Here is a 111,596-nt window from a genome sequence, read left to right as displayed (position 1 = left end):
CCGTCGGCTTGTTGTGCGCCTTGGCGAAATCCTGGTGCCACTGGAGTCCCCACTTCTGGGTCACCATGGTGTTCCACGCCTTGGCCGGATCGGTGCCCAGCCACTTCGTGTCCCAATAGAAATCCATGCCGATGATGTCGACGACGTCGTCGCCAGGATAGGCGGTCTCGGGGTCCATGCCGACGCTGCCGACGTTCGGGGTCCATTCGAACACGAAGCGTCCGGGAGCCACGGAGCGGAACGCAGCAACGAAGTGGCGGAATGCGCCCTTGTACTGCTCGGCCTTGCCGACCGCCGACCATGCGTTCCAGCCCTTGCCGTTGAACTCCCAGCCCACGCGCAGGTCGATGTACTGATCGTTGGGCGAGAGGTTGACCATGGTCTTGGCCAGCTGGCGATAATAGCTGTCATAGCCGCCCCTGGCGGCTTCATCCAGCGTGGCCCCCTTGGGGATCAGCGGGATCGACCAGAGGATGTCGCTCGTCTTGCCCTTGTAGAGGTTGGCGAGGTAGCCGGGCGAGTTCTGCCAGTCGGACCAGCTCGCGGCCCCGCCAAACAGGGTTACGGCGTCGGGCTGCCGCCCCAGCCACTTCTGGTAATAGGTCAGCATCGCGGGATCGTTGCCGATCGCGACCGACTGCCGGACGGCCCCGTACGCAGTTGCTGCGGGCGTGGCCGCTGCCTTGAGCGCCACCGTTGAGGTCGGCGTCGGCGTCGGGGTCGGCGTTGGCTGGACTGCCGTGGTAACCTTGTACGGATTCGCGGCTGCGGTTCCGGCCACCACGACGGTGCCGGCCGTTTGCGATTGCTTGCGCCACGACCAGTGCGTGGACGCATATGCGGAGCTAAGGGCCACGGCGGTCAGGCCGACGCCGCCCAATACATAAGTCAGCTTCATCTTCTACCTTGGACGCGAAAAGCCCGCCCAGCAGCACCAAGCTGACGGGGTCGCGAATTTCCTGAACGGTTAAATCTGAGGTGCTGAGGTCGTAGCACGCCCCGGTCGGTTGCCGGGGTCACGGGGGCGACATCTGAGCAGGACGCCGGGCGCCTTGCTGGTTCGCTTCTGCCGGGGGTGGCCCTACAACAGAAGAATTAGCATATCAATCAGACGTTTAGGTATTTCCGCCGATGCTGTGCGACCGGCAGGGGCGGAATAGCGGCTGCTCGACTTTTTGCGAATACCGCACGGGTCGAAGCGTTGCGTCGAAGGGATGGCAGGAGCCTGCCTTTGCGCCTGCCTTCACCGGTTTCCATGTATCGTGTGGCAGAAAGGCGGTTGCGGGTGGGCGCAAATGCGGTTGAAGCGTTCGACGGGGTGCCGGTTACGGAGAGAAGAGGTCGCATGAAGTTCGCACGCTGGATCGGAGTGGTGGCGGCAACGCTGCTGGCAGGGGCTGCACCTGCGGGGGCGGAGACGATCCTGTTCGTCGGCAACAGCTTCACCTTTGGCGCCAACTCGCCCGCGTTGAAGTTCCGTCCCGAGACGGTCACCGACCTGAACGGGGAAGGACTGGGCGGCGTGCCGGCGCTGTTCAAGCGTTTCGCGGATCAGGCCGGGCTCGACTATCAGGTGTCGCTGGAAACGGCGGGCGGGCGCACCCTGAACTGGCATTGGGAGAACCGCCGTGATCGGCTGGATCGTGCCTGGGACCATGTCGTGCTGCAGGAATATAGCACGCTTGATCCCGGGCGGCCCGGCAACTCGGCTGGGCTGGTCGAAGGGGTGCGTCGGTTGTCTGCCCTGTTCGCAGGCCGCAATCCCAAGGTCGATCTGCGGCTGATGTCGACCTGGTCGCGGCCGGACCTCGTGTTCAAAAACCCGAGTCCGTGGCAGGGCAAGCCGATCGAGGTCATGGCCCGCGACCTGCGTCGCGGCTATGATCAGGCGGCACAGGTGCGGCCGGGCACGCGGGTGCTGCCGGTGGGTGAGGGCTTCAACTGCGCGATCGCGCGCGGGGTGGGGGATGCGAACCCCTATGACGGCATCGCCTATAACCAGGCGCCGCTCTGGTCCTTCGACCAGTATCACGCGAGCGTGTACGGCTATTATCTGGAGGCGCTGATCGTGTTTGCCGAGATCACCGGTCGCGATCCCCGGACCCTCGGCCGCGACGAGGCCTCAGCAATCGAGCTCGGCATCGGCAGCGACATGGCCGCGCGCTTGCAATCGGTGGCGTGGGAAGCGACGCGGCCTGGCACCACCTGCCGCTGACCCGTCCGGATCGACCGCCTCTGGCGCAACCATTCGTGCTGAGTAGGGGCATCCAGGACAAAGGCTTTAGGCTATCAGGATCAGCCGATCCGGGCCTGTCGGCGCTGGCGGATGGCGAGCCAGCCGAACGCCGCATAAACGCCCAGCGCCGGCCAGCCGCCGTCGGTGACGAACAGATAGGCGATGCCGATCGCGGCGCTTCCTGCCAGCAGGCCAAGCACCCATTTGGGCCGAAACAGGCGGGCAAGCAGCACGCCGCCCGCCACGCTGAGGGCAAGTGCGTTGACGGCGAGCCACACATAGGACGCGGTCGCACCGATCGAGCCGGCGAACGGCAGCTTCACCGTCGCATAGCCGGTCATCGCGTTGGGAAAGGTGTCGGCCGCGACATGCAGCCCGATGCCGAGCGCAAGTCCCGCCGCGGCCGGTCGCCAGCGCGGTGGTCCCAGCAACAGCAGCGCCGGCAGCAACGGCCCGTGCGTCAGGATGCTGCGGTGGACCAGCCCCAGCGACAGGTCGAGGTCGGGCAGCGTCGTACCCGACACGCACGCCAGCAGCACCGCCGCCGCGCCCGCGCCGCGATGGCGTGACACTTCCGCCAGCAGGATCGCGCCCGCCAGCCACAGCAACGCCGTCATTGTCTCCGCTTATCCTGCATCAAAGCCCTTCCGCCTGGCCCGCCACCCGCCTAACAGCAAAGCCATGTGGCAGCTCCTGCAATTCCCGCTGTGCCCCTTCTCGCGCAAGGTCCGTCTGCTCCTGTCGGAAAAGGGCATCGGCTATGAGCCGGTGCGCGAATCCCCCTGGGCGCGCCGCGACGAGTTCCTGGACCTGAACCCCGCCGGCCAGACGCCGGTGATGGTGGATGTCGAGCGCGGCGTCACGCTGATCGATTCGATGGCGATCTGCGAATATTTCGAGGAGACGGTCGACAAGGCGGCGCTGCTGAACGGCACCGCGGCCGATCGCGCCGAGATTCGCCGGCTCGTCACCTGGTTCGACACGCAATTCTATCGCGAGATCACCGGTCCACTCCTGCTCGAGCGGATGGAGAAACGCATCGTCCACCGCCTGCCGCCCGACACGCGTGCGCTGCGCGACGCGATGAAGGCGGCGGTCGAGCATCTTGATTACATCGACTATCTGCTCGACCACCGCGCCTGGCTGGGCGGGGCGACGATGAGCCTCGCCGACCTTGCCGCGGCCGCCCAGATCTCGGTCGCCGACTATCTCGGCGGCATCGACTGGAAGACGCACACCCCGGCCAAGCGCTGGTATGTCGGCATGAAGAGCCGCCCCAGCTTCCGTCCGCTGCTTGCCGAGCGGATGGAAGGCGTGGCGCCACCACCGGACTATGAGAAGCTGGACCTCTAGGGGGTCATACGGCCGAAGGAGCGGTCAGGCCGGCACGGCCGCTCCCACCGGCCCGATCTCGGCGGGCTCGTCGCGCGAATAGGTGGCGGTCAGCAGCCCCGCGGCGAGCACGCGCCCGGCCATGGCGTGAAGAACCGCGCTCCGCCCCGGCGTCGGATCGAGATCCTCGCCCGGTCCCAGTGCGAACAGCTGAAAGACATAGCGATGTTCGCCATGGCCGCTGGGGGGATCGGGCGGCAGCCAGCCTTCGCGCAGATAGCTGTTGCGACCGATGTCGGTGCCGTCGAGGGCGCCGTCGCCGTCCGGCGCGATCGCGCCCTCCCGCAGCTGGTCGGTGGCCGGCGGCATGTCCCAGACGATTGCGTGGACCAGCGGCTGCGCGGCCGGGGCGTCGGGGTCCTCGACCACCAGCGCGAGCGACCGGGTGCCCGCGGGCACGCCCGTCCAGTACAGTGGCGGCGACACGCCGGCGCCGTCGGCGGTGAACCGCTCGGGCAGGCGGCCGCCATCGGCAAAGGCCGGGCTTGCGAGGTTCAGCGCGGCGAAGTCGCCCAGCGCCGGGTCCACGATGGTAAGCTTGCTTGCTCCGGCGCGCACGTCGTGCAGGAGCGCGCCGAGCCAGCGTGGCAGATGTTCGAGCATCCCGTGTCCTTTCGCTGTTTCCGGTTTGAAAACCGTTCAGCGGCGGCTTGGGTCCCCCCGGAGCTGCGCTCCGGCGCCGCTCTTCAAGGAGAGACGGGTTCGCCGTCAGGCTACGCCCGCGAAGGGCATGCTGGTGGCGAGGATCACCGCCGCCGTGGTGGTGAAGGAAGCAAGCGTGATGAGGAACGAGCGCATGGCAGGTCTCCCGTGCGGAGTGGTCCCGGTCAGGCGACCGGGACGACCGAAGCGGCGGTGCTGATCGTCAGCGAAGCAAAAGCGACGGCGGCGACGAGCGAGACAAGGCTGAACTGCAGCGAGTGAAGGCGGGTCGACATGGTGGAAACTCCCTGATCCTCGGCCTGCCGGACCATCCGGCGACCGATGCCAGGAACTTTGCAGGGAGCATGCCAAGTGGCTAAGTGCTTGTAACCAAGCAACTTGGTGATCCCTGGAGCGGCAAACTAGCGTAATGTGCGTTGCGCGAGTGGCATCTTACGCCAACTTGCGGCGCTATCCGCACACGACGTTGTTTCGCCCCAGTGTCTTGGCGAGGTACAGGCGGGCATCGGCACGCCAATAGACCGCGTCCAGCGTCTCGCCCGGAACGGCTTCGACCAGACCTGCTGACAGTGTGATGCTGGCGATCTTCGCAAGAGCCCGATCCGCCTGTTGGAATTGGCTGCCTGCAATTCGCTCGCGCACCGCCTCGACTGCCGCATGGGCATCGGCCAGGCCGGTGCCGGTGAACAGCACCGCGAACTCCTCGCCGCCCCAGCGCGCAACCAGTTGGCCGGTGAAGGCGCGGTCGAGCGCTGCCGCGATTGCGGTCAGCACCCGGTCGCCGACGCCATGGCCGAAGCGATCGTTCACCGACTTGAAGTGGTCGATGTCGCAGATCGCCATGACGCGCGTGCCCGAACCCGCCTGTTCGAACGCCTCGCCCAGCGCGCGGCGATTGGCGAGGCCGGTCAGCGGATCGCGCCGCGCATCGGCCTGGGCGGCACCCAGGGCGCCACGCAATTCGCCCGCTTCCTTGTGCGCCTGCTCCAGCCGCCATTCGGCCTGGTAGAGCCGCTCCAGCATCGCCGTGGCGATCGCGGTCGGCGCCTCCAGCAGCGCGCCGAATCCCGTCTGACCGCGGTGAAGCGCAGCCGCTGCTGCAGTGGCGAGGTCCCGTCCCAGCCCATGGGTTTCCGCAAGCATGGTCCGGACCATGTCCTCGAACCCCTCCACCTGCATTCGGGTTCGTGCCACCAGGCTGTCGGCATCGCTGTGCGCTGCATCGACCGAGGAGGCTGCAGCGTCGCTCAGCGCGGCATGGCGCCGCATCAAGGCGGTGACGCCGGCGGAGGTCAGCCGCGCGCCTTGTTGAAGCACGGCCTCGGCTGCCGCTGCCAACGGACCCTGGGGCTCGGACAGGATCTGATAGGCAAAGGCATAATGAACAGGCGTCGGTTCGAGCTGCTGATCGCGCAGAAACGCGCCGATCTCCCCGAACAGCGGCTGGGCGGGCGGTCGCTGCACCGCCGCACCCACGCCTCGCGTTGCGTTTGTTTCCACGGCGCGCCCCCTTTGGCACTGAGGCCGGCAGGCGCCGGCCACCGGAAAGCATGCGGAGCGGTTAGCTGCGGCCTCCGGCCGAGTGACGCTGATGCCAGGCCTGAACCGCGGCGAGCGTGCGCTGGACATGCTCAAGCGGACTCGGGTCATCGTGCGCATAGAGAATGCGGCCATCGGGCGCGATCACATAGCTGGTGCGGCTGGTCAGCGCGCGGCCCTTGGCCGGCGTGCCAAGCGCCACGTCGTAGCCGCGGACCACGCGCGGCGTGGCACTCGCTACCGCGAACTTGCCCGCGCAATGCTGGGTGGAGAACGCTTCCAGCCGATCTTGCGGGTCGGCCGACATGCCGATCACGGTTGCGCCGGCCGCACGAAAGGCGTCAACCGACTCGGCAAAGGCACGTGCCTCGGCATTGCAGCCGCCGGTGAAGGCGGCGGGAAAGAAATACAGCACCACCGGCCCCTTGCGGAGCTGTGAGCGCAGGTGGAGCGTGAAGGGCTTTCCGGCGATGGCGCCCTTGGCGACGAAGTCCGGCGCCTTGGCACCGGGCGCAAGCGCGGCTTCAGCCGGGGCGGCGAACGGCAACAGCAACGAAGCAAGAAACAGCATAGGACGCATGGGCAGACTCCCGTAGCGAATGGGCAAACGTAGCGGCCCGTCACGGCTTCGTCACGTGGGTTCGTGGTTGGCGTGCGCCGACGCCGCGGCTAGGGTCGGGCATGGCCGTTTCCCAGACTGACATCGATCTCGCCCTGCGCCTCGCGGATGCCGCCGGCGCCGCGATCCGCCCCCGCTTCCGCGCCGAATTCGGGCTGGAGATCAAGGCGGATGCGTCTCCGGTCACGCTCGCCGACAAGGAGGCGGAGGCGGCAATGCGCCGGCTGCTCGTTGCGGAGCGACCGATGGACGGCATCCTGGGCGAAGAGGAAGGCGAACGTGCCGGCACCAGCGGCCGGCAATGGGTGCTGGACCCCATCGACGGCACCCGCGCCTTTATCGCCGGCCGGCCGATCTTCGGTACGCTGATCGCCCTGGTCGAGGATGGCTGGCCCGTGCTCGGCATCATCGACCAGCCGATCCTGCGCGAGCGCTGGCTGGGCGTGGTCGGCCGCCCGACCACGCTCAACGGCGAGGATGCGCGCACCCGCCGCTGCCGGGATCTTGCCGATGCGCTGCTGGCGACGACGTCACCGGCGCTGTTCACCGACGACCAGCTCCATGCGTTTGAGCATGCCGACGCCGCCGTGCGTGACACGGTGCTGGGTGGCGACTGCTACAACTACGCCTGTCTCGCCTCCGGCCACCTCGACGTGGTGATCGAGGCGGGACTGAAGCTCCACGACTTCGCTGCGCTGGTGCCGGTGGTCGAGGGGGCGGGTGGTCGGATGTGCGACTGGGCCGGCGACCCGCTGCATGCCGCCAGCATCGGCGAGGTGATTGCCGCCGGCGACCCGGCGCGGGTAGAGGAGCTGGTCGAACTGCTCGCCTGCCGGGGTGGGCACTGAGAGACTTGTCTCCCGTCGCTCATTCCTGAAATGTCGCTTGCGCAGCAAATTGCGCAATAAAATGTTGCGATCGGCTGTGCGGCTGGCGTAGGGGCGGCGCAATCCCGCTAGAAAGTCTGTCATGCCTGCATATCGTTCCCGCACCACCACCCACGGCCGCAACATGGCCGGCGCTCGCGGCCTCTGGCGCGCGACGGGGATGAAGGATTCGGACTTCGGCAAGCCGATCATCGCGATTTCCAACAGCTTTACCCAGTTCGTCCCGGGGCATGTCCACCTCAAGGACCTGGGCCAGCTGGTCGCGCGCGAGATCGAGGCGGCGGGCGGCGTCGCCAAGGAGTTCAACACCATCGCGGTCGATGACGGCATCGCCATGGGCCACGACGGCATGCTCTATTCGCTGCCCAGCCGTGAGCTGATTGCCGACAGCGTCGAATATATGGTCAACGCGCACTGCGCCGACGCGCTGGTGTGCATTTCCAACTGCGACAAGATCACCCCCGGCATGCTCATGGCCGCGCTGCGCATCAACATCCCCGTGGTGTTCGTCTCCGGCGGGCCGATGGAGGCCGGCAAGGTCGTGATCAAGGGCAAGAAGCGTGCGCTCGACCTGGTCGACGCGATGGTGGTCGCCGCCGACGAAAGCTACAGCGACGAGGAAGTGGCCGCGGTCGAGCGTTCGGCGTGCCCGACCTGCGGCAGCTGCTCGGGCATGTTCACCGCCAATTCGATGAACTGCCTGACCGAGGCGCTGGGCTTGTCGCTGCCGGGTAACGGCTCGACGCTGGCGACCCACGCCGATCGCGAAAAGCTGTTCCGTGAGGCGGGGCACCTGATCGTCGATCTCGCCAAGCGCTGGTACGAGCAGGACGATGTGACCGCCACGCCGCGCGGCATTGCCACGATGGGTGCGTTCGAGAATGCGATGAGCCTCGACATCGCCATGGGGGGCTCCACCAACACGGTGCTCCACCTGCTGGCGGCGGCCCATGAGGCCGGCGTCGACTTCACCATGGCCGACATCGACCGGCTCTCGCGGCGGGTGCCGTGCCTGTGCAAGGTCGCCCCGGCCAAGGCCGATGTGCACATGGAGGACGTCCACCGCGCGGGCGGCATCATGTCGATCCTCGGCGAGCTGGAGCGCGGCGGGCTGATCGACGCGAGCCTGCCGACGGTGCACGCGCCGACGCTTGGCGACGCACTGGCCCGCTGGGACATCGGCCGCACCAACAGCGAGGAGGTGCGCGACTTCTTCCGCGCGGCACCTGGCGGCGTGCCGACCCAGACTGCATTCAGTCAGGCCGAGCGCTGGGAAGACCTCGACACCGATCGCCAGAACGGCGTGATCCGTTCGACCGAGCACCCCTTCTCGAAGGACGGTGGCCTGGCGGTGCTGTTCGGCAACCTCGCGCCCGAGGGGTGCATCGTGAAGACGGCGGGTGTCGACGATTCGATCCTGACCTTCCGTGGGCGTGCGCGGGTCTATGAGAGCCAGGACGCGGCGGTGGCGGGGATCCTGGGCAACCAGGTCGAGGCCGGCGACGTGGTGGTGATCCGCTACGAAGGGCCCAAGGGCGGGCCGGGGATGCAGGAAATGCTCTACCCGACCAGCTATCTGAAGTCGAAGGGGCTGGGCGCGGCCTGTGCGCTCATCACCGACGGGCGCTTCTCCGGCGGCACCTCCGGCCTGTCGATCGGCCATGTCTCGCCGGAAGCGGCCGAGGGTGGGCTGATCGCGCTGGTCGAGACGGGCGATCCGATCCTGATCGACATTCCGAACCGTGGCATCCGGCTGGACCTGGACGACGCGGTGCTCGCCGAACGGCGCGCGGCAATGGAAGCGCGGGGCGCCAAGGCGTGGAAGCCGTTCGGGCGCAAGCGCAACGTGTCGCCGGCACTGCGGGCATACGCCGCGCTCACCACCAACGCGGCACGGGGTGCGGTGCGGGATGTGAGCCAGGTCGAGGGGTAAGCGCGCGCTGTGCCCGTGGCCGCATCCCTATGCAGACAGGGATCCAGGGTCAAGCAGAGCAACGGCGGTTCGCATTTGGTACCCTGGGCTCCCGCCTCCGCGGGAGCGCGGATGTTCTGATGAAGGTCCGCCTGAACCACAGGCCATGCGTATCTGTGCGAACCTCCGGCAGAACGACCAAGTAGGCCGCGTCCCCGACGCCGACCTTTCGGCCACAGGAGAAAAGAGCAGGACAACAGGTGCGGGGACTGTGCGCGCACTCTTCCCCGGCCTCGCGCCCTCCGCTAGACCCGCGCGGATGACGCCACCCCTGGACTGCCCCAGCGAAGGCCGCTTCGACGGCTGCGAACATCACTTCGCGCTGCGCGTCTATTTTGAGGACACGGACCTGTCGGGGGTCGTCTATCACGCCAATTACCTGCGCTACATGGAGCGGGCGCGGTCGGACATGCTGCGGCTGGGCGGGTGCGACCAGCGCGCAGCGTTCGAGGCGGGCGAGGGCGCCTATGCGATCCGCGACCTCCATATCCGCTATGCCGCGCCGGCGCGGCTGAACGACGTGCTGCTGATCGTCAGCCGCATGACAAAGTTGCGCGCAGCATCGGTCGTCATTCATCAACGAGTAATGCAGGGTTCGCTGTTGGTAGCCGAAGCGGAGGTCGAGGCGGCATTCGTGGCACCATCGGGCGCCCCGCGCCGGCACCCGCCGGCCTGGCGGCGCATTTTCGAGACCCTGATCTGGAAGGAAAGCTGAGAGCCTGATGGACGTTCTGGTAAATACCGACGCGGCCTCCATGTCGCCGATTGGCTTGTTCATGCAGGCGGACTGGGTGGTGAAGTTCGTGATGCTGGGCCTGTTGGCCGCCAGCATCTGGACCTGGGCGATCATCCTGACCTTCCTGGGGCGGCTGCGCCGCGTGCGCCGCGATACCGAGGCGTTTGTCGAGGAGTTCGAGCGGACCGAGGACATCGACGCGTTCCACAAGAAGCACGTGACCGGCAAGAGCGCGGTCGCGCAGGTCTTTGCCGCCGGCGTGCGCGAATGGCGCCGCTCGACCGCCAGCACCACGATCGACCGCGACGGCACGCGTGAGCGGCTGGCGACCAGCATGGGGTCTGCGGTGGCCGAGGAAGTCGACAAGCTGTCGGACCGGCTGAACGTGCTGGCGACGATCGGGTCGGTCGCGCCCTTCGTCGGTCTGTTCGGCACGGTGTGGGGCATCATGCGCAGCTTCACCGGCATTGCCCAGGCCCAGAACACCAGCCTTGCGGTGGTGGCGCCGGGCATCGCCGAGGCGCTGTTCGCGACGGCGATTGGCCTGTTCGCGGCTATTCCCGCGGTGATCGCGTACAACCGCTACAGCCACCGCATCAACCAGGTGGAGGCGCGGCTCAACCGCTTTGCCGACGCGTTCCACGCGACGCTGAGCCGCCAGCTGGAAGGCGTGGACTAAGCCCATGGCGATGCAGCTTCCGTCCAGCCGCGGCAAGGGCCGGCGCACGCCGATGGCGGAGATCAACGTGACCCCGCTGGTCGACGTCATGCTGGTGCTGCTGATCATCTTCATGGTGACGGCGCCGCTGCTCACCACCGGTGTGCCGGTGAACCTGCCCGACAGCCGCGCCAAGGGGCTGGAGCAGGAGCAGGAGCCGGTCCAGCTATCCATTGCCGCCGACGGCACCATCTATGTGGGTGACACGCCCGTCAGCGAGCAGGCGCTGCCCGAGCAGCTGGCGCGCATCGCCGGCAGCCAGCCGGCCGGTGCCGAGCCGCGGCAGGTGATGCTGCGTGCCGACACTGCGCTCGACTATGGTCGGGTGATGCGGGTGATGGGCGAGCTCAACCGCGCGGGGCTGAACCGCGTGGCGCTGGTGTCGACGCAGGGGGATGCGCCCTGATCGTGCGGTTTGCAGTGGAGGTGCGGCGATGAGCCGTACGGAAAAATGGGCGCTGGGCGGAGCGGCGATCGGGCACGCACTGCTGTTCGTCGGCCTGTCGCTCGTCTGGAAGGGCGAGCAGCCCAAAGAGCTGAAGATGTCCCCACCGATCGACGTCAGCCTGGTGGACGAGGTCGCGCTGGAATCGACCGCGCCGGCCGATACCGAGGCGCCCGCCGACTCCGTGGCCCCCGACCAGGGCGCGCCGGAGGATGCGGCGCCGCCCGAAGAGACGGCGCCCGAACCGGAGCCCGAGCCAGCCCCCGCGCCGCCGGTGCCGCAGCCTAAGCCGGAACCCCGGCCGGAGCCGAAGCCTGCGCCCAAGCCGCAGCCGGCGCCAAAGCCTGTGCCCAAGCCGCAACCGCCGAAGCCCAAGCCGGCGCCCAAGCCTGCGCCCAAGGCACCGGAGAAGCCGGCGCCGAAGCCCGCCCCCAAGCCGGCGGCGAAGCCTGCGGCCAAGCCGGCGCCGGCAAAGCCCGCTGCCGCTGCCGCCAAGCCCAAGCCGGCGGCTGCCGCCAAGGGCAGCGGCACCGACGAAAAGGCAAAGGCGGCCAAGCCGCGCGGATCGCGACTGGGCGATGACTTCGCCAAGAGCCTCGCCCAGACCGCAGCCGAAAAGGGCACGGGCCAGACCGCGCGCGCGGCCAAGGTCGGCGCACAGTCGCTCGCCGGCCTGGCCGCGGCGATCAGCCGGCAGGTCCAGCCCTGCGCAAACCGGATCACCAATCCGGGGCCGGGCGCCAACCGCATCAAGTCGCGCATCAACCTGCAGATGGCGAAGGACGGCAGCCTGACCGCGCGTCCCAAGCTGATGGGCCAGACCGGCGTTGACGACGAGAACGGCCGCTACGCGCAGCGCGTGGGCGAACTCGCGGCGGCGGCGATCATCCAATGTGCCCCCTTCGAACTGCCCGACGAATTGTACGAAGGCGGGTGGAAGAACATCACCATCAACTACAAGCTGCCCGGCTGACGGAGAGAGCCATGCGTATCCCCTTGTCCCGCGTTGCCACGCTTGCGTTGGCATCCCTCAGCTTCGGCCTTGCCGCGGCGCCTGCCCATGCCCAGGTCGAGGTCGACATCGAAGGCGGCATCTCCGATCCGATGCCGATCGCGGTGCCGGTGATGCCGACGCCCAGCAACGTCGGCACCGCCGCTGGCCAGACCGAAGCGCTCGGCCGCCAGCTGGCCGAAGTGGTCGCCAACGACCTCAAGAACTCCGGCCTGTTCACGCCGCGCGGGCCGCAGGGCATTGCCGCGGTGCCGTTCGCGCAGGCGGCCGCACCCGACTTCGGCTATTGGGCGGGTACCCAGGCACAGGCGCTGGTGCAGGGCTTTGTGCGCGCCAATGGCGACGGCACGCTGACGGTGGGCTGCTATCTGTACGACGTGTTCGCGCGCACCGAGCTGACCCGCCAGGGCTTTGTGGTGACGCCGGCCGAATGGCGTCGCGCGGCACACAAGTGCGCCGACACCGTCTACACCCGCTTGTCGGGCGAGGGGCCGTATTTCGACAGCCGCATCGTCTATGTCTCGGAGACGGGACCCAAGGGCAAGCGCATCAAGCGGCTGGCGATCATGGACCAGGACGGCGCCAACCACCGCTTCCTGACCAACGGCCAGTCGATCGTGCTGACGCCGCGCTTTGCGCCGAACCAGCAGTCGATCGTCTACATGAGCTACCAGAACGAGCGGCCGGCGATCTATGTCTATGACATCGGCTCGGGGCGGCAGCGGCTGCTGGTGCGCAACGCCAGCCTGACCTTTGCGCCGCGCTTCTCGCCGGACGGGCGCTGGGTGATCTTCTCGATGGCGCAGGCGTCGAACACCGACATCTACCGCGTACCCGCCGCTGGCGGCACGCCGCAGCGGCTGACCAACTCGCCCGGCATCGACACCGGCGGCAGCTATTCGCCGGACGGCAGCCGGATCGTGTTCGAGAGCGATCGTTCGGGCACGCAGCAGCTGTACGTGATGAACGCGGACGGATCGAACCAGCAGCGCATCAGCTTCGGCTCGGGCCGGTACGCGACGCCGTCGTGGAGCCCGCGCGGCGACCTGATCGCGTTCACGCGCCAGGGCGGCGGCAGCTTCCGCATCGGCGTGATGAGCCCATCGGGCGGCGGCGAAAAGCTGCTGTCCGACGCCTGGGGCGACGAAGGGCCGAGCTGGTCGCCCAACGGCCGCGTGCTCACCTTCTTCCGGGCGTCGCAGGGCGGGGCGGGCAAGGCGGACGTGTGGTCGGTCGACCTCACTGGCCAGAACGTCCGCCGCATCCCGACGCCGCTCGACGGGTCGGACCCCAGCTGGGGGCCGCTGCGCCCGTAAAGGGTTAGCGTTCGGCAGGGTAAACGTAACAAAAAGCGGCTTTAGCGCTTGCCGCCGTGCGCACTTGTGGCGGAAGATATTTCAGTAATCGAGGGAGACAAGCGATGGCAAACCTTACGAGCAAGTTGATCGTGGCGGCAGCACTGGTGGCGACTGCCGGCTGCGCCAAGAAGCGGCCCGAAGTGCTGCCGCCGGCTCCGGGCGAGACGGCCGCGCCGGTCGACAACACGGGTGCCGGCACGGGCACCGGCGCCGGCGTGGTGCCGGGCAGCCGCGAGGACTTCCAGCGCTCGGTCGCGAGCGACACCGTCAACTTTGCGCTCGACAGCTACGACATCGACCCGCAGGCGCGCTCGGTGCTCGACAGCCAGGCCGCGTGGCTGCAGCGCTATCCCAACGTCCGCATCACCCTTGAGGGCCACGCGGACGAGCGCGGCACCCGCGAGTACAATCTGGCACTCGGTGATCGCCGCGCCAACGCCGCGTCCAACTATCTGGCGGCCCGCGGCGTTTCGGCGGCGCGCATCACCACGATCAGCTATGGCAAGGAACGTCCGCTGGCGCTCGGCTCCGACGAGAGCAGCTACGCGCAGAACCGCCGCGCGGTGACCGTCGTCCTCCAGTAACCTCCAGCCGCCGCCGGAACCGGGCTGGTTTCGGCGGCGTTCCCCTGGGGCATGAAGCCCGTCCAGCCGCCTGCGATCCGCGACCCGGTCGACCTCGTCACCGCAAAGCTGCACGTTTGGGTCAACGGCTTCTTTCTCCAGCTTCCCAACATCGCCGCGGCCATCGTGCTGCTGCTGGTCGCGTGGGGCGTCGGCAAGGCGATTGCCTGGGGCATCAGGCGGGTCGGACGGCGGCGCCATCGCATCGACCTGGGCGCCCTGCTGGGATCGCTGGCGTTCGGCGCGGTCATGGTCGCTGCGCTGCTGCTGGCCGCGACCATCGTCTTCCCCAGCGTCAAGCCGTCGGACGTGCTCGCGACCCTCGGCATCGGCTCGGTCGCGATCGGCTTTGCCTTCAAGGAAATCCTGCAGAACCTGTTTGCGGGCCTCTTGCTGCTGATGCGGCGGCCGTTCCGGCGCGGCGACCAGATCGTCATCAAGGATTACGAAGGCACGGTCGAGCACATCCAGAGCCGCGCGACCCTGATCAAGACCTATGACGGCAGGCGCGTCATCATCCCCAACGCCGAGCTCTATATCTCGCCGGTGATGGTCAACACCGCCTTTCCGGTGCGGCGCGAGCAGTTCGACGTCGGCATCGGCTATGGCGACAAGCCGGCCGAGGCGGCCGAGCTGTTCCTGGCGGCGCTCCGCAAGGTGGAGGGCGTGGTCGCGGATCCGCCGCCCGAGGTGCTGCCCTGGGGCCTGGACGACAACTACATCACCCTGCGCGCGCGCTGGTGGACGGAGTCCAAGCGCACCAGCGTGGTCCACACCCGCTCGCGCGTGGTGCTCGCGCTGTACGAGACGGCGGTGGAGCATGGCATCGACCTGCCGTTCCCGACCCAGATGGTGCTGTTCCACGACCAGACCGAGGAAGCCGACGGCGACCGCGCCCGGCAGCGCGAGGGTTGGCCCGCGGGCGGGCAACCGCCCCGGCCGCGGCATCGGCGGCGGGAAGCTGCTGTCGATGAGGGGGCGGAAGAGCGCGTCGTCGCGGAGGCCGCGCGGGAGGAGCGCTGAGCGCTGCGTTCCTTTGTATCTCGCGGGTGGGATTCGGCTGGGCCACGGAGGGTGGCGCGGAATCCTGGGCTCCTGCCTCCGCAGGAGCACGGGGTGAATGGGGCCTCGGTTGCGACGCTTCCTCAAGCACCCGATCCAGAATCCCCCCGTTCTGCGTCTCTGCAATTGGCGGAGCGGCGCTCGAGCCAGGCTCTTTGCGGAATGGAGAGAAGCGTTACCTGCACACCCTCCCGTGCTCCTGCGAAGGCAGGAGCCCAGGGTTGCTCGCGATTCCACCGGTTGTTGGTCCCACTCCAATCCCGCTTGCGTTTCCCCGCGCCTGATATAAAACTGATATCACATTATACAGGGAGGCGGAGATGGGATCGGATCGGGTGTTGCGGCAGAGCCTGGAGCGGCCGGCGGCGGCATACAATGGCTTTGCAATGCTTCTGGTGGGGCTGGGACTCATCGTGCTCGGCGGCGTTGGTGCGGGGAATGCGCCCGCGCATCCGTGGGGCATCGTGCTGTTGGTCGTGGCGGGCGTCGCGCTGCTGCTGGTGGCCTGCGGCTTCTACCTGCTCCAGCCCAACCAGGCGGCGGCGATCCTGCTGTTCGGCGACTATCGCGGCACCGATCGCAGCACCGGCCTGCGCTGGAACTGGCCGTGGCTCACCAAGTCCAAGGTCTCGGTGCGCATCCACAACATCACCTCCGAGCGGCTGAAGGTGAACGACCTGCGCGGCAACCCGATCGAGATCGCGTCCAACGTCGTGTGGCGCGTCGCGGACACCGCGCAGGCGCTGTTCGATGTCGACGACTACAAGGCGTTCGTGATGGTGCAGATCGAGAGCGCGGTGCGCGCGATCGGCTCGCGCTACCCGTACGACGACTTCACCCATGAGGAGATGACGCTGCGCGGCAACGCCGATGTGGTGAGCGAGGAACTGCGCGTCGAACTGCAGGAGCGGGTGGCGAGTGCGGGCGTCCACATCGACGAATGCCGGCTGACGCACCTCGCCTATGCGCAGGAGATCGCCCAGGCGATGCTGCGCCGCCAGCAGGCGGAGGCGGTGATCGCTGCGCGGCAGAAGCTGGTCGAGGGGGCGGTGTCGATGGTCGAGACTGCGCTCACCATGCTGTCGGAAAAGAACGTGGTCGAGCTCGACGACGAGCGGCGCGCGGCGATGGTGTCGAACCTGATGGTGGTGCTCTGTTCGGAGCGCGACACCCAGCCGGTCGTCAACGCGGGCTCGCTGTACCAGTAACGTGGCGGCACCCCCGAAAAAGGCATTTCCCCTGCGGCTCGATCCCGCGCTGTACGCGGCGATCGAGCGCACGGCCGCGGGCGAGCTGCGCAGCGTCAATGCGCAGGTGGAGTGCCTGTTGCGCGAAGCCCTCGCCAGGCGGGGCGTGAAGCTTGCCGAGCCGCAGCCGGTACGGCGCGGCCGGCCACCCAAGGAGAACCAGGATGAAGGATGACGACGCATGGTTCGCGCCCAAGCGCTTCGGCTATGGCGCAGGCTTGCCGATTGCCTGGCAAGGCTGGGTGCTGATCGGCGCCTATGGCGTGGCGATTTCGCTGGCGGGACGCTTCCTGGCCCCGACGCATCCGCGCGGATTTGGCGTGGTGGTCGTGGTGCTGACCGCCGTCGTGGTGGCGCTTGCCGCCGCCCACACCCGCGGCGGCTGGCGGTGGCGCTGGGGCGGCAGGGAATAGAACCGCACGGGATTGCAGTTCCCGCTCCGGCGGCCGACACAAGCGCGAGGTAGCGGAGAACGGGCGATGTGGATCGAGGTGGTCGGCTGGTCGGGGTCGTTTTCGATCCTGCTCGCCTATGCGCTCTTGTCGACCGGCCGGCTGGATGCGCGGGGCTGGCCCTATCAGCTGATGAACGTGGGCGGCGCGCTCGGCATGGCTACCAACGCCTGGACTCACGGCGCGCTGCCGAGCGTGTTCAACAACACCATCTGGATGGCGATCGGCCTGCTCGCGCTGCTGCGCATCGGCGTCCGGCGGCGGGGATAGGGCCGCGCAAGGCGAGGTGTTCACACCCACCAGTAGTGATTGCGAGCCTACTTGCGTCCGAAATGGAAACGCGCAACTATTTCGACAGGGGAATAGGGGGCTTGCATGGACTTGGGCATGAAACTTGCGGATCTGCAGAAGCGCAGCATCGAGCATCGCGAAGTTCTGCTTACGGAAGAGGCAGCGAAGACAGCGTTGGTCATGCCCTTTCTTCAGGCGCTAGGCTATGACGTTTTCAACCCGGCGGAGGTGGTGCCGGAGTTCACCGCCGACGTCGGTACTAAGAAGGGCGAGAAGGTTGATTATGCGATATGCAAGGGCGGCAGTGTCGATGTCCTGATCGAGTGCAAGCCAGCCGCGTCGGAGTTGAACGTCAAGCACGCCTCCCAGCTCTTCCGCTATTTCACAGCGACCGATGCCCGGCTGGCGGTGCTGACCAACGGCGTCAACTATCAGTTCTTCTCCGATGTCGAGAAGCCGAACATCATGGACGAGAAGCCCTTCTTTTCTTTCTCGATGGACGCGCTGAAGCCGACCGATGCGAAGACGATCGAGAAGTTCGCGAAGGCCAGCTTCGACATCGAGAAGATCGTTCAGGAGGCCGGCAACCTCAAGGTGCAGTCGCTCCTCCGCAGGGAGCTGGAGCGGGAGTTCGCTGAGCCTTCAGAGGGGTTCGTCGAGTTGCTCGCCCGGCGGGTGCACGGTGGCCGACTGACACCGGCCGTGAAGGAGAACTTCACGAAGATGCTTGTGGCGACGATCAGTGCGCTCGTGCGCGATCTGGTCAACGAGCGTCTTTCGTCTGCGCTCAACGCCGCCGCGCCCGCTCCTGTTGTCGCCGAAGCGGCAGAAGCTCCTGGTAATGAAGAGGACGTGGTCACGACGCAGGAAGAGATTTCCGGCTTCCACATCGTTCAGGCAATCGCGTCCCGGCTGGTGGATCCGAAGCGGATTATCCTGCGCGATGCCAAGTCCTACTGCGCGATCTTGCTGGACGACAACAACCGGAAAACGATTGCACGCATGTGGTTTAACGGCGTCACAGTAAAGTATTTCGGTACCTTCGCCGGGAAGGACGAAACGCGGCATCAGCTACCCGAACTAACGGCGATCTATCAGCTCGCGCCGTTGATCGAGGCGCGGTTACGGGAACTGGACGGTACGATCCCGGAGTAGAACACGCCTTACTTCGTGGGTCCAAGGAGATAGGCCACACTGCGTTTGATCGCTCCGGCCGCATGTGCGGCCGGAGCGTCTGGCTCACGCTTCCCCGAACACCCGGGCGAAGATCGTGTCGACGTTCTTGAAGTGATAATCGAGGTCGAAGCGGGCCTCGATCTCCTCCGGCGAAAGCGCGGCGGTGACTTCCGCATCGGCCTTGAGCAGGTCGAGCAGCGACAGCGCGCCGTCCGATTCCCAGACTTTCATCGCGTTGCGCTGGACGAGGCGATAGGCGTCTTCGCGGCTCACGCCCGCCTGGGTCAGCGCCAGCAGCACCCGCTGCGAGTGGACCAGCCCGCCCATGCGGTCGAGGTTCTTCTGCATGCGCGCCGGATAGACCAGCAGCTTGTCCATGACGCCGGTGAGGCGTGCGAGCGCGAAGTCGAGGGTGATGGTCGCGTCCGGGCCGATGTAGCGCTCCACCGAGGAGTGCGAGATGTCGCGCTCGTGCCACAGGGCGACGTTCTCCATCGCCGGGATGGTGGCGCTGCGGACCATGCGGGCGAGGCCGGTCAGGTTCTCAGTCAAGACCGGGTTGCGCTTGTGCGGCATCGCCGACGAACCCTTCTGGCCCGGCGAGAAATACTCCTCGGCCTCGAGCACCTCGGTGCGCTGGAGGTGGCGGACTTCGGTCGCGAGCCGCTCGATCGACGAGGCGATGACGCCCAGCGTCGCGAAGAACATCGCGTGGCGGTCGCGCGGGATCACCTGGGTGGAGACCGGCTCGACCGAGAGGCCGAGCTTGTCGGCGACATAGGCTTCGACGCGCGGGTCGATGTTGGCGAAGGTGCCGACCGCGCCGGAAATCGCGCAGGTGGCGACGTCGGCGCGCGCGGCGACCAGGCGGGCGCGGTTGCGGGCGAACTCGGCGTACGCCTCGGCCATCTTGAGGCCGAAGGTGACCGGCTCGGCATGGATGCCGTGGCTGCGGCCGATCGTCGGGGTGAGCTTGTGCTCATAGGCGCGGCGCTTGAGCACTTCGAGCAGCCGGTCGAGGTCGGCGATGAGGATGTCGGACGCGCGGGCGAGCTGGACGGCCAGGCAGGTGTCGAGCACGTCGGACGAGGTCATGCCCTGGTGGAGGAAGCGCGCTTCCGGGCCGGTCCGCTCCGACACATGGGTCAGGAAGGCGATGACGTCGTGCTTGGTCTCCGCTTCGATCGCGTCGATGCGGGCGATGTCGAACGGGCCCGCGGCTTCGTGCGCGGCCCAGATCTTTTCGGCCGCGTCCTTGGGCACCACGCCCAGTTCGGCGAGCGCGTCGGTGGCGTGCGCCTCGATCTCGAACCAGATGGCGAAGCGAGTCTCCGGCGACCAGATCGCGGTCATCTCGGGGCGGGCGTAGCGGGGAACCATGCGGGTCTGCCTGTCTGGAGGGTCGGTTGGCCGCCGAATGCCAACGCTTGGCCCCCGAGTCGAGCGGAAAAGCCGACAAGATGCCGTCCGACGCATGGCCAGCCAGTGGTGAAATCAAAGAAACAATGCCTATATTCTCCTCACAGCCAGAGGCGCTGCACCGACAAGCTGCCGGTGGGCGCAAGCATTGGAAATGGAGGCTGAAGATGTTGAAGCAGATTCTTCTGATCGGTGCGATCGCGGTTGCTGCGCCTGCACTGGCGCAGACCGGCCAGACCACGCCGGGAAGTCCGTCCGCAGGGGTGGGTACGCCGGGTGCGCAGCAGCAAAGCTTGCCGCCGACGGCGACCACGCCGGACACGACTCAGGCAGCACCGCAGTCGGCGCCCGATGCGCAGTCGTCCGCAGCCGCGACCCCGTCGCAGATCGCGCAGGTGGTCGAGCAGGATTTCGCCAAATATTCCGGCGGCAAGGACACGCTGACGCAGACACAGTTCGGCGCCTGGATGGCATCGCTGCGCTCCGCGACCGAGCCCGGTGCCACGGCCGACAGCCCGCAGATGAAGACCTGGATTACCCAGGCCTTCGCCCAGGCGGACACCGACAAGTCGAAGACGGTGTCGAAAGCCGAGCTGACCAGTTTTCTGACCAGCGCGGCGGGCTGACCCCGCAGCGAGGGATCCAATCACCCCATTCCGGCCTCCTTCCCCTGGGCCGGTGCCGGCCGCCGGACTTCCGTCCGGCGGCCGTTTGCTTTTGGGGCGGGTTATACTTCCTTCAACCCGCCATGTTTCCGCGTCTTGAGGACCGGCGCTGAAGTCCGGCTTTCCGCAATCATCGCGACGGGAGGGCAGGTCCCCCACGCAGCCGTATCCCTGCGCAGGCAGGGATCCAGGGTCAGGCAGGCAACGGCTGCAGAACCTGGGGCCCTGGGCTCCTGCCTGCGCAGGAGCACGGCCGGGGGCGAGGTTCCGCTGCCCCCAGAGGCGGTCGGCTGGGGAGCCTCCCCCCTACATCAGCCCCTTGGCGCGCAGGCTGGTATGGTCTTGCGTTCCGATGATGACATGGTCGTGGACGGCGATGTCGAGGTGCTTGGCCGCCTGCACGACGATGCGGGTGAGGTCGATGTCGGCGCGGCTGGGGGTGACGTCGCCACTGGGATGGTTGTGCACCAGGATCAGTGCAGCCGAGCCGAGTTCGATCGCGCGGCGGATCACTTCGCGCGCATAGACGGGCGCCTGGTCGATCGACCCCTCCGCCACCAGCTCGTCTCGGATCAGCATGTTGCGGACGTTGAGGTGCAGGACGCGCACCCGCTCGATGGTGTGATAGGCCATTTCGGCGTGAAGATAATCGAGCACCGCCTGCCAGTTGGACAGTACCGGCCGTGCCGCCATCTCGCCGCGCAGCATGCGGATCGCCGAGGCATGGGCAATCTTGAGCGCGGCCACCGCGGTGTCGCCCATGCCCGGCACACGCGCGATCGCGCGGGGATCGGCCGACAAGAGCCCGCCCAGCCCGCCGAACTCGTGCAGCAGCGCCTTGGCCAGCGGCTTGGTGTCGCGGCGCGGGATGGCGAGCGCCAGCAGATATTCGACCAGCTCATGGTCGAGCAGCGCCTCTCCGCCGTCGTCGAGCAGCCGCCCGCGCAAGCGTGCGCGGTGGCCGGTGCCGTCGGTGCTGGGCCCAGGCGGTGCGTTCATGGTCCGTTGAGGCTAGGCGGTGCAGGGATCGTGCGCAATCGTGGAGCTTGACCCACCACGCGGGGGTCGTAACGATCCGCGGCCAAGGGAGAGTGCAGCCGGCGTGACGTCTGAGACCACCGACACGCCGGATGGCCTGATGCCGGAAGGGCTGCCCGAGCGGCGGCGTTGGTCGCGCCGCAGGCGCGCGGCGCTGGTGGTGGCGCTTGTGCTGCTGCTAGCGCTGATCGCGCTGTGGGTCGTTCGCAAGCCGATCGCCGACAATTTCGTGCGCCAGGCGCTTGCCGAACGCGGCGTGCCGGCCCGCTACAGGATCGCCGACCTGAATCTCGGCCGCCAGCGGCTGACCGATGTGGTGATCGGCGATCCGCGCGACCCCGATCTGGTGGCGGACTGGGCCGAGCTGCGCACGCGCATGACGCTGTCGGGACCGGAAGTGACGGGCGTGCGGGTCGGCCATGTGCGGCTGCGCGGGCGGCTTGTGAATGGCAAGGTGTCGCTGGGCGCGATCGACAAGCTGCTGCCGGCCCCGTCGGGCAAGCCGTTCGCGCTGCCCGAGCTGGACGCGGAAATCGCCGACGCGCGCATGCGGCTCGAAACGCCGGGCGGGGTCGTTGGGCTGAAGCTGAGCGGCAGCGGGCGGCTGGACGACGGCTTTTCAGGCAGTCTTGCCGCGGCGTCGGACCGGCTGGCGGCGGGCGGCGCGTGCACGGTGCGGCAGCTGAGCGCGGCAGTCACGATCCGCATCGCGGACGCGCGGCCGTCGCTGGCGGGGCCCGTGCGCGCGGCGTCGCTGGCCTGTGGCGACACGCGGCTGACCGGGCTCGCCACCCGGCTGGAGCTGACCTTGGGCGAGCGGCTTGACCGCTGGCAGGGCCGGGCCGAGCTTGCCGCTGCCGGGCTGGCAAGCGCCGGCGCACAGGTGCGTGGGCTGAAAGGGCGCGTCGATTTCAGCGGCAGCGCCCGCGATACCCAGGGCAATGCGCAGCTGGAGAGCGGCCGCTTTGCGGCGGCGGGCATCGGCGGCATCGGGCTCGCGATCGACGGGCGCTATCGCGTCGGCGCGCAGCAGGCGTTCGACGGGACGGTTGCAGCCCAGGGCCTGGCGCTGCCGCAGACGACGCTGCGGCAGGTGGCCGCGCTGGGATCGGCCGGCGCGGGATCGCCGGTCGGGCCGCTGATGGCGGCGCTGGCGCGCGCCGGAATGGCGGCCGGGCAGAAGTTCGAGGTGGCGGCGCAGCTGGGCGTGACCCAGGGCGCCAAGGGTGGCCGGCTGGTGGTGCGTCGGCTGTCGGCGGATGCCGCGAGCGGGGCGAGCGTGGTGCTCGCTGGTCGCGAAGGCGTCGCCTATGGCTGGCCCAACGGTGGGTTGGCGCTCAACGGCATGCTGACGGCCGGCGGTGGCGGGCTGCCGGAGGCGGCGGTGCAGCTGGCGCAGGCGCAGCCCGGTGGTGCCATCACCGGCACCGCCATCGTGCGGCCCTATGCTGCGGGTGGCGCGCGCCTGGCGCTCACCCCGGTGCGCTTCGCCCGTGCCAGCGATGGGCACACCCGCTTCGACACCCAGGCAACGCTGAGCGGCCCGCTCGCGGATGGGCGGGTCGACGGGCTGACGGTGCCGCTGTCGGGGCATTGGGATGGCGGTTCGGCCGTGACGGTGAACCCGGACTGCACGGCGGTCGGCTGGCAGCGGCTGGCGGTTTCGTCACTGGTGCTGGAGCCCGCGCGGCTGCGCCTCTGCCCGACGGACCGCGCGCTGGTGGCGGTGGATCGCGGGGGCCTGCGCGGCGGGGCGCGGCTGGGGGCGACGCGGCTTGCCGGGCGGCTGGGGAGCAGCCCGATGGCGCTGGCGATGCGGGGCGGGCGCTTCGGCCTTGGCAACCTGAGCTTTGCGCTTGAGGGCGTGGAGAGCCGGATCGGCGCGCCCGAGCGGGTGACGCGGATCGATGCCGGGCGGCTGGAGGGGCGGATCGCGAACGGCGGCGTCGGCGGGCGCTTTGCCGAAGGGGCGGGGCAGATCGGCAGTGTGCCGCTGCTGTTGTCGGGCGCGGCGGGCGACTGGCGCTTTGCGGGTGGCGTGCTGAAGCTTGCCGGTGCCCTCAAGCTGGACGATGTGCAGACCGGCGAGCAGCGCCGGTTCGAGACGCTGGCGAGCGATGACGTCGCGCTGACCCTGGCCGGCAACACCATCACGGCGACGGGAACGCTCCGGCACCCGGCCAAGCGGGTGATGGTGGCAACGGTCGCCATCACCCATGACCTGGGCCGCGGCGCGGGCACGGCCGAGCTGAAGGTGCCGGGCATCAGCTTTGGCGAGAATTTCCAGCCCGAGGAACTGACGCCGCTCACCTTTGGCGTGATCGCCGAGGTGAAGGGGACGGTGACCGGCGACGGTCATATCGCCTGGAACGGCGAGGGTGTGACCAGCACCGGCACCTTCCGCACCGCGGGCACCGACCTGGCCGCCGCCTTCGGTCCGGCGACGGGGATTGCGGGCGAAATCCACTTCACCGACCTTCTGGGTCTGGTGACCGCGCCCAACCAGCTGGTCACCGTTGCCGAGGCGAATCCCGGCATTCCGTTCAAGGACGGCGAGGTCCGCTATCGGCTGGTCCCCGAGCAGCGCATCCAGATTGAGGGCGGGCGCTGGCCGCTCGCCGGCGGGAGCATGGTGCTGGAGCCGACGCTGCTGGACTTCGCACCGCAAGAGGAGCGGCGCATGACCTTTCGCGCGACGGGCGTGGATGCCGGCCTGCTGCTTCAGGAATATGAGTTCGACAACCTCAACGCGAGCGGGACCTTCGACGGCGTGCTGCCGATGATCTTCGACATGCACGGCGGGCGGATCGAGGGCGGCCGGCTGGTGGCGCGCGAAGGCGGCGGCAACATCGCCTATGTCGGTGAGGTGACCAAGGAAGACGTCGGCGTCTGGGGCAATCTGGCCTTCCAGGCGCTCAAAAGCCTCGATTACCAGAACCTCACGCTGGAGATGAACGGGCCGCTGGCGGGCGAGATGGTGACCGCGATCCGCTTCCGGGGCGTGAGCCAGGGGGAGGGGGCACAGTCCAACTTCCTGATCCGCCGGCTGGCGCGGCTGCCGTTCGTGTTCAACGTGCGAATCAAGGCGCCTTTCCGTCAGCTGATCGATTCGGTGCAGAGCTATTACGATCCCAAGCGGCTGATCGAGCGCAACCTGCCGGCGCTGATGGACGCGCAGAAGGACGCCGCCACCTCGGGGCCGGCGCCAGCAGCGCCGCAGCCGGCCGTCCCGCAGCCGGTCATGCCGACGCGGCCCGTTCAGCCCTCCGAAAGCGGCAATATGTCAGGAACAACACGATGAGGCGTGCAGATGCGTAGGTGGATGGCAGCGGCGCTGGGCGTCGCGATCGTGGCGGCGACGGCCGGTTGCGTGAACGTGAGCGCACCGGACAAGCCGATCGAGATCAACCTGAACATCAACATTACGCAGGAAGTGGTGTATCGTCTGGACGGTGAGGCGAAGAGCCTGATCCAGCAGAATCCGGGGATTTTCTAAGATGCGCAAGGGAATGAAGATCGTGTTCGCGGCCGCCGCGGCGGTTGCGGTCACCGGCATGGCGGGCGCCGCCTGGGCACAGCGCGACCCCGCCTATGAGGCCGCGCGTTCGGCGGGCCAGGTCGGCGAGCAGACGGACGGCTATCTGGGCATCGTCGGCAATGCCACGCCCGAATTGCGCGCGCTGGTCAACAGCATCAACATCAAGCGCAAGGCGGCGTACACCCGGCTGGCCGCCAATGGTGCGACGGTGGAGCAGTTCGCGTTCGTCTCCGGCTGCAACCTGATCGCCAAGACCCGGCCGGGTGAAAAATACCAGACTCCGAACGGCAGCTGGAGCACCCGCGGCGCCGGTGCGCCGGAACGCGACCCACGCTGCGTCTGAGGTTGAAGCGCCGACCCTGTACGCCGGGCCAGCCGCCGGTACCGCCGTCTTGCTGAGCAGGCGGCGCCCTCCTCGAGCAGGAACCATGCGTTGGGCTGGTGATCGACGACTCGCACCGCCGGACCGGCCTACGGCTCTACGCCGGCGGCAGGGGCGGCGGATTCCCACAGCTCGATCGGGTTGCCCTCGGGATCGTGGATGCGCGCGAAGCGGCCGATGCCGGGCATGTCCCACTCCGGCTTGGTGAGGACCGGGACGCCCGCCCGCTCCAGCGCCGCGGAAAGGCCGTCGAGATCGGTGACGCGCAGGTTGAGCATCCACTGCCGGTCGGCGGCGAAATAATCGGTGTCGGCGGCAAAGGGCGCAAAGATGGTCGGACCCGCCTGGGTCTCCCAGGCGCCGTTCGAGTCCGCACCAATCCCCAAAAGCTCGGCATACCAGGCGCGAAGCGACTCCGGAGCCCGTGCGCGGAAGAAGAAGCCGCCGATACCGGTCACGCCCATCGCGTCTCTCCACAATCGCTCCAGCGTTTCATCCTATCACCAGGCGGCTGCGCCTGCACGCTGCCATGGCGCAGGAGCATTGCCCCCGAGCCGGAGCCGGCGTAGCATTGGCGCGTGTCGAAACGGCACCGGCCGCCGCCTGCGGCCGCCTTGGGGGAGGGGCAGATGGCACCAGCGCAGTTGAGCGTGATCTTCTTTCTGGAATTGCTTGCGATCGTCGCGATGTCCCGCGGCGTCGGCTGGCTGGGCAAGCGCTACCTGGGACAGCCGCAGGTGGTGGGCGAGATGATCGCCGGCGTCATCCTGGGGCCGTCGCTGTTCGGCCTGCTCGCACCCGATCTCCAGGCGATGCTGTTCCCCAAGGAGGCGCGCGGCGTCCTCTATGTCGGCGCGCAGCTGGGCGTCGGGCTCTACATGTTCCTGGTCGGCCTGGGGTTTCGCGCCGATCACTTCCGCAGCAATGCCGGGAGCGCGGCTGCGGTTTCGCTGTCCGGCATGGCCGCACCCTTCCTGGTTGCCGTGGCGATCACGCCGTGGCTGATCGGCGTGCCGGGCCTGTTCTCACCCAGCGTGACGTCCGTGCAGGCGACGCTGTTCATGGGCGCATGCATCGCGATCACCGCCTTTCCGATGCTGGCGCGCATCATCCATGAGCGCGGGCTGTCGGGCACGCCGCTCGGCACGCTGTCGCTGTCGGCGGGCGCGATCGACGATGCGGGCGCCTGGACGGTGCTGGCCGTGGTGCTCGCGACCTTCGGCGACGGCCCGATGGTGGCGGTGAAGGCGATCGGCGGTGCCGGCCTGTTCGCTGCGGTGGTGCTCGGGCTGGGGCCGCGGCTGCTGGCGCCGCTCGGCCGCCGGGCGGAGGCGCGCGGCGGGATCTCGCAGGGCGATCTCGCGACCGCGCTGATGCTGTTCCTGGGTGCCGCCTTCGCGATGGACGCGGTCGGCATGCACGCGGTGTTCGGCGGCTTCCTGCTGGGCGTGGCGATGCCGCGCGGCGTCTTTGCCGACGGGCTGCGCCGCCAGCTTGAGCCGGTGACGGTGGTGCTGCTGCTGCCGATGTTCTTTGCCTTCTCCGGCCTCAACACCCAGCTGACGCTGGTCGACAACCTGGGGCTGCTGGGTGTCACGCTCGCGATCCTGGCGGCTTCGGTGCTGGCCAAGGGTGGTGCGTGCTGGGCGGCGGCGCGGCTGACGGGGCAGGACAATCCGACTGCGCTCGGCATCGGCGCGCTGATGAACGCGCGCGGGCTGATGGAGCTGATCATCATCAACATCGGGCTGCAGCGCGGGATCATCGGCCCGGCGCTGTTCTCGATCCTGGTGCTGATGGCGATCCTGACCACGCTGATGGCCTCGCCGCTGTTCGAGCTGGTCTATGGCCGCCGCGCCCGCAGCACCGGCGCGCTGGGGACACTGGTCGAGGACGAAGGGGTGAGCGCGCGCGAACCAGCGGCCGCGCAGTAGGAAAGCATGCGCTGTGGCAGGGGTGCCGCACCCGGGAGGGCGCTGTTCATCAACTGTCACAAAGGTTGACTTGAAACGCACCCCTTCCTAAACGGGCGCCGCCTTGGCGGGGTTGCTCGCCGTACATGCGTTCCTCCCCCGAACAATGCTTTAGGAGAGGATGGCGCATGGCGGAAAACGGCCCCGGGCAGGACCCTTATGGTTCCGAGGATTCGCGTCTCACGTCGCTCGAGCAGCGGCTGAAACAAGCGAATCACGCGGAGGCCGTGCGGACGGGGCGTGCGAAGGCGGGGGTCGATCGGAATTATTCGCTCGGCAACCGCGTGCTCGCGACGCTCCTCGGGTCCCTTGTCGGCGGCGCGCTGATCGGCTGGTTGCTTGACCGCTGGTTCGGAACGTCGCCCTGGCTCCTGCTCACGCTGCTTGCCCTTGGGGTAGGCGCCGGGTTCAGGAACATCATCAAGATTGCTGGCGAGCGCCCGGAATAACCCGGGCGTTCGTCGTATTGGCGGTTGGAAGAAACGTGGCGCAAGGCGGATCCAAGATCGACCCGATGCATCAGTTCCTGATCGAACCCGTGTTCGGTCAGAGCTGGAACCTGTTCGGGTATAATATTGCCTTCACCAACTCCGCGCTGTGGATGGTCGCGACGCTTGTCGTCCTGTGGCTGTTCATGCTCGGCGGCATGAAGGGGCAGACCGTCCCCGGTCGCTGGCAGATGGCGGTGGAGAGCTTCACCGGCTTTATCGGGGACATGCTGACGGCGAACATCGGGCCGGAGGGCAAGCGCTTCCTGCCGTACGTGTTCTCGCTGTTCATGTTCATCCTGATCGCGAACATTCTGGGCCTGCTGCCGTTCGGCCTGGTCCCTGGCGTGCATCCGTTCACCGTCACCAGCCACCTGACCGTCACCGGCGTGCTGGCGATCATCAGCTTCGCGCTGGTGCTGATCGTCGGCTTCTCGCGTCACGGCCTGCACTTCTTCTCGCTGTTCGTGCCGCACGGAACGCCCTGGTGGCTGCTGTGGCTGATCCCGGTGGTCGAGCTGTTCTCGTTCCTGGTGCGCCCGTTCAGCCTTGGTCTCCGACTGTTCGTCGCCATGACCGCGGGCCACATCCTGCTGAAGGTGCTGGCGGGCTTCGTGATCAACGGCCTGAACGCGGAAGCCGTGTGGGTCGCGCCGCTGGTGGCCATCCCCAGCTTCATCCTGATGATCGGCATCACCCTGCTCGAGCTGCTGGTGTGCGCCATCCAGGCTTACGTGTTCGCGCTGTTGACGTCGCTCTACCTGAACGACGCCGTCAACCTGCACTGATCTTTCCAACCAACAGATACCCAACAGGAGTTTTATCATGGACGCAGAAGCCGCAAAGCTGCTCGGTGCCGGTCTGGCAGCCATCGGTGCGGGTCTTGCCGCACTCGGCGTGGGCAACGTCTTCGCCAAGTTCCTCGAAGGCGCGCTGCGCAACCCGGGTGCCGCCGACGGTCAGCAGGGCCGCCTGTTCATCGGCTTCGCCGCCGCCGAGCTTCTGGGCCTGCTCGCGTTCGTCGTCGCGGTGCTGCTGATCTTCGTCGCGTAACCTGCCTTTCGTGGCCGGCCCCTGTCGCTAGCGGCGGCGGGCCGGGCACGAAACGCTCCCACGCGAACGGACGGGAACCGCCATGCCGCAAATCGAACAGATCACTGCGACCTATGCCTCGCAGATCTTCTGGCTGCTGATCGTGTTCGGCCTGATCTATTTCGGGATCGGGCGCGGCATGGTGCCGAGGATTCAGGGCACGGTCGAGAAGCGCGACGCGCAGATCGCCGAGGACCTTGCCGCCGCCACGCGCGCCGGCCAGCAAGCCGACGCGACCGAAGAGGCCTGGCGCACCCGCATGGCGGAGGCTCGCCAGGCATCGCTTGCCGAGACCAACGCCGCCAAGGCGAAAGCAACGGCGGATGCCGCCGAGCGCGCCAAGGCTGCCAACGCCGCCATGCAGGCCCGCCTGGATGCAGCCGAGGTTGAGGTCAATCAGGCCCGCGCGAGCGCGCTCGCCAGCCTGGAAGATGTCGCGGCCGACGCCGCGCAGGGCATCGTCGCCAAGCTGGCGGGCATCGAGGTGAGCCGCGAGGCCGCCACCGACGCCGTCCGCAAGGCGGTGACGCATGGCTAACGGGAACGGATCGACGATCGTGGCCGAACGACTGGATCATGCCGCGGCGCTGGAGCCGCTGGAGAAGCAGCCGATCCGCGAGGCGGACGGCCTGTCGTCGGAGCCGATGCACAGCACCGGCGTCGCGGACCAGCATCACGAAGTGAGCCCCACCGCCTGGGGCATGGATTCGACCGGCTGGGTTGCGGTCGCTGCCCTGCTGACGATCCTGCTGCTGGTGTGGCGGCGTGCGCACAAGGGCATCGCCGGCATGCTGGACACCCGGATCGCGACGATCCGCACCCAGCTCGACGAAGCCAAGCGGCTGCGTGCCGAGGCCGAGGCGCTGAAGGCCGAATACGCCCTCAAGGCGCAGCAGGCCGATGCCGAAGCAGCGGCAATGCGCGAGCATGCCCATGCCGAGGCCGCGGCGATCGTCGCCAAGGCCGAGGCGGACGCCACCGAGCTGACCAACCGCCGCGCCAAGATGGCCGAGGACCGCATCGCCGCGGCCGAGCGCCAGGCAATCGCCGAGGTTCGCGCCAAGGCGGCCGACGCCGCCGCTAAGGCGGCAGCGACCCTGATCGCCGACCGGCTCGGCGCCGAGGGCGACCGCACGCTGATCGACCGCACCATTGCGGGGCTTGGCCGCCCGCACTGACGCCAGCAACATGGGTGGGGCGCTGAGCCCTCCCACAGCCTGACAGGGGCGCCGCTTCTCGGGTTTCCGGCGGCGCCCTTTTCCGTTTCCAGAGCCCAGGAGTGTGTCTCATGGCCTGGATCATCCTGGGCATTGCCGTCGTCACCGAAATCTGCTGGGCGCTGAGCCTGAAGTGGGCCGGCACGCAGGCGACGATCGCCGCCTCGTCGGTGCCGATCGTGCTGTCGTTCGTGAACATGGGCCTGCTGGCGATGGCGATGCGCGGCATCCCCGCGGGCACCGCCTATGCGGTGTGGACCGGGCTTGGTGCAGTCGGCGTGATCATCGGCGGGTCGATCCTGTTTGGCGATCGTATCGGGCCGATGCAGGCGTTCTTCATGGCGCTGATCGTGATCGGCGTGGTCGGCACGAAGCTGTTCGCGCGGGTCTGAGCCGGCGCCGCTAGGGGCCGTATCCCCGCGCAGGCGGGATCCAGGGCCAAGCAGCACCACCGCCGGTAGCGCGCGGTGCTCTGGGCTCCCGCCTTCGCGGGAGCACGGAAGAGCGCCGGAGCGGCCGTAGCGTGTTAGCCGCGGCTGCGCGCCGGTCGCGAGGCTCGCGACCTCCGCCCCAACCACACCGTACCCCGGCGAAGGCCCGGGCCCAATTGCGGCGACCTTTGAGGTGCGCGCTCCCTCTCCTTCGTCGCCCAACTGGGCCCCGGCCTCCGCCGGGGTACGGTTGCGAGTGAGGCAGCGGAGTGGCCGCGCCGAACTCTGACGCTGGCGGTACCCGCCTCGACTCCCTAGATCGGCACGCAATGTCCGATCCCAATTCTCCCAGCCGATTCAACGAGGAAAAGGCCGCCTACACCGTGCGTGGCGGCACCGACGCGCCCGACCTGGAGGCGGGCGTCGCGGCGATCCGCAACGTGCTCGCCACGCTGCCGGTGCGGCCGGGCGTGTACCGCATGCAAGATGCGCGCGGCGACGTGCTGTACGTCGGCAAGGCGCGCGCGCTGAAGAACCGCGTGGCGAACTACACCCAGGTGTCGCGCCTGTCGAAGCGGCTCCAGCGCATGGTGTCGCAGACGCGGTCGATGACGATCGTCACGACCAACAACGAGGCCGAGGCGCTGCTGCTCGAGGCGCAGCTGATCAAGCGCTATCGCCCGCCGTACAACGTGCTGCTGCGCGACGACAAAAGCTTCCCCTTCATACTGCTGCGCGCGGACCACGACTTCCCGCGCATCCAGAAGCATCGCGGCGCGCGGCGTGCGAAGGGCAATTACTACGGCCCGTTCGCGAGCGCCGGGTCGGTCACCCAGACGCTCAACGCGCTCCAGAAGCTGTTCCTGCTGCGCAGCTGCACCGACAGCTTCTTCCGCACCCGCGACCGCCCGTGCCTGCTGCACCAGATCAAGCGCTGCTCGGCGCCCTGCGTCGGCCGCATTGACGAGGCGGGCTATGCCGAGCTGGTGGGCGACGCCAAGGACTTCCTGGCCGGCAAGTCGACCAAGGTGCAGGCGAAGCTCGGCGAGCAGATGACGGCGGCGGCCGAGAACATGGACTTCGAGCTGGCAGCGGTGCTGCGCGACCGGCTGAAGGCGCTGACCTTCATCCAGGGCAGCCAGGCAATCAACGCCGATGGCGTGGGCGACGCGGACGTGTTCGCGCTGGCGTGCAAGGAAGGCACGATCGGCATCCAGGCCTTCTTCATCCGCGGCGGGCAGAACTGGGGCCATCGCAGCTTCTTCCCGCAGCACACCAGCGACGTGCCCGAGGACGAGGTGCTCGCGAGCTTCCTGATGCAGTTCTACGAGGAGGTGCCGCCGCCCCGGAACGTGTTCGTCGACCGCGAGCTTGCCGAGGCCGAGCTGCTGGGCGAGGCGCTGGCCGAGCGGGCCGGGCACAAAGTCGCGCTGTCGGTGCCGCAGCGTGGGCCCCGCCGCCGGCTGCTGGAGCAGGCGACGCGCAATGCGGTGGAGGCGCTGGACCGGCGCAATGCCGAGTCGACCACCCAGGCCAGGCTGCTGCGCGAGGTGGCCGACCTGTTCGAGCTGCCCGAACCGCCCGACCGCATCGAGGTGTACGACAACAGCCACATCCAGGGCACGGCTGCACTGGGCGCGATGGTGGTCGCGGGGCCGGAGGGCTTCCGCAAGGGCCAGTATCGCAAGTTCAACATCCGCAACAAGGATACGGTGCCGGGCGACGACTTCGGCATGATGCGCGAGGTGTTCGCCCGCCGCTTCGGCCGTGCGCAGGCGGAGGATCCGGATCGCGATTCGGGCGAGTGGCCGGACCTGGTGCTGATCGACGGCGGCCGCGGGCAGCTGAACGCCGCGCGCGAAGTGCTGGAGGACCTGGGCATCGAGGACGTGTGCCTGGTCGGCGTCGCCAAGGGCCCGCACCACGGCCGCGACGGGCGCGAGGTGTTCCACCTGATGGACGGGCGCGAGTTCACGCTGCCGGTCAACGCGCCGGTGCTGTTCTACCTCCAGCGGCTACGCGACGAGGTCCACCGCTTCGCGATCGGCGCGCACCGGCAGAAGCGGGCCAAGGCGATGGGCGCGAGCCCGCTCGACGAGGTTCCGGGCATCGGCCCCGCGCGCAAGAAGGCGCTGCTGATGCACTTCGGCACCGCCAAGGCGGTGCGCGGCGCGAGCCTGGCGGATTTGCAGAAGGCGCCAGGCGTGTCGGCCGCGGTCGCGCAGCAAGTGTACGACTTCTACCACGCGCGGTGACGCCCGCGCGGATCAGTTGTTGGTGAAGCCGACGCCGCCGTTCTTCGGATGGAACGCCGCGAGCGCGTGCGTACGGTCCTTTCTTTCGCCTGCCGCCGCCCGTTCCTGCTCCGTGCGGCACAGCTTGCGCGGTACGCGCGAGCCAAGCGTTGTCTGCTCGACGCAGCGCACGGTTTCGGCGGATGCGGGCGGGGGAGCCGGTGCGGCTTGGACCTGGCCGGCGGCCAGCAGTGCGAGGGCAGAAAGGATCATGCCAGTCTCCGCATGCGATCGGCCTGCTGATTGCGGGCCGATCCCATTCTACGCCGCTTCGCGAGCATGTTCCAGCCCATCAAAAATGCGCGGTGTAGCCGCCGTCGACGGCGAGCACCTGGCCGGTGACGTAGGACGCCTCCGGCGAGGTTAGGAACAGCACCGGCCCCACGATCTCCTCCGGCCGTCCCCAGCGCCCGAGCGAGGTGCGGGTGGCGAGATGCGCCGCGACCGCCGGATCGGCGACCATCGCGGCATTGGCTTGCGTCGCGAAGAAGCCGGGGGCGACCGCATTGACGGTGACGTCGCGCCGGCCGAGCTCGGCCGCGAGCGCGCGGGTGAGCGCCTCCAGCCCGCCCTTGGACGCGGTGTAGGCGGCGTCGCCGCTGCGCGCGAGCGGCCCGGCGATCGAGGTAATGTTGAGGATGCGGCCCCCTGCGGCCATGCCGGGCGCGATCCGGCGGGCGAGGTCGAACGGCGCGACCAGGTTCACCTCCAGCATGCGGCGGACGGCGGCACGGTCGATGTCGGCGAGGGGGCGGCGGTCGCGGTGGCCGGCGTTGTTGATGAGGATGTCGATCGGCGGCAGCGCGGCGAGGCAGGCGGCAAGTGCGGCCTCGTCCGCAAGGTCGACGGCAAGCGGCTCGGCGGAGCCACCGTCCGCGGCGATCGTCGCCGCGAGTGCCTCCAGTGCTTGCAGGCGGCGGCCCTGAAGGACGACGTGCACGCCTGTCGCGGCCAAGCCGCGGGCGATCTCCTGCCCCAGGCCGCCCGAAGCACCCGTCACCAGCGCCGTGCGGCGCCCACCCTGGTCGTTGCGTTCCATGCCGGCGCCATAGCGCGGGCGGGGCGATTGCCGAAGCGCCGGCGCGTACGCAGCGGTACGCGCCGGCAGGGGGATCAGACCAGCTCGCCCAGGGCGGCGGCCTCGAAGCCCTTCACCTTGGCGGCATCGCCTTCGCGGATGCGGGCGACCCAGTCGGGGTTGCTGATGAGCGCACGGCCGACCGCGATCAGGTCGAACTCGTCGCGCTCCATGCGCTCGATCAGGTTCTCGATGCCGACGGTCGAGGAGCTTTCGCCGCCGAACGCCGCCAGGAACTCCCCCGACAGCCCGACCGAGCCGACGCTGATGGTGGCCGCACCGGTCAGCTTCTTCGCCCAGCCGGCGAAGTTCAGGCCCTTTTCGCCGTCCAGCTCGGGGAACTCGGGCTCCCAGAAGCGGCGCTGCGAGCAGTGGAGCACGTCGACACCGGCATCGACCAGCGGCTGCAGCCAGTCGGCCATCAGCTCGGGCGTCTCGGCCAGGCGCGCGGCATAGTCCTGCTGCTTCCACTGGCTGAGGCGCAGGATGATCGGATAGTCGGGGCCAACCGCCTCGCGCACCGCCTTCACCACTTCGCCCGCAAAGCGCGAGCGCTCCCGGATCGTAGCGCCGCCCCAGCGATCGCTGCGCTCGTTGGTACCCGCCCAAAAGAACTGGTCGATCAGATAGCCGTGCGCGCCGTGCAGCTCGATCGTGTCGAAGCCGAGCCGCTTGGCATCAGCCGCCGCACGGGCAAAGCCAGCGATGGTGTCGGCGATCGCCTCTTCGCTCATGGTCTCGCCACGCGGCTCGCCGGGCGCGAGCAGGCCCGAGGGGCTTTCGACCGGTGCGTCCGGCTCCCAGTCGCCCGACCGGGTCGAGCCGGTGTGCCAGATCTGCGGGCCCATCTTGCCGCCGGCGGCGTGGACGGTGTCGATCACCTGCTGCCAGCCTGCGAGCGCCTGCTCGCCGTGGAAGAGGGGAATGCCGGCCATGTTGCGCGACGCGGGCCGGTCGATCACCGTGCCTTCCGACAGGATCAGGCCCACGCCGCCTTCGGCGCGGCGGCGATAATAGGCGGCCTGGGGCTCACCCGGGATGCCGGCGGGCGCGAAGCCCCGCGTCATCGGTGCCATGACGATGCGGTTCGGCAGTTCAAGCGACTTGATGCGGAAGGGGCGGAAAAGGACGTCGGCCGATGCGGACATGCGAGGGAAGCTCCGTTTGCGAACTGGTGCCGCTCAGGTATACACAGGAAACCTGAGGTCAATACGGTACCTCAAGGTATGCAGGTATCTTCAAGGAAACCGCCCCGTGATCCCGTGCGACCATTTTGACGCCAACTGCCCCAGCCGGCTGCTGTTCGACCAGATCGCGGACAAATGGTCGATGATGGTGCTGACGACGCTGGATGACGGGCCGCTGCGCTTCAACGCGATCAAGCGGCGGCTGGAAGGGGTGACGCAAAAGGCGTTGACCCAGTGCCTGCGCCGGCTGGAGCGCAATGGGCTGGTGTCGCGGCGGGTGATCCCCGCCTCTCCGGTGGCCGTGGAATATGAGATCACGCCGCTGGGGCGTACCCTCCAGCCGCCCTTCCGCGCGCTCTACGCCTGGACCCGGGAACACATGCCCGAGGTCGACCGGGCGCGTGCCACGTTCGACGCGCAACGCGCCGCCTGAGGAAGACAGAAACGGAAACGGGCGGCCCAGGACATCCTGGACCGCCCGTTCCTGCATCGGTGATGCGCTTACTTGCTGCCGTCGGCAGCGCCCGAGACGGCGTCACCCGCGGACGACACGTCCCGGCCCGCGCCTTCGATCGTGTTGCACGCGCTGACCATCAGGGCACCGGTGACGATCATCAGACTCAGAACCTTACGCATGGAAACCTCCAACCCGTTGAATGTGCAGGTGGGGAATGCCCGACCGGGATTTTCGTTCCGCTATCGGATCGACCTTGCAAAAAGGTCGCGCAACTGTGGCATGAAAGCCTGGGTGCGATGTCGATGTGGGGGAAAAATGTGGGCCCGGAAGCGTCACCGGGGGGGGGGAGGGTAGACGCTTCCGGGCCCGTGTTCTGGATAGCGAGAGCGGGGGGGCATAAGGTCGCTATCCGAAGAACCAAACGACGCGGATCGGGGGAGGTTCCGGAGAAAATCGCCTGCGCCGAATTCTTTTTTCCCAAGCGCAGGCTCGTACGGTTGGATCAGCGTGCCGACCGCGCGTTGATCGCGATTTCATAGGCACCCACCAGCGGATCATGGTGCAACGGCGCGCGCAGCTGGCGCGAGAGGCCCAGCAGGACGCGGCCGTAGCGCGAGGCGACCAGCGCGCTCAGCTCGGCACTTTCCACCAGCGCCGGCGAACTCACGCGCAACACCACCTGCTCGGCCTCGACTGAGGCGAGCTTGGCGGAAATCCGCGCCTGGGTGGCCGGGTTCACCATCATCGCCAGCTCGACCAGCTCGGTCAGCAGGAAGGACACGGCGACGCCGACGTCCTGGGAGACGAGCAGCGGCTCCACATCGATGGTGATGCCCATGCGCGCGGCGTGTTCGGGCGCGGTCGCACGGATGTTGGAGGCAAGCTCGCCGATCACCGCGCGCAGCTCGAGCCCGCGGTTTTCTTCCAGTTCGGCGAAGTGATGGCGGTGCACCACGGCGAGCGCGTCCACGCGGCGCTGAATGGCGGCATAGGCCTCGCTGGCCTCGGCGCTGCTGGCGCTGCGCGCGTGGAAGTTGATCAGGCTGGCGATGACCTGGAGGTTGTTCTTGACGCGGTGGTGGACCTCACGGGTCAGCTTGGTCTGGCGAACGAGGCCGTCGGCCAGGTTCGTCTCGTGCTGCTGCACCGTGCGGGTGATCGCCTCGAACGTCTCTGCAAGGTCCGAGATTTCCTGCGCGGGCACGACGCCATAGTCGACGCTGCCGATCACTTCGCCCGGCGTATACGCCGCAACGCTGGTGCGCAGGCGGCGCAGCGGGCGGATGAGCAGCCGATCGACCACGAACCAGCCGATGCCCGCAGCCGCCGCCCACATCAGCAGCGGCAGCAGCATGGCAACCAGCACCGGCGAGGTGATGGGCGCGCTGCGCACCGACATCGCGAAGGAAAGATCGTCAAAGCCCAGCGGCACCACCAGCGTCTCGCGCCGGTCGAGCGGCCCGCGACGGGCAAGCGGCTGAAGCTCCAGCGGAACCTCGTCCGTGCGCGTAAGCTGAGCGGCATAAGGAGGCACAAAGCCGCTGGGGCGCGCCACGTCGGCGAGCACCTGCTTGGGGAAAAAGGCGTCGGCCCGGCTGCCATTGGGCGCGTCTGGCAGATGGACCAGCAGGCCTTCGCTCGGCAGCAGCGTGATCTTGAGCTGACTGGGGTCGGTCGGGGCGGGGACGGGGACCGGCAGCTCGGCGCCGCAGAGCAGACGCCCGGTTGCATCGGCAACCTGGAAGCGGATGCCGGCGGCGGACTGCTGGGCGAAGATGCCTTGGACGCGCGCACAGCTGGGGGCGTCCCGCGCGTCGCTGTCGATCGCGCGCAGGGCAACGCGCAATGCCGTAAGATCGCCTACCAATTCGTTCGCCAGCGCACGCGACGCCTCGACACCGGCCACGCGAAGCCGCGCACGGGTCTCCACGTCCACGGTTCGCGTCGTCTGCAGCGTCGCGAACAGCGCGATCAGCGCCAGCGGCAACAGCGCGATGCTGAGGATCAGGAAAACGCGAGCGCCGGTAGGTAGGCGCTGAAACGCCGCCACAGGCACCTTTGGCCTGCGGCGTTCAAGGTCGTCTTCGGCCACGAGGTGGCGCTATTGGAGCTTGCTGAGCAGGTCGAGCATCTCGTCCGGGATCGCTTCCCCGGCGGCGTCCTGATAGACGGCGCGCAGCGCGTCGCCGACGTTGTTCTGCTTGCCCTCTTCAGGCTTCTGCTTGCCGTCCGCGGTTGCGGCGCGCTCCTGCTGTTCCGTCTCGTTCGAACCCGTCACCAACTGCACACCCTAAGCCCCCAAAGCCCGGCACCTCGCCGCGCACTACATGAACAAACCCGGCCGCGCCAATCCTACCAGATGCGCGCCGCACAGGCCCGCGTTTCAAGGCAGGCAGAGCACCGGCGCATGGCGTGAAACTAAAATCGTCCTCGTTGGTTCCAACCCCTGACGCGAAATCGGGGGAGAGCGTCTCTTCCGCCAACGTGCTAATGATTTGCAAACATGGGGGCGGCTCCTCAGAATGGCCGTCTCACTCTGGAGGAGACCTACCCGATCATGTCGCTTGGACAGCAACTGGCGCCGCATCTTCCTTTCCTGCGGCGCTACGGTCGTGCGCTCACGGGCAGCCAGTCAGAGGGTGACCGCTACGTGCGTGCCGCCCTTGAGGCGATCGTGGCCGCGCCCGAGGAATTTCCGCGGGACGTTGATCCCCGCCTTGGCCTCTACCGCACTTTTCAGGCGATCTGGTCGTCCACCCATCCCGAACAGGACGTTGCCCGCGACGACGCCGGCGACGATCAGGAAGCCATCGCGCGCGCCCGGCTCGCCCGCATCGCACCGCTGTCGCGCCAGGCACTGCTGCTGACCGCGATGGAGGGCTTCACCAACGAAGACACCGCCTATCTGATCGACAGCTCGGAAGAGGAGGTCGAGGCGCTGGTGGCCGAAGCGCTTCGCGAGATCGAGGCGCAGACTCGTTCGCGCGTCATGATCATCGAGGACGAGCCGCTGATCGCGATGGATCTGGAAACCATCGTGCGCGACCTGGGCCATGACGTGACCGGCGTGGCCGTCACTCGCGACGAAGCCGTGGCGCTCGCCATGGAGGATCGTCCCGGCCTGGTCCTCGCCGACATCCAGCTTGCCGACGACAGCTCGGGCATCGACGCGGTCAAGGACATCCTGGCCGAGTTCAACGTGCCGGTGATCTTCATCACCGCCTTCCCGGAGCGACTGCTCACGGGCGAGCGTCCGGAGCCGACCTTCCTGATCACCAAGCCGTTCCAGCGGTCCACCGTGAAGGCGGCGATCAGCCAGGCGCTGTTCTTCGACCAGTCGACGGTGCCGACCAACTGATACGGAGCCAAAACGACTTCCGGGGGTTAAGGCATCATGGTTGACGAAGACCGAACCCACCTCAACACGGATCGTGCCCGTGCGGGCACGACCCCCGGAATGACCCGCTACATCCTGGGGGTGTCGCTGGTTCTGGTCATCGTGATCTTCGCGATCATTCTCTGGTCCTGACCAGGCCCGCCGAGAAACCGGCTGGCGTGCCCGCTGGCAATCGGCGGGCGCATCCCCTATGTTGGCAACATGGCGCTGTCGCGAATGTGCGGCCGCCCACCGATCGGATTTTCATGACTGAACCGGAAGTTACGGACGAAGAGACTGGCGTGGTCGAACACGTCGCGCTGTCCGATCCTGAGTTCAAGAAGCAGCTGGCGCAGGTAATTCCGCACCTGCGCGCCTTTGGACGGTCGCTTTCGGGCAGCCGCGATCTGGCCGACGATCTGGTGCAGGAAACGCTGCTCAAGGCATGGGCGGCGCGTCAGCGCTTCCAGGCCGGCACCAACATGCGCGCCTGGACCTTCATCATCCTGCGCAACCTCTATCTCTCCCAGATGCGTCGCGCCCGATTCAAGGGCGAGTGGGACGATCTGGTCGCCGATCGCATCCTGGCGGCACCCGCGAGCCAGGATCGCCACGTCGAGCTTTCCGACATGCAGCGCGCGCTGCTCCACCTGCCGCAGCCGCAGCGCGAGGCGCTGATCCTGGTCGGTGCCGGCGGCTTTGCCTATGAGGAAGCGGCCGAGATCTGCAACGTGGCGGTCGGCACCATCAAGAGCCGCGTCGCGCGCGGCCGCGTGGCGCTGGAAGCGCTGCTGAGCGAAGGCCAGTTGCCCGCGCGTGCCTCGCATCCGGGCAATGGCGACCAGACCGCGCTGGAAGCGATCATGGGCGAGGTCAACGAACTCAGCCGCGATCGATAGGAAGCGCGTTCGCTGACGGCGAAGGGTGCGTGCTGCCCGGCGCTGTGCGCCTGAAGCGGGACCTTTGCACAGCCTCTTAGTGCTCCTGCGCAGGCGGGAGCCCAGGGTCGAGAAGCGCCGCAAGCTGGTTTCCTGCTTGGCCCGAAATCCCTGCCGTGCAGGGATCTGCGGTCCTCAAGGTGAGGGACGGGTACCACAAGCGCCGGTAGCGGTGGTGTCCGTCAGCATTGCCCTGGCACCTGATCGAGCTGGCGCAGGTAGCGGACGAACTCCTCGGACCCAGTGGCGGCACCTTCGAAGCTTTGGCGCAGCGCATTGCCGACGGCGTCCGTTTCCCGCGGCCGTCGCACGACAACACCGCGGGACTTGTCCGGGGAAGAAATGGCATCCATGGCCGAGTGAGGTGGCGAAGTAACCATCGGCCTAACAACTCGACATCCTGATATTTGTTGCTTTCAACATGCGCTTTTGTCGTTGCGTGACCGTCATCAAACACTGCGCGAGTGCTTCATGGATCTGAACTCTGCCATCGGACGTGCGCGTGAGCACTCCCCGTTTCTGGCCCGCTTGCTGGAGCAGGAGGCAGGGGTGCTGGACGGCGATTGGCTTGCCGATCCGATCGCCCACGCCAGGGTCGCGGACGGCGACATGGGCGTGGCCCGGCGGCTGCGGATCGAGCGGCGGCGAGTGGCGCTGCTGGTGGCACTGGGCGACCTGTCGGGCGCTTATGACCTGCGGCGCGTCACGCGATTGCTGAGCGACTTTGCCGACCATGCGCTGGACGTGGCAATCCGCGCGGCGATCGAGGAACGCACGCCCGGCGCGCAGCCCCAAGGCTTTGTCGCGATCGCGCTCGGCAAGCAGGGCAGCCGCGAGCTGAATTACTCGTCCGATGTGGACCCGATCCTGTTGTTCGATCGCGCGACCCTGCCGCACCGGGAGCGCGAGACCGCGGACGAGGCCGCGATCAAGATCGCCAGGCGCGCGACCGAGCTGCTGCAGACGCGCGATGGGGACGGCTATGTGCTGCGCGTCGACCTCAGGCTGCGGCCCGCGCCGGAGGCGTCGCCCATTGCGCTGCCGGTGGGGGCGGCGATCAGCTATTATGAGTCGCAGGCGCTGCCTTGGGAGCGCGCGGCGTTCATCCGCGCGCGGGCCGCGGCGGGCGACCTGTCGCTGGGGCGGCGGTTCCTGGTCGCGATCCGCCCGTTCGTGTGGCGGCGCGCGCTCGATTATGGCGCGGTGGCGGAGATCCGGCAGATTTCGGGCCGCATCCGCGATCATTATGCGCAGGGCCAGGCGTTCGGACCCGGGTACGACCTGAAGCGCGGGCGCGGCGGCATTCGGGAGGCGGAGTTCTTCGCGCAGGTCCACCAGCTGATCCACGGCGGGCGCGACCGTGCGCTGCGGGCGCCGGCCACGCTGGACGCACTGGCGGTGCTGGCGGATGCCGGCTGGATCGCGCCCGAACAGGCTGCGACGCTGGCGCAAGGCTACACGCTGTTCCGCACGATCGAGCACCGGCTGCAGATGGTGGACGATCGCCAGACCCACAGTCTCCCGACCTCCCCGGAAGCGCTGGACCATGTCGCGCGGCTGCACGGTGTCGAAGGCGGGGCGGCGCTGCTCGACCTGCTCTGGCCGCAGGTGGCGGCGGTGGCCGCGGTGTACGACACGCTGGGCGAGACCGACCGGCCCGCGGTGCCCGCCGACGCGCAGTTGCTGGAGGCGCGGCTGGCGGAGCTGGGCTTCGATCCCGCGGACCAGGCGATGCGGCGGATCGGCGACTGGCGCAGCGGCCGCTATCCGGCGCTGCGCAGCCCCGCCGCGCGCACGGCGCTGGAAGCCGCCCTGCCGGAGATGCTCACCAGCCTCGCCACCGCGAGCGACCCCTATCAGGCGCTGATCCGGCTGGACGCGATGCTCGCTCGCCTGCCGAGTGCGATCAACCTGTTCCGCCTGCTGGAGGCGCAGCCTGCGCTTGCCCGGCTGCTGAGCGCGATCCTGTGTCATGCGCCGACGCTCGCGGAAGCGCTGGCGCGGCGGGCGACGCTGCTCGACGGGCTGATGGACGCAAGCGCGCTGGAGCCGGTGGGGGAGGTGGCGGAGCTCGCGGCCGAGATGCTGCCGCGCGACGCCGGCATGCCCTATGAGGCGGTGCTCGACCATGCCCGCGCGGTGGTGGGCGAGAAGCGCTTTGCGCTGGGCGCACAGATCGTTGCAGGCACCAGCGACCCGCTGACCGTGGCTGCCGGTTATGCGCGGGTTGCCGAAGCCGCGATCGAGACGCTGGTCACCGCCACCGTCGCCGAGTTCGCGGCCCAGCATGGCCGCGTGCCGGAGAGCGAGCTGGTGATCGTGGCGCTCGGCCGCTTGGGCGGCGGGCTGCTGACCCACGCCTCCGACCTGGACGTCATTTATCTGTTCACGGGCGATTATCGTGCCGAGTCCGACGGGGCCAAGCCGCTGGGGGCAGTGCTCTACTACAATCGCCTGGCGCAGCGGGTGACGGCGGCGCTTTCGGTGGCAACCGCTTCGGGGCCGCTGTACGAAATCGACACGCGGCTGCGGCCTTCGGGCGGGCAGGGACCGCTGGTGGTCTCGCTGGAGGGATTCGCCCGCTACCAGCGTGAAAGCGCCTGGACCTGGGAGCATATGGCGCTGACCCGCGCGCGGCCGGTGTTTGGGTCGCCAGCGGCGCGCGAACAGGTAGCGGGCATCATCCGGCGCGTGCTGGAGGGCGACCGGCCCGAGCGCGACGTGGTGGCGGAGGCGCGCGAGATGCGGGCCGAAATGGCGCGCCACAAGCCCGCGCAAGGCCCGCTCGACGTGAAGCTCGCGCCCGGCGGGCTGGTCGACCTGGAGTTCACGGTGCACGTCGCCCAGCTGGTCCACCGCACCGGCCTCCATCCTGACCTTCCGACTGCGATCGCGGCACTGGAGGCGGCAGGGCTGCTGCCCGAGGGGCTGGCGGGGGCGCATGCGCTGTTGACCCGCGCTCTCGTGACCTTCCGGCTGGTCGCCCCGGACGCGCAGCTGCCGCCATCCGCCTCGCGGGCGCTGGTCGCGCGGGCGCTGGGGCAGGCGGACTGGGACAGCGCGGTTGCGTCGCTGGACGCGGCACGGCAACGGGTCGCGGAAATCTGGGCAGCGGTAAGCGAGACGAAGCAATGAACCTGGGCGACATGATCCCGGCGGTGACCCTGACGGGGAGCGACGGTGGGCGCTTCGACCTGTCGGCAGTGCGGCCGGCGGTGATCTATTTCTACCCCAAGGCCGACACCGCGGGCTGCACGCGCGAGGCGATCGACTTCGGCGACCTTGCGGCGCAATTTGGGGAAGCGGGCGTCGCCGTAATCGGCGTGTCGAAGGATCCGCCGGCCAAGCTGGAACGCTTCATCGCCAAGCATGAACTGGCGGTCCGGCTGGCGAGCGACGAGGGCGACGCCTGCGAGGCCTTTGGCGTATGGGGCGAGAAGAAGCTCTACGGCCGCAGCTACATGGGGATCGAGCGCGCGACCTTTCTGTTCGATGGCGAGGGGCGGCTGGTGCAGCAATGGCGCAAGGTGAAGGTGCCCGGCCATGCCGAGGCCGTGCTGACGGCGGCACGAGCGCTGAAGACCGCCGGGTGACGAGCATCGCCCAGGCATGCCGCGCGGTGCTGGAGATCGCCGACCCGCGCGCCAAGGTGAAGGCGGCGCGCGCCACCGCGCGGGCATGGCGGCGCGGCGACCTGGCTTTTGCCTTTGACGTGGCGATGCCCGATCGGCCGGGTCGTCCGGAGCACCCCGAACTGCTGCCGCCGAACCGCATGCCCAAGCGCGGCAAGGGCGGGTCCGAGCGCGGGCGTCTGGCGCTGCTGCACGCGCTGGCACACATCGAGTTCGTCGCGATCGACCTGGCGTTCGATGCCGCCGGGCGGTTCGGGGCGGAGTTTCCGCGCGGCTTTACCGACGACTGGATCAGCGTCGGCGCGGACGAGGCGATGCATTTTGCGCTGCTGGAGCGCCGGCTGCGCCAGCTCGGCAGCCACTATGGCGCGCTGCCTGCGCACGACGGTTTGTGGGATTCCGCGATCGAGACCGCGCACGACGCGCTCGCCCGGCTGGCGGTGGTGCCGATGGTGCTGGAAGCGCGCGGACTGGACGTGACGCCGGCCACGGTCGATCGGGCGCGGGCAGCCGGCGACGAGGCGACCGCACGCATCCTCCACCGCATCTATACCGATGAAATCCGGCATGTTTCCGCCGGCACCCGATGGTTCCAACAGCGTTGTAAAATCGAACGAATCATTCCCGCCGCGCACTGGCAGACGCTGGTGCGTCGGCACTTCCGCGGAGCCATTAAGCCACCGTTCAACGATTCAGCGCGCGCCTATGCCGGTCTGACGCGCGATTATTACGAGCCGCTTGCGGAAAGCTGACGCCTGGGGTCAACCAACAGTCGTCAAGGCGCGGAGGGGCTGCAGCTGAGACATCGATGAAGCCGCGACCGGCCCGCCGGTTGCTAACGCCTGGATCGCCGGACTCAGTATGACCATCAGCAACGTCGTCTCAGCCAACGCCGCGATTGCTCAGCGGTTCCGTCGTTTCTTCACTTTTCGCGATCTCGCCGCAGACGGCCAGACCCGCCGCCGCAGCGGGGGCGCAGCCCGCACGCAGGCGATGGTGATGGCGTTCGCCGCGCTGACGCTGGGTTCGGGCTATGGCGCCGCCAATGCCGCGGTCGACCCGGCGGTTGCGGCCGGCCCCGCCGAGGCAGTGGGTGGCCCCTATGAGCCGGTGAGCACGGCCGAGGCGGCGACGATGACGGCAGCGTCGAGCGAAGCGGACTCCCAGTTCCGCAACCTCTTCATGACCTGGAAAAAGCTCGACACGACCGAGCAGGCGGCGATCGCCATCCCGTCGCTCCAGCCGATCGACGACATGAAGCTGTCGAGCAACTTCGGCGTCCGTTCCGACCCGTTCCGCGGCACTGCCGCGATGCACGCCGGCATTGACCTTCCCGGGCCGATCGGCACGCCCGTCTATGCGACGGCAGACGGCATCGTCGGTCGCGCCCAGCGCGCCGGCGGCTATGGCAACCTGATCGAGCTCAACCATGGCAAGGGTATCCAGACCCGCTATGGCCATCTGTCGAAGATCCTGGTGGGCGAGAACACCCGCGTGCGCCGCGGCCAGCTGATCGGCCTGATGGGCTCGACCGGCCGCTCGACCGGCAGCCACCTGCACTATGAAGTCCGCATCAACGGCGCGGCGGTCAACCCTGTCCCCTATTTGCAGGCCGGCGACCAGCTGCTGGCGGCACAGGACCGCGCGGCTCGCAATCGCCAGCTGGGCGTTGGCGGCCCGGCGAACTGATCGCTCCGAGTTTTTCGAGGTACGGAGAGGAGAGGGGCCACGGCGACCATGAGGTTGCCGATGGCCCCCGTTCCTCTTATCTCCCGGCCATGGCCACCAATCCTCTTTCCGTCGGCCTGACGCCATCCGCCGCTGCCCGTGTGGCCGCGATCGCTGCGCGCCAGGGCAAGCCCGCGATCCTGCGTCTCTCAGTCGAAGGGGGCGGCTGTTCGGGCTTCCAGTACCGCTTCGGCCTGGCCGACGCGCCGGAGGGCGACGACAGCGTGACCGAAACCGACGGCGTCCAGTTGGTGGTCGACTCGATGAGCCTGGACCTGGTCGGGGGCGCGCAGGTGGACTTCGTGGAGTCGCTGGGCGGCGCCGCCTTCCGGGTCGAGAACCCCAATGCCGCGTCGGGCTGCGGCTGCGGCAGCAGCTTTTCGGTCTGACGCTCGAGCGTGCGCATCGTCAGCTACAACGTCAACGGCATCAAGGCGCGCCTGCCGCGCCTGCTGGAGTATCTTGAGGAGCAGACGCCCGACGTCGTCTGCCTGCAAGAGCTCAAGTCCAGCGACGAGACCTTTCCCGAGGCGGAAATTCGCGCAGCAGGCTATGGCGCCGTCTGGCATGGGCAAAAGGGGTTCAACGGCGTTGCCGTGCTGGCCAGGGGCGCCGATCCGATCGAGTGGCAGCGCGGGCTTTCCGGCGAGCCCGAGGACGAGCACAGCCGCTATCTGGAAACCGAGGTCGATGGGGTGGTGATCGCGTCGATCTACCTGCCCAACGGCAATCCGGTGCCCGGACCCAAGTTCGATTATAAGCTGCGCTGGATCGAGCGGCTGTCGGCGCGTGCGCGCGACCTGCTGGCTGAGGAGCGGCCGGTGGTGCTGGCCGGCGACTACAACGTCATTCCGAACGACGACGACGTGTTCTCGGTACGGGCGATGGCGAGCGATGCGCTGATGCAGCCGGAGTCGCGCCAGGGCTATCGCGCACTGGTGGCGCAGGGCTGGACCGACGCGCTGCGCACCCGCTTTCCCAAGGGGGGCGTGTGGACCTTCTGGGACTATCAGGCCGGTGCCTGGCAGCGGGATGCTGGCTTTCGCATCGACCATCTGTTGCTGAGCCCGATCGCGGCCGACCGCATGCAGGACGCCGGTGTCGACAAGGCGTATCGCGGCCGCGAAAAGGCCAGCGACCATGCGCCCACCTGGGTGCGGTTGCGGTGAGGCCGCTCTGCTCGGCCGCGCTTGCGGTGGCGTTGCTGTGTCCTGTCGCCGCCCAGGCGCGCGACTATTGCCCCACGCGTCCCAGCCTTGGTCAGAGCCCGTGCGTGCTGGACCAGGGCGCGGTGGCGGTGGAAACCGCCCTGGTCGATTGGGAGCATGACCGCAGCGCCGACGAGCGCACCGACACGCTGCTGATCGCCGACACGCTGCTGCGCTTCGGCGTCAGCGATCGTGCCGAGCTGCAGCTGGAATGGCAGCCCTTTGGTCGCGAGGTGACGCGCGACCGGGTTTTGGGCGAGACCGAGCGGCAGAACCGCGTCGGCGACCTGACGCTGGGCGCGCGCGTCAACCTCGCCAATCCGGACGGCTCCGGCTTCTCCTGGGCCGTGCAGCCGTCGGTCACGCTGCCCGTCGGCCGCCAGCCGATCGGCGGCGGAGACTGGGGCGCGAGCCTGATCGTGCCGCTGTCCTATGAACTCAACGACACGTTCACGCTGCAACTCTCCCCGGAGGTGGCAGCCGAGGCGAATGAGGACGGCCATGGCCGGCACCTGGCCTATGGCAACATCGTCGGGCTGGAGGTCGCGCTGACCGACGCGCTGGCGATGGAGCTGGAGGGGGAGGTCCGCCGCGATGACGATCCGGTCGAGGCGGCGACCGAAGTCCGTGCCGCGCTGTCGTTCGGCTGGATGGTGAATGACGATACCCAGCTGGACCTGGGGACCGCCGCTGGCCTCAACCACGACACGCCGGACCTGCGGCTCTATGCCGGGGTGGCGCGGCGCTTCTGAGGTTTGGGGCGCGGCTCCCGGCGAGCAGAGGCCGGACCGTGGTGCGTGGGCGAACTAGCTGTCTCTTGCCCGGATCCTCGTGCAAGACCTCGCTCGCGGTGCGCAGGATCGCCTCGGGGGCGCTTGAGAAGCTGCGTCCGGAGAGCGGCGCGGTAGGCCGAGTCGTCCACCCTCTTGCGGCGCTCTTCGGGCGAGACCTGCCGCACGATCGCTTCCTTCTTAACTTGCATGGCCGAGCGACCGGGCAATCCGCCAACACATGGCGCGTATTGCTGCGGTTCGGCTGCCTGTTTTGCTGGCCAGCGGCAGGCGGTCTGGTAAGTCGTTGAGATTACGTCGCGCCACTGTTTGGCACGCATAATGCACTGCTCTCTCCGTCAGCCGATTGGCTGCAGTTCAGGGAGAGACTGTCATGATCGTTCGTGTTGTTGCCGCCACTGCCGCCCTCGTCCTTGGTGTCGCCACCGTCGCAGCCCCTGCGATGGCGGACCCGCTGCGGACCGTGCCGGCACCGGCCGTCAAGGCACCGGCGGAAGTCGCTACGGATGGCGAGCTGACGACCAAAGCGGTGAATCCGTCGACCCGCTATTGCGTGAAGACCGAGATCACCGGCTCCCGCCTGCCGCGCCGGGAGTGCCACACCCGCCAGCAGTGGCTGGACCTTGGCTACGACCCGCTCGTCGACCTGCGTCGCTAAGCGTGCGGTTTCGCGCCCGGGGGCAGGCCCTGCCCCCGGCAGCGCGCGTTACAGGGTGCGCTGATAGACTTGGTAGACGCGGTTGATCCGGCTCTGGATCGCATCGGCGATCGCGATCATCCCCTGGTTGTCGTCCAGGACCCAGCCGATCTCGCCGCGGGTCGCGCCATAGTGCGCCACCGCATCCCGGCGGATGTACTCGATCATCATGAAGGCCAGCTGGCTCGCCATGCGCGAGGCCTGCAGTCGCTTGACCACGCCCATCAGCGGCACGCGCATCGTGCGGACCTGCGGCTTGCGCAGCCACAGCAGCAGCTTGGCCCAGCCGAACGGCAGCAGCGAGCCGTTGAGCGGCTTGATCGCCTCGTTGAGGTCGGGAAGCGTGATCATGAACGCGACCGGCTCGCCGTCCAGTTCGGCGATGCGGATCAGGTCCTCGAAAACGATGGGCTTCAGCTTCTTGCCGACGTCGTCGATCTCGGGCTGGGTGAGCGGCACGAAGCCCCAGTTGTCCGACCAGGCGTCGTTCAAGATGCCCAGGATGATGGCCGCTTCCTCGGCAAAGCGTGCCTTGTTCACCTTGCGGATGCGGATGCGCGCGTTCTTTTCGCCCGACTGGATGATGCGGTTGACGATCGGCGGGAACGCCTGGGTGATGTCGAGCTCATAGGTGACGAGCTGCTTGACCGGCTGGTAGCCGGCAGCCTCGACCCAGCCCTGATATTCAGCGCGGTGGTGGCCCATCATCACGGTGGGGCTGTGGTCCTGCCCCTTGATGAGGAGGCCTGGTTCTTCCCACACCGACAGGCTCACCGGGCCGATCGCGCGGGTCATGCCCTTGGCGCGCAGCCAGTCCTCGGCCGCCGCGATCAGGGCGGCGCCGGTTGCGGCATCCTCCGCCTCGAACATCCCCCAGAAGCCCACGCCGGGCCCGAAGCCCTGCTCGGCCGGCATGGTCAGCGCCAGCGTGTCGAGGTGCGCGGAAATGCGGCCTACGACCTTGCCGTCGCGCTCCGCGAGCATCAGCTGCGCCTCTGCATGGCTGAACCAGCCGTTCTTCTTCGGATCGATCTGGCCGGCGACCTCGCTCTTCAGCGGCGGGACCCAGTGCGGATCGTTCGCGTATAGGCGGAAAGGCAGGTCGATGAACGCCTTGCGGTCCGCCTTGGACTGGACGGGACGGATCGTCGGTTGGATGGCCACGCTTGCCTCCGAAGGGGTGAACCGGCCGCGTGTAGCGGTGCAGGCGATCAAAGGCGAGGGGATCGGGCGATCACAGTGATTGATTCAAGTCATCGCTGCGACCCACGGCACCGCTACACATGCCACGCTGTCGCCACTATCTCAGCGCTATGGAACAGGTCATGGAACCCACGCTTGCCCTTTCGCGGGATACCGCCGGACCGGCGGACGCTCGTGTCGGCCCCAAGCCGCGCATTGTCGACGACAAGACGATGCTGCGCACCGCGGCGGAGCTGACGCGCGATCTGAACGCTCCCAACCCGACGCTGTACTGGGCCGACCTCCTCGGCTCGGCGGTGCTTGGCTACGGCGCGCTGGTGGTGGCGGTGGTCGCCGCCTCGCCGCTGGTGATGGTGCTGGCGGGTGTTGTGTCGGTGCTGGCGCTGTACCGCGCGCTGCTGTTCATCCACGAAGTCAGCCACATGAAGCATGCGGCGCTGCCGCACTTCCGGCTGGGCTGGAACCTGATCGCAGGGATTCCGATGCTGGTGCCGTCCTTCATGTACGAGGGCGTGCACAACCTGCACCATGCCAAGACGCGCTATGGCACCGCGGACGATCCCGAATATCTGCCGCTCGCGCTGATGAAGCCGTGGACGCTGCCGGTGTTCATCCTGGTGTCGCTGCTGGCGCCGATCGGCCTGCTGATCCGCTTCGCGATCCTGTCGCCGCTGTCGTGGCTGTCGCCCAAACTGCGCGAGACGGTGATTGCGCGCTATTCGTCGCTGTCGATCAACCCGTCCTTCCGCCGCCGCATTCCGGCCGGCGAGCAGCGGGTGCTGTTCGACCGGCTCGACGCCGCCGCGAGCGTGTGGGCGATCGGACTGGTGGCGCTGGTCGCGACCGGCGTGGTCCCGATGCGCGGCTTCCTGATCGGTCTCGGCATCGGTTCGGCCGTGGCGCTCCTCAACCAGGTCCGCACGCTGGTGGCGCATCTGTGGGAGAACGAGGGCGAGCAGATGACGGTGACCGCCCAGTATCTCGACTCGGTGAACGTGCCACCGCCGGGGCTGTTGCCCGGCCTGTGGGCGCCGGTGGGCTTGCGCTATCACGCGCTCCACCACCTGCTGCCCAGCCTGCCATACCATGCGCTGGGCGAGGCGCATCGCCGGCTGAGTGCGGTGCTAGAGGAGGGTTCGCCCTATCACAAGGCGAGCTACCGCAGCGCGCTGGGCCTGATGCACCGGATCGGCCGGAGCACGATGGTCCGACGCTGAGGCTAGCGAGGAACGAAGAGGGCGGTCCGAGGGGCCGCCCTTTTTTGTTCAAGCTCCAACGACGGTTGCCACGCGAAATCGATGCTGCTCTCTTCGATCCTCCCCCGGAGGGGGAGGGGGACCAGCCGCAGGCTGGTGGAGGGGTAGTCGTCCGCATGCTGCACGGTTCGGAGGCAACGCAGAAGCTCGCCAGGAAATTCCGTCGCGAGATGAGCTTGCCTGAGGTTCTGCTATGGCGAGAACTGCGGGCCCGTCCTGCTGGCCTGCGCTTTCGCCGTCAGCACCCGGCGGGTCCCTATGTCCTGGACTTCTTCTGTTCGGCTCAGCGGCTCGCGGTGGAGGTCGATGGCGACGCGCATGGGCGGCAGTCGTCCGGAGCGGGATGCCGTACGTGATGCGTGGCTTCGGGGCCAGGGAGTCCGAGTCCTCCGGATCCCGGCGCGCACGATCCTGTCCGATCTGGATAGCTGTGTTCGGCACATCGCCGCCACCGCGTGCGGGGAAGACCCCTCCACCGGCTTCGCCGGTCCCCCTCCCCCTCCGGGGGAGGATTGATCGAGCGCCTGCCGGCTACTCCTCCGTCCGGATCAGCACCAGTTCCCCGATCAGCAGGAACAGCAGGAACGGGGCCCAGGCGGCCAGGAACGGCGGGTACGCCCCCAGATTCCCCATCGCGAGCGCGAAATTGTCCGCGACGAAATAAGCGAAACCTAGCGCCATGCCGATCACCGCGCGGATGAACAGGCGCCCCGAACGCGCCACGCCGAACCCCGCCACCGCGCCCAGCAGCGGCATCAGCACCGAGGACAGCGGACTCGATAGCTTGTGCCACAGGGCGCCGTCGAGCGCCTTGGTCGGCCGGCCGGCGGCTTCCAGGTCGGCGATCGCCTCCCGCAGCGCGCGGAAGGACAAGCTGTCGGGGTCGACGGTTGCGAGGGTGAACTGGTCGGGCCGCACGCCCGAGGCGACGTGCAGCGTGCCGAGCTGCTCCAGCTTGCCGATGCCGACGGTGAAGCGAGTGGCGCCGTCCACGCGCCACTCGCGCCCGTTGTACCGGCCCTGCTTGGCCGTCAGGATCGACAGCAGTCGGCCGCCCTGGCGCTCATAGACGGTGATGCCGCTCAGCACTGCCGAATTGCCGCGGCCGTCGATGCGGTCGACGCGGATCAGGTTGGCGCCGTCGCGCACCCACACGTTGCCGCGGGTGCCGCTGTCGACCGGCAGCGGGCCGTAGTCGACCTTTTCCCACTGGGTGAGCGTGGCGGTGGCGCGCGAGACGATGCGGTCGTTGAACAGGAAGGAGATGGCGGCGACGCCGAGGCTCGCAACCAGCAGCGGCGCGAGCACCTGGTGCGCCGACAGCCCCGAGGCCTTCATCGAGATGACTTCGCTGTTCTGGTTGAGCTGCATCAGCGTCAGGATCGTACCGAGCAGCACCGAGAAGGGCAGGAAGCGCGCGATGATCTGCGGCATGCGCATCGACACATAATGCCAGACCTGCGCGTCGGTGTTTCCGGGATAGGCGAGGATCTTGGCGCTTTCGCTCAGCAGGTCGAGCGCCTGGAGCACCAGCACCAGGGCGGCGAGGATGCCGAAGGTGCGCACCAGGAACAGCCGCACCATGTAGAGCGCGACCGTCCGCGACGGGAAGGGGGAGTTGGCCTTCATGCCTGTGCCTTCCGCGGGCGGCGGCGGCCGGGCAGGCGGCGCACGATCGCCTTCAGCCCCTTGTCGAACGCCTTTTCCAGGGCGCCGATCGGCTGGCCGCCGGGCACATGGGCGATGGTATAGTACATCCAGAACACCAGCCCGGCGAATACCAGGAACGGCCCCCACAAGGCGATCAGCGGGTCGACCCGGCCGAGCGAGCCGAACGCCTCCGCATATTCATTCACCTTGTGATAGGTCACGATCATCACGATCGAGAGGAAGACGCCCAGCGCCGAGGTCGATCGCTTGGGCGGCACGCCCAGCGCCAGCGCCAGCATCGGCAGCAGGAACATGGTCGCCACCTCCACCAGGCGGAAGTGGAAGTTGGCGCGCGCACTGGCGCGGGTTTCCGGCGTCTGCCCCTGATCGCGGCCAAGCACCGCGAGTTCGGGCAGCGTGCGCTCCAGGTCGCGGCCGCCGCGGGCGCGGAAGTTGCCGAACTTGGGCAGGTCGATCGGCAGGTCGTGCGAGCTGAAGCTCAGCGTGCGCGGGGTGCGGAAGCCCGGCTGGTCGTGCAGCAACATGCCGTTGGTCAGCCGGAAATTGATCGTGTTGGGATCGTCGGTGGCGAGGAACTGGCCGCGCTCCGCGGTCGCCGCCAGCCACGCGCCGTTCGCCCGCTCGACCCGCACGAAGATGCCGCGCAGATCGGCGCCGCTTTCGCGGCTCTCCTCGATGCGCAGCGTCATGCGGTTGCCGAAATTGGTGAACTCGCCGATCTTGATCGAGGCGCCCAGCGCCCCCGAGCGAAGCTCGAACCGCAGCCCCTCGTAGTTGTAGCGGGCCCAGGGCTGGACGAAGCCGACGATGGTCAGGTTCAGCAGCGCCAGCGCAATCGCGTAGAGATACGGTGTCCGCAACAGCCGGCCGTAGCTCATCCCGACACCACGCAGCACGTCGAGCTCCGAGGTGGTGGCGAGTTTTCGAAAGGCGAGCAGCACGCCCAGCATCAGCCCGATCGGGATGCCGAGGCCGAGATATTCCGGAAGCAGGTTGGCGAGCATTCGCCACACCACGCTGACCGGGCCGCCTTCGGATGCCACGAAGTCGAACAGCCGCAGCATGCGGTCGAGCACCAGCAGCATCGCCGCGATGATCAACGTCGAGAACAGCGGCACCGCGATGAGCCGCGCCATGTAGCGATCGATCGACTTCATGCGGGGGGCGACGTGCTTTCGAGGACGGTTGGCGGAATCCCGCAGCTATAGCGGAGGGGCGGGCCTGTGCCAGCCCCTCGATCGGTGTTGGTCCCGCGCAGTCCACCGCCCGTCATGCGCGTGCGCAGCGCTATCCCACTCCCGTATCCCTGCGCAGGCAGGGATCCAGGGTCCAGCAGAGCAACGACCAGTTGTTCCCGGGGCCCTGGGCTCCTGCCTTCGCAGGAGCACGGGAATGGGTGCCGCGAGGGAGACGCCGTACCCCGGCGAAGGCCGGGGCCCAGTTGGGAAGGTTTGGCGAGGGAGAGCAACGCAACACCCGCCTTCGCACCTGGGCCCCGGCCTTCGCCGGGGTACGCGGATGGCTGGGGGCGGTGCCTTACGCCAGGACGCCCACAGCCTTGCCGGCCGCCTGGAACATGCCGAGCACCTTCTGGATCTGCTCGGGCGTGTGCTCGGCGCAGAGCGAGCAGCGCAGCAGGAAGGTGCCGGCCGGCGTCGCGGGCGGGCGCGCCATGTTGACGTAGAGGCCGCCCTCCAGCAGCGCCTGCCACATCGCCACCGCCTGGGTCTGATCCTCCAGGATCACCGCGACGATCGCGGAATCGGGGGTTTCGGTGCCGAGGCGGAAGCCCATCTGCTTGAGTCCGGCGTGGAGCATCCGGGCGTTCTCCCACAGATGCTGGCGCTTGTTATGCGCGAATTGCAGCTTGCGGATCGAGGCCGCGGCGGTGGCGACCACGCTCGGCGGCAGCGAGGCGGTGAAGATATAGGGGCGGCAGGCGAGGCGGATCGCCTCGAACTTCGGGTGGTTCGACACGCAGAAGCCGCCGACCGTGCCGACCGACTTGGAAAAGGTGCCAACGATGAAGTCGACGTCGCCCTCGCAGCCCTGCGCCTCGTACACGCCGCGGCCGTTGGGGCCGTAGAAGCCCATCGAGTGCGCCTCGTCGGACAGCACCATCGCGCCGTGCTTCTTGGCGACGGCGACCATCTCTTTCAGCGGCGCCACATCGCCGAGCATCGAATAGACGCCCTCCAGCACGACGAGCTTGCCGGCATCCTTGGGCAGGCGGCCGAGCCGCTTGTCGAGATCGGCGATGTCGTTGTGGCGGAAGCGGACGACCTCGGCATAGCCCTGCTTGCAGCCATCGTAGATCGAGGCGTGGCTGTCGGCGTCGAGGATGACGTAGTCGCCCTTGCCCGCCAGCGTCGAGATCATGCCGAGGTTGGCCATGTAGCCGGTCGAGAACACGATCGCGCCCGACACGCCGTAGAAGTCGCGCAGCGCCTGCTCGACTTCCATATGGTCGCGGAAGGTGCCGTTGAGCATGCGGCTGCCGTTGGTGCCCGAACCGAACTGGTCGAGCGCGTCCTTGCCGGCCTGGATCACGTCCGGGTCGAACGTCATGCCCATATAGTTGTAGGTGCCGAGCAGGATCGTGTCGCGGCCGGCGATCACCGCCTCGGTCGGCGACTTCACCTGCTCCATGACGATCGCGAACGGATCGGTCACGCCGGTGTCGATCAGCGCCTGGCGTTCGGCGATCAGCGCGTCGAACTTGCTCATCAGGTCGCGCTCCGGCGCGGCGGCCGGCGGATCGATGGGGAGCTGGTGCTGGGTGGCGGCGGCTTCGGTCATCTGTGTTTTCCTGGGAACACCGTCGGGCGGATTGGCGCGACGCGCCTGCTCCGCCCGGACGGCGTTAGTCCTGCTTGAGCTTGGCGACGGCGTCGGTGAGCTGGCCGACGGTCTCGATTTCCGCCTGCATGTTCATGGTGATGAGGATGTCGAACTCGTCCTCTACGGCCGCCACAAAGTCCATCACGGTCAGGCTGTCCCATTCGAGGTCGCCGGCGAAGGTGGTGGTCTCGCTCAGCGCCACGCCCTTCTTGTTGAACGGCTCAATCAGGCGGGAGACGGTGTCGAAGATGGCGGCGCGATCGCTCACAGGGGGCGTCCTTTGCAGATGGGGCGGTTCCTAGGCTGCGTGGCGCAGAAATCCGGCACGATTTTGGCGCTCTATAGCAGCCGGTGCTCGCGATACCACGCCGCGGTTTGGGCAAGGCCGTCGGCCGTCGCGATCCGGGGGCGCCACAGCGCTTCGGGCGGACGGGCATCGGGGGACGAAGTCCAGTCGGGATGCGCCATATAGGCGGCACGATCGGGGGTGAGCTTTGCCTTGTCGCCGCGCGCCAGCCGGTCGAGCCGGGCGCCCAGCCGCAGCACGCCGGCAGGAAGCGACAGCGGCAACACGCGGCGGCCGATGGCGGTCCCGATCGCGCGGGCAAAGCCGGTGTGGGTCCAGGCGCCGGGCGTGCCGTCGTCCGGTTCGTAGATCGCGCGGCCGGTGTCCTGCCGGGCCAGCGCCAGCAGCAGCCGGGCGAGGTCGTCGACATGGATCAGCGACAGCCGCCCGGCCGGCGGCATCGGCAGCACGCCGAAGCGCGCGGCGCGGAACAGCTCCAGCATCTCCAGGTCGCCGGGGCCGTAGACGGCGGGCGGGCGCACCATCGTCCAGGCGAGCGGGGAGGCGCGCACCGCATCCTCGGCCCCCGCCTTGGAGCGGCCATATTGCGACAGGCCCGGCTCGCGCGCGGCGAGCGAGGAGACGTGGACGAAGCGTTGGACACCGGCGGCTTCTGCGGCAGCGAGCACCGCACGGGTGCCGTCGATGTTGCCGCGGGTGAAGCCCTCCGGCGTCGGCGCGTTCACCACCCCGGCGATGTGGACCACCGCATCGGCGCTGCGCACCAGTTCGGCAAGCGCGTCGGGTGTGTCGAGCGCGCCCAGGACCCAGGCGACACCCGCCTGCGCCGGCTGCGGCCGGCGGGTGAGGGCGCGCACGCTGTGCCCCGCCTCCAGCGCCAGCGCGAGGGTGCGGCCGCCGACGAAGCCGGTGGCGCCGGTGATCGCGAGCACGCTCATGCCACGACCATGTGGTTGCGGTGCACCAGTGCGGCGCGCGGTGCGTGGCCGAGGATCGCGTCGAGCTCGTCGCTGCGGCGACCGACGATGCGCACCGCCTCCTCCGCATCATATTCGCTCAAGCCCCGCGCGACCGGCTGACCGGCCTCGTCCAGGATCATCACCAGGTCGCCGCGCGCGAACCGCCCCTCGACGCGGGTGGCGCCGGCCGGCAGCAGGCTGCGCCCGTCCTGCAGCGCGCGCGCCGCGCCAGCGTCGATGTGGATGGTCCCGCACGCGACGAGGCGCCCCTGCAGCCACGCCTTGCGCGCCGGCTGGGCAGGCCGGGCGACGAACACGGTGCCGCGCCCGGTGTCGGCGAAGCGGGAGAGGGGGCGATCGACGCGGCCCGAGGCGATGGCGAGATGCGCGCCCGCCGCGGTGGCGATCTTCGCCGCCTGCACCTTGGACACCATCCCGCCCGATCCCATGCCGGAGGCGGAGCGGGTGTCGGCCATCGCCTCCACCGCCGCGTCGATGTGCTCGACGCGTTCGATGAAGCGGGCGTCGGGATCATGTGTAGGGTTGCGGTCGTAGAGCCCGTCGATGTCGGAGAGTAGCACCACCCCGTCGGCTCCCGCCGCCTGGCCGACGCGTGCGGCGAGCCGGTCGTTGTCGCCGAAGCGGATTTCTTCCGTGGCGACGCTGTCGTTCTCGTTCACCACCGGCACAACGCCCAGCGTCAGCAGCCGGCCAAGCGTGGCGGCGACGTTCAGGTAGCGGCGGCGCTGCTCCAGATCGTCAAGCGTCACCAGCAGCTGCGCGGCGGTGAGGCCCCGGTCGGCGAGCAGTTCGGCCCAGGCGCTCGACAGCGCGATCTGCCCCGTGGCGGCGGCGGCCTGCGCATCCTCCAGGCTGGCACGGCCGCCCTTGGGCAGCCCCAGCCGGCGGGCGCCCAGCGCGATCGCGCCGGACGACACCACGATCACCTGCTGGCCGGCGGCGTGGCGCTCGGCGATGTCCGCGACGAGGCCGCGCAACCAGTCGCGCCGGATCGCGCCGCCGGCGTCCACCAGCAGCGCGGACCCGACCTTGACCACCAGACGCGGGCAGGCGGCGGGGGCAAACAGCGTCATCGGTTCAGGTGCAGCCGATCGACCAGCACCACCAGCGGCAGGTGATGGTGGCCGGTATGCGCCGCAAAGCCTTCCCCGCTCAGCGTCACGCGAGTGCCGATCGCGCGGCGCAGGCGCTGCCGCACGCGCGGATCGCTTGCGGCAACCTGCACCGCCGTGAAGCGCTCATCCGGGTCGGCGAAGTCGCCGCCGTCGTCGATGCACGCAGGGGCAGGCAAAGTGAGCACGAATGTCCGCTCGGGCGCGTCGCCCTGGGCCACATCCTCGTATCCCGGGGGGCCAGGGAAGACCTGCTGTGACAGCATGCCGCTCAGCTGCACCGGGTCCGCATCGGCCACGCTCACACAGCCCTGCGCGGTCGTCTTGCCGAGCAGCTGCGCTTCGGCGGGTGCGCCGACGAGCAGTGCGGTTGCAGCAAGCGCCCAGCCGACGCCGCTCCCCCGGATCAGATCGGCGACCATTCGATCGGATCCTCGCCGTCGTCACTGTCGTCGACCTGCGGGTTTTCCGGGTCCATCAGCTCGATCAGCTGGTCGAGCACCCAGTCGACGCCGACGCCGCTGGCACCCGACATCGGGATCACCGGCGCGCCGCTCGCCTCTTCCAGCTCGGCCGACAGCGCTGCGATCAGTTCGTCGTCCAGCGTGTCGATCTTGTTGAGAACGACGATCACGCGCTTGTCGATGAGCCCGGCGCCATAGTTCTCCAGCTCATCGCGCACAATGCGATAGCTTTCGGCCACGTCCGCATCATTGGCGTCGACCAGGTGCAGCAGCACGCGGCAGCGCTCGATATGCCCCAGGAAGCGATCGCCGATGCCCGCCCCTTCGGCCGCACCCTCGATCAGGCCGGGGATGTCGGCGATCACGAACTCGCGCATCTTGTGGCTGACCACGCCCAGCTGCGGGCGGGTGGTGGTAAAGGCATAGGCGCCGACCTTGGCCTGGGCATTGGTCACGGCGTTGATGAAGGTCGACTTGCCCGCATTGGGCAGGCCCACCAGGCCGACGTCGGCGAGCAGCTTCAGGCGCAGCCACACCCACGCCTCGGCACCCGGCCAGCCGGTGCCGTGCTGGCGCGGCGCGCGGTTGGTCGAGGTCTTGTAGCTGGCGTTGCCGCGGCCACCGTCACCACCGCGCAGGAACACCTCGCGCTGGCCGGCGCGGGTGAAGTCGAGCAGCACGGTTTCCCTGTCCTCGGCAAGGACCTGGGTTCCCACCGGCACCTGGATGACCAGATCGTCGCCGCCGCCGCCGGTCTTGTTCGAGCCCGAACCGCCCTTGCCGCGCGGGGCCCGGAAATGCTGGGTGTAGCGGAAGTCGATCAGGGTGTTGAGGCCGGGAACGGCTTCGAACACGATGTCGCCGCCCTTGCCGCCGTCGCCGCCGTCAGGGCCGCCATACTCGATGTATTTTTCGCGGCGGAAGCCGACGGCACCCGGGCCGCCGGTTCCGGAGCGGACAAAAATCTTGGCTTGGTCGAGAAAATGCATGGAAGCCGCTTTACGTGCGCGCGGGGCTTTTATCCACCGCCCTCGTGCAGGTCGCCATAGGAGGACAGCAGCCGCTGCCGCGCGAGCGCGCGGGCACGGTCGCGCGGCAGGCCGAGCGCCTTCGCCATGGCGCCGCCAAGCAGCGCGTCGCCGAGCGCGATCAGGACGAGGTGCAGCGTCTCGTCGGCGAGCGGCAGGTCGCTGAGGCCGGAGTCGGTCGCGAGTTCGTCGACCAGCCGGTGAATGGCGTCCAGCACCGGATCGAGCAGCTGGTGGTTGCCGGACAGGATCATCCAGCTGGCGAGCGCGCCCGCACCCTGGCGGTCGAACGCGTCGAAAGTGAGGTCCACCACTTCGCTCGGGTCGCCCTTGCTCCGCGCCCGCAGCGCCGCGGCGCCGATCTCCGCGGTGATGGTCGCGGCCATGCGTTCGGCCAGCGCCTCCTGCAGCCCGGCGGCCGAGCCGAAATGGTGGAGCAGATTGGCATGGGTGCGGCCGACCCGTGCGGCGACCGCCTTCAGCGTCACGCTCTGCGGGCCACTTTCGACCAGCAGCGCGCGGGCGGCGTCGAGCGCGGCGTCGCGGGACTCTGCCGAAGACAGGCGCCGGCGCGTTATTGACATGAATGTAAGTAGTTCATAGCTCCAGAATGACTGGAGGAATTTCATGGCGAAGGCAAAGACTCCCGCGGACCTCACGATCACCCCGCGCGACCTGCGCTTCGGGCGCGGGCAGGCGCGGCGGCGCTGGTGGCTGAACGACGATCCCATCGGGACCGCGCTGTTCAACGCGCTGTCGGTCACCTTTCCCAAGGGCGAGGCGTTCTTCATCGAAAGCGTGCGACGCTTCCGCGAGGGCGTGTCGCCGCGGCTGGCTGAGGAGATCGCCGCGTTTGTCCGGCAGGAGGCGATCCACACCCGCGAGCATGTCGCCTTCAACCGCCACGTCGCCGAACAGGGCTATGACGTGTCGCGGCTGGAAGCACGCGTGGACGAGGAGCTGGCGATCGCCCGCGCGCGCCGGCCGATCGTCTCGCTGGCCGCGACCCTGTGCCTGGAGCATTTCACCGCCATCCTGGCACACGCGATCCTGGCCGATCCGCGCCATCTGGCAGGCGGCGACCAGAGCGCTGCGGACCTGTGGCGCTGGCACGCCATTGAGGAGATCGAGCACAAGGGTGTCGCCTATGACGTGTGGATGCACGCCACTCGCGACTGGAGCCGCTGGCGGCGCTGGGTGGTGAAGGCGCATGCGATGCTGATCGTCACCGCCCGCTTCCTGAGCGGCCGAACCCGCGGCATCCTCGACCTCCTGGAGCAGGACGGGCTGAAGGGCGCGGGCGTGCAGTGGCGGCTGTTCCGCTATGCGTTCGGCCGCCCCGGCGTCGCGCGCAGTCTGGTGCGGCCGTGGATCGCCTTCTTCCTGCCCGGCTTCCACCCCTGGAACCACGACGACCGCTCGCTGATCAACAAGGCCGACAGCGAGTTCGCGGCCGCCCGGCTGGCGGTGGCGTAGGGGCGCACGCCCGCGCACGTCGCCTCCACCTCCAACCCCGTTTGTCTCGAGTAGGGATCGAGCTTGTCGAGAGCCCGTATCGAGAGAGCCACCGCAACCGCCTCTCGATACGCCGTCTCGACAAGCTCGACGGCTACTCGAGGCAAACGGGTGGGGAGGGGGCCTCACGCACGCGCACTGGAACCCCGCCGCCCGATGCGGCATGGCAGGCCCATGCGCACCATCTCGCACGATGTCGCCGTCCGGCTCTATCACCTCGATGACGAGGGCGGCGTGGCCACCACCATCCTCTACGGCACGCTGGCTGAGGCGCTGGCGCGCGCGGCGGCGGAGCCGGAGGAGGTCCAGGCCGGGCTCTATCTCCAGACCAGCAACGACGTGGTGTCGTACCTGGATTACTGCGAGGGCTGAGGCGCGCCCATGCACCTGATCGCCGAGGCCATCCTGCTGTCCGTGCGCGGGCATGGCGAGCATGGCGCGGTGGTGCGGGCGCTGACCGAACGCGCCGGCGTGCAGCCGGGCTATGTCCGCGGCGGACGCTCGCGGGCGCTGCGGCCGCTGCTCCAGCCGGCAAACCTGGTGCGCGGCGAATGGCGCGCGCGCACCGACGAGCAGCTGGCGGCGCTGACGGTCGAGCTGGTGCACAGCCGCGCGCCGTTGTTCGCCGAGCCGCTGGCGGCCGCCGCGATCGAATGGGCGTGCGCGCTCACCGCCACCGCCTTGCCGGACGGCCTGCCCTATCCGCGGCTGCACGCGGCGCTCTCGGCGGTGCTCGACGCGGTAGAGGCGGCGCCGGCGGCGCGCGGCTGGACGGCGGCGCTCGCCCGCTATGAGTTGCTCCTGCTTGCCGAGCTCGGCTTCGGCCTCGATCTGGAGCGCTGCGTCGCCACCGGCACGGACGAGGACCTGGCCTTTGTCAGCCCCAAGAGCGGCGGCGCCGTCAGCCGGGCGGCGGCGGCGGGCTACGAAAATCGGCTGCTGCCGCTTCCCGTCTTCCTGCGTGAGGGGGGCGCCGCCGACTGGGCCGAATTGTTCGACGCGCTGCGGCTGACCGGGCACTTCCTGGAGCGCGACGTGCTGGTCGGACGCGGGGCGGAGTCGCTGGCTGCGCGGCAGCGGCTGGTCGAGCGACTCAAAAGGGCGGTTGCGTGAGCGCAGCCGCCGGGGCAATTCGCGGACGCCAAGCGAAGGGAATGGAATGTCGCTGATCGCCTTGTTGCCCGGAGACGGGATCGGACCGGAAGTTATCGCGCAGGCACGCCGCGTGCTCGACGCGCTGTCGCTCGACCTAGTGTTCGAGGAAGCGCCGGTCGGCGGTGCCGCCTATCTGGAGGAGGGCCACCCGCTGCCCGCCGCCACGCTGGCGCTCGCCAAGCGTGCCGATGCGGTGCTGTTCGGGGCGGTCGGCGATCCGCGCTTCGACGCGGTCGAGCGTGCGTTCCGGCCCGAGCAGGCGATTCTCGGCCTGCGCCGCGAGCTGGGGCTGTTCGCCAACCTGCGCCCTGCCAAGCTGTTCCCCGGCCTGGAGGATGCCTCCGCGCTCAAGCCCGAGGTCGCGGGCGCGATCGACATGGTGATCGTGCGCGAGCTGAACGGCGACGTCTATTTCGGGGAGAAGGGCCGGCGCACGACGCTGGACGGCCTTCGCCAGGGTTTCGACGTGATGAGCTACAACGAGCGCGAGGTGGAGCGCATCGCCCGCGTTGGTTTCGAGACCGCCCGAGTGCGCCGGAAGCGCCTGTGCTCGGTCGACAAGGCGAACGTGCTGGAGACCAGCCAGCTGTGGCGCGACGTGGTGAACAGCATCGCCAGCGAATATTCCGACGTGCACCTCACCCACATGTACGTCGACAACGCCGCGATGCAGCTGGTGCGCAACCCCGGCCAGTTCGACGTGATCGTCACCGGCAACCTGTTCGGCGACATCCTTTCCGACCAGGCGAGCATGTGCGCCGGCTCGATCGGCATGCTGCCTTCGGCCGCGCTTGATACCGGCAAGAAGGGCCTGTTCGAGCCGATCCACGGCTCGGCACCGGACATCGCCGGCCAAGGCAAGGCCAATCCGTGCGCGACCATCCTGTCGGCCGCGATGATGCTGCGCTACTCGCTCGACAACGAAGCGGCCGCACAGCGCATCGAGCGCGCGGTCGAGGGTGCGCTGACGGCCGGCGTGCGTACGCCCGACCTGGGCGGCACCGCCACCACCACCGAAATGGCCGACGCGATCCTGGCCCGGCTCGCGTGAACCCGGCGCTCGCGCTCGCGGTCGTCGTCCCGGTCTTCAACGAGCGCGCCAATGTGGCGCTGCTCGTCGAGAAGCTGGCGGCGGCGCTCGCGGGCCGGGCGTGGGAAGTGATCTTCGTCGACGACGACAGCCCCGATGGCACGGCGGAGGTCGCGCGCGCGCTGGCCGCGGTCGACTCGCGGGTGCGCGTGATCCAGCGCATCGGCCGGCGCGGGCTGTCGACCGCGTGCATCGAGGGGATGTGCGCGACCGCCGCCCCCATGGTGGCAGTGATCGACGGCGACCTGCAGCATGACGAGACGCTGTTGCCGCGCATGCTGGACGCGCTGGAAGCCGATCCCGCGCTCGACCTGGTGATCGGATCGCGCTTTGTCGAAGGGGGCGGCACCGGCGAATGGGACGCCGACCGCGTCGCCAAGTCGGCGCTCGCGACCCGGCTGTCGCGCCGGTTGCTCGAGGCCGATCTGTCCGACCCGATGAGCGGCTTCTTCATGATCCGCACGCCCTTGCTGCGTCAGCTGGTGCCGGCGCTGTCGGGGATCGGCTTCAAGATCCTGCTCGACATCGTGACGGCGAGCCCGCGACCGCTTCGTTTCATGGAGCTGCCTTATGTGTTCCGCACGCGGGCGGCGGGGGAGAGCAAGCTCGACCATGTCGTGGCGCTCGAATATCTGATCGCCCTCTACGACCGGATGTTCGGCCGGGTCGTGCCGGTGCGGTTCGTGCTGTTCTCCGCGATCGGCACGGCCGGGGCGGCGGTGCACCTGTGCGTGCTGGCGCTGCTGCTGGAGGTGGGGGCCGTGGGATTCGTCGCCGCCACAATCCTCGCGACGCTTGCGGCGATGACGTTCAACTTCTTCCTCAACAACGCGCTCACCTATCGCGACCGCCGGCTGAAGGGCGCGCGGGCGCTGCTCGACGGCTGGGTGTCCTTCTGCCTGGTGTGCTCGGTAGGGGCGGTCGCCAACGTGGGTGTCGCGGCGTTCCTCTATGACGTGCGCGGGGGCGCCTGGGCAGTGCCGGCGCTGGCCGGGGTGCTGGTGGGCGCGGTGTGGAATTTCGCGCTGTCGGGCCGCTTCACCTGGGGACGGTACGGCCGCAAGCTGGTGGCGTGAGGGCTAGCGCCAGCTGTCGAACCACATCCAGCGGTTGAACGCGCCCGGCCCGTCCAATGGCGCGGCGCTGATGATCGGCCAGAAGTGGAAAAAGGCGAACAGCGCGGCGAACAGGAAGGCTTCGTCTCCATAGCGACGCCGCGTCTGCGGAAAGGCGTGGAACGCCGCCGGGATCGCCACGCACAGGAAAATCCCCGACAGATGGTAATAATAGAAGAAGCCGAGCGACTTGGGGATCGCCGCCCAGATCGCCAGCGACGCTACCCATAGCAGCCCCGCGCCACTGACCGCGGCCGAGCGGCGGCGCACCCCCGCCCACAGGCAGGCCGCGACTGCGACCAACCCGCCCCACCAGATCACCGGGTTGCCGAGCAGCAACACCCCGCGCTGCGCCCCTTGGTCTGGCTCGTAGAAATACCAGATCGGGCGGATCATCAGCGGCCAGCTCCACCAATCCGACTGATAGGGATGGGGGGGAAGCACCTGGGTCTGGCGTTCGTACATGAAGCGCTGGAACGGGATCAGCCCTTTCACGGTCATCGGATCGAGCCGGTAGAAGAACGCCGGCAGGAAGGTCAGGAAGTAGGTGGCGATGCTGGCGAGGCCGAGCAGCAGCACCGCCGGGATGGCGCCGACGCCGGGGAAATGCCGCGCCGGATCGCGCCATTTCGCCCAAAGGATCAGCAGGCAGGCAAAGGCGACATAGGGCGCCGCCACCCATTTGGTGCCGACCGCCAGCCCGAACAGCACCGCCGACAGCAGCAGCCGCGGCCAGGCGCGGCCCGGCGGCGCGCGCATCGCCCACAGCAGCGCCGCGATCGCGCAAGTGACGAAGGCGCCCAGAAACCCGTCCAGCATCGCGATGCGCGCCTGGATATAGACGGTCTGGTTGAGCAGCACGAAGGCCGCGCCCAGCACCGCCGTGCGCGTGCGCCCGAACAACAGCCACAGGATCGCGAACACGCCGAGCACGGTCGCCGTTCCCGCCAACGTCGAGAGCGCTCGCCAGCCGATCGCATTGTCGCCGAACAGATGGATGCCGAGCCCGATCAACTCCTTGGCGACCAGCGGATGCTCGGTGTTGGCCGGCTGGGTCAGCGCCCACAGGGTGCGCGCGGCCGGGACATAATGGACCTCGTCGAACATCAGCTTCGACGGCGTGCCGAGCCGATAGCAGAACAGCAGCTCCGCAGCCGCGCCGATCAGCAGGGCCAGGGTCCAGGGTCGGTCGCGCAGGCGAGAGAGCATGGCGCTGCTACTAAGTGGGAAACGGCAATGGCGGAAGTCGTCCCGCGGCGCGGCGGCGGCGCGCTGGCAGGTGCTTGCGTGGCCGGCCGCATGGGAGCAAAGCGAGCGACATGAAGCGTACTACCGGACAAGACCGCTCGATCACGCGCAACTGGCGCCCTGCAACCCAGGCCGTTCGTGGCGGCACCGCCCGCAGCGAATTCGGGGAGACGTCCGAGGCGTTGTTCCTCACTTCGGGCTATTGCTACGACAAGGCAGGCGATGCCGCTGCGCGTTTCGCCGGCGAGCAGGAGGGGATGACCTATTCCCGCCTGCAGAATCCGACCGTCGCGATGCTGGAGGAACGGATCGCGCTCCTGGAAGGCGCCGAGGCGTGCCGCACCATGGCATCGGGCATGGCCGCGATGACCGCGGCGCTGCTGTGCCAGCTGGAGCAGGGAGACCATGTCGTGGCCGGCCGGGCGCTGTTCGGGTCGTGCCGCTGGCTGACGGACACGCTGCTGCCCAAGTTCGGCATCGAGACGACGGTGGTGGATGCCCGCGACGCGCAGCAGTTCGCCGACGCGGCGCGCCCGAACACCAAGGTGTTCTTCTTCGAAACGCCGTCGAACCCGACGATGGACGTGGTCGACCTCCAAGCGGTGTGCGGCATCGCGCGCGAACGCGGCATCGTCTCGGTCGTCGACAATGCCTTCGCGACGCCCGCGCTGCAGCGGCCGATGGAGTTCGGCGCCGATGTGGTCGCCTATTCCGCGACCAAGATGATGGACGGGCAGGGCCGCGTGCTCGCCGGCGCCGTCACTGGCAGCAACGCCTTCGTCAACGACGTGCTGCTGCCCTTCACCCGCAACACCGGCCCGACGCTGTCGGCGTTCAACGCCTGGGTGGTATTGAAGGGCCTGGAGACGCTCGACCTGCGTATCCGCCGCCAGAGCGAAAGCGCGCTTGCAGTCGGCCGCTTCCTGGAACAGCGCGTTCCCACGATCAACCATCCCGGCCTGCCGAGCCATCCGCAGCATGCGCTGGCGATGGCGCAGATGGATGCGGCCGGTCCGATCTTCTCGTTCGAGGTCGATGGCGGGCGCACTCAGGCGCACGCGCTGCTCGATGCACTGGCCCTCATCGACATCAGCAACAACATCGGCGACTCCCGCTCGCTGATGACGCACCCGGCTTCCACCACCCATGCGAGCGTCGCCGAGGACAAGCGCGTCGAGATGGGCATCGGCGAGGGGCTGCTGCGCCTCAACGTCGGCCTGGAAGATCCGCAGGATCTGATCGAGGACCTCGACCAGGCCCTTACCGCGGCGGGGCTGTGAAGGCGCTGTTCCCCTATGGTACCGAAACGCGCGGGGTGACCGTGCGCGTTTCGGTCAGCTATCTGGCGGAACAGTCGGAGCCGGCGCAGGCGCGCTGGTTCTGGGCCTATCACATCCGCATCGAGAATGGCGGCGACCGTGCGGTGCAGCTGCTCACCCGCCACTGGATCATCACCGATGGCCGCGGCGAGCGCCACACGGTGGAGGGGGAGGGCGTCGTTGGCGAACAGCCGCTGATCCTGCCGGGCGCCAGCTATGACTATGTGTCGGGCTGCCCGCTTTCCACTCCCACCGGATCGATGCAGGGCAGTTATCACATGCTCGACACCGACGGCGCCGCGTTCGACGTGGCGATCCCCAAGTTCGCGCTGACAGCACCGGCGGTCGGCGCGTGAAGCGGACGCACTTGCCGCTCAATGGCCTGCGCGTGCTCGATGCCGCTGCGCGCCACCTGTCCTTCACCCGCGCCGCCGACGAGCTCGCCGTGACTCCGGCCGCGGTCGGACAGCAGGTCCGCGCGCTGGAGGACACGCTGGGCGTGGTGCTGTTCCGCCGCACCACCAAGGGGCTGGAGCTGACCCCGGAGGGCGAGGCTGGCCTGTCCGCCCTGCGCGACGGCTTCCTCCAGTTCGAGGAAGCGGTGCGCGCGATGCAGGCCGGCCAGTCGTCCAAGTCGCTGACCATCGCCGCACCCCGCGATCTGACGCAGAAGTGGCTGCTGCCCAAGCTCGCCGAGATCGCGCGCGCCGATCGCGAGCTGCGCTTCGTGTTGGTCGCGGCCGACGATGCGGTGGAGTTTACTGAGGCGAACCTGGACCTGGCGATTCGCTGGGGCGAGGGGCCGGGCGTGCATGAGGGGGAGGCGCTGGAATCGGACGGGCTGGTGACGGTCGCGGCACCGGGCGGCGGTGCCGATATCGCCATCGGCTGGCCGGGCTGCCCGGGTGAGGATGCGCAGGCGCTGGTGCGAGTGGCAGACGCCGGCCTTGCGATCGATGCCGCGGCGGCTGGAGTGGGCCGTGCGACCGTCCCGGAGTTGCTGGCGCGCGCAGACCTTGCCGCCGGTAGGATCGTGTCGGTTGGCGAGGCGCAGACCGGGCGACAGGGCTATTGGCTGGTCGCGCCCCTGCCGCAATGGCGGCAGAAGAAGGTCAGGGCGCTGGTCGAGGCGTTGGGGGCGTAACCCGGCTGCCGCGGAGCCGCTCCAGCGAAGCGGCTCCGCTTGTCGTGCCAAGCTACGTCAGGCAGCTGCCGAAGCCTCCGGAGCAACCATCGCCTCGGCAAATGCCCGATAGGAGTGGAGCGGCCGCCCGAGCAGGCTGGTAAGGCGCTCCACGTCGCGGGGCGCCGGGATCATGCCGTCGCTGACGTAGCGCTCGGCCATCAGGCGCATCTCATAGGCGGTCCATTTCGGCAGAAAGCGCGCCATGTTCTGCTCGAACCCGCTGGGATCGTCGCCACCATAGACGATCGGGCGGCCCAGCACCTCCGACCAGATGGCGGCGACGTCCGAACCGGTCAGCGTGTCGGGCCCGACGACGTTGATCGTTTCGGTGGGAAGGGGCTCCGGTGCCTCCACGCGGCGGACGAGTTCGATTGCGGCGACCTCTGCGATGTCGCGCGCATCGACCATCGCGATGCCCTTGCCGCCGATCGGCATGGGGTACACGCCATGGTCCAGGATGACGTCCTTGATCATGTGTTCGTTCTCGATGAAGTAGGTCGGCCGCAGGATGGTGGCGCTGAAGCCCATCTGCTCGATCATCCGCTCGGCGCCGGATTTCACCGCGAAGTGCGGCACGTTCACGGCGCGATCGGCGGCAAACACCGACAGGTACACGACCCGGTCAACACCAGCCTCACGCGCGATGTTGAGCGTGATGAGCGCCTGGGTGAACTCGTCCCCCGTCACGGCATTGAGCAGGAACAGCGCCTTGATGCCGGTAAAGGCACTGCGCAGCGCGTCGATGTCGAGCAGGTCACCCTGGGCAATCTCGACCGCGGCGGGGAAGTTGGCCTTTGCGGGATCGCGGGTGAGCACGCGCACCGCGGCGCCGCGCTGCAGCAGCTGGTCGACGACATGGCGGCCGACGCGTCCGGTCGCTCCGATAACAAGAATGGTCATGGTAGGTCTCCTGAACTGTCGTGATCGACACCCCGGAAGTTAGCGATCCACATCTGCACCAATAGACGCTATATCTGGACGGGCCGTCTCGGTGGTGGAACACATGGATCTTCTTGCGCTTGCCGATTTCACGCTCGTCGCCCGGCATGGCGGGTTTGGGCGCGCCTCCCGCGCTGCCGGGCGGCCGAAGGCGACCTTGTCGCGGCGGGTGGCGGAGCTGGAGGCCGCACTGGACCTTCGCCTGTTCGAGCGAGGTGCCCGCGACCTCAAGCTCACCGAGGAGGGACGCGCGCTCTTCGCACGAACCGCCGCGTTGCTCACCGAGCTTGAGGAGACGGCCGGCGCGATCGCGTCAGGTGGCGGAACTCCGCGCGGGCGGCTGCGGATCAGCGCCCCGCTGCTGTTTGCACAGACGGCGATGGGCAAGCTCGCGGCTGGCTTTGCCCGGGATTATCCGGAGGTGCGGCTGGAAGTCACGACCGACGATCGCGCTGTCGACATGATCGAGGAGGGCTTCGACCTGGTGATCCGGATCAATCCGCGACCGGACGAGAGTCTCGTCGGCCGCGCGTTCCTGCACGACCGCCTGGTAATTGTGGCTGCGCCCGATCTGCCCATGGCGTCGGAGAATGGGGAGGTTCCGGTCGTGGTCCGCGGCGGAGCCGATCCGCACGATCACTGGGCGGTACGGACGCAGCACGGATCCTCCAGCTTCGCGGTTGAGCCGATCCTGTCGCTGGCGTCGATGGTGATGGTCCGCGACGCAGTTCGGCTCGGTATCGGCGCCGGACGCCTGCCGCTGTCGCTGGTGAGCCGTGACCTGGCGGCAGGCCGCCTGCGGCACTGGGGCGACGTGGAGGGGCCGGAGATCGGCTTGTGGACCCTCTACCCCAGCCGTCGGCTCCTCAGCGCACGCGTGTCCGCCTTCCTCACCTATCTGAAGAAGGTCTTTCCGACCGGCTCGCCCGAGGAACTGGCTGCTTTCACCGAATAGACGACGCATCGAGGGGGCGGGGCGAGCCGCTGCGGCCCGCCCCGCCTCATGCCGCCAGTGGCGGTGCGTCCGCGATGTCCGGCAGCGTGGGGTGGCCCGCATGCTGGCGCGCATAGTGGATCACCGGCGCCGAGCAGCCCCGCGCGCGCGATTCGCCCAGGCTCTGTTCGCCCGTGGGTCGGAAGCCCAGCTTGCGGAGCACCCGGCCGGAGGCGGGATTGTCGGCAAAATGTCGCGCTGCCACGCCGCGGATCCGCAGCGCACCCGCCATGTCGAGCACGGCGCGCGCCGCCTCGGTCGCATAGCCGCGGCCCCAGGCGTCCGGCGTGATCCAATAGCCGAGCTCGCGCAGGCCATCGTCCATTGCAGTAAGGCCGACGCCGCCGACCAGGTGCACGGCGCCCTCCGCATGCGCAAACACGAGCAGCGACGGGGCGCGGATGTCCTGCGGCGTGCGCAGGAACGACTCGGCGTCACCCAGGGCATAGGGCCAGGGCATGCGACGGGTGTTGCGAACCACCGCTTCATGGCCGGCGGCGCGGGCCAGCTCGGGGGCATCCTCGATCCAGCCGGGCCGCAGCGTCAGGCGTTCGGTACGGGCGAACATGTGCGCTCTCCTCTTGCGCGGGCGCCTACGCCGTCAGGATGACAGCGCCGCGACCGTTTCGGGCAGAGGGAGCAATAAAAAAGGGAGCCGGGGCGGACCCGTCTCCCTTGTTGGCTGGTCCCGCTGGCTGCGGGACCCGGGTCACCCTGGTGGGCAACCCGGTTGGTTGCCCTGTTTATTCGGCAGCAATCGCCGGCATGTCGACCGAGCAGAATTTGCGGCCAAGCTTGCCCTCGCGGAACGACACGCGGCCGTCGACGAGCGCGAACAGGGTGTGATCCTTGCCCATGCCGACGTTGACGCCCGGGTAGAACTTGGTCCCGCGCTGGCGCACGATAATGTTGCCCGCGACCACTTCCTGGCCACCGAACTTCTTCACGCCAAGACGACGGCCTGCCGAGTCGCGACCGTTGCGCGACGAACCGCCTGCTTTCTTATGTGCCATGGTTCAAACTCCTCGTATTCGCGGTCAGGCGGCTGCGCTGTCGTCAGCGCGGCTGTCGCCGATCGCGGTGATCTTCAGAATGGTGTGCTGCTGGCGATGGCCATTCTTGCGGCGATAGTTGTGGCGGCGACGCTTCTTGAAAACGATCACCTTCTCACCCTTCGCCTGGGCGACGATCTCTGCCGAGACCGTAAGGCCCTCGACCGACTTCAGCTCGCTGCCCTCACCGGCGAGCAGAACGTCGCCCAGGGTCACGTTGCTGCCGGCGTCGCCGTCCAGCTTTTCAACGACGATCTTGTCTCCGGCGGCGACGCGATACTGCTTGCCGCCCGTGCGCACGACTGCGAACATGGCCCTCATCACTTCCCAAAAGCATGTGCCCGCGCAGGGAAGCCCAGCGCAGGAGATAGGGCGAGCTAGGCGAGCCGGGCCGCCGTGTCAAGGCGGAACGCCCGGGACGGCTCCACAGAAGGGGGCGGAGCGGCAGCCGGGGGCAGATAGCGCAGCCTCTGGCGAGCCGCAATCTGGGTGCGAATCGGGCGGGCGAATCGGTCGGGAACGGAGGCGCTTGGCGTGGCTGGGGTCCGCGGGAGCGCCTAGCCTGCATGGAGGCAACAACGTGGGGGGTGCGAATGGGCGCAGGCGATCTGGTGGCGGCGGTGCTGGTGCGGTGGCGGCTGGTCCTGCTGGTCGCGGCGGGCATCGTGCTCGCGGTGGCGGGCTGGACGCTGTCGCAGCCGCGGCTCTACCGCGCCTCCGCATCGGTGCTGTTCAACGTCTCCCAGGCCGATCCGTCGAGCATGGCCGGCGATGCACCCCAGAGCAGCAACGCGCTGCTCGCGACTCAGGGTGACGTGCTGCGCAGCGCACTGGTCGCGCGCAAGGTGGCGCGGGAGCTGGCGCCTCCGACCCCCGGCGCGCCCGAGGCCGCGCTCGACCGCGCGGCGGCGACCTTGCGAGCCAAGGTGAGCGTCGACAATGCCAAGGCTAGCAATGTGATGATCGTCAGCGCCGAGGATCGCGATCCGGAGCGCGCGGCGGAAATCGCCAACCGCTTCGCTCGGGCCTATCTGGCGCAGGTGCCGCAGCTGCGGGCGAGCGCGGCGCGTGGCTATTCCGGCTGGCTGGAACGCCGCACCCGCGACGTGCGCCATCGGTTGGAGGCAGCGCAACAGGCGCTGACGCGCTACCAGCAGGAACATGGGTTGGTGGGAGCCAATCGCTTCGATCTGGATGCAGAAGCGCTGCGCACCTTGAACGCGGAGCTTGCCCAGGCAGAGGGGGACGCGGCCGAGGCACAGTCACGTGCCGGGTCGCGCGACGTGCCCGAAGTCACCTCCAGCATTACGGTGCAGCAACTGCGCACCAGCGTGGCCACACAGGCGGCGCGGGTGGCGGAGCTGTCGCGCGCGCTTGGGCCGAATCACCCGGAGATGCAGGCCGCGACTGCGCAGTTGGCGGCACTGCAGGGCCAGCTGTCGGCGGCAATCGGCAGTGCGACCCAATCGGTCAGTGCGGCCAGCGCGGCGTCGCACCGGCGTGAGGCAAGCGTGCGCGCGCGGCTGGCGGCGCGGGAGCGGGCGATGCTGGCAGGCTCCGGCGATCAGAACCGGCTCACCGTGCTCCAGCGCGATGTCGATGCCGCGCAGCAGACCTACGACCAGATGCGCCGCGAGATCGGCCAGCAGTTCGTCCGCAGCCAGGCGAGCCAGGCCAACGCGAGCCTGCTCGACCGTGCCGAACCGCCGCGCCTGCCGTACAAGCCCAACCTGCCGCTGATGCTGGTGCTGGGGTCGGTGCTCGGCCTCGCGACCGGTCTGGCGACGGTCATGGCTCTGGAATTCCTGGAGCCGCGCGTGCGCACCGATCATGGCGTCGAACTCGCCACCGGCGCCCCGGCGATCGCGCTGGGCTGAGTCGGCGGGGGCGGGCGCAGCGGACCCGGCGGATGAGCGAAATGGGTGGACGGCAGCTGGCGTCCAATCTTCGCCACTCGGAGCTGGCGTTCCGCTTCCTAATTGCCGACGCTTGTTCATTCTGGCACAAAGCCATCTATGGGCTGGGAAGATATCGCAGTTGGACCCGAAGCAACAAATTGTGCGGCCCCTCAGCACGCCAACCTTAGAGACTTGATCAATGCCGCCGACGCGCTGGACGCGCCTCAATCGATCACAGTCAATCCTTTTAACGGCGGCGTATCTCTCCATTGGCTTGGCTGCGACTTTGAGATCGCGGTCTACGATGATCATTACGAAAGCTATCGCTTTAGCGATGGAGAAACGGCAATCTGGCACTGGCCTCATGCGCCCGGCGACCCGGTAGAGGCGGCGCTCCTTGAGCAGATTGGCGAAGCAGGGCCGACTGCTTCTCCTTCATAACCGTCCATTAGCCGACGGTCTCAAATCCACCAATCCCGGCCGTTTCAGGCGGAGAGACCCTCCGCCGCGATCCAGCAGACGCCTCCGGAAATCCTTTGATCAAGAGCCTTCGGGAAGATGCACTTCAGCATGACGCATGAGCGGGCGCGATTCCTTCTAACCATAGCTGGCGCAGTCGTGCCGAGCATCGCGATGGGATCGATATTTCTGATCTTCCTGTTCGCGCAGTCTCACGCCGCGCTGAGTGGATTGCTCATCATCTCGAGCGCCCTACTTATATGCCTCGGACACGCCGGCTTCATCATCATAACCGCAACTTGGAACTGCGGAGAATGTGAAAGGCGCTACTTCGGGCACTTCATGCCTTACTGGCCGTTAAGCCGAGGCTGTCAGAACTGCAATCTCGTCAACTGAGGCGCCACAAACTTCACTCATTTACGGTCGCTGCCACCACTGTCGACGTAACGCGGCGGACAGGCCCTCGGCGCGGTCGAGCAGACATCGCAGAAACACGTGGATCAAGGGCGCTTGCTACGTACGGTCACCCCACGCTACCTCAGGCTGCGACCCGCGGGAAAGGTCCTCTTGCGGACAGCGCCCCATTGCCGCAGGGTTGCGGATGACTGACCGGCCTTCCGTTCCGATCCCGACCTTCTTCCTGCTGCGCGCAGCTTACGATTTGGAGCAGTTGGTGCTTCTGCTGGGGGGACGGGCCAAACCGTCCGCTTCTAGAGGTTGTGTTCACACTTCCCCGAGCCTTTCGATCCTTTCTGCGGAAAGCGATTACCACCGTTATTTAGGTTCTTTCGAAGGCAGGCCGCTCATCTATTCCGCTGACCCCGGCTGCGGAATCGAGCTAAGCGGCGACGCCCCCTACCTCCTTGACTACCGCGCCAACGCTCGCGCTCAGGAATCGGAGGAGACATTTTCCTGCCTGATGAGAACGCCGGATCATTGCGTGGAGGTCATCTGCTTCGAGGAGCCCACGCTTCGTTATCTCTAACGTCCGCATCCCATCCATCGCAGCCGCTGGTTAGGCATGCCCGTGCCCTGCGGCCCCAAGTCGCCGACGCCCGCCTTTCCCCAAACGTCGCCCGCTATCCTCCGAGCAGCACGGAAGCTATCAACCCCGCGACCCCAAACCCGCTCGAACGCTCGAGGAGAATGGCATGGCGACTGCCGGCAACCGACTTCATCCGTGCCTGCTGGCCGTCGCGGTGCTGGTGTCGGGCTTCGTCCCGTGCGCAGCCCCTCTCGCGATCGCCCAGAGCTCGGCCGCCTACACGCCGGCCGCGGCTAATCTGGAGGCCCGCGAGTGGTTCCAGGACGCGAAGTTCGGCGTATTCCTGCACTGGGGACTGTACAGCGAACTCGGCGGCAGCGGATCGGCCGGGGTCGCCGAATGGATCATGAACGACAACAAGATCCCAGCCGACAAGTACGAGCGGCTCGCCAGGTTCTTCAATCCGACCAAGTTCGACGCCGAAGCCTGGGTCCGCGCGTTCAAGGATGCCGGCGCCCGGTACATCGTCATCACCAGCAAGCATCATGACGGCTTCGCAATGTTCGACAGCAAGGTGTCGCCCTACAATGTCGTACGGGCGACGCCGTTTGCGCGCGATCCCATCGCCGAACTGGCCGCGGCCTGTCGCCGGCACGGGGTCAAGCTGTTCTTCTATTACTCCCAGCTCGACTGGCATCATCCGGACTATTTCCCGCGGGGGCGGACAGGCCGGACATCCGGCCGACCGGAAACGGGCGATTGGCAGAAATATCTCAACTATCAGGACGCGCAGCTGCGCGAGCTGTTGACGCAATATGGCCCCATCGGCGGCATCTGGTTCGACGGCTGGTGGGACCAGCAGGAGACGCCGATGCGCGACCGCTGGCGCCTAGAGCGGACCTACCGCCTGATCCACCAGCTCCAGCCCGCGGCGCTGATCGTCAACAATCACCATCAGACGCCGTTTCCCGGCGAGGATTACCAGACGTTCGAGCGCGACCTGCCCGGACAGAACACGACGGGGTACAGCGGCACCGCCACCATCGGCCGGCTGCCGCTCGAAATGGCCGAAACGATGAACGGCAGCTGGGGCTTCAATCTCACCGACGATCAGTACAAGACCCCGAAAACCCTGGTGCGCACGCTTGTCGGCGCGGCGGGCCGCAGCGCCAACCTGCTCCTCAACACCGGCCCGATGCCGAACGGCGAGATCCAGCCGGAAAATCTGGAGACGTACCGGACGATCGGTGCCTGGCTGAAAGCGAATGGCGCAAGCATCTACCAAACGCGCGGCGGACCGACCGCGCCGGGAGACTGGGGCGTCACCACGCAACGCGGAAAGACGATCTATGTCCACCTGCTGCGCGACCATGGCGGACGGGTCGTCCTGCCGATCCAGGCGCCGGTGGCATCGGCGCGGCTGCTGGCCGGCGGTGCCCCGATCCCGGTCGCCCCGCGCGATGGGGGTGTCGAACTCTCGAACCTTCCGCCGCTGGGGAACAGCTGGGACCAGATCGTCGAACTCCGGCTTCGCTGAGGGCGTCCGGGGTCGCGGCTGGTGCCCGCGACAGCCACCGCTCGCCGTTTGCTTCCCCCCACGTGCCATCATCCCGTTTGCGACATCCCGGCCGGTGCAGGCCGCTGCGGCGGCGGTGGGCCACGTGACCGGCTCCTGCGGCCCGATCACCGAAGCGGGCGGGTGCTTCCCATCGCGGAGGCGCGGGGCAGCTTCAGGAGGATGCTGCGGTTTGCGAAGTCGATGTCGACCTGCTGGAACAGCCGCAGCGCATCCATGCCGAGCAGCAGGGCGGGCCGGTCCGTCAGCCCCAGGCGGTGGAACGGCGCGACATCGGCGATCGCGACCGGTACCTTTAGGAAGCTGACCTCGCCGATCTCCAGCCGGTCGAGCCGGTACAGCTCGGCCGGGATGACCGCGCCGTTGACTGCGATCATCTCCACCTGCCCCAGATGTGGGGGAGGCTTGCGGCCGATCTGCAACAGCCTGGAATTGCCGACCGTGAGCGTCGATCCGGTATCGATCACCACCGCGATCTTGCGCCCGCGCCACCGCGCATCGGTGACGATCAGCTGGCCGTACAGCGACTTGGCGACGACGACGATCTCGTTCCGGGCGGGGCGGGGCGGGCGGCGCTTGCGCGAGGGGAGCAGCGCCATGGTCTGGCGTTCCAGGTCGATCGACACCTTGTGACCCTGCAGCGCGTCGATGCCCAGCATCCCGATCGCGCCCAGATTGCGGCGTGCGAACACCGGCGCCTCGGTCAGCGCGATGGAGACCGGGCCGACCCTCAGGTTCGGCACCAGCGCGGTCGTCGCCGCCACCGCGCCGCCCATGGTGAGGACGCGGCGCATCGGCCCTCGCGGCAGATTCAGCCGGCGCGCGAGTTCGGAGGACACCACCGTGCGCTCCGAACCCGTGTCGATGATGAACGGCCAGGCGGCGCCGCCCGCGATCGACACGGGCACGGTCATGCGCAGGTCCGCCTCGGTGATCGCCAGCGGGTCCGCCTCTGGGCCTGGCGCCGGATCAGGCGCGGGTTCGACGGCGGCGGGCGGGACACTCGACCCGGGGGGAAGCTGGTGCGCGACCGCGGGAGCGGCCAACAGCGCCGCGCCGGCTAGCATCCTCCTCCACATGACCGTCGGAGGCTGCGCCCGTTCCGGGGAGATCGCAACCGATGGATTGCGGATCTGGTCGGCCCGCGCAGCCGGCGGGCATCCCGGAACGCTTGGCCCGACAGCCCGTTGTTCCCGTCCTGCCGATCCATGGCAACAGGGAAGGAAACCGCGTGCGCATGACCGACACACCCCCGGTGCTGGATGCGTCCGCGTTCGACCCCCCGGCCAATTCGCAGGGGTTCTACACCGATTCGCTCCGGCTGCTGGGCGAATCCGGCGTGCCTTATCTATTGTCCGGCACCTATGCGCTGAGCTGCCACACCGGCATCATCCGCCCGACCAAGGACATGGACGTGTTCTGCAAGGCGGGCGACGCGCCGCGGCTGCTCGCCTGGTTCAAGCAGCACGGCTATGAGATCGAGGTCGAGGACGACCGCTGGATCGGCAAGGTCTGGCAGGGCGAGCATTTCTTTGACGTCATCTACAACCTGTCCTCAGCCAGCATCCCGGTGACCGAGGACTGGTTCCGCGACGTCTACGAGGTGGAGATCTACGGGAGCACGGTGCCAGTGACACCGCCGACCGAGTTCATCCTGTCGAAGCTCTTCATCCAGGATCGCTATCGCTACGATGGTGCCGACGTCGCGCACGTCATACTGAAGAAGCACGACGAGATCGACTGGAAGCGGCTGCTGGCGACCATGGAGCTGCAGTGGGAAGTGCTGCTGATCCACCTGCTCAACTTCCGCTTCATCTACCCGACCGAGCGCGACTGCGTGCCGCGCTGGCTGTTCGACGAGCTGATGGAGCGTGCGCGGCTGCAGGCGGACCTGCCGCCGGCCAATGTGAAGGTGTGCCGCGGCCGGCTGCTGAGCCCGCGCGACTACCTCATCGACATCTGTGATTGGGGCTTCGCCGACGTGGTCGGCAAGGGACTTGAGGAGCAGCATGAACGAAAAGCCTGACCGCATCGTCCTCGCCGCGACCGGCGACCTGCACGTCAACGAAACCGACGCCAACCGCTATCGGGACCTGTTCGCGGAGATTTCCGGGAAGGCGGATGTGCTGGCGCTGACCGGCGACCTCACCAACTTCGGCAAGACACGGGAGGCCGAGATCCTGGCCGAGGACTTGCGCCACTGCACGATCCCGGTCGTCGCGGTGCTCGGCAACCACGACTATGAATGCGGCCAGCCGGAGGAGGTGGTGCGCATCCTCCAGGGTGCCGGCGTCACGGTGCTGGACGAGCAGGCGGTCGAGGTCGCAGGGGTCGGCTTTGCGGGCGTGAAGGGCTTTGTCGGCGGCTTCGATCGCGGCGAACTGGGCGCGTTCGGCGAACCGGGAATCAAGGCGATCGTCGACGAATCGATCAACGAAGCGCGCAAGCTGGAGAATGCGCTGCGCACGCTGCGGACGGACCGCGCGGTGGCGCTGCTCCATTATGCGCCGGTGGCGGCGACCGTGGAGGGCGAGCCCAGGGAGATCTGGCCGTTCCTGGGTTCCTCGCGGCTGGCGGACGCGGTCGATCGGTTCGACAATGTCCGGCTGGTGCTGCACGGCCACGCTCACCGCGGCAGCTATGAGGGGCGGACCCGGCGCGACATTCCGGTCTATAACGTCGCACAGTTCGTGCTGCAGGAACGGATCGGCAAGCCCTACGTGCTGTTCGAGGTCTGAGGCCTCACGCGGCCTCTGGGCGGCGGCCAATCCCCATGCGGGCAAGCTCGCGCCGGCGGTCGACGAACTGGTGCTTGAGCGCGCCGGCAACATGCAGCAGCAGCAGCGCGAGCAGCACCCAGCCGCCGATCGCGTGAAAGGTCTCGATCCGTTCGTGCAGCGCGCGTTGCTCGGGCACGCCCTGTGCGGTGCGGCCGAGCTGCTGGACGGGCGTGATCATCGGCAGCGGGACCACGCCCCATATCCGCATCGGCCCCCGCTTGCGCGGCGGCTGACCGCCGCCCTTGCCCTCACCGGCGGGGCCGCCCTGTGAGCGCGTGTCGGGCTTGAGCGTGGGGGCGGGCGGGGGCCCCGGCGGGTTCTCGGCCGCCCAGGCGGCGCCCGGCGATCCGGCCGGCGGATTAGCCGACACCAGCGCCCAGCCGGAGAATGGCATCAGCAGCATCGCCACGTAGAGCAGCAAGTGGACGCCATGGGCGAGCCCCTTCTCCCAACCCGCCATCGGCAGATAGGGCGGCGGCCGGTGCGTCACCCGCCAGCCGACGCGCACCAGACTCAACACCAGGATGGTGATGCCCGACGAGACATGGAAGACGAAGAAGCCGCGCGGCAGCACCGGCCGCAGCAATCCGGAGGTGAGATTGTAGAGGATCAGCGCAGCGATCGCCCAGTGCAGCGCAATCGCGACGTTGGAATAGCGCAGCCGCCGGGCTGCGACGGGATCGGGCGCGGGCATGGCAGCGATCTCCTGCAAAGCTGGCACAGCGTGTCGGGCGCGGGAGTCCGGGTCAAGCGGGTGTGAAGCGCGCATAAGCGCGGCGGTACCGCGGCCGGTGTGGGACAGAAACCTGTGGGGCCGAACTTCGCCGCGCTGCCGCTACGCGCCGGAGGCGGAGACTGCTCCGGGCTCGACTACACCGCGCTACAGCAGCGAAGGCACCAGCGGTCCATGACCCTGGCGCCTGCCTAGCGCGGCCTTTGCCGCAGTACGCCGACTGGTACCCGGCCCGCTCGCACGTGTGCGAGCGGGCCAAACGGCAATCACCCCTCGCTCTTCTCGTAGTTCTTCAGCTCGTCGCCGAGGATGCGCACGACGTGGAGCACGTTGGTGGAGCCCGGCGTCCCGAACGGCACGCCCGCGCATACCACGACGCGGTCGGTCGCCTCGGCCATCTGGTGGCGCAGCATCATGCGCTTTGCCTTGGCGATCATCTCCTCGAACGAGCCGACGTCGCGGGTGAGGACGGCATGCACGCCCCACAACAGGCCCAGCCGGCGCGCCGTGTCCTGGTTCGGGGTCAGCACCATGATCGGCACGCCCGGACGCTCACGCGCAATGCGACGCGCGGTCGAGCCGGAGGTGGTGAAGCACAGGATCGCCTTGGCATCGACCGTGCGGGCGATGTTCTTGGCGGCTTCCGCCAGTGCGTCGGCCGTGGTGGGGTCCGGACGGGTGATGGTGAAGTGGACGCGGTCGCCATGGCCGGGATCGCGCTCCACCGAATGGGCGATCGCATCCATCATCGCGACCGATTCGACCGGCCAGTCGCCGGCGGCGCTTTCGGCCGACAGCATGATCGCATCGGCGCCGTCGTACACCGCGGTCGCGACGTCCGACACTTCCGCGCGCGTCGGCGACGGCGAGGTGATCATCGATTCGAGCATCTGCGTCGCCACCACCACCGGGCGGCCCAGGCGGCGCGCGGTCTCGACGATGCGCTTCTGGAGCGGCGGCACCGACTGCGGCGGCAGCTCGACGCCCAGGTCGCCGCGCGCGACCATGACGCCGTCGCACTGCTCGACGATTTCCTCCAGCCGCACCACGGCCGAGGGCTTCTCGATCTTGGCGAGCAACGCCGCGCGGCCCTGGATGAGCTTGCGCGCGTCGGCCAGATCCTCGGGCCGCTGCACGAAGGACAGCGCGATCCAGTCGACGCCGGCATCGACTGCAAAGTGCAGGTCGCTGATGTCCTTGGGCGTCAGCGCCGCCATCGGCAGCACCACGTCGGGGACGTTCAACCCCTTGTTGTTGGACAGCATGCCGCCGACCTCGACCCGTGTGACGATGCGGGTCTCGTCATGCTCGACCACGCGCAGCACCAGCTTGCCGTCGTCCAGCAGCAGGCGCGCGTCGGGCGTGATCGCGGCAAAGATTTCCTTGTGGGGAAGCTCGACGCGGGTTGCATCGCCGGGGGCGTCCGAACGGTCGAGAATGAACTGGCTGCCGGTTTCCAGCAGTACCTTGCCCTCGGCAAAGCGGCCGACGCGCAGCTTGGGGCCTTGCAGGTCGGCGAGGATGGTGGAAGGGCGGTTATACTGCTGTTCGAGCGCGCGGATGGCCGCGATCACAGGCAGCTTCGATTGCTGGTCGCCGTGGCTCATGTTGATGCGAAACGCATCGGCACCCGCTTCGAACAGGCGGGCGATCATCTCGGGCGAGTTGCTCGCCGGACCTAGCGTTGCGAGCACGCGTACCTTGCGCGAGCGGGGCTTGAAAGCCTTGGTCATCCTCGATCCTTGGTTTGCGAGCTTGTGGGTCTACCTGTTCTTGGAACCGGATCAAGTTGTGGAGGACCGAATGACAGACATTAATCATATAGATGACAAACTCGCGGCAGCGGCGTTCCGCCATCTGGTGCACCACCTACGGCATCGCTCCGACGCGCAGAACATCGACCTCATGGGCTTGGCGGGTTTCTGCCGCAACTGCCTGTCGGACTGGCTGGAGGAGGCCAGCGTCGCCGCGGGCGCCTCGATGACCAAGGACGAAGCACGCGAGGCGATCTATGGCATGCCTTATGCCCAGTGGAAGGCGCAGCAGCCGCCCGCCACCGAGGCGCAGCTGGCGCGCATGCAGGAGAGCCTGGCGCTGAACCCGAGCGAAGCGGAGCTCGAAGGGGCACCGATCCCGCCGCGGTGATTCAACCCCTTGCGCCGGACAGGCACCCCCAAGCCGGTTGAGCGGCGGCGGGGGATCGCCTAGACGCGCGCGTTCAACACATTCCACGGGAACATCATGAGCGACAATATCTCGGCCGAGCAGCTGCGCCTTCTGATCGAGCGCATCGAGCGGCTGGAAGAGGAGAAGAAGGGCATCTCCGACGACATCAAGGACGTCTATGCCGAGGCGAAGTCGACCGGCTTCGACGTGAAGACGATGCGTTCGATCATCCGCCTGCGCCGGATGGAAAAGCATCACCGCGACGAGGCGGACATGCTGCTCGAGACCTACAAGCAGGCGCTCGGAATCTGACGGCCGGCGCCCTCGGGCGCCGCCTCCCGCCACGCCGTGCGAGGGCCGATGGCCACCGCGCTTGTCTAGGGGCGGGTGTTTCTTCTACCCGTGCATGCATTGACGGCCCGCTTCCGGGGAAGCCGGGCTGCCCCTGGATTCGAGAGAGCACATGGCAGGCCATTCCAAGTTCAAGAACATCATGCACCGCAAGGGCGCGCAGGATAAGAAGCGCTCGGGCATGTTTTCCAAGCTCAGCCGCGAAATCACCGTGGCGGCCAAGATGGGTCTGCCCGACCCCGACATGAACCCGCGCCTGCGCGCCGCGGTGAACGCCGCCAAGGCGCAGTCGATGCCCAAGGACAATATCCAGCGCGCGATCGACAAGGCGTCGAAGGGCGACATGGAGAATTACGAGGAGATCCGCTACGAGGGCTTCGGGCCCGGCGGCGTGTCCCTCATCATCGAGGCGCTGACCGACAACCGCAACCGCACCGCCACCAACGTGCGCACCGCGGTTTCGAAGAACGGCGGCAACCTGGGCACTGCCGGTTCGGTCAGCCACGGCTTCGACCGCGTCGGCCTCATCAACTATCCGGCAAGCGCCGGCGACGCCGAAAAGGTGTTCGAGGCGGCACTGGAAGCCGGTGCCGAGGACGTCACCTCCAGCGAAGACGGCCACGAGATCTGGACCGCGCAGGGCGACCTGCACGAAGTCGCCAAGGCGCTCGAGCCGGTGCTGGGCGAGGCCGAGGGTGCCAAGCTCGCCTGGAAGCCGCAGACCATGGTCGAGGTGACCGAGGACGACGCCGCGACGCTGTTCAAGCTGATCGACGCGCTCGACGACGATGACGACGTGCAGACCGTGTGGGGCAACTACGAAGTGTCCGACGCGGTGATGGAGAAGCTGGGCTGATCATCCTCGGCCTCGACCCCGGGCTCGGTACCACCGGCTGGGGCTTGATCCGGGCGGACGGCAATCGCCTCAGCCACGTCGCCAACGGGCAGATCCGCACCGATCCGTCGATGCAGCTGCCCCGGCGTCTGTCGCACCTGTTCGGGGCGCTGGGCGAGGTGATCCGCACCGAGCGTCCCGAGAGCGCTGCGGCCGAGGAGGTGCTGGGCAACAGCAATGCCCAGTCGACGCTCAAGCTCGGGCAGGCGCGCGGCGTGGTGCTGCTCGCCGCCGCCACTGCGGGCCTTGCGATCGGGGAATATCATCCGAGCGTGGTCAAGAAGGCGGTGGTGGGCACGGGCGGCGCGGACAAGCGCCAGATCCAGGCGATGGTCGGTCATCTGCTGCCGGGCGTGAAGCTCGCCGGACCCGATGCCGCCGACGCGCTGGCGGTGGCGATCACCCACGCGCATCACCTCGCCAGCGCCCACGCGCGGGCACGACGGACGGGAGTGGGGGCATGATCGCGCATCTGAAGGGCAGGCTGGAGTCCACCGGCATCGACAACGCGGTGATCGACGTGGGCGGCGTCGGCTATCTGGTCGGCGCTTCGTCGCGCACGTTGCAGGCGCTGGGCGGCGTAGGCGAACACGTCACTATCCACACCGAAATGCTGGTGGCGGAAGATTTCATCCGGCTGGTCGGCTTCGCCACCGCCGACGAGCGCGACTGGTTCCGGCTGCTCACCGGCGTTCAGGGCGTGGGCGCGCGCGTGGCGCTGGCGATCCTGTCGGTGCTCGCCCCCGACGAGCTGCGCACCGCGATTGCCCGGGGCGACAAGGCCAGCATCGGCCGCGCCAATGGCGTGGGGCCCAAGCTCGCCCAGCGCATCGCCATGGAGCTGAAGGACAAGGTCGGCGGGATCGCGCCCGGGCTGGCTGGCGTCGCCGGTGCCACGATCCCAGCGGGCGGCGCGAGCGCCGATGCGGTCTCGGCGCTGCTCAACCTGGGTTTCAAGCCGGCCGAAGCCGCACGTGCCGTCGAGGCGGCAGCCGAAGAGGTCGGCGAGGGTGCAAGCCTCGACGCACTCGTGCGCCTCGCACTGCGCAAGGCGGCGCGCTAAGCGGCTGGACGGCCCCGCCCCGACGAGGCACCCTCCGACGCGATGATTGGAGGAGCGGTCGGATGAAGGGGTTCCGATGGGTCGCATCGCTGGCTCTGCTGCTGAGCGCCAGCGGTGCCGTGGCGCAGCCGGCCGGCAATGACTGGTTGATCCTGCAGAGCGCGGCCGACCCGCTTGCGCTGGTGGGCGCTGTGGCGGCAAAGCGCGCGCCCGGCGGGCGGGTGATGGCGAGCAGCGACTGTCGCGAGATGCGGCCCGGCCTCTACGTCCTCGCGATGAGGCCCGGTGCAGGCGTCCGGCCGGCGGGAGCGTACGTCAAGCGCTGTACGCCCAGGCCGAACAGCCTCACCGCCCGTGGTATCGCGGCGGTCGATCCCAGCTTCGCAGCGATGCGGAGCACGCCCATCAACTTTGACGGCAGTGATATCGTCAGCACGGTTCGGGCCGGGTTGCTGCTGCGCCCCTATTACGCGCCGTCGCCCGAGGACCCGCGCGAGGGGCTCCGCACGGCAGTGGACGATGTCGCGGGCGAGCGCCGGCCGATCGAGCGCGACTGCACCGGCCCGGAGGTGGCGCGCAGCCGCACCCATATCGCCATCGCCTGCGCGATCGAGCAGGTCGCCGAGCAATACGCCTACCGCACGGTGGTGTACCGTGCGGACGACCTCGCCCGGGTGAAGGCGATTTCGCGCTGCCGCAAACCGCGGTTGATGGCCGGCGCGGTGAAGTGCGCGGCGCAGACCATCTCCGCCGATGGCCAGGTCACGACCGCGCAGCGCACCGTCGCGCTCTGATCGTCAGAACAGTTTCAGCTCCGCTACCCGTACCGGCTTGGCCCGCGTCTGCATCTGCACGCGAAGTGCGATTGCGCGCACGGGCGCCCAGCGGGCGTTGGTGATGCCGTTGGCGAGCGGAGCGTCCTGTTGCGCTGTGACCTTCTGCCAGCGGCCGTCGACCTTCGCCTCGATCGCATAGCGTGCGGGAGTGGCGTGCGTCGCATCCGCGAAGAACGCCAGTTCGGCCGAGGAAATCTCCGTTGGCTTGCCGAAGTCGACTTGCAGCCAGGGTGCGCGTTCGCCCGGCTGACTGCTCCAGCCATGGTCGTTCTCGGGGAAGAATACCACCCGACCATCGACGGCGTCGTGGATGCGCTCGGGCGTGCCGCTGGACGCGGTCGGCTTGGGGAAGTTGCCGCGGACCAGTTCGACCGCGCGGTCGATTCCCGTTGCACGGGAAGCGGCGGCGCGGCGGGCGAGCGGCACCTCGATGCGCTCGGCCTTGGCGCTGCGGGCGACTTCCTGCCCGTCGACCAGCACGCGCATGCCTGCACCCTGGCGATAGTGGCTGCCGTCGGCGTCGTAGCGGATCGTCACCAGCCGCCCGTGATAGGGCACATCCTGTAGCTGGAACCACTGGAGCGTGTCAGAGCCGGTGCCAGCGGGAACCAGCGGGTTCACCTCCAACACGTCATCTTCGCGCGGGCGCAGGCCGACCAGCCCGGCGATCACCAGGTCGTTGAAGCCCGAGTGGAAATAGTGGTGGCTGCGTGCCAGGCCGACGATCGGCTTGCCGGTGTCGGGGTGATAATCCTCCTCCAGGTCGAGCCGGTCGCCCTGAAAGTGGAGCTGCGCATATTGGCGCAGCAGGCGCAGATAGTCGGCGCGAGTGACGACGTCTTGGCGATAGTCGCGCAGCAGATTGGCCATGGCGGTCAGGGTCTGCGTCGTCTGGAATGGCCAGGCCGGGCCGTTCCACTGGCATTCGGGCGCAGTGCCTTCGTAGCGATACTGCTGCATGTAGTGCGGGTAGCTCGGCTCCACCGTGCGCATGCCAAACGGGCCGCCGAGTCCCTGGGGTGACAGCAGATGCTTCCACGCCGTGGCGAAGCGCGGGTCGTTGCTCGGCAGGCCGAAGGTCCACGGCACATAGCCGGCAAGCTCGCGCCCGCGGATCGGCTCCCAGTATTTCACATGCTCGTTGCTGACCTTGTACCGGTCGATGAAGTGGCCGAGCTTCGGGCTCCACAGCGCTTCCTCGACGCGGGCACGCAGCCGGTCGGCACGCGCGTCATAGTCGGCGGCGGTCTTGGCGTCGCCCGAGAGGGTGGACAGGCGGGCGATCGCGCGCGCGTTTGCGAACATATAGGCGTTGATCGACGGCCGGAACGAATCGCCGCCGCGAAACCCGTCCTTGCCGCCCGACGCGTCGATCGAGGAGATGGTGTATTCGGTGGCGTCGAGCAGCGGCTCGATGAAGTAGAGCCCCTTGGTGAAGTCGAGCTTGTCGTCCCACAGGCCATAGATGTGGCGCATGGCGGGGAGGTGGCGGACCGCATCGGCACGGTCGCCGTCGACCAGGAAGCGGGCGTAGGTGGCGTCGGCGATCGCCTCGCTGAAATGCCGGTCGTTGCCGCCGTCCTGGTAGAGGAAGTCGATGTAGTCACCGGCATAGCGCCGGTCGCGCAGCCAGCGCCCTTCGTAGAGGTGGAAGCCGGTGGCGTCGTTCAGGCTGGCATAGGGTTCGCGCTGCCAGCCCACATCGTCCATGAACTCGGTGCTGATATAGCCTTTCTCGCCCAGGTCGCGCTGGTGAGCACGAAACAGCTTCCAGCGATAGTAATAGACGGCGTCGAGCTTCGGATCGGACGATTCGAACAGGGGTACGTTGTCGCGGTACCAGGGCGCGTCGTTGCCGAAGCGGGCGCGGAGTACGGCGTCCGCGTCGATCCGCACCGAGGCGCCGGCGAACCGCTGCGACGGCTCCGCGGTCGCGCCGGCACCCAGCAAGGCGGTGGCGCCCAGCAGCGCCAGCATTCGCATCGTGCGCCCGATGCGCGCGCCCTTCATCCGCTCGATCGCCAAGCTCGCCTCTCCCTTATTTGTCTGAGCAAAACTTAGGCGAAAACCGAACGGTTAGACCAGCGGCGTCGGCAGCGGCTCCCCTGCGAAATGCGCGTCGAGATTGGCGAGCACCAGCCGGGCCATTGCTGCGCGTCCGGCTTCAGTGGCACTGCCCTGGTGGGGCGCGAGCACGACATGGTCCATGTGGCGAAGCGCGCGCGGGACATCCGGCTCATTCTCGAACACGTCGAGGCCGGCACCGGCGATGGTCCCATCGCCAAGCGCTGCGATCAGCGCGGGTTCGTCGACCAGGCTGCCGCGGGCGATGTTGACCAGCACGCCGTCGCTCCCGAGCGCGGCGAGCACCTCGGCATCGACGACATGCTGCGTCGCCTTGCCGCCCGGCGCCGACAGGATCAGCACGTCGCACGCCTCGGCCAGGACATGGATGTCGGGGACGAAGCGCCACGGCACGTCCGGCTTAGCCTGCCGGGCAGTGTAGAGCAGCTCGGCGGCAAAGGGTTCGGCACGCCGCGCGATTGCGTGGCCGATGCGGCCGAGGCCAAAGATGCCGATGCGTCGGCCACTCGCCTGACGGCCGGGCGGGACCATCCAGCCGCCGTCGCGCACCATGCGGTCGTTGACCGCGATCCGCCGCTGCACCGCCAGCATCAGCGCGATCGCCTGATCGGCGACGTCGTCGGTCAGCACGTCCGGGGTGGTGGTGACGCGGATCCCGCGGGCGCGCGCGGCCTCCAGGTCGATGCCGTCATAGCCGACGCCGTTGACCGCGATGATCTCCAGCCTGGGCAGCGCCTCGATCATGGCGGCGTCGATGACGCTGGCGCCACCGGCGACGATGGCGCGGCTGTCCTCCGGCCCGCCGCCGCTGTGGACGGTGAAGCGCTGCTCCAGCGCCTCTGTCAGCTGCGGCGACAGCGCGGTCATGACGAACAGGGGCGGACGATCGGTCATCGCAGGCTCCGGGCGTGCGATGTACCTCGACAGGGGAGGGTGTGCATCGGTACGGAACGAACCATGGACATTTCCGATCCGCAGACCCGCCGCCGGTGAGCGACGCCGACCGTATCCTGACGCCGGCACGGCGCGGCGAGGACGTCGATGCGGCGCTGCGCCCGCGCTCGCTGGATGAGTTCGTGGGGCAAAAGGCCGCGCGCGAGAACCTGCGCGTGTTCATCGACGCGGCGAAGTCGCGCGGCGACGCACTCGACCATGTGCTGTTCTTCGGCCCCCCGGGGCTCGGCAAGACGACGCTGGCACAGATCGTCGCGCGCGAGATGGGCGTGGGTTTCCGCGCCACTTCCGGACCCGTAATCGCCAAGTCGGGCGACCTGGCGGCGCTGCTCACCAACCTCGAGGACGGCGACGTGCTGTTCATCGACGAGATCCACCGGCTCAATCCGGCGGTCGAGGAGGTGCTGTATCCCGCAATGGAGGACCGCGCGCTGGACCTGATGATCGGCGAGGGGCCGTCGGCGCGGTCGGTGCGGATCGACCTGCCGCGCTTCACGCTGGTGGGCGCGACCACCCGCCAGGGCCTGCTGACCACGCCGTTGCGCGACCGCTTCGGCATCCCCGTGCGGCTGCAGTTCTACACGGTGGACGAGCTGGAAAAGGTGGTGACCCGCGCGGCCGGACTGCTCGACCTGCATGTGGCGTCGGATGGCGCGCGGGAGATTGCCCGCCGCGCCCGCGGTACGCCGCGTATCGCCGGACGACTGCTGCGCCGGGTGCGCGACTTTGCCAATGTCGCGGGCGCCGAGACGGTGGATGCGCGCACTGCCGATGCCGCGCTCAACCGGCTGGAGGTGGACAACCAGGGGCTGGACGCGATGGACCGGCGCTACCTGACCATGATCGCCGACGTGTATCGCGGCGGCCCGGTCGGCGTGGAGACGCTGGCAGCGGGGCTTTCGGAGCCGCGCGACACGATCGAGGAAGTGATCGAGCCCTATCTCATCCAGATCGGCATGGTGGCGCGCACCGCCCGCGGGCGCTGCCTCAACTCGGCCGGATGGAAGCATCTGGGGATCGAGCCGCCGGTGAACACGCAGGACGGCCTGTTCGACTAGGGCAAAGCTCGCTTGGTCCGACAAGGCCGATCCCTGCTCAAGACTAGCGGGGTTGCGCGCAACGCCAGCGATGCTGGCGGCAACGAACCGTTTCCTGGTGCCGTTGAACTGCCGCCGCGTCGGCCCGTTCTCCCGGGGTACCCCTCATCAGGAGATCCCCATGCAGCGTTTCCATGGCAAGACCGTGCTCGTCACCGGTGCGGCATCCGGCATTGGTGCGGCAACCGCGAAGCGCTTTTCCGAAGAAGGCGCCAATGTCGTGCTGGTCGACGTGAGCGACGGGGTCACCGACAAGGCGGCAGCCCTGCCCGAGGATCGAACGCTGGCGCTGACGGTGGATGTGTCCGACTCCGCCGCGGTCGACCGCATGGTAGCGGACGCCGTGGCGCGGTTCGGCGCACTTGACGTGCTGGTGAGCAACGCCGGCATTGCCGCGAGCGGCCGGCCTGAGGCGATCGAAAACGCGGATTGGGAAAAGGTGATCGCCACCGACCTGAACGGCGTGTTCTTCTGCGCGCGGGCCGCGATCCCGCATCTGGAGAAGACCGGTGGATCGATCGTCCACACCGCGTCCGTCTCCGGCACCGGCGGGGATTGGGGGATGAGCCCGTATAATGCGGCCAAGGGCGGGATCGTGAACCTCACCCGCGCGCTGGCGATGGACCTCGGCAAGCGCGGCGTGCGCGTCAATGCGGTGGCGCCCAGCCTCACCCGCACCGGCATGACCGAGGACATGATGGACGACCAGGCGCTGATCGCGAAGTTCGTCGAGCGCATCCCTATCGGCCGAGTGTGCGAGCCCGAAGAAGTGGCTGCGGTCATCGCCTTCCTCGCCAGCCCGGACGCGAGCTTCGTGACCGGCGCGATCCTGCCGGTGGACGGCGGCGTCTCTGCCTCGAACGGCCAGCCGCCGCAGGCCTGAAGGTCCGCCGCAGGCCTGAAGGGTCCGCCGCAGGCCTGACGGAACCGGGTGCCTCCCCCGCGCGCTGAACCAACCACCGGCCGCAAGCGCCGGAAGTGTAAGGAGATTAGCGGTGGCAGAGGCGGTTGAGGCACCCGGCGAGACGGCGCTGTTGATCATCGACATGATCAACGCGCTGGACTTCGAGGACGCAGCTCCGATGCAGGAGCCCGCCGAGGCGGCCGGAGAGGCGATCCTGACGCTACGCGCCGCGGCCGACGCGGCGGGGGTGCCAGTCATCTACGTCAACGACAATGGCGGGGAATGGCACTCCGAACGCTCGCGCCTGGTTGAAAAGGTAACCGACAGCGATGCTCCGGGGCGCGAGCTCACCCGCAGGCTGGCGCCGCGCAGGGATGATTATTTCATCATCAAGCCGCAGTTCTCGGGCTTCTATTCGACCAACCTCCCGGTGCTGCTGCCCAAGCTGGGGGTAAGTCGGCTGATCCTGACCGGGGTCGCCGCCGATATCTGCGTGCTGTTCACCGCCGCCGACGCGCACATGCGCACCTACAAGCTGTGGGTGCCGGAGGATGCGGTCGCCAGCAGCGACCCGCTGCGTACCAAATGGGCGCTGGAGATCATGCGCAACAGCATGGAGGCGAACATCGCCCCGACGACGGAATGTTCGCTCGCCGACTGGATTGCCGGGGCGGAGTAACCCCAAGGAACGCGGTTGGGCTGCGCTCGTTTGATCCCGCACGCGCCGTCCGGCGCCGTGGAGTTCCCGATGCCCCCATTTGTTGCGCGCGCAGGCGCCGCCTGATGCCGACCGCTGATCCCATGCCCGTCGGGGCGCTTGCCGCGGCGCTGGCAGACGCGCTTGCCGGGAAGGATGTGCTGTTCATCGCCGCCGACGAGCAGCGCGCCGAACGCATCGCCGCAGCGCTCGCCGCGCTGGCACCGGAAGCGGCGGTGGTGCACCTGCCGTCGAGCGATGCGATCCCCGGCGACGATGCGCCGCCGTCTGCCGCCAATGTCGGCCGTCGGGTCGGGGCACTGCGCAGGCTGCGCCTGCTGGCGACCGACGCCAGCCGCGCGCGGCTGGCGTGCATCACCACGGCCGAGGCGACGGTGCCGCTGCTGCCGCCGAGTGAGAGCTTCGACGCCGCGCCCCCGGCGCTCGCGGTCGGCGACGCGCTCGACCCGGAGGCGTTTCGCGCCGAGGCGGAGGCGATCGGCTATTTCACCGACGACCGGGTCGACGAGCCCGGCGAAGTTGCAGTGCGCGGCGGCGTGGTCGACATCTTCCCCGCCGATTCGCCCCGTCCGGTGCGGATCGAGGTGGTGGAAGGCCGGATCGCGGCAATCCGCTGCTATGATCCGGCGACGCAACGCTCCGAAGAAGCGCTGGAGCACCTCGAGATCGGCCGGGCCATGGAGCCGGGCATCGGCGAGGGTGTCGTCGGCGTGTCGCTGTTCGCGCATCTGCCACCGGTCGCCATCGCCAGCGATCCGGGTGCGGAGAAGCGGCGCGCGCGCTTCCTGGCGCTGGCCGAGGATGGCGCCAAGCGGCGGCGATCGAACGCGGGCATCGTGGCCGGCGAGGATTGGAAGGCGGAACTGGCTAGGGCCGACACGCTGGACTTGCCCGAAGCCGGGGATGCGCCGCCGCGCTTCGTCGAGCAGCGCCAGCCCTCGCGCGGCTTCGCCCGCTTCGGCCGCGCCGCGCTGGAGGAAGGCGCACTGCTGCTGGTAGGATCGCGTCGCGACCTGCGCTTCCTCGGCGCCCGCGTCCGCAAGCTGCTCAAGACCGAACCGCAGGAGGTCGCCGGCTGGCAGGCGGCGCGAAAGCTTGATGCGGGTACCGTTGCGACGCTTGTGGCCCCGATCGAGCGGGGTTTCCGCGTCGATGGGCTGGCGGTGGTCGCCGCCTCCGACCTGCTCGGCGGGCGGGCACTGGCGGAGGACAGCGCCGTCGCCGCGATCGACCCGCTGTTCGCGGGCGCGGGCGAGCTGCGCATCGGCGACGTGGTGGTGCACGAGGATTTCGGCATCGGCGAAGTGCTGGGGCTGGAGACGCTGCCCGGCGATGAGGGCGACGCGATCATGCTCGGCTATGCGCGCGAAGGCCGGCGGCTGGTACCGGTGGCGGAGGCCGACCGCATCTGGCGCTATGGCGCGGACGCGGATTCGGTGACGCTCGACTCGCTCGACGGATCGAGCTGGGAGAAGCGACGCGGCGCGATCGACGCAGCCGTGGCCGAAAGCGCCAAGGGCCTCGCAGCCCTCGCGGCCGAGCGCGACGCCCGCACCACCGATGCGATCGAGCCGGATGCGTCCGCTTATGAGCGCTTCGCGGTCGGCTTCGCCTTTACCGAGACGCCGGACCAGGCGCGCGCGATTGCCGCGGTGCGCGACGATCTCGCCTCCGGCAAGCCGATGGACCGGCTGGTGATCGGCGACGTCGGCTATGGCAAGACCGAGGTCGCGCTGCGCGCAGCCGCGATGGTTGCGCTCGCCGGGAGGCAGGTCGCGATCGCGGCACCCACCACAGTGCTCGTACGCCAGCATCTGGAAACATTTCAGCAGCGCTTCGAAGGGACCGGCATTGCGGTCGCGGGCCTCTCGCGCCTGTCGAGCGAGGCGGAGAAGAAGCAGGTCAAGGCGGGCCTCGCCGAGGGGTCGATCCGGGTGGTGATCGGCACCGGCGCGGTTGCGGGCGCCGGGGTCGAATACCACGACCTCGCGCTGGTGGTGATCGACGAGGAGCAGCGCTTTGGCGCCGCCGACAAGGCCAAGCTGCGCGAGCTGGGCGCAGGCCATGTCATGGCCCTGTCGGCAACGCCGATCCCGCGCACGCTGCAGACGGCGCTTGTCGGGCTTCAGCAGCTGTCGATCCTGGCGACGCCGCCTGCGCGCCGCCAGCCGATCCGCACCGCCATTGCCAGCTTCGATCCCGTGACGGTGCGCAGCGCGCTGCTGCGCGAACGGGGCCGCGGCGGACAGAGCTTCGTGGTGGTGCCCCGCATCGAGGACATGGCGCCGCTGGAGGCGGAACTGGCCAAGCTGGTGCCGGAACTGCGGCTGGTGACCGCGCACGGCAAGATGCCGGCGGCCGAGATCGACGAGGCGATGGTCGCCTTTGCCAATGGCGCGGGCGACGTGCTGCTTGCGACCAACATCATCGAGGCGGGGCTCGACGTGCCGCGCGCCAACACGATGATCGTCCACCACGCCGATCGCTTCGGCTTGAGCCAGCTCCACCAGCTGCGCGGGCGGGTGGGACGCGGTGGCCGCCGCGGGCAGGTGCTGCTGATGACCGAAGCCGGCGCCGAGATCGCCGAAGCGACGCTCAAGCGCCTGCGCACCCTGCAGGCGTTCGACCGGCTGGGCGCGGGCTTTGCGATCTCCGCACGCGACCTCGACATGCGCGGTGCTGGCGACCTGATGGGCGAGGCGCAGGCCGGGCACATGAAGCTGATCGGTGTCGACCTCTACCAGCATCTGCTGGGCCTCGCGCTGCGCTCGGCGCGGGGCGAGGAAGTGGTGGTCTGGACGCCGGAGCTGAACCTCGGGATCGAAGGCCGTCTGCCGGAGGACTGGATCCCGGAGGCCGAGGTGCGGCTCACGCTCTACGCCCGGCTCGCGCGGCTGGCGGACGAGGCGGCGCTGGACGGGTTCGAGGAGGAGCTGGAGGATCGCTTCGGCGAGCTGCCCGAGGATGCCCGGCGGCTGATGACGGTCGCACGTATCCGCCAGCTGGCGCGGGTCGCTGGGGTTGCGCGGGTGGATGCGGGGCCGGGCGGGATTGCGCTTACGCCCTATGGCAAGGCGAAGCTGAAGGCCGAGGCGCTGGAGGCGAAGGGCGAACGCTATGTGCTGGGCGAGCGCATCGAGGACGCAGCGGAGCGTGCGGCACGGGTCCAGGCGCTGCTGGCGGAGGTGGGCGACTGCTGAGGGGCGCTGCTGGATCGGAGCCCGCCGTAATCCGGTGCTCCATCGCACCGGCGCAGGGGTCGTGTCCACGCGCCGCGGCGCAGCTCTCAAACCAGCAAGCGAGCGCCGGTGATGACCAGCACGAGCGCAAGCAGCGGGCGCAGCAGGCGGTCGGATGCGCGCGATGCGAACAGCGACCCGGCGATGATGCCCGGGATCGATCCCAGCAGCAGCCCGCCAAGCAGGGGCGCATTGACGTTGCCGAGCGACAGATGGCCGAGCCCCGCGACCAGCGTCAGCGGCACGGCATGGACGATGTCGGTCGCGACCAGCTTCCGCGTGGTGAGCCGCAGCGGGTAGAGCCCGAACAGCATCACGGCGCCCAGGGCACCGGCGCCGACCGAGGTGAGCGTCACCATCACCCCCAGCAGCGCGCCCGCGACCACGGTCATCGGCGTCTGGAGGCGGTGGAGATCGACCGTCGAATAGGCGCGGAAGCGGAGGGCAGCGCGCTGCATGTGCGGCCGCACCAGCGTGGCAGCGGCCGTGAGCAGCAGCACCGCACCCAGCAGGTGCAGGATCAGGCCGCCCTTGATCGACTGGGTATCGGTGCGCGCAAGCAGCCAGAGCGTGACGGCGGCGGCGGGCAGGCTGCCAGCGCAGAGCCGGCGAACGATCTGGAAATCGGGGCCGCCGTCGGTGCCGCGGTGGCGATGGTGGATGAATCCGCCGACGGACTTGGTGATGGCAGCGAACCACAGGTCGGTGCCGACCGCGGTGATCGGCGCTACGCCGAGCAGCAGGATCAGGATCGGCGCCATCAGCGATCCGCCGCCGACGCCGGTCACCCCCACCAGCAGCCCGACGGTCAGCCCGGCGATCATGTTGTATAGGTCCACGCCGTGCTCCCCCGGATCCGGCCAGCTAGGCCGGTCGCTCGGCCACCAGCGCGAGCAGGCGCGGCGCCTCCTCATGCCGGCAGATCAGCAGGTCGGGAAGATAGGGATCGGGCTGGTTATAGGCGAGCGGCTGTCCGTCAATGCGGCTGACGTGGAACCCGGCCGCGGCCGCAACCGCCACCGGCGCGCAATTGTCCCATTCATATTGCCCCCCGGTGTGGAGGTAGATGTCGGCCTCGCCGCGCACGACCGCCATCGCCTTGGCGCCCGCGGATCCCATCGCGATCAGCTCGGCGCCGATCGCCTGCGCGACGACCACCGCCTGTTCGGCGGGACGGCTGCGGCTGACCAGCATGCGCGGCGCGCCGGCGTGGGCGGGTGGCAGCGCCGGCGGCTGGTCCGAGCCGAGCGTCACGCCCAGCCCTGGCAGCGCCACCGCGCCCGCCGCCGCGCGTCCGCCGATGCAAAGCGCTACATGCACCGCCCAGTCGCTGCGTCCTTCGCCATATTCGCGGGTGCCGTCGAGCGGGTCGACGATCCACACCCGCTCGGCCGCGAGCCGGGCGGCATCGTCCTTCTCTTCTTCGGACAGGACGGCATCGTCCGGCCGCGCCTGCGCCAACGCCTCCAGGATGAAGCGATTGGCGACCTGATCCCCGGCGCGGCCGAGCCCCTTGCCCGCGAACAGGCCGGAGCCGCGGATCTCCATCAGCAGCCGGCCGGCGCCCTCGGCGATGCGGCGTGCAAGCGCGGCGTCCTCTGCCAGTGTCGTCACGCGGGCGTCCCGAGCAGCTGTGCGACGATCCGTTCGGCGGCAGCTTCCGGTGTTTCCTGCGTCGTGTTGACATGGATGTCGGGCGCTTCGGGCGGCTCATAGGGGCTGTCGATGCCGGTGAAGTTCTTGAGCTCGCCGGCGCGTGCCTTGCGATAGAGGCCCTTCACGTCGCGAGCCTCGGCGACCGCGAGCGGCGTGTCGATGAACACTTCGACGAACTCGCCCTCGGGCAGCATGCCGCGCACCAGCTCGCGTTCGGCGCGGAACGGCGAGATGAAGGCGGTGAGCACGATCAGCCCGGCATCGGCCATCAGCTTCGCCACCTCGCCGACGCGGCGGACGTTCTCGACGCGGTCGGCGTCGGTGAAGCCCAGGTCCTTGTTGAGGCCGTGGCGGATATTGTCGCCGTCGAGCAGGAAGCTGTGTTTGCCAAGCGCATGCAGCCGCTTCTCGACCAGATTGGCGATGGTCGACTTGCCCGAACCGGACAGGCCGGTGAACCACAGCACCTTGGGTGCCTGATGCTTCTGGGCGGCGTGCGCCTCCCGCGTGATCTCGACCGCCTGCCAATGCACGTTCTGGCTGCGGCGGAGCGCGAACTGCAGCATGCCGGCAGCGACCGTCGCGTTGGTCAGCTTGTCGATCAGGATGAACCCGCCAAGGTCGCGGTTGTCGGCATAGGGTTCGAACGCGATGCCGCGGTCGGTATAGACCTCCGCCACGCCGATGTCGTTGAGGCCCAGCGTTTTCACGGAAAGCTCGGCCATCGTGTTGACGTCGACCGCATGCTTCGGCGGCTGCACCGTCGCGCTGACGGTGCGGGTGCCGATCTTCATCCAATAGCCGCGGCCGGGGAGCAGATCCTCGGCATCCATCCACACGATCGTCGCCTGGAACTGGTCGGCGACCTGTGGGGGCGCGTCGGCCGCGACCAGCACGTCGCCACGCGAGCAGTCGATCTCGTCCGCGAGCGTCAGGGTGACCGACTGGCCGGCGCCGGCCTCTTCCAGGTCGCCGTCCATGGTGACGATGCGGGCGATGGTGGAGGTGCGGCCCGACGGCAGCACACGCACCGCATCCCCCGGCTTCACGGTGCCGCTGGCGATCAGGCCGGCAAAGCCGCGGAAGTCGAGGTTGGGGCGGTTGACCCACTGCACCGGCATGCGGAACGGGCGGCGGCGGTCGGTGGCAAGGTCGACCTCGACCGTCTCCAGATGCTCGATCAGCGTCGGGCCCTCGTACCAGGGCGTCTGATCCGAACGGCTGGCGATGTTGTCGCCGCCAAGGCCCGAGATCGGGATGGCGGTGAAGTCCTCGATGCCGATCGAGCTCGCAAACGCGCGATAGTCGGCGACGATCTCCGCGAACCGATCCGCGTCATAGCCGACCAGGTCCATCTTGTTCACCGCCAGCACGATGTGGCGGATGCCGATCAGGTGGGCGAGATAGCTGTGGCGGCGGGTCTGGGTGAGGACGCCCTTGCGGCCGTCGATCAGAATCACGGCCAGGTCGGCGGTGGAGGCGCCGGTCACCATGTTGCGCGTATACTGCTCATGCCCGGGCGTGTCGGCGACGATGAACTTGCGCTTCTCGGTCGCAAAGAAGCGATAGGCGACGTCGATCGTGATGCCCTGCTCGCGCTCGGCGGCGAGGCCGTCGACCAGCAGCGCGAAGTCGATATTCTGCCCCTGGGTGCCGATGCGGCGGCTGTCGCTTTCCAGCGCGGCCAGCTGATCCTCGAAGATCATCTTCGAATCGTAGAGGAGGCGGCCGATCAGCGTCGACTTGCCGTCGTCCACCGACCCGCAGGTGATGAAGCGCAGCAGCGTCTTGTTCTGGTGCGCCTCCAGATAGGCGTGGATGTCCTCGGCGATGAGGGCCTCGGTCTGGTAGATCGGATCGTCGAGCACGGACATCAGCAGGCCTCGTCATGCTGAACTTGCTTCAGCATCCACCGCGCCGCAGGCGGCGTCGGTGCACGGGGAGGAATGGACCCTGAAACAAGGTCAGGGTGACGGAGGAGAAGGGAGGCGGCCCGCATCAGAAATAGCCTTCCTGCTTCTTCTTCTCCATGCCGGCGCCGGCTTCGTCCTTGTCGATCGCGCGGCCCTGGCGCTCCGAGGTGGTGGTGAGCAGCATCTCCTGGATCACCTCGGGCAGCGTCGACGCCTCGCTCTCCACCGCGCCGGTCAGGGGGTAGCAGCCGAGGGTGCGAAACCGGATCGAGCGTTCGACGGGGGTCTCGCCCGGGCGCAGCGGGAAGCGCTCGTCGTCCACCATCAGCAGCATGCCGTCGCGCTCGACGGTGGGGCGCGGGGCGGCGAAGTAGAGCGGCACGATCTCGATCCCCTCGGCAAGGATATATTGCCAGATGTCGAGCTCGGTCCAATTGGAGAGCGGAAAGACGCGGATCGACTCTCCCTTGGCCTTGCGCGCGTTGTAGAGCCGCCAGAGCTCCGGCCGCTGCGCCTTGGGATCCCAGCGGTGGCTAGCCGAGCGGAAGCTGAACACGCGCTCCTTGGCGCGGCTCTTCTCCTCGTCGCGGCGGGCGCCGCCGAAGGCTGCATCGAAGCCATATTTGTCGAGCGCCTGCTTCAGCCCCTCGGTCTTCCAGAGGTCGGTATGCAGGCTGCCATGGTCGAACGGGTTGATGCCGCGCGCCACCGCGTCCGGATTGTGGTGGACCAGCAGCTCCATGCCCGCGTCGGCTGCCGCCTTTTCCCGCAGCGCGTACATCGCGCGGAACTTCCAGGTCGTGTCGACATGGAGCAGCGGGAACGGGGGCGGCGCGGGAAAGAAAGCCTTTTTGGCCAGGTGCAGCATCACCGCCGAGTCCTTGCCCACGGAATAGAGCATCACCGGCCGCTCCGTCTCCGCCACCACTTCCCGCAGGATGTGGATGCTTTCCGCCTCCAGCCGCTGGAGGTGAGTCAGGTCGGAACCCGGGTGCCAGGTCTTGGGCGAAAGCGCGTGCATGGAGCGGGAGTTGGCGGAAGCTCTGCCCCTGCACAAGGCGCAATAGGGCCATTTACAGCGTCCGTGCCGGGGAGATCTTGGGTGAGCGAAAGCGGAACTTTAGAAGGGACCCACAAGAGGCGATTTGTGCAAATCAGAAGTTGGGATGGCCAAAGCGGTGCTTTTGGAAGCTGCCGGCGCGCACCTCTTGGCGTAGTTGCCGATTCGGGCGCCGGCCGGTGGCATCGCGCTTCTTAGGACCCGAAGGCGCCGCGCACCCCGGGCGCGCGATTGCGGTCAAAGCGCGATCGCGCACCGAAGGCGCCGACTATCGTGCCAGATGCTCGCGCAGCACACGCATCTGCGGCCGCTCCATGCCGCCTCGGGTCGGCTGGACGCTGAACCTATAGCTTTCCGGCCACCATGGTCCTGCCGCCCAATAGGTCCAGCCTGTCCACACATCGCCGTTGCGGTCGAGGTAGGTCAGCATGTAGTCCAGCGTCTGCAGGCAGGCGGCGTCAGGCCCTGCGCCGAACTCGCCCAGGAAACCGCGCGCATGCTCCGACCGGAGCCAGGCAGTTGCAGCGCGCAGCCGCTCGGCACCGGTATCGGGGCCGCCGCAGCCCGGATGGGTGCCGGATGAGTCACTGTCCAGATACTGGTGCATTTCAAACGCGAAATTGCCGCCGGGATCGCGGAAGCCCGCAAACGCTTCGGCATTGGAGCCGCCGCCGCCGGTGCGCGTCCAGCTATGCGCGCCGGTCCATTTGGTGCCGGGCACCAGGATCAGGTTGCGGGCGCCGGTCGTGCGGATCGCGGCAACGACGCGATCGACGATCCTGCGCCAGTCCGCAGCGGCGATCCCGTTCGGCTCGTTCATCAGCCCGAACGCCACCGGCTGGCCCTTGTAATGGCGGGCAAGCCGCGCCCACAGGTCCGCCAGTCCCTTCGCCACTGCCGGCTCCGTGACGCTGCGACCGGCGTATCGGCCATAGTTGTGCACATCGAGGAGGACGTGGAGCCGATAGGCCGCGGCGTTGCTCACCACCATATCCAGGCGCTGCACCTCCTCGGCGGATAGCGGGCCGGAGAGGCCTGGCTGCACCCGTTCCCACCGGACCGGCAGGCGCACGATGTTCATCCCCGCCTGGGCAAAGGAAGCGAGGTCGGCGGCGGACGGGTAGATATAGTCCTTGCCATAGGTTCCGGGGCGGCGACCGGGGGTGAACTCGCCGCCGGCGAGGTTGACGCCGGTGAGACGTGGCCCCGCGCCGGTTGGGGTAGCAGGCTGGGTGGAGGCGAGCATGCCCGCGGGCGGGGCCTGTGTGGTACCGACCGCCAACATCCCGCCGGTTATCGCAACGGCGAGCGCCAGCCGGAGGATCATGGCAGCACTGCGGTTGCGAGCACGGGGACGCCGCCGTCCTCCAGCAGCCCGGTGAGCCGCTGGAGCTGGCGCAAGCCGGAACGGTTCCGAGTCGCGACCACGATGGTGCCGTCGAAGCCGTCCAGGATGACGTCCGCCGCACCGAAGCGGCTCGACGGCGCGCGGGCAGGCAGGCTGAGCAGCACCAGCCGCTGGCGCCCGATCCGGCCGTCGAGAACCTGGAGCAGTGGCTGCCGCTCGATCAACGCGCCGGCATTGGCCGAGCACGGCCCGGCAGGAAGGAGGTGCAGGCGATCGATGGCCGTGGGCAGGATGGGGGCCCGACCGACGCCCGGTTGCTCGATCAGCGTCGAGAGCCCGGCCTGATTGGGCAGGCGGAACAGCGCATCCTGCACCGGCGCCTGGAGATCGCCGTCCACCAGCAAGGTTCGCCACCCGAGTTGTGCGGTGCCGACGGCCAGGTTCGCGGCGACCGTGGCGACATCGACGTCCGGATCCACCCCGACCAAGGCGACGGCGCGACGTTCGTCCGATGCATCCGCGTGCCACCGGCTGGTGAGCGCACTTCGCAGGTCCCGCATGCCCGCCACGGCCGCCCCGTCGGCGGCAAAGGCGGCGACGACGCGCGGGTCGATCCGCGGGTCTCCGGGAGCGAGCAGGGACGCTTCGGTGCGGTCGGCCGGCAATGCTTCGCCTGCTGCCGGGTCCCACGCCGCGAATGATGCCGCGGCACCGACGTTGGCGGTGGCGCCGACGGTAGCGCTGGCCGCGGGCTGCTGGAACGCAAGCATGGCTTCTCGCGCATCGGCCGCTTCCTCTTGCGCAATCCGCTCCGCATCTGGTTCCCGATTGCCGGCTGCGGCGCTGCTGCCGGTAGGGAAGATCCCGTGCAGGCTTGGGCCGAGGGCCGTGGAGCGCAGTCTCATCCTGGCATTCTCCCGATGCAGATCATTCGGCCGCCGCCATGGTGGATGGCGACGCTTCAGCGGCAAGTTGCAGTCGCGCGAGCAGGAACTGCGGTGCGAGCGAGTCCGCGAAGACCGCATCGCCGTCCGCCGTAAACGACAGCGCGGGGGCGAGCGCTTGCGGGACTCGATCGGCGGCAATCCTCTGGTACGCAGCGCCATCGCACGCTGCAGCCCGGAGTCGTTCGCGCAGGTCGCCACGGCTGCACAACTGCTCGAACAGCGCCGCGGCCGACGCGTTGACGCTCGCCCAGTCGTCCAGGCTGGCGCGCAGGCCGGCGCGCACGGCCGCCATGTCCACGCTGGTGCTGCCCCGCTCTACCGCTGCCAGACCCGCCGCCTGACAGAACAGCCGCACGTGATAAGGGGAGCCCGCCGCCGCTGCGCCGATCTGCGCCCGCGCTTGCCGGGGAAAGACGATGCCGCTGCGCCGCTCGCCTTCGGCAATCACCGCTTCCACTGCATGCGCGCCAAAGGGGCGCACCGGAACGGCGACCAGGTGCCGGCGCAGCGACGGATGCGCCTCGAGCAGGTCGTCCACGTCGGCCGCGATGCCGACCAGCAGGACCTGTATGGGGGCGCGGGTATCGGACAGGAGTTTCAGGAGGCTGGCGACCTGTGCCTTGGCTTCCGGCAGGGCAATGCGGTCGAACTCGTCGATGATCAGGAACAGGCGCCGGGTGAGCGCCGGGGCCGCCGCGCTGACAAAGGCGCGCGCGGTGAACTCCTGTTCCGCCAGCGCCGCAAGCGCGGCGCGCGCGGCGGGCCGCGCTTCTGCCACCAGAAACGGGAGATAGGGGCGCAGTAGTTCGGCGAAGCCCGTGTCGCCGGTCGCGGCATGGTAGATGGCGACGCATTCCGCCTCGTCCGCCAGGTCGCCGAAGATCCGCGCGAGCGACGTCTTGCCCGACCCGCGCGCGCCGAAGATCACCGCGTGCTGCCGCCGCTCCACCACACCATCGACCAGCCGGTTGAGCTCGCCCATGCGGCCGAGCAGTTCGTAGCGGTCGTCCACCGGCTGGGATGCGTTGAACGCGGCAATGACGCGGGCGCGGCGGGAGCGAGCGCCCATCGCTTCGGCGAAGCGGTGCGCAGGGGTGGCGGGAACGGAGTCCGGCGGGGCCGACGGGCGAAGCAGCTCCGGATCGGATGTATCTGACGGACGCCGGTTCACGGGCATCGCGGCGGTGCTCGCGCGGGAAGGTGCCGCCGCTGACGCCGCCGTTTCCCGCGGACGTTCGTTCAGCGCCCAAAGCAGGATGTGGTTTCCCACCTGCTTCACCCGGCGCCACCACTCAGCGATCGAACTCGTCTCCGTCATGCCCAAGAAGTACAAAGCAATCGGTCAGTAGAGAAGGTCAGGCCCTCAGCAACTTCGGCAGATTTGAACCTATCACTGCTTGATCATATCCGCACCGCGCGAGACCTTTCAGAGGTTGTTTGTGGATGCGGTGGGCTCTTGGGGGTGGAATGTCGGTCGAAGCTCTTCGGGCGCAAAGTGGGGGCAGTGGGGGCGCCGACTTGGGCAGCGCATTTCTGTTCACCCAGCAGACGATCGGGCTGGGGGGGCGCAAGACCAGCATGGTGTTCCTTGCGGAGGCGCTCGCCCGACGCGGGTATCAGGTCCATGTCGTCACCACCCAGCTGAGCTGGCTGACCCGCCTGCGGCGCAGCAACCATCTGGCGATGCGCGGCAATGCCCGGTGGAACCGTTGGTATGATGCCGACGGCATGCGCGGGTTCCTGTGGGTGCCGCCTGTCCATCCGGTGGGAGCAACCGGGCGGCTGCGCCAGTGGCTCGCGGCACCCCTGATCGCCGCTTATGGCGCGTTGTTGCCGTGGGCTGTGGTGCGGCCCTTGCGACACGCCCAGCTGGTGGTGATCGAGAGTTGTGCCGCGGTTGCGCTGTTTCGACGCGTTCGACGCGTCGCGCGGGACGCCCGCATTCTGTACAGCATGAACGATCGGCTGACGGTGATCGGCATGCATCCGGGGTTGCAGCATCGGCTGCGAACGGATGCGCCACGCTATGATCTGGTGCGGGTTCCCGCGGCCGACTTGCTGGATGATCTGCCGGATGCACGTGCGGCGCTGGTCCGGCACGGCATCGATCGGCGCGCATTCGACACCGATTCACGCTCGCCCTATCCGACAGGGCCCAACGCGGTGCTGATCGGCGACATGATGCTCGACCAGCCGTTGCTGGAGCGACTGGTCAGATCCTTTCCGGAAGTGCGCTTCCACTATTTCGGCCGCACCGCGCTGGATTTCGAGGCGCCCGCCAACCTCACCGCTTGGGGCGAACAGCCGTTTGAGGCTGTGGTGCCGTTTGTCCAGCATGCGGATGTCGGCCTGGCCCTGTACCGCCGTGTGCCGGGGCTCGCCTATCTGGCGGAGTCGAGCCTGAAAAATCTGCAATACCGCTATTGCGGCCTGCCGGTGGTCGGTCCCGACTTCGCGGTGGCAGCGGTGCCGGGCGCCCTCGGCTATGATCCGGAGCAGCCGGCGAGTGCCGAGCGGGCGCTCCGTGCGGCCTTGGCCCGCGGCCGCGGCGCACGGGGCGGCGTGGCTGACTGGGACGAGGTGGCGGGCGAATTGCTGGCGCTGGTCGGCGCGGGTGGGTGACTCGAACATTAGATCCATTCCGGAGGAAGATATCGCACCCCTTGTGGAGCAATCTCGCCGGAAAGACCTGCCGTTCTGATTGTCAGAAAAGTGTCTTTAACGATATTCGATCTCAAGCGCGTCTTCTTGTTTGAACCTCGGCTATTCTGTTCCAGGTAAGGGGCCTGGGGGCCGATCTCGCGCGCATGTTCGGGAGGAAGCAATGGCCTATTACAATGGAGGTCCGGGTGACAGTGTCATCGTCGCCGATGGCAACGGCAGCGATGTCTTGAGCGGCGATGCCGGCAATGATCGTCTCAACGGTACGTACGGATCTGACCTGATCAAGGGCGGTTCGGGCGACGATAATCTCGCCGGCCAGGCGGGCGACGACTATCTGCAAGGCGACTCGGGGGACGATATCCTCTTCGGCGGATCGGGAAGCGATTTCCTGTTCGGCGGGTACGGCGCCGACAAGTTCGTGTTCGACGACTTCAACTACTCCGATGGCACGGTCGATATCATCAAGGACTTCAACTTGCCGAAGGAAGACGCGCTGGTCCTCAAGAATGGCGTGACCATCACCGGCGCGACGTTCGCCGAGCTTCCCGACAGCCTGTATGCGGACGGCGAACACCTGGACGTGCGGCTCACGCTGACCTCCGACAACGGGTCGACTCAGGACCTGTGGCTGGCGGACGTCGTGACGGCCAAACACAACACTGCGCAGCACAACCAGGTCGCCGCGCTCGAGGATTATCTCGAGAGCCTGGGTTACACCGGCGGCCTTTCGCTGGCTGCGTGAGCGAGGCTCGGGCACTCCGGCTGGTCTCTCAGGGGACCGGTCCCGCATGCAGCGGGGCCGGTGCCTCTGTGGGCGAGGAGCCGATGGCGTCGCTGGCGGCGCAGGTCGCCGTCCCCTGTCCCTTGTGCAACCGCCGCGAGGCATGGGGCTGGGGCTGCGAAAACGGCTATTCGGCCGTGAAGTGCGTGGGCTGCGGGCTCGTCTATGTCTCGCCGCGGCCGGCGGACGACATGATCAGCGAGGCGACGCGCACGGGACAGCACCGGCACGAGGCAGGCGCATTGTCGGTCGTGTACGCGCCCAGCCGGCGCAAGCTGGCGCGATATGAGGCGCGGATGCGGCGGGTTCTGGCCGGCGAGTTGGGCCAGGATCCGGTGTCCTGGCTCGATATCGGGGCCGGTTTCGGCGAGCTGATCGAGGCGCTTCGCGACGTGCTGCCGGCCGGGTCGCGCATCCGCGGCATCGAGCCGATGGCGGCAAAGGCGGCGCATGCGCGGGCGCGCGGCCTTCCGGTTACGTCGGACAAGCTGGCGCAGCTGTCCGAGAGCTTCGACTTCGTGTCGCTGATCAACGTGTTCTCGCACCTGCCGGATCCGGGCGCGTTCCTGGCCGATGTGCGGCGGCTGGTGCGTCCGGGAGGCACGCTGGTGCTGATGACCGGCAACGGCGCCGAACTCGACAGTGCGCAAAGTTATCCGGATCGGCTCGACCTGCCGGACCATCTGGTGTTTGCCGGCCGTCCCCAGCTCGACGCCTTTTTGAGCGAAGCGGGGTTCGAGCCGTACCGCCGCGATCTGGTGCGGCTGGATACGGCCAGCTGGGCGGCCAAGGCGGCGGTGAAGAAGCTGCTGGGGCAACCCGTTCCTCTGGTGATCCCGTACCGCTCGCGGTTCCGGGACATGCTCTATCTCGCGCGGCGAGTGCGGTGAGGGGCGCGCAAGCACCAAGGGTGGCGGCTTGCGCCCCTGAGCCGGCCCTTCGCGTTTCTGACCGGGGCCTCACGCCCCTGAGTCGGCGCTGCCGATCGACGTCCTGGTGCTCGGCGCGACGAGCGCGGCACCACCTGAATCCACCATCTGCCGAGCCAGCACCCCGGCGTCTTCATCCGACCGGCGAAGGAACTGCACTTCTTTGACAAGGCCTCTCGGACAAGGGCCGGGCGCTGCCGGGAGGCAGGGCTGGTATGCTCAGCAGTTCGCGGACGCGGGGCGATCAGAGGTGGGTACCGGCGCGACTTGCTGGCGCATCGCTCCAACCGCGGGTGGTTCGCCAGCGGCGTCAAGCGATCCCGGGTGTTGAGCGCGACGGGGACGTGGTCTGGGTGGATCTCCCCGCGCCCCGGTATTGGGGCGGGCGCGGGTGCCAAGTTCTTGATGGCGGCGGTAGCTGGCAGCGGCGTGATCCATCTGTTCAAGGATCGCCTGCGGTCGCTGCTCGGGCAGGACGTGCGGAGCCGTGCTGGAGAGCTGGTGGCAGCGCTTTTTCGGGCCGTCCTCCATTATTCGAGCCGGCGGTGCTGTCGGCACCGCTGCGGGTGTCGTTGACGTCCTCAGGGCGTCGCCGGGGTGAGCCGGCGGACGCGCAGGCCTTTGGCGGCAAGCGCGTCCTGCAGCGAACCCGTGCCGACGAGGTGACCGGTGCCGACAGCCATGAACACCGTCCCGGGCCTTACCATGCGACCCGCGATCCAGGCTGCCCAGGCGGCGTTGCGGTCGGCGAGCACCCGCTGCTGCACGGCGTCGGAGGTCTGGCGCAAATCCTCTGCGACGATTGCCGCCAGCGCATCGGTGTCGCCGCCGCTCCAGGCTTCGGCGGTGCGGCGCATCACGTCGGTGGCGCGATCCTGGCCGTCGAGGACGCGCGTGAGCATCGCGATCTGCTCGGCTTCGGGCAGTTGGTCGAACATCGCGATCTGATCGCCCTGTGTCTCGAGGCCTTCGACCGGCTTGCCGGCGGCCTTTGCGGCAGCGGTGAGCACCGCTTCCACTCCGGCTTCCCGGCGATAGCCGGTGCGGCGCAGCGGCAGGATGGAAAGCGACGTTGCGGCGAGCCACGGGTCCATGCGGTCGAACGCGCCATCGGGATAGCCGGCAGCGCGCGTCGCGGCGGCGAGCTTCTCGGCATAGCCCGGCGGCAGACGCTGGGGGAGGGGCGGCGTGTCGGCGGGCGGCGCTGCCCGGCGGAGTGCCGCCTGCACCTCCGCCTCCGGCGGGGCGACCAATTCGAGCACCAGCGTGTTGCTCGCCTCGAACGCCCGGCGCACCGGCCCCTGGAACCAGGCAAGATCGGGGCGCAGCTCATGCACCGAGCCGAACAGATAGACGACCGTATCGGCGTCGCGCACTGCCCAGAGCGCCGGCTGCGCGGGCGGCCCCGCTGGACGCGCGGCCGGACCGGCAAAGAACAGGGCGGAGGCTGCCAGGAGCAGGCGGACGAGCGGCATAGGCGAGCCTTACAGGGGGATGCGGGCAAGCTGAAGCGGGACGAGCAATTCTCGCGCAAAGCATGCTGGTTGTCCGGTCCACGGTCGCTCCAGTGAGGCCCGAGCCTTGCACGGCGCGGCGCTTCTGCCACAACAAGGGCCAGGGGACGGGGGGATAGCGATGAGGGTGCGTGCTGGCTTGCTGATTGCGGGGTCGTTGCTGGTTGCTGGCCCCGCCTATGCGCAATCCGAACAGGTGCGTCGCGGTCCGCCCCCGGCTTGGGTGACCCCGTCCGAATTGCTGCCGGTGCCGGAGACGGTCAGCGGTCCGGTGTTCCTGCGCCGCCAGGATGTCGAGGTCCATCTCGGCGACAAGGGGCAGGCGCAGTATCTGGGCTATCGCATCAAAATACTGGACTCGAGCGCGCTGCAGCTCGGCAACATCGCCATTGCCTGGAACCCCGGTGCGGGAGCGCCGATCGTGCATGGCATCACGCTGTTTCGCGACGGCCAGGCCACCGACGTCCTGAAGGGCGCGTCGTTCGAGATCCTGCGCCGCGAGGACCAGCTGGAGGCGGCGAGGCTGGACGGGACGTTGACGGCCGTGCTCCGCGTGCCGGACCTGCGCGTCGGCGACGAGCTGGAGGTCGACCTCACGACCTTTTCGAACGATCCCGGGCTGGGCCACAATGAAGCCGGATTCCTGCTGCTCGCACCGGCCCCGGCACCGGGCCGTTACCATCTGGGGCTGAGTTGGGAGCAGGGGCGCGAGCCCGCCCTGAAGATGACGCCGGACATGACCGCGGCGATGGCGAAGGGTGAGCGTGCGGTGCATTTCCGCTTCGACAATCCCGCGCTCGTGTCGCCGCCCAAGGATGCGCCGCCCCGCTATTCGTGGCAGCGGACGGTGGAATATAGCGACTTTGCGGATTGGGGCGCGATGTCCCGCCATTTCGCGCCGCTGTTCGCCAAGGCCGGAACGCTTGCGGCCAATTCTGCCATCAGGCAGGAGGCCGCCCGCATCGCTGCCGCACAGGCGCGACCGCTCGATCGCGCAGCCGCCGCACTGAAGCTGGTGCAGCAGGACGTGCGCTACATCTATGTCGGGCTGAACGGCGGCAATCTGATCCCGGCTACCGCGGACGAGACCTGGCAGCGCCGATATGGCGACTGCAAGGGAAAGACGGTGCTGCTGCTGGCGCTGCTGGCGGAAATGGGCATTCCGGCGGAGCCGGTGCTGGTCAACTCCAGCGGAATGGACGACGGCTTCGACCAGCGCCTGCCGCTGCCGCAGTTGTTCGACCATGTGCTGGTCCGCGCGCAGATCGATGGCCAGACCTATTGGCTCGACGGGACGCTCCCGCCGGTTGCGGGGCCGAGCGCGCGGCCGGTCTATCCGATCGGCTGGGCGCTGCCGGTCACCGCAAAAGGCAGCGCCATCGAGAAACTGGCGTGGCAGCCGGCGACCACACCGGACGAGATCAACCTGTTCGAGATCGATGCGCGGGCCGGCTTCGACAAGCCTGCGCGGATCGTGACGACCGAGATTGTCCGGGGCCTCGCGGGATTGCAGAAGCAGATGCAGTTCGCATCGATTTCTCCGGCGCAGCTGCTCGCCGGATTCCGCCAGAACGCGGTGGGAGAGGTCTGGCAGTCGATCGACGACGTGCAATGGCGCTATGACCAGAAGGCGGGCGCCAGCATCCTGACCATCAGCGGCACCGGGACGGTGAACTGGGAGGACGGCAGCATGGGCGCCAAATCGCTGGCGCTGCCGGGCGGCGGTTTCAACCCGCCCGAGCGTCGGGTGCGGGCGCCGGGCGAGACGTCGGATGCGCCCTTCTACACCCGGCCCGAGTATACGTGTCACGCCACCACGGTGCGGCTGCCGAGCGCGACGCGCGCCGAGCACTGGTCCGCCAAGCCCAGCTTCGATACCCGCGTGTTCGGGCGCAGCTATCATCGCGCCTGGGAGCTGCGCGACGGGGCGCTGCGCATGATCCGAGGGTCGCGGGTCGAACAGCCGGAGGTCGACGTGGCGACCGCACAGCGCGACAACGCCCGGATCGCTGCGTTCGACAACAGCATGGGGTGGATCTTCTATGATCCGCTCGGCAAGGAGGCGGGCGTCGGCAAGGGGGAGACGGTGCCGACCACCTACGACTTCGACTGGACGGCCAGCGACGTGCCGTGCGCATCCCCGTCTGATCTTCGGTAGGCAGCCGTAGCCCCACGGGCACGGCCCGAAATCGCGCCCGTCTCGGCGCCTTCGGCCGGGGTGGATGCTTGACCCCCTTCGGGCCATGGGTCAAAGCGCGGCCGTGTCCGAGCCACTCAGCTTCCAGCGCATGATCCTCACGCTCCATGACTATTGGAGCGATCGGGGCTGTCTCATCCTCCAGCCGTACGACATGGAGATGGGCGCCGGCACCTTCCACACCGCCACGACGCTGCGCGCGCTGGGGCCGGAGCCGTGGAACGCCGCGTTCGTCCAGCCGTGCCGCCGTCCGACCGACGGACGCTATGGCGAGAACCCGAACCGGCTGCAGCATTATTACCAGTATCAGGTGATCCTGAAGCCGAGCCCGGCGGATTTGCAGGAGCTGTACCTGGGCTCGCTGGCGGCGATCGGCATCGACTTCACCCGCCACGACATCCGCTTCGTGGAGGACGACTGGGAGTCGCCGACGCTGGGCGCCTGGGGCCTGGGCTGGGAAGTCTGGTGCGATGGCATGGAAGTCACCCAGTTCACCTATTTCCAGCAGATGGGCGGGTTCGACTGCAAGCCGGTGGCGGGCGAGCTGACCTACGGCCTGGAACGCCTCGCCATGTACATCCAGAACAAGGATTCGGTGTACGATCTGGCGTTCAACGACGCGGGCGTCACCTATGGCGACGTGTTCCATGAGAACGAGGTCCAGATGTCGACCTGGAACTTCGAGGTCGCCGACACCGACACGTTGTTCGACCAGTTCCGCAAGGCCGCAGCCGAGTGTGAGCGCTGCCTTGCCGCGGGCCTTCCGATCCCGGCGTACGAACAGGCGATCAAGGCCAGCCACACCTTCAACCTGTTGCAGGCGCGCGGGGTGATCTCGGTCGCCGAGCGCCAGGCCTATATCGGCCGGGTGCGCGATCTTGCGAAGGGCGCGTGCGCTGCGTGGATCGAGAAGAAGACGCCCGAATGGCAGGCACGCTTCCCGGGGTGGACGGCATGAGCGACTTTCTTCTCGAACTCCGCTCGGAGGAAATCCCGGCGCGCATGCAGGAGCGGGCGCGCGAGGACCTGGCCAAGCTGTTCGCGGCCGAGCTCGGCAAGGCGGGGCTGAAGGCGGCGGAGATCGTCACCTATGCCAGCCCGCGCCGGCTGGCGCTGATCGCGCGCGGCCTGCCGCTCGCGACCGAAGCCGTGCGCGAGGAAGTGAAGGGGCCGCGTGCCTCCGCGCCGCCGCAGGCGCTGGAGGGGTTCCTGCGCAAGACCGGCCTCACCCGCGAGGATCTGGTCGAGCGCGACGGCGTGCTGTTCGCGGTCACCGACAAGCCGGGACGTGCGACGGCCGAGGTGCTGGCCGAGGCGGTTCCGGCGGTCGTGCGCGCGTTCCCGTGGCCCAAGGCGATGCGCTGGGGCGCGCCGTCGGTGTCGACCGAGAGCCCGCGCTGGGTGCGCCCGCTGCAGGGCATCGTCGCGCTGCTCGACGACACGGTGGTGCCGTTCGAGGTGTTCGGCGTATCGTCGGGCGCGGCGACGCTCGGGCATCGCTTCCACCACCCGGGCGTCATCACCATCGGATCGGCACACGACTATGTCGAGAAGCTGCGCGCCTGCCATGTGATCGTCGACGGCGCCGAGCGCCGGGCGAGCATCGCGGTGGGGGCAAAGCTTGCCGCGCAGAGTGCTGGCCTGACGCTGGTCGAGGACGAGGGGCTGCTGTTCGAGAACGCCGGCCTCACCGAATTCCCGATGCCGCTGCTCGGCCGTTTCGACGAGAGCTATCTCTCGGTGCCGCCCGAGGTGATCCAGCTCACCGCGCGCGTGAACCAGAAGTATTTTGTCTGCCGCGATGCCGAGGGCAAGCTCGCGAGCGCGTTCGTCTGCACCGCCAACATCGACCCCGAGGATGGCGGTGACAAGATCGTCGAGGGCAACCGCAAGGTGCTCGCCGCGCGGCTGTCGGACGCCAAGTTTTTCTACGAGACGGACCTGAAGACGCGGCTGGAGGACCTGACCCCCAAGCTCGAGAAGATCGTCTTCCACGAAAAGCTCGGCACCGTCGCCGACAAGGTCGAGCGGGTGGCCAAGCTCGCCCGCTGGCTGGTGGAGCAGGGCATCGTCGGCGCGGGCGAGGCGCCGGCAAAGGTCGAACTGCCGCTGGATCCGTCGTCCTCGCCGATCGACGCGCGCGACATCGCCGCGGGCACGGTGAGTGCCGATCGCGAGCGGCTGGCCGACATGGCCGAGCGCGCCGCGCGGCTCGCCAAGGCCGATCTCGTCACTGGCATGGTCGGCGAGTTCCCGGAACTGCAGGGCCTGATGGGCGGCTATTATGCCGCCGCGCAGGGTGAGCCGCAGGAAGTGGCCGAGGCGATCCGCGATCACTACAAGCCGGTGGGGCAGGGCGATGACGTGCCCACCGCGCCGGTGACGGTGGCAGTGGCGCTGGCGGACAAGCTGGACAGCATCACCCAGTTCTTCGGCGTGGACCTCAAGCCGAGCGGCTCCAAGGATCCGTTCGCGCTGCGGCGCTCGGCGCTCGGGGTGATCGCGCTGCTGCTCGACAACAAGCTGCGGCTGCCTCTCTCGCAGGTGGCAGGCGAGGACGTGCTCGACTTCTTCGCCGATCGTCTGAAGGTGCAGCAGCGTGAGGCGGGGGTTCGCCACGACCTGATCGACGCGGTGTTTGCGCTGGGTGGCGAGGACGATCTCGTCCGGCTGCTGGCGCGGGTGCATGCGTTGCAGGGGTTTGTGACCACCGAGGACGGCACCAACCTGCTCGCTGGCTACAAGCGGGCGGCCAACATCCTGAAGAAGGAAGGCTACACCGTTCCGGACGAGCCCCGCTCGCCGGTCGAGGCCGGAGCACGGCAGGTGGGCGGCGCGAACGGCGAGGGTACCGCGCACGTCAGCGGCGAAGCCGAGGGAGCAGCGCGGGGCGCGGCCATCGGCGTCCACCGCAGCGTTGCCGCCAATGCCCCCGATGCGCCGGGGTCGGCCGTGCCGGTGGGCAGCACGGGCACGCCGGGCAATCTGCGCTTCCAGGACGAGGAGGCCAATCAGGCGGTCGACCGCCAGGGCACGACCGAGCACGACGGCACCAGCCATCCCTTTGCCGGCGGCCAGCCTGACGGCATTCCCCAGACCGGCGAGGAAGACCCGCTGGTCGAGGTGGAGCAGGGCGCGTTCACCGATTCCGTCGCCGCCTTTGCGCGCAGCGAGCGTGCGCAGTCGCTGTCGTACGAGCCCGAGCCTGCCGAGGACGCGCTGATGGCGGCCCTCGACGTTGCCGAGCCGCGCGCGGCCAAGGCGATCGCCGACGAGGATTTCGAAGGCGCTATGGCCGCGCTCGCTTCCTTGCGCG

The 111,596-nt window shown here is 68.5% G+C and carries 115 protein-coding genes (2 of these 115 only partly in view); 73 read left to right on the top strand and 42 right to left on the bottom strand.

The annotated features are described in order from the left end of the window. On the bottom strand, positions 1-898 hold the 5' portion of the coding sequence (locus tag LK533_RS09990; RefSeq protein ID WP_229362653.1) for a glycosyl hydrolase. It extends 224 nt beyond the left edge of the window; only the first 898 of its 1,122 coding nucleotides appear in the window; its start codon is at positions 896-898; its stop codon lies off the left edge, out of view. 447 nt (positions 899-1,345) lie between these two features. Here LK533_RS09990 and LK533_RS09985 point away from each other — a divergent pair, with 447 nt between their 5' ends. Next, positions 1,346-2,215: a PEP-CTERM sorting domain-containing protein gene (locus tag LK533_RS09985; RefSeq protein WP_229362652.1), complete on the top strand. Its 870-nt coding sequence runs from the start codon at positions 1,346-1,348 to the stop codon at positions 2,213-2,215. Between the two features lie 80 nt (positions 2,216-2,295). Here the strand turns inward: LK533_RS09985 and LK533_RS09980 are convergent, their stop codons facing one another. Further along, positions 2,296-2,853 carry a hypothetical protein gene (locus LK533_RS09980; protein ID WP_229362650.1) on the bottom strand — a complete coding sequence of 186 codons (558 nt, stop codon included), beginning with the start codon at positions 2,851-2,853 and terminating at the stop codon, positions 2,296-2,298. A 64-nt stretch (positions 2,854-2,917) separates the two neighbouring features. On the opposite strand from LK533_RS09980, the gene LK533_RS09975 reads away from it, so the two are divergent. Further along, on the top strand, positions 2,918-3,589 hold the full coding sequence (locus LK533_RS09975) for a glutathione S-transferase family protein (protein ID WP_229362649.1): 672 nt from the start codon (positions 2,918-2,920) through the stop codon (positions 3,587-3,589). Positions 3,590-3,613: 24 nt separating this feature from the next. Here the strand turns inward: LK533_RS09975 and LK533_RS09970 are convergent, their stop codons facing one another. The 3 genes from LK533_RS09970 to LK533_RS09960 form a co-directional block, all read right to left on the bottom strand. Further along, positions 3,614-4,231, bottom strand: a complete 618-nt coding sequence (locus LK533_RS09970) for a YbhB/YbcL family Raf kinase inhibitor-like protein (RefSeq protein ID WP_229362647.1) — start codon at positions 4,229-4,231, stop codon at positions 3,614-3,616. 510 nt (positions 4,232-4,741) lie between these two features. Then, on the bottom strand, positions 4,742-5,791 hold the full coding sequence (locus tag LK533_RS17960; RefSeq protein WP_229362645.1) for a sensor domain-containing diguanylate cyclase: 1,050 nt from the start codon (positions 5,789-5,791) through the stop codon (positions 4,742-4,744). A 61-nt stretch (positions 5,792-5,852) separates the two neighbouring features. Further along, positions 5,853-6,410, bottom strand: a complete 558-nt coding sequence (locus LK533_RS09960) for a peroxiredoxin (protein ID WP_229362644.1) — start codon at positions 6,408-6,410, stop codon at positions 5,853-5,855. Between the two features lie 101 nt (positions 6,411-6,511). Here LK533_RS09960 and hisN point away from each other — a divergent pair, with 101 nt between their 5' ends. The 14 genes from hisN (at position 6,512) to LK533_RS09890 (ending at position 18,407) form a co-directional block, all read left to right on the top strand. After that, positions 6,512-7,297 carry a histidinol-phosphatase gene (gene hisN, locus LK533_RS09955; RefSeq protein ID WP_229362643.1) on the top strand — a complete coding sequence of 262 codons (786 nt, stop codon included), beginning with the start codon at positions 6,512-6,514 and terminating at the stop codon, positions 7,295-7,297. Positions 7,298-7,418: 121 nt separating this feature from the next. After that, complete coding sequence (gene ilvD, locus LK533_RS09950) at positions 7,419-9,269, top strand: dihydroxy-acid dehydratase (RefSeq protein WP_229362642.1); 1,851 nt, start codon at positions 7,419-7,421, stop codon at positions 9,267-9,269. Between the two features lie 298 nt (positions 9,270-9,567). Beyond that, complete coding sequence (locus tag LK533_RS09945; protein WP_229362641.1) at positions 9,568-10,023, top strand: YbgC/FadM family acyl-CoA thioesterase; 456 nt, start codon at positions 9,568-9,570, stop codon at positions 10,021-10,023. A gap of 7 nt (positions 10,024-10,030) precedes the next feature. Then, positions 10,031-10,723, top strand: coding sequence for a protein TolQ (gene tolQ, locus LK533_RS09940; RefSeq protein WP_132882609.1), 693 nt, complete (start codon positions 10,031-10,033; stop codon positions 10,721-10,723). Between the two features lie 4 nt (positions 10,724-10,727). Continuing rightward, positions 10,728-11,168: a protein TolR gene (tolR, locus tag LK533_RS09935; RefSeq protein WP_229362640.1), complete on the top strand. Its 441-nt coding sequence runs from the start codon at positions 10,728-10,730 to the stop codon at positions 11,166-11,168. Positions 11,169-11,196: 28 nt separating this feature from the next. Beyond that, a complete protein-coding gene (locus LK533_RS09930) occupies positions 11,197-12,180 on the top strand; it encodes a cell envelope biogenesis protein TolA (protein WP_229362639.1) in 984 nt (327 codons plus the stop codon). Between the two features lie 11 nt (positions 12,181-12,191). Then, entirely contained in the window at positions 12,192-13,535 is a 1,344-nt protein-coding gene (tolB, locus tag LK533_RS09925; protein ID WP_229362638.1) for a Tol-Pal system beta propeller repeat protein TolB, read from the top strand. Between the two features lie 104 nt (positions 13,536-13,639). Then, positions 13,640-14,161 (top strand): peptidoglycan-associated lipoprotein Pal, encoded by a 522-nt coding sequence (gene pal, locus LK533_RS09920; RefSeq protein WP_229362637.1) that lies wholly within the window; start codon positions 13,640-13,642, stop codon positions 14,159-14,161. A gap of 51 nt (positions 14,162-14,212) precedes the next feature. Then, entirely contained in the window at positions 14,213-15,223 is a 1,011-nt protein-coding gene (locus LK533_RS09915; RefSeq protein WP_229362636.1) for a mechanosensitive ion channel family protein, read from the top strand. A 359-nt stretch (positions 15,224-15,582) separates the two neighbouring features. Then, a complete protein-coding gene (locus tag LK533_RS09910; RefSeq protein ID WP_229362634.1) occupies positions 15,583-16,470 on the top strand; it encodes an SPFH domain-containing protein in 888 nt (295 codons plus the stop codon). Between the two features lies 1 nt (position 16,471). After that, positions 16,472-16,684, top strand: a complete 213-nt coding sequence (locus LK533_RS09905; RefSeq protein WP_229362633.1) for a toxin-antitoxin system HicB family antitoxin — start codon at positions 16,472-16,474, stop codon at positions 16,682-16,684. Beyond that, positions 16,674-16,922: a hypothetical protein gene (locus LK533_RS09900; protein ID WP_229362632.1), complete on the top strand. Its 249-nt coding sequence runs from the start codon at positions 16,674-16,676 to the stop codon at positions 16,920-16,922. Before LK533_RS09905 ends, LK533_RS09900 begins: the two co-directional genes overlap by 11 nt. Positions 16,923-16,988: 66 nt before the next feature. Further along, positions 16,989-17,231, top strand: coding sequence for a CBU_0592 family membrane protein (locus LK533_RS09895; RefSeq protein ID WP_229362631.1), 243 nt, complete (start codon positions 16,989-16,991; stop codon positions 17,229-17,231). 117 nt (positions 17,232-17,348) lie between these two features. Then, positions 17,349-18,407 carry a type I restriction endonuclease gene (locus tag LK533_RS09890; RefSeq protein ID WP_229362629.1) on the top strand — a complete coding sequence of 353 codons (1,059 nt, stop codon included), beginning with the start codon at positions 17,349-17,351 and terminating at the stop codon, positions 18,405-18,407. Positions 18,408-18,491: 84 nt separating this feature from the next. Here the strand turns inward: LK533_RS09890 and purB are convergent, their stop codons facing one another. After that, on the bottom strand, positions 18,492-19,808 hold the full coding sequence (gene purB / locus LK533_RS09885) for an adenylosuccinate lyase (RefSeq protein ID WP_229362628.1): 1,317 nt from the start codon (positions 19,806-19,808) through the stop codon (positions 18,492-18,494). A gap of 206 nt (positions 19,809-20,014) precedes the next feature. Here purB and LK533_RS09880 point away from each other — a divergent pair, with 206 nt between their 5' ends. After that, positions 20,015-20,473: a hypothetical protein gene (locus tag LK533_RS09880; RefSeq protein WP_229362626.1), complete on the top strand. Its 459-nt coding sequence runs from the start codon at positions 20,015-20,017 to the stop codon at positions 20,471-20,473. Positions 20,474-20,818: 345 nt separating this feature from the next. Here LK533_RS09880 and radC read toward each other — a convergent pair whose 3' ends face one another. Beyond that, complete coding sequence (gene radC / locus LK533_RS09875; protein ID WP_229362625.1) at positions 20,819-21,511, bottom strand: RadC family protein; 693 nt, start codon at positions 21,509-21,511, stop codon at positions 20,819-20,821. A 103-nt stretch (positions 21,512-21,614) separates the two neighbouring features. On the opposite strand from radC, the gene LK533_RS09870 reads away from it, so the two are divergent. From LK533_RS09870 to LK533_RS09860, 3 genes are read left to right on the top strand one after another with little or no spacing between them, the layout of a single operon-like run. Continuing rightward, entirely contained in the window at positions 21,615-24,851 is a 3,237-nt protein-coding gene (locus LK533_RS09870; RefSeq protein ID WP_229362624.1) for a YdbH domain-containing protein, read from the top strand. Between the two features lie 9 nt (positions 24,852-24,860). Beyond that, positions 24,861-25,046 carry a YnbE family lipoprotein gene (locus LK533_RS09865; RefSeq protein WP_229362623.1) on the top strand — a complete coding sequence of 62 codons (186 nt, stop codon included), beginning with the start codon at positions 24,861-24,863 and terminating at the stop codon, positions 25,044-25,046. A 1-nt stretch (position 25,047) separates the two neighbouring features. After that, a complete protein-coding gene (locus LK533_RS09860) occupies positions 25,048-25,431 on the top strand; it encodes a YdbL family protein (RefSeq protein WP_229362621.1) in 384 nt (127 codons plus the stop codon). A gap of 128 nt (positions 25,432-25,559) precedes the next feature. Here LK533_RS09860 and LK533_RS09855 read toward each other — a convergent pair whose 3' ends face one another. Further along, positions 25,560-25,934 carry a VOC family protein gene (locus LK533_RS09855; protein WP_229362620.1) on the bottom strand — a complete coding sequence of 125 codons (375 nt, stop codon included), beginning with the start codon at positions 25,932-25,934 and terminating at the stop codon, positions 25,560-25,562. 165 nt (positions 25,935-26,099) lie between these two features. On the opposite strand from LK533_RS09855, the gene LK533_RS09850 reads away from it, so the two are divergent. From LK533_RS09850 to uvrC, 8 genes are all read left to right on the top strand, one after another. Further along, a complete protein-coding gene (locus tag LK533_RS09850) occupies positions 26,100-27,404 on the top strand; it encodes a cation:proton antiporter (RefSeq protein WP_229362618.1) in 1,305 nt (434 codons plus the stop codon). 167 nt (positions 27,405-27,571) lie between these two features. Then, the gene (locus tag LK533_RS09845) at positions 27,572-27,892 is read left to right on the top strand and encodes an AtpZ/AtpI family protein (protein WP_125959025.1); all 321 of its coding nucleotides are present in this window, start codon (positions 27,572-27,574) and stop codon (positions 27,890-27,892) included. A gap of 35 nt (positions 27,893-27,927) precedes the next feature. Next, positions 27,928-28,719, top strand: coding sequence for a F0F1 ATP synthase subunit A (locus LK533_RS09840; protein ID WP_129341876.1), 792 nt, complete (start codon positions 27,928-27,930; stop codon positions 28,717-28,719). A 37-nt stretch (positions 28,720-28,756) separates the two neighbouring features. Then, positions 28,757-28,984 carry a F0F1 ATP synthase subunit C gene (locus tag LK533_RS09835; protein WP_055927075.1) on the top strand — a complete coding sequence of 76 codons (228 nt, stop codon included), beginning with the start codon at positions 28,757-28,759 and terminating at the stop codon, positions 28,982-28,984. A gap of 82 nt (positions 28,985-29,066) precedes the next feature. After that, entirely contained in the window at positions 29,067-29,561 is a 495-nt protein-coding gene (locus LK533_RS09830) for an ATPase (RefSeq protein ID WP_229362616.1), read from the top strand. Next, positions 29,554-30,201 (top strand): hypothetical protein, encoded by a 648-nt coding sequence (locus tag LK533_RS09825; RefSeq protein WP_229362614.1) that lies wholly within the window; start codon positions 29,554-29,556, stop codon positions 30,199-30,201. The genes LK533_RS09830 and LK533_RS09825 overlap by 8 nt, the downstream gene beginning before the upstream one ends. Positions 30,202-30,311: 110 nt before the next feature. Further along, complete coding sequence (locus tag LK533_RS09820) at positions 30,312-30,632, top strand: DMT family transporter (protein ID WP_229362612.1); 321 nt, start codon at positions 30,312-30,314, stop codon at positions 30,630-30,632. 368 nt (positions 30,633-31,000) lie between these two features. Continuing rightward, positions 31,001-32,926 (top strand): excinuclease ABC subunit UvrC, encoded by a 1,926-nt coding sequence (gene uvrC / locus LK533_RS09815; protein WP_229362610.1) that lies wholly within the window; start codon positions 31,001-31,003, stop codon positions 32,924-32,926. 12 nt (positions 32,927-32,938) lie between these two features. Here the strand turns inward: uvrC and LK533_RS09810 are convergent, their stop codons facing one another. The 3 genes from LK533_RS09810 to LK533_RS09800 form a co-directional block, all read right to left on the bottom strand. After that, the gene (locus LK533_RS09810; protein ID WP_229362609.1) at positions 32,939-33,178 is read right to left on the bottom strand and encodes a hypothetical protein; all 240 of its coding nucleotides are present in this window, start codon (positions 33,176-33,178) and stop codon (positions 32,939-32,941) included. Between the two features lie 79 nt (positions 33,179-33,257). Next, positions 33,258-34,004: an SDR family oxidoreductase gene (locus LK533_RS09805; protein WP_229362608.1), complete on the bottom strand. Its 747-nt coding sequence runs from the start codon at positions 34,002-34,004 to the stop codon at positions 33,258-33,260. A 74-nt stretch (positions 34,005-34,078) separates the two neighbouring features. Further along, a complete protein-coding gene (locus tag LK533_RS09800) occupies positions 34,079-35,191 on the bottom strand; it encodes an NADH:flavin oxidoreductase (protein ID WP_229362607.1) in 1,113 nt (370 codons plus the stop codon). 106 nt (positions 35,192-35,297) lie between these two features. Here LK533_RS09800 and LK533_RS09795 point away from each other — a divergent pair, with 106 nt between their 5' ends. Next, positions 35,298-35,663 (top strand): winged helix-turn-helix transcriptional regulator, encoded by a 366-nt coding sequence (locus tag LK533_RS09795; RefSeq protein WP_229362606.1) that lies wholly within the window; start codon positions 35,298-35,300, stop codon positions 35,661-35,663. Between the two features lie 68 nt (positions 35,664-35,731). Here the strand turns inward: LK533_RS09795 and LK533_RS09790 are convergent, their stop codons facing one another. The 3 genes from LK533_RS09790 to LK533_RS09780 form a co-directional block, all read right to left on the bottom strand. Continuing rightward, positions 35,732-35,866, bottom strand: coding sequence for an entericidin A/B family lipoprotein (locus LK533_RS09790; RefSeq protein ID WP_229362605.1), 135 nt, complete (start codon positions 35,864-35,866; stop codon positions 35,732-35,734). 323 nt (positions 35,867-36,189) lie between these two features. Further along, entirely contained in the window at positions 36,190-37,779 is a 1,590-nt protein-coding gene (locus tag LK533_RS09785) for a sensor histidine kinase (RefSeq protein WP_229362604.1), read from the bottom strand. A gap of 9 nt (positions 37,780-37,788) precedes the next feature. After that, a complete protein-coding gene (locus LK533_RS09780; RefSeq protein ID WP_229362603.1) occupies positions 37,789-37,965 on the bottom strand; it encodes a NepR family anti-sigma factor in 177 nt (58 codons plus the stop codon). Positions 37,966-38,244: 279 nt separating this feature from the next. Here LK533_RS09780 and LK533_RS09775 point away from each other — a divergent pair, with 279 nt between their 5' ends. The 11 genes from LK533_RS09775 to LK533_RS09730 all read left to right on the top strand — a co-directional run bounded on the left by LK533_RS09775 (position 38,245) and on the right by LK533_RS09730 (position 48,018). Continuing rightward, the gene (locus LK533_RS09775) at positions 38,245-39,045 is read left to right on the top strand and encodes a response regulator (protein WP_229362808.1); all 801 of its coding nucleotides are present in this window, start codon (positions 38,245-38,247) and stop codon (positions 39,043-39,045) included. 36 nt (positions 39,046-39,081) lie between these two features. Continuing rightward, positions 39,082-39,216: a hypothetical protein gene (locus tag LK533_RS17830; RefSeq protein WP_267495320.1), complete on the top strand. Its 135-nt coding sequence runs from the start codon at positions 39,082-39,084 to the stop codon at positions 39,214-39,216. 113 nt (positions 39,217-39,329) lie between these two features. After that, on the top strand, positions 39,330-39,962 hold the full coding sequence (locus LK533_RS09770) for a sigma-70 family RNA polymerase sigma factor (RefSeq protein WP_229362602.1): 633 nt from the start codon (positions 39,330-39,332) through the stop codon (positions 39,960-39,962). Between the two features lie 510 nt (positions 39,963-40,472). Further along, entirely contained in the window at positions 40,473-43,136 is a 2,664-nt protein-coding gene (locus LK533_RS09765; RefSeq protein WP_229362601.1) for a bifunctional [glutamine synthetase] adenylyltransferase/[glutamine synthetase]-adenylyl-L-tyrosine phosphorylase, read from the top strand. Beyond that, positions 43,133-43,594 carry a peroxiredoxin gene (locus LK533_RS09760; RefSeq protein WP_229362600.1) on the top strand — a complete coding sequence of 154 codons (462 nt, stop codon included), beginning with the start codon at positions 43,133-43,135 and terminating at the stop codon, positions 43,592-43,594. The genes LK533_RS09765 and LK533_RS09760 overlap by 4 nt, the downstream gene beginning before the upstream one ends. Next, complete coding sequence (locus tag LK533_RS09755; protein WP_229362599.1) at positions 43,591-44,385, top strand: ferritin-like domain-containing protein; 795 nt, start codon at positions 43,591-43,593, stop codon at positions 44,383-44,385. The genes LK533_RS09760 and LK533_RS09755 overlap by 4 nt, the downstream gene beginning before the upstream one ends. A gap of 109 nt (positions 44,386-44,494) precedes the next feature. Next, positions 44,495-45,322 carry a M23 family metallopeptidase gene (locus LK533_RS09750; RefSeq protein WP_229362598.1) on the top strand — a complete coding sequence of 276 codons (828 nt, stop codon included), beginning with the start codon at positions 44,495-44,497 and terminating at the stop codon, positions 45,320-45,322. A gap of 89 nt (positions 45,323-45,411) precedes the next feature. After that, entirely contained in the window at positions 45,412-45,750 is a 339-nt protein-coding gene (gene erpA / locus LK533_RS09745) for an iron-sulfur cluster insertion protein ErpA (RefSeq protein ID WP_229362597.1), read from the top strand. Between the two features lie 9 nt (positions 45,751-45,759). After that, entirely contained in the window at positions 45,760-46,530 is a 771-nt protein-coding gene (gene xth / locus LK533_RS09740; protein WP_229362596.1) for an exodeoxyribonuclease III, read from the top strand. A 26-nt stretch (positions 46,531-46,556) separates the two neighbouring features. Continuing rightward, complete coding sequence (locus LK533_RS09735; protein ID WP_229362595.1) at positions 46,557-47,321, top strand: transporter; 765 nt, start codon at positions 46,557-46,559, stop codon at positions 47,319-47,321. A gap of 412 nt (positions 47,322-47,733) precedes the next feature. Next, entirely contained in the window at positions 47,734-48,018 is a 285-nt protein-coding gene (locus LK533_RS09730) for a hypothetical protein (RefSeq protein ID WP_229362594.1), read from the top strand. A gap of 48 nt (positions 48,019-48,066) precedes the next feature. Here the strand turns inward: LK533_RS09730 and LK533_RS09725 are convergent, their stop codons facing one another. Continuing rightward, entirely contained in the window at positions 48,067-49,221 is a 1,155-nt protein-coding gene (locus LK533_RS09725) for an N-acetyltransferase (RefSeq protein WP_229362593.1), read from the bottom strand. Positions 49,222-49,382: 161 nt separating this feature from the next. Here LK533_RS09725 and LK533_RS09720 point away from each other — a divergent pair, with 161 nt between their 5' ends. Further along, positions 49,383-50,477: a fatty acid desaturase family protein gene (locus LK533_RS09720; RefSeq protein WP_229362592.1), complete on the top strand. Its 1,095-nt coding sequence runs from the start codon at positions 49,383-49,385 to the stop codon at positions 50,475-50,477. Positions 50,478-50,632: 155 nt separating this feature from the next. Next, positions 50,633-50,872, top strand: a complete 240-nt coding sequence (locus LK533_RS17955; RefSeq protein WP_324255282.1) for an endonuclease domain-containing protein — start codon at positions 50,633-50,635, stop codon at positions 50,870-50,872. Positions 50,873-51,047: 175 nt separating this feature from the next. On the opposite strand, the gene lptG is transcribed toward LK533_RS17955, so the two are convergent. From lptG to LK533_RS09670, 9 genes are all read right to left on the bottom strand, one after another. Then, positions 51,048-52,145 (bottom strand): LPS export ABC transporter permease LptG, encoded by a 1,098-nt coding sequence (lptG, locus tag LK533_RS09710; protein WP_229362591.1) that lies wholly within the window; start codon positions 52,143-52,145, stop codon positions 51,048-51,050. After that, positions 52,142-53,344, bottom strand: a complete 1,203-nt coding sequence (locus LK533_RS09705; RefSeq protein ID WP_229362590.1) for an LPS export ABC transporter permease LptF — start codon at positions 53,342-53,344, stop codon at positions 52,142-52,144. The genes lptG and LK533_RS09705 overlap by 4 nt, the downstream gene beginning before the upstream one ends. A gap of 379 nt (positions 53,345-53,723) precedes the next feature. Continuing rightward, positions 53,724-54,986, bottom strand: a complete 1,263-nt coding sequence (gene spt, locus LK533_RS09700) for a serine palmitoyltransferase (RefSeq protein WP_229362589.1) — start codon at positions 54,984-54,986, stop codon at positions 53,724-53,726. A gap of 64 nt (positions 54,987-55,050) precedes the next feature. Beyond that, positions 55,051-55,296, bottom strand: a complete 246-nt coding sequence (locus LK533_RS09695) for an acyl carrier protein (RefSeq protein ID WP_229362588.1) — start codon at positions 55,294-55,296, stop codon at positions 55,051-55,053. A 71-nt stretch (positions 55,297-55,367) separates the two neighbouring features. Then, positions 55,368-56,273 carry an SDR family oxidoreductase gene (locus tag LK533_RS09690; protein WP_229362587.1) on the bottom strand — a complete coding sequence of 302 codons (906 nt, stop codon included), beginning with the start codon at positions 56,271-56,273 and terminating at the stop codon, positions 55,368-55,370. Next, on the bottom strand, positions 56,270-57,388 hold the full coding sequence (proB, locus tag LK533_RS09685) for a glutamate 5-kinase (RefSeq protein ID WP_229362586.1): 1,119 nt from the start codon (positions 57,386-57,388) through the stop codon (positions 56,270-56,272). The genes LK533_RS09690 and proB overlap by 4 nt, the downstream gene beginning before the upstream one ends. Further along, positions 57,385-57,849 carry a DUF4431 domain-containing protein gene (locus tag LK533_RS09680; RefSeq protein WP_229362585.1) on the bottom strand — a complete coding sequence of 155 codons (465 nt, stop codon included), beginning with the start codon at positions 57,847-57,849 and terminating at the stop codon, positions 57,385-57,387. The genes proB and LK533_RS09680 overlap by 4 nt, the downstream gene beginning before the upstream one ends. Next, positions 57,834-58,880 (bottom strand): GTPase ObgE, encoded by a 1,047-nt coding sequence (gene obgE / locus LK533_RS09675; RefSeq protein WP_229362584.1) that lies wholly within the window; start codon positions 58,878-58,880, stop codon positions 57,834-57,836. Before obgE ends, LK533_RS09680 begins: the two co-directional genes overlap by 16 nt. Before the next feature lie 29 nt (positions 58,881-58,909). After that, complete coding sequence (locus tag LK533_RS09670) at positions 58,910-59,503, bottom strand: TetR/AcrR family transcriptional regulator (RefSeq protein ID WP_229362583.1); 594 nt, start codon at positions 59,501-59,503, stop codon at positions 58,910-58,912. A gap of 43 nt (positions 59,504-59,546) precedes the next feature. On the opposite strand from LK533_RS09670, the gene LK533_RS09665 reads away from it, so the two are divergent. From LK533_RS09665 to LK533_RS09645, 5 genes are all read left to right on the top strand, one after another. Then, positions 59,547-60,395, top strand: coding sequence for a metal-dependent hydrolase (locus LK533_RS09665; RefSeq protein WP_229362582.1), 849 nt, complete (start codon positions 59,547-59,549; stop codon positions 60,393-60,395). A 213-nt stretch (positions 60,396-60,608) separates the two neighbouring features. Further along, entirely contained in the window at positions 60,609-60,806 is a 198-nt protein-coding gene (locus LK533_RS09660) for a hypothetical protein (protein ID WP_125958993.1), read from the top strand. Between the two features lie 9 nt (positions 60,807-60,815). Further along, positions 60,816-61,547, top strand: a complete 732-nt coding sequence (recO, locus tag LK533_RS09655; protein WP_229362581.1) for a DNA repair protein RecO — start codon at positions 60,816-60,818, stop codon at positions 61,545-61,547. Between the two features lie 46 nt (positions 61,548-61,593). Then, entirely contained in the window at positions 61,594-62,640 is a 1,047-nt protein-coding gene (leuB, locus tag LK533_RS09650; RefSeq protein ID WP_229362580.1) for a 3-isopropylmalate dehydrogenase, read from the top strand. Further along, on the top strand, positions 62,637-63,755 hold the full coding sequence (locus LK533_RS09645) for a glycosyltransferase family 2 protein (protein WP_229362579.1): 1,119 nt from the start codon (positions 62,637-62,639) through the stop codon (positions 63,753-63,755). Before leuB ends, LK533_RS09645 begins: the two co-directional genes overlap by 4 nt. Before the next feature lie 3 nt (positions 63,756-63,758). Here the strand turns inward: LK533_RS09645 and LK533_RS09640 are convergent, their stop codons facing one another. After that, entirely contained in the window at positions 63,759-65,003 is a 1,245-nt protein-coding gene (locus LK533_RS09640) for a phospholipid carrier-dependent glycosyltransferase (RefSeq protein WP_229362578.1), read from the bottom strand. Positions 65,004-65,113: 110 nt separating this feature from the next. Between LK533_RS09640 and LK533_RS09635 the strand changes: the two genes are divergently transcribed. Genes LK533_RS09635 through LK533_RS09625 form a run of 3 tightly spaced genes read left to right on the top strand, consistent with a single transcriptional unit; the run spans position 65,114 to position 67,505 of the window. Further along, complete coding sequence (locus LK533_RS09635; protein ID WP_229362577.1) at positions 65,114-66,322, top strand: trans-sulfuration enzyme family protein; 1,209 nt, start codon at positions 65,114-65,116, stop codon at positions 66,320-66,322. After that, positions 66,319-66,717: a Co2+/Mg2+ efflux protein ApaG gene (apaG, locus tag LK533_RS09630; RefSeq protein WP_229362576.1), complete on the top strand. Its 399-nt coding sequence runs from the start codon at positions 66,319-66,321 to the stop codon at positions 66,715-66,717. The genes LK533_RS09635 and apaG overlap by 4 nt, the downstream gene beginning before the upstream one ends. Continuing rightward, complete coding sequence (locus LK533_RS09625) at positions 66,714-67,505, top strand: LysR family transcriptional regulator (RefSeq protein WP_229362575.1); 792 nt, start codon at positions 66,714-66,716, stop codon at positions 67,503-67,505. Before apaG ends, LK533_RS09625 begins: the two co-directional genes overlap by 4 nt. Positions 67,506-67,562: 57 nt before the next feature. Here LK533_RS09625 and LK533_RS09620 read toward each other — a convergent pair whose 3' ends face one another. Continuing rightward, a complete protein-coding gene (locus tag LK533_RS09620; RefSeq protein ID WP_229362574.1) occupies positions 67,563-68,447 on the bottom strand; it encodes an SDR family oxidoreductase in 885 nt (294 codons plus the stop codon). Between the two features lie 103 nt (positions 68,448-68,550). On the opposite strand from LK533_RS09620, the gene LK533_RS09615 reads away from it, so the two are divergent. Next, on the top strand, positions 68,551-69,441 hold the full coding sequence (locus tag LK533_RS09615; RefSeq protein ID WP_229362573.1) for a LysR family transcriptional regulator: 891 nt from the start codon (positions 68,551-68,553) through the stop codon (positions 69,439-69,441). A gap of 46 nt (positions 69,442-69,487) precedes the next feature. On the opposite strand, the gene LK533_RS09610 is transcribed toward LK533_RS09615, so the two are convergent. The 3 genes from LK533_RS09610 to rplU form a co-directional block, all read right to left on the bottom strand. Continuing rightward, entirely contained in the window at positions 69,488-70,048 is a 561-nt protein-coding gene (locus tag LK533_RS09610; RefSeq protein ID WP_229362572.1) for a GNAT family N-acetyltransferase, read from the bottom strand. A gap of 175 nt (positions 70,049-70,223) precedes the next feature. Then, the gene (rpmA, locus tag LK533_RS09605; protein ID WP_129341913.1) at positions 70,224-70,493 is read right to left on the bottom strand and encodes a 50S ribosomal protein L27; all 270 of its coding nucleotides are present in this window, start codon (positions 70,491-70,493) and stop codon (positions 70,224-70,226) included. A 24-nt stretch (positions 70,494-70,517) separates the two neighbouring features. After that, entirely contained in the window at positions 70,518-70,844 is a 327-nt protein-coding gene (gene rplU, locus LK533_RS09600; protein WP_125958982.1) for a 50S ribosomal protein L21, read from the bottom strand. A gap of 254 nt (positions 70,845-71,098) precedes the next feature. Here rplU and LK533_RS09595 point away from each other — a divergent pair, with 254 nt between their 5' ends. The 4 genes from LK533_RS09595 to LK533_RS09580 all read left to right on the top strand — a co-directional run bounded on the left by LK533_RS09595 (position 71,099) and on the right by LK533_RS09580 (position 75,411). Further along, positions 71,099-72,409 carry a GNVR domain-containing protein gene (locus LK533_RS09595; RefSeq protein ID WP_229362571.1) on the top strand — a complete coding sequence of 437 codons (1,311 nt, stop codon included), beginning with the start codon at positions 71,099-71,101 and terminating at the stop codon, positions 72,407-72,409. Positions 72,410-72,547: 138 nt separating this feature from the next. Then, entirely contained in the window at positions 72,548-72,871 is a 324-nt protein-coding gene (locus LK533_RS09590) for a hypothetical protein (RefSeq protein WP_229362570.1), read from the top strand. A 619-nt stretch (positions 72,872-73,490) separates the two neighbouring features. Next, on the top strand, positions 73,491-73,874 hold the full coding sequence (locus LK533_RS09585; RefSeq protein ID WP_229362569.1) for a hypothetical protein: 384 nt from the start codon (positions 73,491-73,493) through the stop codon (positions 73,872-73,874). 166 nt (positions 73,875-74,040) lie between these two features. After that, positions 74,041-75,411, top strand: a complete 1,371-nt coding sequence (locus tag LK533_RS09580; protein ID WP_229362568.1) for an alpha-L-fucosidase — start codon at positions 74,041-74,043, stop codon at positions 75,409-75,411. Between the two features lie 146 nt (positions 75,412-75,557). Here LK533_RS09580 and LK533_RS09575 read toward each other — a convergent pair whose 3' ends face one another. Next, a complete protein-coding gene (locus LK533_RS09575) occupies positions 75,558-76,529 on the bottom strand; it encodes a retropepsin-like aspartic protease (protein WP_229362567.1) in 972 nt (323 codons plus the stop codon). Between the two features lie 158 nt (positions 76,530-76,687). Between LK533_RS09575 and LK533_RS09570 the strand changes: the two genes are divergently transcribed. Next, the gene (locus LK533_RS09570; RefSeq protein WP_229362566.1) at positions 76,688-77,476 is read left to right on the top strand and encodes a nucleotidyltransferase family protein; all 789 of its coding nucleotides are present in this window, start codon (positions 76,688-76,690) and stop codon (positions 77,474-77,476) included. Then, complete coding sequence (locus tag LK533_RS09565; protein ID WP_229362565.1) at positions 77,460-78,188, top strand: metallophosphoesterase family protein; 729 nt, start codon at positions 77,460-77,462, stop codon at positions 78,186-78,188. The genes LK533_RS09570 and LK533_RS09565 overlap by 17 nt, the downstream gene beginning before the upstream one ends. Before the next feature lie 4 nt (positions 78,189-78,192). Here the strand turns inward: LK533_RS09565 and LK533_RS09560 are convergent, their stop codons facing one another. Together LK533_RS09560 and pyk are read right to left on the bottom strand one after the other, a co-directional pair. Beyond that, positions 78,193-78,924, bottom strand: a complete 732-nt coding sequence (locus LK533_RS09560; RefSeq protein ID WP_229362564.1) for a cytochrome b — start codon at positions 78,922-78,924, stop codon at positions 78,193-78,195. A 305-nt stretch (positions 78,925-79,229) separates the two neighbouring features. Next, positions 79,230-80,696, bottom strand: coding sequence for a pyruvate kinase (gene pyk, locus LK533_RS09555; RefSeq protein ID WP_229362563.1), 1,467 nt, complete (start codon positions 80,694-80,696; stop codon positions 79,230-79,232). A gap of 70 nt (positions 80,697-80,766) precedes the next feature. On the opposite strand from pyk, the gene LK533_RS09550 reads away from it, so the two are divergent. The 6 genes from LK533_RS09550 to LK533_RS09525 all read left to right on the top strand — a co-directional run bounded on the left by LK533_RS09550 (position 80,767) and on the right by LK533_RS09525 (position 84,232). Then, on the top strand, positions 80,767-81,108 hold the full coding sequence (locus tag LK533_RS09550; protein WP_229362562.1) for a DUF1244 domain-containing protein: 342 nt from the start codon (positions 80,767-80,769) through the stop codon (positions 81,106-81,108). A gap of 96 nt (positions 81,109-81,204) precedes the next feature. Beyond that, complete coding sequence (locus LK533_RS09545) at positions 81,205-81,441, top strand: DUF2312 domain-containing protein (protein ID WP_125959346.1); 237 nt, start codon at positions 81,205-81,207, stop codon at positions 81,439-81,441. 151 nt (positions 81,442-81,592) lie between these two features. Continuing rightward, positions 81,593-82,336, top strand: a complete 744-nt coding sequence (locus LK533_RS09540) for a YebC/PmpR family DNA-binding transcriptional regulator (RefSeq protein WP_229362561.1) — start codon at positions 81,593-81,595, stop codon at positions 82,334-82,336. Next, a complete protein-coding gene (gene ruvC, locus LK533_RS09535; protein WP_229362807.1) occupies positions 82,333-82,839 on the top strand; it encodes a crossover junction endodeoxyribonuclease RuvC in 507 nt (168 codons plus the stop codon). Before LK533_RS09540 ends, ruvC begins: the two co-directional genes overlap by 4 nt. Then, entirely contained in the window at positions 82,836-83,438 is a 603-nt protein-coding gene (gene ruvA / locus LK533_RS09530) for a Holliday junction branch migration protein RuvA (RefSeq protein WP_229362560.1), read from the top strand. The genes ruvC and ruvA overlap by 4 nt, the downstream gene beginning before the upstream one ends. Before the next feature lie 62 nt (positions 83,439-83,500). Further along, on the top strand, positions 83,501-84,232 hold the full coding sequence (locus tag LK533_RS09525) for a hypothetical protein (protein ID WP_229362559.1): 732 nt from the start codon (positions 83,501-83,503) through the stop codon (positions 84,230-84,232). Positions 84,233-84,235: 3 nt separating this feature from the next. On the opposite strand, the gene LK533_RS09520 is transcribed toward LK533_RS09525, so the two are convergent. Both LK533_RS09520 and LK533_RS09515 read right to left on the bottom strand, forming a co-directional pair. Continuing rightward, positions 84,236-86,299 carry an MGH1-like glycoside hydrolase domain-containing protein gene (locus LK533_RS09520; protein ID WP_229362558.1) on the bottom strand — a complete coding sequence of 688 codons (2,064 nt, stop codon included), beginning with the start codon at positions 86,297-86,299 and terminating at the stop codon, positions 84,236-84,238. A gap of 51 nt (positions 86,300-86,350) precedes the next feature. Further along, entirely contained in the window at positions 86,351-87,253 is a 903-nt protein-coding gene (locus tag LK533_RS09515) for a 2-hydroxyacid dehydrogenase (protein WP_229362557.1), read from the bottom strand. A 95-nt stretch (positions 87,254-87,348) separates the two neighbouring features. Here LK533_RS09515 and ruvB point away from each other — a divergent pair, with 95 nt between their 5' ends. The 4 genes from ruvB (at position 87,349) to LK533_RS09495 (ending at position 93,232) form a co-directional block, all read left to right on the top strand. Continuing rightward, entirely contained in the window at positions 87,349-88,371 is a 1,023-nt protein-coding gene (gene ruvB, locus LK533_RS09510; RefSeq protein WP_229362556.1) for a Holliday junction branch migration DNA helicase RuvB, read from the top strand. 160 nt (positions 88,372-88,531) lie between these two features. Further along, a complete protein-coding gene (locus LK533_RS09505) occupies positions 88,532-89,293 on the top strand; it encodes an SDR family NAD(P)-dependent oxidoreductase (RefSeq protein ID WP_229362555.1) in 762 nt (253 codons plus the stop codon). A gap of 112 nt (positions 89,294-89,405) precedes the next feature. Then, positions 89,406-89,993, top strand: a complete 588-nt coding sequence (locus tag LK533_RS09500) for an isochorismatase family cysteine hydrolase (RefSeq protein ID WP_229362554.1) — start codon at positions 89,406-89,408, stop codon at positions 89,991-89,993. A 104-nt stretch (positions 89,994-90,097) separates the two neighbouring features. Further along, complete coding sequence (locus tag LK533_RS09495; protein ID WP_229362553.1) at positions 90,098-93,232, top strand: TRCF domain-containing protein; 3,135 nt, start codon at positions 90,098-90,100, stop codon at positions 93,230-93,232. Positions 93,233-93,318: 86 nt separating this feature from the next. Here LK533_RS09495 and LK533_RS09490 read toward each other — a convergent pair whose 3' ends face one another. From LK533_RS09490 to LK533_RS09460, 7 genes are all read right to left on the bottom strand, one after another. Next, entirely contained in the window at positions 93,319-94,110 is a 792-nt protein-coding gene (locus tag LK533_RS09490) for a sulfite exporter TauE/SafE family protein (protein WP_229362552.1), read from the bottom strand. Between the two features lie 25 nt (positions 94,111-94,135). Next, positions 94,136-94,885 carry a 3'(2'),5'-bisphosphate nucleotidase CysQ gene (locus tag LK533_RS09485; RefSeq protein ID WP_420705840.1) on the bottom strand — a complete coding sequence of 250 codons (750 nt, stop codon included), beginning with the start codon at positions 94,883-94,885 and terminating at the stop codon, positions 94,136-94,138. After that, a complete protein-coding gene (cysN, locus tag LK533_RS09480) occupies positions 94,882-96,801 on the bottom strand; it encodes a sulfate adenylyltransferase subunit CysN (protein WP_267495317.1) in 1,920 nt (639 codons plus the stop codon). Before cysN ends, LK533_RS09485 begins: the two co-directional genes overlap by 4 nt. 124 nt (positions 96,802-96,925) lie before the next feature. After that, on the bottom strand, positions 96,926-97,861 hold the full coding sequence (gene cysD / locus LK533_RS09475) for a sulfate adenylyltransferase subunit CysD (RefSeq protein ID WP_229362551.1): 936 nt from the start codon (positions 97,859-97,861) through the stop codon (positions 96,926-96,928). 307 nt (positions 97,862-98,168) lie between these two features. Next, the gene (locus tag LK533_RS09470) at positions 98,169-99,146 is read right to left on the bottom strand and encodes a glycoside hydrolase family 5 protein (RefSeq protein ID WP_229362550.1); all 978 of its coding nucleotides are present in this window, start codon (positions 99,144-99,146) and stop codon (positions 98,169-98,171) included. 77 nt (positions 99,147-99,223) lie between these two features. Further along, a complete protein-coding gene (locus LK533_RS09465; protein WP_229362549.1) occupies positions 99,224-100,018 on the bottom strand; it encodes a hypothetical protein in 795 nt (264 codons plus the stop codon). Positions 100,019-100,175: 157 nt separating this feature from the next. Then, complete coding sequence (locus LK533_RS09460) at positions 100,176-101,264, bottom strand: ATP-binding protein (protein ID WP_229362548.1); 1,089 nt, start codon at positions 101,262-101,264, stop codon at positions 100,176-100,178. A 449-nt stretch (positions 101,265-101,713) separates the two neighbouring features. Between LK533_RS09460 and LK533_RS09455 the strand changes: the two genes are divergently transcribed. The 3 genes from LK533_RS09455 to LK533_RS09445 all read left to right on the top strand — a co-directional run bounded on the left by LK533_RS09455 (position 101,714) and on the right by LK533_RS09445 (position 104,530). Continuing rightward, positions 101,714-102,817, top strand: coding sequence for a hypothetical protein (locus LK533_RS09455; RefSeq protein ID WP_229362547.1), 1,104 nt, complete (start codon positions 101,714-101,716; stop codon positions 102,815-102,817). 130 nt (positions 102,818-102,947) lie between these two features. Next, a complete protein-coding gene (locus LK533_RS17825) occupies positions 102,948-103,601 on the top strand; it encodes a hypothetical protein (protein WP_324255281.1) in 654 nt (217 codons plus the stop codon). Between the two features lie 83 nt (positions 103,602-103,684). After that, complete coding sequence (locus LK533_RS09445; RefSeq protein ID WP_229362546.1) at positions 103,685-104,530, top strand: class I SAM-dependent methyltransferase; 846 nt, start codon at positions 103,685-103,687, stop codon at positions 104,528-104,530. 620 nt (positions 104,531-105,150) lie between these two features. Here LK533_RS09445 and LK533_RS09440 read toward each other — a convergent pair. Beyond that, complete coding sequence (locus LK533_RS09440) at positions 105,151-106,044, bottom strand: TraB/GumN family protein (RefSeq protein ID WP_229362545.1); 894 nt, start codon at positions 106,042-106,044, stop codon at positions 105,151-105,153. A gap of 160 nt (positions 106,045-106,204) precedes the next feature. Here LK533_RS09440 and LK533_RS09435 point away from each other — a divergent pair, with 160 nt between their 5' ends. From LK533_RS09435 to glyS, 3 genes are all read left to right on the top strand, one after another. After that, entirely contained in the window at positions 106,205-108,241 is a 2,037-nt protein-coding gene (locus LK533_RS09435) for a DUF3857 domain-containing transglutaminase family protein (RefSeq protein ID WP_229362544.1), read from the top strand. A 130-nt stretch (positions 108,242-108,371) separates the two neighbouring features. Continuing rightward, positions 108,372-109,238, top strand: coding sequence for a glycine--tRNA ligase subunit alpha (locus LK533_RS09430; RefSeq protein WP_125959237.1), 867 nt, complete (start codon positions 108,372-108,374; stop codon positions 109,236-109,238). Further along, positions 109,235-111,596, top strand: the 5' portion of a protein-coding gene (glyS, locus tag LK533_RS09425; RefSeq protein WP_229362542.1) for a glycine--tRNA ligase subunit beta. 137 nt of this gene lie beyond the right edge of the window; 2,362 of the gene's 2,499 nt are visible here — the first part of the coding sequence; the start codon lies at positions 109,235-109,237; its stop codon lies off the right edge, out of view. Before LK533_RS09430 ends, glyS begins: the two co-directional genes overlap by 4 nt.

Origin of the sequence: Sphingomonas sp. PL-96 (assembly GCF_020707215.1) — a bacterium.
In the GTDB taxonomy this organism is placed as follows: domain Bacteria; phylum Pseudomonadota; class Alphaproteobacteria; order Sphingomonadales; family Sphingomonadaceae; genus Sphingomonas.
This window is presented reverse-complemented; position numbering and strand designations above follow the sequence as displayed.

Bases quoted from the DNA above. Each gene is read 5' to 3' on its own strand.
- LK533_RS09985 (WP_229362652.1), top strand. From the start codon at position 1,346: ATGAAGTTCGCACGCTGGATCGGAGTGGTGGCGGCAACGCTGCTGGCA.
- LK533_RS09980 (WP_229362650.1), bottom strand. From the start codon at position 2,853: ATGACGGCGTTGCTGTGGCTGGCGGGCGCGATCCTGCTGGCGGAAGTG.
- LK533_RS09975 (WP_229362649.1), top strand. From the start codon at position 2,918: ATGTGGCAGCTCCTGCAATTCCCGCTGTGCCCCTTCTCGCGCAAGGTC.
- LK533_RS09970 (WP_229362647.1), bottom strand. From the start codon at position 4,231: ATGCTCGAACATCTGCCACGCTGGCTCGGCGCGCTCCTGCACGACGTG.
- LK533_RS09960 (WP_229362644.1), bottom strand. From the start codon at position 6,410: ATGCGTCCTATGCTGTTTCTTGCTTCGTTGCTGTTGCCGTTCGCCGCC.
- hisN (WP_229362643.1), top strand. From the start codon at position 6,512: ATGGCCGTTTCCCAGACTGACATCGATCTCGCCCTGCGCCTCGCGGAT.
- ilvD (WP_229362642.1), top strand. From the start codon at position 7,419: ATGCCTGCATATCGTTCCCGCACCACCACCCACGGCCGCAACATGGCC.
- LK533_RS09945 (WP_229362641.1), top strand. From the start codon at position 9,568: ATGACGCCACCCCTGGACTGCCCCAGCGAAGGCCGCTTCGACGGCTGC.
- tolQ (WP_132882609.1), top strand. From the start codon at position 10,031: ATGGACGTTCTGGTAAATACCGACGCGGCCTCCATGTCGCCGATTGGC.
- tolR (WP_229362640.1), top strand. From the start codon at position 10,728: ATGGCGATGCAGCTTCCGTCCAGCCGCGGCAAGGGCCGGCGCACGCCG.
- LK533_RS09930 (WP_229362639.1), top strand. From the start codon at position 11,197: ATGAGCCGTACGGAAAAATGGGCGCTGGGCGGAGCGGCGATCGGGCAC.
- tolB (WP_229362638.1), top strand. From the start codon at position 12,192: ATGCGTATCCCCTTGTCCCGCGTTGCCACGCTTGCGTTGGCATCCCTC.
- pal (WP_229362637.1), top strand. From the start codon at position 13,640: ATGGCAAACCTTACGAGCAAGTTGATCGTGGCGGCAGCACTGGTGGCG.
- LK533_RS09915 (WP_229362636.1), top strand. From the start codon at position 14,213: ATGAAGCCCGTCCAGCCGCCTGCGATCCGCGACCCGGTCGACCTCGTC.
- LK533_RS09910 (WP_229362634.1), top strand. From the start codon at position 15,583: ATGGGATCGGATCGGGTGTTGCGGCAGAGCCTGGAGCGGCCGGCGGCG.
- LK533_RS09900 (WP_229362632.1), top strand. From the start codon at position 16,674: ATGAAGGATGACGACGCATGGTTCGCGCCCAAGCGCTTCGGCTATGGC.
- LK533_RS09895 (WP_229362631.1), top strand. From the start codon at position 16,989: ATGTGGATCGAGGTGGTCGGCTGGTCGGGGTCGTTTTCGATCCTGCTC.
- LK533_RS09890 (WP_229362629.1), top strand. From the start codon at position 17,349: ATGAAACTTGCGGATCTGCAGAAGCGCAGCATCGAGCATCGCGAAGTT.
- purB (WP_229362628.1), bottom strand. From the start codon at position 19,808: ATGGTTCCCCGCTACGCCCGCCCCGAGATGACCGCGATCTGGTCGCCG.
- LK533_RS09880 (WP_229362626.1), top strand. From the start codon at position 20,015: ATGTTGAAGCAGATTCTTCTGATCGGTGCGATCGCGGTTGCTGCGCCT.
- radC (WP_229362625.1), bottom strand. From the start codon at position 21,511: ATGAACGCACCGCCTGGGCCCAGCACCGACGGCACCGGCCACCGCGCA.
- LK533_RS09865 (WP_229362623.1), top strand. From the start codon at position 24,861: ATGCGTAGGTGGATGGCAGCGGCGCTGGGCGTCGCGATCGTGGCGGCG.
- LK533_RS09860 (WP_229362621.1), top strand. From the start codon at position 25,048: ATGCGCAAGGGAATGAAGATCGTGTTCGCGGCCGCCGCGGCGGTTGCG.
- LK533_RS09855 (WP_229362620.1), bottom strand. From the start codon at position 25,934: ATGGGCGTGACCGGTATCGGCGGCTTCTTCTTCCGCGCACGGGCTCCG.
- LK533_RS09850 (WP_229362618.1), top strand. From the start codon at position 26,100: ATGGCACCAGCGCAGTTGAGCGTGATCTTCTTTCTGGAATTGCTTGCG.
- LK533_RS09845 (WP_125959025.1), top strand. From the start codon at position 27,572: ATGGCGGAAAACGGCCCCGGGCAGGACCCTTATGGTTCCGAGGATTCG.
- LK533_RS09835 (WP_055927075.1), top strand. From the start codon at position 28,757: ATGGACGCAGAAGCCGCAAAGCTGCTCGGTGCCGGTCTGGCAGCCATC.
- LK533_RS09830 (WP_229362616.1), top strand. From the start codon at position 29,067: ATGCCGCAAATCGAACAGATCACTGCGACCTATGCCTCGCAGATCTTC.
- LK533_RS09825 (WP_229362614.1), top strand. From the start codon at position 29,554: ATGGCTAACGGGAACGGATCGACGATCGTGGCCGAACGACTGGATCAT.
- LK533_RS09820 (WP_229362612.1), top strand. From the start codon at position 30,312: ATGGCCTGGATCATCCTGGGCATTGCCGTCGTCACCGAAATCTGCTGG.
- uvrC (WP_229362610.1), top strand. From the start codon at position 31,001: ATGTCCGATCCCAATTCTCCCAGCCGATTCAACGAGGAAAAGGCCGCC.
- LK533_RS09810 (WP_229362609.1), bottom strand. From the start codon at position 33,178: ATGATCCTTTCTGCCCTCGCACTGCTGGCCGCCGGCCAGGTCCAAGCC.
- LK533_RS09805 (WP_229362608.1), bottom strand. From the start codon at position 34,004: ATGGAACGCAACGACCAGGGTGGGCGCCGCACGGCGCTGGTGACGGGT.
- LK533_RS09800 (WP_229362607.1), bottom strand. From the start codon at position 35,191: ATGTCCGCATCGGCCGACGTCCTTTTCCGCCCCTTCCGCATCAAGTCG.
- LK533_RS09790 (WP_229362605.1), bottom strand. From the start codon at position 35,866: ATGCGTAAGGTTCTGAGTCTGATGATCGTCACCGGTGCCCTGATGGTC.
- LK533_RS09775 (WP_229362808.1), top strand. From the start codon at position 38,245: ATGTCGCTTGGACAGCAACTGGCGCCGCATCTTCCTTTCCTGCGGCGC.
- LK533_RS17830 (WP_267495320.1), top strand. From the start codon at position 39,082: ATGGTTGACGAAGACCGAACCCACCTCAACACGGATCGTGCCCGTGCG.
- LK533_RS09770 (WP_229362602.1), top strand. From the start codon at position 39,330: ATGACTGAACCGGAAGTTACGGACGAAGAGACTGGCGTGGTCGAACAC.
- LK533_RS09765 (WP_229362601.1), top strand. From the start codon at position 40,473: ATGGATCTGAACTCTGCCATCGGACGTGCGCGTGAGCACTCCCCGTTT.
- LK533_RS09760 (WP_229362600.1), top strand. From the start codon at position 43,133: ATGAACCTGGGCGACATGATCCCGGCGGTGACCCTGACGGGGAGCGAC.
- LK533_RS09750 (WP_229362598.1), top strand. From the start codon at position 44,495: ATGACCATCAGCAACGTCGTCTCAGCCAACGCCGCGATTGCTCAGCGG.
- erpA (WP_229362597.1), top strand. From the start codon at position 45,412: ATGGCCACCAATCCTCTTTCCGTCGGCCTGACGCCATCCGCCGCTGCC.
- LK533_RS09730 (WP_229362594.1), top strand. From the start codon at position 47,734: ATGATCGTTCGTGTTGTTGCCGCCACTGCCGCCCTCGTCCTTGGTGTC.
- LK533_RS09720 (WP_229362592.1), top strand. From the start codon at position 49,383: ATGGAACCCACGCTTGCCCTTTCGCGGGATACCGCCGGACCGGCGGAC.
- LK533_RS17955 (WP_324255282.1), top strand. From the start codon at position 50,633: ATGCTGCACGGTTCGGAGGCAACGCAGAAGCTCGCCAGGAAATTCCGT.
- lptG (WP_229362591.1), bottom strand. From the start codon at position 52,145: ATGAAGGCCAACTCCCCCTTCCCGTCGCGGACGGTCGCGCTCTACATG.
- LK533_RS09705 (WP_229362590.1), bottom strand. From the start codon at position 53,344: ATGAAGTCGATCGATCGCTACATGGCGCGGCTCATCGCGGTGCCGCTG.
- spt (WP_229362589.1), bottom strand. From the start codon at position 54,986: ATGACCGAAGCCGCCGCCACCCAGCACCAGCTCCCCATCGATCCGCCG.
- LK533_RS09690 (WP_229362587.1), bottom strand. From the start codon at position 56,273: ATGAGCGTGCTCGCGATCACCGGCGCCACCGGCTTCGTCGGCGGCCGC.
- proB (WP_229362586.1), bottom strand. From the start codon at position 57,388: ATGACGCTGTTTGCCCCCGCCGCCTGCCCGCGTCTGGTGGTCAAGGTC.
- LK533_RS09680 (WP_229362585.1), bottom strand. From the start codon at position 57,849: ATGGTCGCCGATCTGATCCGGGGGAGCGGCGTCGGCTGGGCGCTTGCT.
- obgE (WP_229362584.1), bottom strand. From the start codon at position 58,880: ATGCATTTTCTCGACCAAGCCAAGATTTTTGTCCGCTCCGGAACCGGC.
- LK533_RS09670 (WP_229362583.1), bottom strand. From the start codon at position 59,503: ATGTCAATAACGCGCCGGCGCCTGTCTTCGGCAGAGTCCCGCGACGCC.
- LK533_RS09665 (WP_229362582.1), top strand. From the start codon at position 59,547: ATGGCGAAGGCAAAGACTCCCGCGGACCTCACGATCACCCCGCGCGAC.
- LK533_RS09660 (WP_125958993.1), top strand. From the start codon at position 60,609: ATGCGCACCATCTCGCACGATGTCGCCGTCCGGCTCTATCACCTCGAT.
- recO (WP_229362581.1), top strand. From the start codon at position 60,816: ATGCACCTGATCGCCGAGGCCATCCTGCTGTCCGTGCGCGGGCATGGC.
- leuB (WP_229362580.1), top strand. From the start codon at position 61,594: ATGTCGCTGATCGCCTTGTTGCCCGGAGACGGGATCGGACCGGAAGTT.
- LK533_RS09640 (WP_229362578.1), bottom strand. From the start codon at position 65,003: ATGCTCTCTCGCCTGCGCGACCGACCCTGGACCCTGGCCCTGCTGATC.
- LK533_RS09635 (WP_229362577.1), top strand. From the start codon at position 65,114: ATGAAGCGTACTACCGGACAAGACCGCTCGATCACGCGCAACTGGCGC.
- LK533_RS09620 (WP_229362574.1), bottom strand. From the start codon at position 68,447: ATGACCATTCTTGTTATCGGAGCGACCGGACGCGTCGGCCGCCATGTC.
- LK533_RS09615 (WP_229362573.1), top strand. From the start codon at position 68,551: ATGGATCTTCTTGCGCTTGCCGATTTCACGCTCGTCGCCCGGCATGGC.
- LK533_RS09610 (WP_229362572.1), bottom strand. From the start codon at position 70,048: ATGTTCGCCCGTACCGAACGCCTGACGCTGCGGCCCGGCTGGATCGAG.
- rpmA (WP_129341913.1), bottom strand. From the start codon at position 70,493: ATGGCACATAAGAAAGCAGGCGGTTCGTCGCGCAACGGTCGCGACTCG.
- rplU (WP_125958982.1), bottom strand. From the start codon at position 70,844: ATGTTCGCAGTCGTGCGCACGGGCGGCAAGCAGTATCGCGTCGCCGCC.
- LK533_RS09595 (WP_229362571.1), top strand. From the start codon at position 71,099: ATGGAGGCAACAACGTGGGGGGTGCGAATGGGCGCAGGCGATCTGGTG.
- LK533_RS09590 (WP_229362570.1), top strand. From the start codon at position 72,548: ATGGGCTGGGAAGATATCGCAGTTGGACCCGAAGCAACAAATTGTGCG.
- LK533_RS09585 (WP_229362569.1), top strand. From the start codon at position 73,491: ATGACTGACCGGCCTTCCGTTCCGATCCCGACCTTCTTCCTGCTGCGC.
- LK533_RS09580 (WP_229362568.1), top strand. From the start codon at position 74,041: ATGGCGACTGCCGGCAACCGACTTCATCCGTGCCTGCTGGCCGTCGCG.
- LK533_RS09575 (WP_229362567.1), bottom strand. From the start codon at position 76,529: ATGTGGAGGAGGATGCTAGCCGGCGCGGCGCTGTTGGCCGCTCCCGCG.
- LK533_RS09570 (WP_229362566.1), top strand. From the start codon at position 76,688: ATGACCGACACACCCCCGGTGCTGGATGCGTCCGCGTTCGACCCCCCG.
- LK533_RS09565 (WP_229362565.1), top strand. From the start codon at position 77,460: ATGAACGAAAAGCCTGACCGCATCGTCCTCGCCGCGACCGGCGACCTG.
- LK533_RS09560 (WP_229362564.1), bottom strand. From the start codon at position 78,924: ATGCCCGCGCCCGATCCCGTCGCAGCCCGGCGGCTGCGCTATTCCAAC.
- pyk (WP_229362563.1), bottom strand. From the start codon at position 80,696: ATGACCAAGGCTTTCAAGCCCCGCTCGCGCAAGGTACGCGTGCTCGCA.
- LK533_RS09550 (WP_229362562.1), top strand. From the start codon at position 80,767: ATGACAGACATTAATCATATAGATGACAAACTCGCGGCAGCGGCGTTC.
- LK533_RS09545 (WP_125959346.1), top strand. From the start codon at position 81,205: ATGAGCGACAATATCTCGGCCGAGCAGCTGCGCCTTCTGATCGAGCGC.
- LK533_RS09540 (WP_229362561.1), top strand. From the start codon at position 81,593: ATGGCAGGCCATTCCAAGTTCAAGAACATCATGCACCGCAAGGGCGCG.
- ruvA (WP_229362560.1), top strand. From the start codon at position 82,836: ATGATCGCGCATCTGAAGGGCAGGCTGGAGTCCACCGGCATCGACAAC.
- LK533_RS09525 (WP_229362559.1), top strand. From the start codon at position 83,501: ATGAAGGGGTTCCGATGGGTCGCATCGCTGGCTCTGCTGCTGAGCGCC.
- LK533_RS09515 (WP_229362557.1), bottom strand. From the start codon at position 87,253: ATGACCGATCGTCCGCCCCTGTTCGTCATGACCGCGCTGTCGCCGCAG.
- LK533_RS09505 (WP_229362555.1), top strand. From the start codon at position 88,532: ATGCAGCGTTTCCATGGCAAGACCGTGCTCGTCACCGGTGCGGCATCC.
- LK533_RS09495 (WP_229362553.1), top strand. From the start codon at position 90,098: ATGCCGACCGCTGATCCCATGCCCGTCGGGGCGCTTGCCGCGGCGCTG.
- cysN (WP_267495317.1), bottom strand. From the start codon at position 96,801: ATGTCCGTGCTCGACGATCCGATCTACCAGACCGAGGCCCTCATCGCC.
- cysD (WP_229362551.1), bottom strand. From the start codon at position 97,861: ATGCACGCGCTTTCGCCCAAGACCTGGCACCCGGGTTCCGACCTGACT.
- LK533_RS09470 (WP_229362550.1), bottom strand. From the start codon at position 99,146: ATGCTCGCCTCCACCCAGCCTGCTACCCCAACCGGCGCGGGGCCACGT.
- LK533_RS09465 (WP_229362549.1), bottom strand. From the start codon at position 100,018: ATGCTTGCGTTCCAGCAGCCCGCGGCCAGCGCTACCGTCGGCGCCACC.
- LK533_RS09460 (WP_229362548.1), bottom strand. From the start codon at position 101,264: ATGGGCGCTCGCTCCCGCCGCGCCCGCGTCATTGCCGCGTTCAACGCA.
- LK533_RS09445 (WP_229362546.1), top strand. From the start codon at position 103,685: ATGGCGTCGCTGGCGGCGCAGGTCGCCGTCCCCTGTCCCTTGTGCAAC.
- LK533_RS09440 (WP_229362545.1), bottom strand. From the start codon at position 106,044: ATGCCGCTCGTCCGCCTGCTCCTGGCAGCCTCCGCCCTGTTCTTTGCC.
- LK533_RS09435 (WP_229362544.1), top strand. From the start codon at position 106,205: ATGAGGGTGCGTGCTGGCTTGCTGATTGCGGGGTCGTTGCTGGTTGCT.
- LK533_RS09430 (WP_125959237.1), top strand. From the start codon at position 108,372: ATGATCCTCACGCTCCATGACTATTGGAGCGATCGGGGCTGTCTCATC.